Origin of the sequence: Streptomyces sp. So13.3 (assembly GCF_005860785.2) — a bacterium.
In the GTDB taxonomy this organism is placed as follows: Bacteria; Actinomycetota; Actinomycetes; order Streptomycetales; family Streptomycetaceae; genus Actinacidiphila; species Actinacidiphila fildesensis.
Genome location: NZ_CP048835.1, coordinates 7405721 through 7518892 on the forward strand (window position 1 = coordinate 7405721; position 113172 = coordinate 7518892).

Below are 113172 nucleotides of genomic sequence, written 5' to 3' on the forward strand. Positions count from 1 at the left end.
CGACGAGGCGTGGCACTTCGGCTACGCCCGCTCGCTGCGGCGCGTACCGGTGCCCGAAGGGGACGGTACGGACGTCACGTACCCGACCCGGTCCGAGCACCCCGCCGACTACTTCTACGAAGTAGCGGACGGCAACCGCCGCTGGGTCACCGCCCTGGACGACGCCGGCCAGGGCCTCGTCCAGACCTCGACCGACCGGCTGCGCGGCCGCAAGCTCTTCCTCTGGGGCAACGGGCGCGGCGGCCGCCGCTGGCAGCAGTGGCTCACCGAGCCGGGCACCGGCGGCTACCTGGAGATCCAGGCGGGCCTGGCCCGTACCCAGCTGGAGCACATACCGATGGAGGCGGGCGCCGAGTTCTCCTGGCTGGAGGCCTACGGTCCGCTCGCCGCCGACCCGGCCGCCGTCCACGGCGACGACTGGACCGCGGCCCGCGCCGCAGTCGAGGACCGGCTGGAGAGCGTCCTGCCGCGCGCGGACGTCGACGCCGCCTACGCCGCCTGGCTGCCGCACGCGGACACCGAGCCGAAGGACGTCATCGCCACCGGCTCGGGCTGGGGAGCGCTCGAGGTCGAGCGGGCCCGGTTCGCGCTGCCGGGTACACCGTTCGACCCCGCGACGCTGGGCGCGCAGCAGAAGCCCTGGCTGGAGCTGCTGGTCGCCGGCATGTTCCCGAGGCCGGCGGCGGACGCGCCGCCCGGCCCCGCGCTCGTGGCGCCGGAGTGGCGCGAGCTGCTGGAGGCCGCGGACACCTACGACGGGAACGAGTGGTACCGGGACTACTTCCTCGGCGTCGCCCAGTGGCACGCGGGCGACCGCGCCCAGGCCATCAGGAGCTGGGAACGCTCCGCCGCGCAGCACGAGACCTGGCCGGTGCTGCGCTGTCTCGCCGTCGCCGACCAGGAGGGCGGCCACCTCGAACGGGCCGCCGACCGCTTCCTGGCCGCCTCCGACATCGCGCACCACGAGGTGCTCGACGACGACGCCTGGTGGGCGGCCTCGGCCGGGCTCGCCCGGGAGGCGGTCACCGCGCTGCTCGCGGTCGGCCGCGCCGACGACGCGGCGTTCGTCCTGGACGAGCACGTACCGGGTCACGCCGGGCGTGGCCGGTTCCGGCTGCTGGAGGCACAGGTGCTGCTCGCGCAGGGCGATGTGCCGGCCGCGCGGGCGATCTTCGACGCGGGTTTCGTCGTCGACGACCTCCGCGAGGGCGAGGAGTCGCTCAGCGACACCTGGTACACCATCGCGGAGCGGCTGATCGCCGGCGACGGCCCGGTGACCGCAGACATCAAGCAGCGGGCGCGCGCCGAGCACCCGCTGCCGGAGGCGTACGACTACCGGATGCGTCCGGCGGCGGAGCTCTGACGGTGCGAGGACACCATCAGTCCCGTTGGGTCCGCTCGTAGGAGTCGATGAGGGCCGTCAGTTCGGGGATCGTGAGCTCCCCGGGCCGGCGGCCCTCGCGGGCGAACGCGTTGGCGATCCGCTGGAGCGCCGCGTTGACCGGAGTGTCGATGCCGGCCATCCGGCCGAGCAGCACGATCTCCCCGTTGAGGTAGTCCGCCTCGATGGAGCCCGAGCCCCGCGTGAGGCTCTGCCACGACGAACCGCCGCCGCGGGTCACTCCGTTGAGGGGCTGGAGCTGGATGCGGTCGCCCCGGGCCGCCGTCTGCTCGGCGTCGCTCGCCCGGTCGATACCGGCCGCGTCCAGCACCGCTTCGCCCTCCGCGACAGCACGCCGCAACACGTCGTGGGCGTCGTCGCCGTCGAGCGGGCCGCAGGTGGCTTCCAGCGCGTTGGCGAGGTTCTTGAGCAGCTTGCCGTACTTCCAGCGCATCACATCGGGCGGTGTGGGCGCGTCGAAGCCCGACTCCTTGAGATCCGTGGCGATGCGCTCCGCCAACGGGTCGGCCCCCGATGTGCCCGTCGCTCCCGCCGGGAAGCGGCCGATGTGCAGAATGCCGGTCAGCGGCGCGCACGACGCCTCGATCGACCCGGGCTCCAGATAGCTGGCCGGCAACCAGACACACATCCCGTACACCCGCCGGAACCGCCGCAGCGCGAGCCGCTCACCCGCGACCCCGTTCTGCGCACACACCACCGGCAGCCGATCGCTCGCCGTACCCCCGCCCACGACCGGCCGCCCGGCCCACGCGTCCAGCGCCGCGACGCTGTCCTGTGTCTTCACGGCGAGCACCAGGACGTCGTCCGCGCGTAGTTCGAGGGCCTTCGGCCCGTCGACGACCGGGATCGGCAGCTTGAGCGACCCGCTGGGCAACGTCAGCCGCAGCCCGCCGTCCCGCAGCGCCTCGTAATGCGCACCCCGCGCAACGAGGACGACCTCCCGGCCGCTGTCGAAGAGCCTGCCGCCAATGGTTCCGCCGATCGCGCCGGCACTGATGATGATGTATCGCACCGTCCGAGACTCGCACACACGTCAAGTCTTCTCGCAGGGTGGGCGCCGGCCGTCGCGCCGGTCCAAGAAATCGCTGGCCGAGGCGGCGTTCCGGCAGCCAGAGTGGTGCCAGGAGCCCGCGTTCGCCGGCTCCTTGACGAACGGCGGGGGAGGGTTGCCGCATGTCCACGCTGCGTGTGAGCGCCGAGCGGCTGACGATCCACGAGCACCCGAACGCGGACGCGCTGGAGCTGGCGCAGGTCGGGCTCTATCGGGCGGTCGTGGCGAAGGGGGCCTACCGGACGGGTGAGTTCGCGGTGTACATACCCGAGCAGGCCGTGCTGCCGGACGCGCTCATCGGGGAGCTGGGGCTGACCGGCAGGCTTGCGGGGTCGGCTGCGAACCGGGTGCGGGCGGTGCGGCTGCGCGGTGAGCTCTCGCAGGGCATCGTGTGCCGGCCGGAGGCTCTCGCGGGCACGGATCTGGAGCAGGCCGCCGCTGACGGGGAGGACTTCGCGGAGCGGCTGGGCATCGTCAAATGGGTGCCGCCGATCCCGGTGTCGATGAGCGGCGACGTCGAGGCCGCGCCGGATCTGCTGCCGTGGACCGACATCGAGAACCTCAAGCGCTATCCGGACATCTTCGCGCCCGGCGACCAGGTGGTGATCACGGAGAAGCTGCACGGCACCGCCTGCTGCTTCAGCTACTTCGCGGACACCGGCCGGATCCAGGTCACGTCCAAGGGCCTGGGCTCGCAGCGGCTGGCGCTCCAGGAGGCCGACGGCAACCTGTACTGGCGCGCCGTGCGCGGCCACGGCCTGCCCGCCGTCGCCGCCCGGCTCGCGGCGCGGCTCGACGCGTCCCGGGTCGGCATCTTCGGTGAGGTCTACGGGGCCGGCGTGCAGGACCTCGGGTACGGGGAGGACGGCCGGCGCGACGTCCCCGCCTTCGCGGCCTTCGACGTGTCGGCCGAGATCGACGGCCAGGTCCGCTGGCTCGATCCGCACGAACTGCTGGCGGGCGAGCTGCCGCTGGTGCCCGTCCTGTTCAGCGGCCCCTTCGATCTGGACACGGCGCTGAAGCTGGCCCAGGGCGCGGAGACGGTGTCGGGGCGCGGACTGCATGTGCGCGAGGGCGTCGTGGTGCGGACCGCCGACGACCGTTACAGCCCGGTGGTCGGCGGCCGGGCCATCGCCAAGGTCGTCAGTGACGCCTATCTGACCCGCAAGGGCGGCACCGAGTACGAGTGAGAGCGTGCGACGCGTGGGACCGCGCCCGTCAGCCGTCCAGGCGGGCGCGGAGCCGGCGCTTCGCGTCCGGCCATTCGTCCGCGAGGAGCGAGAAGAAGACGCTGTCACGCCAGGTGACACCGTCCGACCGCAGCCGGTGGCGGCGCCAGACCCCCTCGTGCTGCGCGCCCAGCCGCAGGATCGCCTCCTGGGAGCGGGTGTTGAGCAGATCGGTCTTCCACATGATGCGGCCCATGCCCAGGTCCTCGTAGGCGTAGGTCATCAGGAGCAGCTTCGTCTCGGTGTTGACCGGGCTGCGCCAGTAGGCGCGGCCGTACCAGGTCCAGCCGATCTCGAGCCGCTCGTCGACCGTGCTCACCTCGTGGAACGTCGTCCAGCCGACCGCCCGGCCGCTGCTGAGCTCGATCACGGCGTAGGCGACACCGCCCGCCTCCCGGCTCTGCGCGCAGACCGTGATCGCGAGATCACGCAGCTCGTCCTCCGTGCGAGGCGGTTCCGCGGGCAGCCAGCGCCACACCTCCTCGTCACCGCCTCCGGCGGCGAACAGATCCGGCACATGTTCCGGGCCGAGCGGTTCGAGCCGGACGAAGCGGCCGGTCAGGACGGTGGGTGAGGGCGACTTGGCAACCATGCACGCACCGTAACCACAGCCCGCTTGGTCCGGCCAGCCGGTTTTGGATCCTGGACGGCATGTTCCGTCCCTCGGTGGGGTACGCGGGAGGTTCAGTCGCCGAAAGGACTCGTAGCCATGACCGACATCCATTCCAATGGCGCCCTGCCCCCGGCGCAGCAAGCCCTCCACGAGATCGCCCAGGGCGGCGAGAACGTGATCGCCCTGAGCACCCTCGCCCTCAGTGACGTGCTGCTTCCCGTTCCCGGCGGGCCCGGCGACCCCGACCCCGACGCCCCGGAACAGCAGGACCCCGCGGCGCCGCAGGGGATCCAGCTGCCGGTGTACGAGCAGGAGGACGGGGTCAAGCTGGTGCCGGTGTTCACTTCCGAGGAGCGGATGGCGCAGGCACTGCCGGGTACGCACCGCTACCGGCTGGTGCCGCTGTCCGCCCTCAGCGGCAGCTGGCCGTCCGACGAACTCACGCTCTCCATCGACACCGGCTCCCCGGACGCCCTGAGCATCGCGGGCCCCGGGGTGCGGGCGCTGGCCGCCCTGTCGGGCTCGGGGCCGGGCTCGGGACCGGCTTCATGACCCGGATGACAGGCAGGGCCGGGGTCGCGACGGCCCCGGCCCTGCCTGTCATCCCGTCGCCCGCCGTCCCGTCGCCCGCCGTCCCGGCGGCTCACGGCCGGTAGACCACCAGGGCACTGGGCAGCTTGCCCAGCAGCAGTTCCGAGGGCGCGGGGACCACCTCGCCGTCGTAGGCGAGACGGCTGCCCGCGGCCAGGCCGCGGATCCGCAGCCGGCGCAGCTTGGCGGCGGAGTACACGGGGGAGCGGGTGAGGAAGCCGGTCACGGCGGCCCCGAGCAGCCGTGTGCGGGCGAACGGGCCGCCGTCCACGATGCGTACGTCCAGGATCCCGTCGTTCAGATCGCGGCGGCGCACCGGCGCGAGCCCCACGCTGGAGTACTCGCAGTTCCCGGCGAAGATCAGCCAGACCGACCGGCGGCGCCCGTTGATCTCGACGTCGACCGGCTCGGACGTGCGCAGCACGTGCACCGCCGCCAGCACGCTCGCCGGCCAGCTGCCCACCCGCCGCGACCAGCGCTCGCGGATGCGCACCAGCTCCGGGTACGAGCCGATGCTGAAGGTGTTCACGAAGGGGACGGCCTCGGCGCCGCCCGGGGTGTCGTACGAGGTGTACGTCGCCAGGTCGACGGCCGACGCGGTTCCCGCCACGACCGCCGCGGCGGCGTCCTCGACCGTTTCGATGCCGAGGTCGAGCGCGAAGTGGTTGCGCGTTCCGCCCGGGAAGACCACCAGCGGAAGGCCGTGCCGCAGGGCGATCGACGCGGCCAGCGTGACCGTTCCGTCGCCGCCGCACACCCCGAGCGAACCGTCGTGCTCGACTGCCTGCCGGGCGGCCTTCTCCAGCAGTTCCGCCAGGTCGTCGTCCTCCGAGCGCTCCGCTACCACGGCCTCCGGCAGCGCGGCGCGGATCCGGTCGGCGGGCGGGTTGAGGAACGCCGGCGGCCCCGATGCCTCGTTGACCACGACGAACAGCCCGCGCCCCGCCGGCAGCGAAGGGGCGTTGACGTCAGGGCCCACGTCGGCGGCCGGCCCGTTCGAGGTGGGGATCAGCGCCCGCACCGCGAGGGCGGCTCCCATGCCGAACGCCGCACCGGCGACCACGTCGCTCGGGTAGTGCACCCCCGTGTAGACCCGGGAGAACGCCACCGAGGCGGCGATCGGTGCCACCACCGTGCCCCAGCGGCCCGACTCCATGAGGACCCCGGTCGCGAAGGCGGCCGCCGAGGCCGCGTGCCCGGAGGGGAAGGAGGTCGTGAAGGGCTGGTGCCGCAGCCGGCGTATCACCGGGACGGATTCCAGTATCGGACGCGCCCGGCGGACGGCCCGTTTGCCCACGGTGTTCACCGTCGCGGAGGCCAGCGCCAGCGACCCCACACCGCGCAGGGCCGCGCGCCGGCCGGGCTTTCCGCCGACCGCGGCGATCCCGGCGGCCACCCCGAACCACAGCAGCCCGTGGTTGGCGCTGCGGCTCAGCCGGGGCAGCACGGGCTCGGCGCCCGGCCAGCGATGGCTGGCGACCTGATGGAACAGCTTGTGGTCCCACGTCTTCAAGGAGTGGGCCCTGGCGCGTTGCTTCATGCGCTAGCGGCTACCCGGGCAGCGGCCATCGATACCACCCCGCTCGCCTAGGATGCCCGGGTGGCTGATGATCGAATAGACCTGGTGATCTTCGACTGCGACGGCGTCCTGGTGGACAGCGAGCGCCTCGCCGTCCGCGTCGACGCGTTGATGCTGGCCGAACTCGGCTGGCCGCTGACCGAGGCCGAGATCGTCGAACGGTTCGTCGGCCGCTCGCACCGCGACATGACCGCCGCGATCGAGCAGCAGCTCGGCCGGCCGCTCCCCGAGGGCTGGTACGACCGCTACCGGCCCTGGTACCGGTCGGCGTTCGAGGCCGAACTGACCGCCGTGGACGGCATCACCGAAGCCCTCGGCCTGATCACCCTCCCCACTTGCGTCGCGTCCAGCAACACCCACCCGGGACTGCGGCACTCGCTCGGCCTCACCGGCCTCCACTCCCGCTTCGAGGGCCGGATCTTCAGCGCGTCCGAGGTCGAGCACGGCAAGCCCGCCCCCGACCTGTTCCTGCACGCGGCCCGCGCGCTGGGCGCGGACCCGGCCCGCTGCGTCGTGGTCGAGGACAGCCGCTACGGCGTCGAAGCGGCCCGCGCGGCGGGCATGCGCGCCTTCGGCTACTACGGCGGGCTCACGCCGCGGGCCTGGCTCGAAGGGCCGGGGACGGTCGTCTTCGACGAGATGCGCGACCTGCCGGAACTCCTGCTCGGCGGCTTCTGAGGGAGCCGCTCGCGAGCGGGAACCGTGCCGCACCCGAGTCGGACCCGAGGCGGCTCCGAGCCGCTCACGGTCGGATCGGGAGGAACCCGGCCCCGGCGCAAACGGGTGGGCGGCGTGGCGGGAGGGCATGGCACTCCTGTGGCGCGCGCGCCGACTGGGAAGGTGGCCGCAGCCACTGACCCACCGGAGGCACGGATGCAGGGGACGACCCCGTACGACCTCAGGCCCGATCCGGGGCTGCCCGTCCCCGCGTACTGGACCGCGCACCTCGTGGGCGGCGGCGGGCCGGAACCGGCCGGCGGCAGCCCGGCGGTGCGGCAGGCGGCGGCCGGGTACTGGGGGCGCCGCGGGCTGTGGACCGATCCGGGGCGCATCGTGGCCGCGGCCGGCGCCGAGCCGCTGCTCCTCGCGATCCTGGCCGCCACCGGCGGCGGCCTGGTGCTCGCCCGGCCCTCCGCCGCCTGGCAGGCGCCCGTCGCCCGGCTGCTCGGCCGCGAGGTGTTCGCCGTACCGACGCCGGCGGAGGGCGGCGGCGCGCCGGACCCGTTCGCCCTGCTGGAGACCGTCCGCCGGGCGCGGACGGAGGGCGCCGACCCGCGGGTGCTCCTGCTGTCGCCGGCGGACGACCCGACCGGCACCGTCACCTCGCCCGAACTGCTGCACGAGAGCTGTGAGGCGGCCGCCGAGGCGGGGCTGATCGTGGTGTCCGACGAGACCTACAGCGACACCCGCCACGACCCCGGTACGGTCCTGCTCAGCCCCGCCGAGATGCTTCCCGAGCGGACGATCGTCCTCACCGACCTCGGTGGATCCCTCGCGCCCACCTGCTGTCCGGTCGCGCTGGCCAGGTTCCCGGACTCCGACGAGGGCACCGGACTGCGGGAGCGGGTGGCGCGGGTCTGCGCCGAGTTGCGGTCCGTCCTGCTGGCGCCGGTCGCCTCGGCGGCGGCGTACGCCCTGACCGAACCGGACGACGTACGCGCCCACACCGCCGCCGCGAACCGGCTGCACGCGGCCGTCGGGGCCGGCGCGTACCGCGCGGTCACCGCCGCCGGCGCGCTGTGCCGGCCGCCCCAGGCCGGCTTCCAGCTCTACGCCGAGCTGACCTCGCACGACACCCACGACCTCCCCGACGCGCCCGCCCTCGAACGCCATCTCTCCCTGCGGCTGGGCCGGCGGGTCCTCGGCGGCCACCGGTTCGGCGACGACCCGGCCGCGCTCCGGGTCAGGATCGACACCGGCCCGCTGCACGGCGGCACCGACCAGGAGCGGCGTGCGGCTCTCGACGCGATCGATCCGCTGGAAGTCCCACACGTATCCCAAGCGTTGACAGAACTCGAGGCGGCCTTCACCGAACTGACGGCCGGCTGAACTACGGTCGGTGACCGGGGGCGCGTCCCACCGCGCCCGTCCGAGCCCGCGCCGCCAACGGATGGGAGACTCGATGACCGATCAGACCGAGCGCGCCCTCGCCGAGCCACGTCCGCTCGGTGAACGCCGCGTATGGCCCAGATCCTTCGCGGACCGCCTCACCGCCCCGCTCCCCGGGTTCCGCGAGATGGCCAGAACCCTGCGCGAGGGGGGCCTGCGCCCCACCGCCGAATCGCTCGCCACCGTCCCCGGACTGCCCGTGGAACCCGGCCCGCTGCCGGACGTCGACGCCGACACCGTGGCCGTCACCTGGGCCGGGCACGCCAGTTGGGTGCTGCGGATCGGCGGGCTCACCGTCCTCTCCGACCCCGTCTGGTCGGAGAAGATCCTCGGCACCCCGGCCCGCGTCACCCCCGTGGGTGTCGCCTGGGACGAGCTGCCACACATCGACGCGGTCGTCATCAGCCACAACCACTACGACCACCTCGACGCGCCTACCCTCAAACGGCTGCCGCGCGACACCCCGCTCTTCGTCCCCGCCGGACTCGCCCGCTGGTGCCGCCGCCGCGGCTTCACCCACGTCACGGAACTCGACTGGTGGGAGGCGGCGGAACTGCGCGGTGTGCGCTTCGACTTCGTGCCCGCGCACCACTGGAGCAAGCGGACCCTCACCGACACCTGCCGTTCGCTGTGGGGCGGCTGGGTGCTGTCCGACCGGAACGGGCAGCGCGTCTACTTCGCGGGCGACACCGGCTACGGCCACTGGTTCACCGAGATCGGCCGCGCCCACCCGGGCATCGACCTGGCACTGCTGCCGATCGGCGCGTACGACCCCCGGGCGATGCTCAGCCCGGTCCACACCGACCCGGAGGAGGCCGTCCAGGCCTGCCTCGACCTCGGCGCCGCCGCCATGGCGCCCATGCACTGGGCCACGTTCCTGCTCTCCGCCGAGCCGCCGCTCGAACCGCTGGCGCGGGTGCGGGCGGCCTGGGCCGCCACCGGACGTCCCCGCGAGGGGCTCTGGGACCTGCCGGTCGGGGCCTCGCGGGTCCTGAGCCGCGAGCCGTAGCTGACTGCCTGTATTCGCTACTCGCCGGGCGGGCCGGCCTTCCGTCCCGTCCGGCGCCACACCTGCGGCACCAGCGCGACGAGGAAGGCGATGCCCACCGCGAGCGCCACGCCCTGCCACGGCTCGGGGAAGAGCGAACCACCGACGATCCCGATCAGCTGGTACGCGGCGGCCCACGCCAGACAGGCCGCGATGTCACCGCGCACGAAACGGCGCAGCGGCAGCTCGCCGAGCAGACAGGCCACCATCACCGGGATCCGGCCGGCCGGGATCAGCCGGGACAGCACCAGGACCGCTACACCGTGCTCGTCGAGCTGCCGCTGCGCCTTGGCCAGATGGTCCGGATCCGCCCGGCTCTGCAGGCGGCGCAGCCAGCGCGAGCCGTTCCTGGAGCGGATTCCGCGCTGCCCGAGCCAGTACAGGCCGACGTCGCCGATGAACGCGGCGAGCGCCGCCACCCCGAAGACCAGCACGAGCGCGAACGGAGACTTCTGGTGGAAGGCGACCACGGCCGCGCCGCTGACCAGCGCTCCGGTCGGGATCACCGGCACCAGCGAGCCGAGCACCACCAGCAGGAAGAGCGTGGGATAGCCGACCGCCTGCCGGGTGGTCTGCGAGGTGGTGGACGACGCCGTCTCCGCGAGAAAGCGGATCACCGCGCGGCCGCCAGCCGTACGCTCTCGCCGTGCTCCAGCCGGTGCACGGCCACCTCCGGCGCGAGCACCGCGGCATGCCGGACGAACTCGGTGCCCGGGGAGTGGAATTCATGCGGCCGGACCGCGTCCATGCCCACCGGCCAGTACGTTCCGTAGTGGATCGGCACCGCCGCTCCGGGCGCGAGCCGCGCCAGGGCCTGCGCTGCCCGTCCGGCGTCCAGGTGCCCCGCGCCCAGGAACGGGCCCCAGCCGCCGACCGGCAGCAGCGCCGCGTCGCAGGGTCCGACCTCGTCGGCCATCTCGTCGAACAGCCCGGTGTCACCGGCGAAGTACGTGCGGGCCTCGCCGCGCACCACGTACCCGAGCGCCGCGACGCGGTGCGGCCCGTACGGCAGCCGCCGTCCGTCGTGTGCCGCGGGCACCGCGCGGATCGTCAGCGGGCCGACCCGTACCTCGTCGCCCGCCACCACCTCGACCAGGTCGAGGTCCCGCAGCCGCCGCAGCCCCGGCACGGCCTGCGGAGCGCCGCGCGGCACCAGTACCCGCGTGCCGGGCGCGAGGCGGGCCAGCGAGGCGGGATGCAGATGGTCGGCGTGCAGATGGGAGACGACGGCGACGTCCGCGACCGCCGCCTCCGGCGGTGGTACGGCTCCGCGCCGCCGCCGCAGATGCGCGAGCCGGCTCACGAACAGCGGATCCGTCAGCACCCGGACGCCCGAGTCGCGCACGGTCACCGTGGCATGCCCCCACCACGTGATCTCCACCGCCACCGGAACCGTCCTTCCGCCGTGCCCTCGTCCGCCCCTGCCCGCTGTCCCCGACCCTATGCCGATCACCGGGCGGGTGCGGGGGCGCCTACCGGGGTGCCCTCCGCGGTGCCTGCCGGGGTGCCCTCCGCGGTGCCCGCCGAGGTGCCTGCCGGGGTGCCCGCCGGGGGTGGCCTGAGCGGCGGCCGGTGGGCGTTGTGACAGGGTGGACGGCGTGGAGCAGTTTCCCGGAACCGGCGGTACCGGTGACCGGGCCGCGGAACGGACGTGAGGTGAGCTGGGCGTGCTGCGGCGGTGGCGGTGGCGGTCCATGGGGCGGGCCGTCGCGCGGGTGGTGATCGTCTGGGCGGTGTCGGCGGCGACGCTGGCCGTCCTGGCGGGGATCCTGCCCGATTTCAGCATCCAGTCGCCGAAGGGCGACGACCCCCCGCAGATGGCGGTCACGGCCGGGATCGGCGCGGGCGCCTTCGGTGTGCTCAGCGCCCTGGTCTGGCCGGTGCTGGTGCGCGCCCTGCTGATGGTCCCGGCGCTGGTGCTGGGCATGCTGGTCTTCTTCCTCAACGGGTCGCTGCTGCTGATCGCACTGCGGCTCACCCCGCACGGCGAGGTCACCCCCGCGACCGCCGTCGTCATCGCCGCCGTGATGTCGGCGACCTCGTCGGCGACCAGCACCGCGCTCGCGGTGCGCGACGACGAGGCGTACGGACGACGGCTCGCGCGGCTCGCGGGCCGCCGCAGGCCCGAGCGCGGCGCGGCGCGGCGGCCGGCGCCCCCCGGCACGCTCTTCCTCCAGCTCGACGGCGTCGGCCACGACGTACTGCGCGAGGCCGTCCGCCCCTCGCAGCGCGGCGGACGGACCAGACCCCCGGCGATGGAGACCGTCGCCGGGTGGCTGGACAGCAGCCACCGGCTGGTGCCGTGGCGCACCGACTGGAGCAGCCAGACCGGCGCCAGCCAACTCGGCATCCTGCACGGCTCCAACCACGACGTGCCCGCCTTCCGCTGGTTCGAGAAGGACACCGGGCAGCTGATGGTCTGCAACCGGCCCTCCAGCGCAGCGGAACTGGAACGCCGGGCGGTCGGGCGCACCGGCTCGCGCGGCCTGCTCGCCGAGGACGGCGCGAGCCGCGGCAACCTCTTCAGCGGCGGCGCGGACCAGATGGCGCTGGTGATGTCGGCGGCGGCCCGGCGCGGCACCTTCCGCCGCTCCCGGTCCGGCTATTTCGCGTACTTCTCCGACCCCGCCAACGCCGTGCGCACCGCCTGGTCCTTCGTCGCCGAAGTCGCCCGCGAGATCGTCGAGTCGACGGCCTCCCGGCTGCGCCGCGACCGGCCGCGCATCAAACGCGGCGGCCTGTACCCGCTGCTGCGCGCCTTCGCGACCGTCATCGAACGCGACGTCGCCGTCGCCGCGGTGATCGGCGACATGCTCGCCGGCCGCACCGCGGTCTACGCGGACCTCGTCGCCTACGACGAGGTGGCCCACCACTCCGGGCCCCGCAGCCGCGACGCCTTCAAGGTGCTCAACCGGCTGGACCGTTCGATCCGGCTCATCGCCGACGCCGCCCGCTACGCCCCGCGCCCGTACCGGATCGTGCTGCTCTCGGACCACGGCCAGAGCCACGGCGAGACCTTCGCCGACGCGTACGGCCTGACGCTGAAGGAACTCGTCCGCGCCGGCTGCGACCTCCCCGTACCGCGCCGCGCCGGGCGCAGCGTGAGCGGCGCGGAGGCCAGGACCGCGGCTCGCACCGCCCTCCACCGGGACGAACGCGGCCGGCACCCCGAGGAGGAGAAGGAGTGCGCGGGCCCGCCCTCCGACCCGGTGGTCCTGGCCTCGGGCAACCTCGGCCTCGTCACCTTCCCCGACCTCCCCGGCCGCGTCACCCGCGAGGAGATCGACGAGCGCTACCCCACCCTGCTGAAGACCCTGGTGGACCACCCGGGCATCGGCTTCGTCCTGGTCCGCAGCGCCGCCCGGGGCCCGCTCGCGCTGGGCGCGGGCGGCGCGGAACACGAACTCGACACCGGCCGCATCCACATCGCCGACCCCCTCGCCCCGTTCGGCAAGGGCGCCGCCGAAACGGTCCGCCGCACCGACGGCTTCCCGCACGTCGCCGACCTGATGGTCAACTCCTCGTACGACCCCGCCACCGGCGCCGTCCACGCCTTCGAGCAGCAAGCCGGCTCCCACGGCGGCCTCGGCGGCGACCAGAGCCGCCCCTTCCTCCTCTTCCCCGGCACCCTGACCGAACCCGAACACCCCCTGGCAGGCGCCGAAACCCTGCACGACGTCCTGCGCGACTGGCTCGCCGAGCGCCCGGACCAGCCCCTCCCCGAAAACCCGTTTGCACCGGACCTGCCGGAACCGGGAGAGTTGCCTCAACACCAGGGGGCGTAGCTCAGATGGCCAGAGCGCTGGTCTCCAAAACCAGATGTCGCAGGTTCAATTCCTGCCGCCCTTGCCAGTCACTCACTTCCGCGCGAAGATCCCGGAGCCGCGCCAGCGGCTTCCCCGCACCGTCGGCGCATGCGCCGTGTGCTCGCGGAATCGAATGCCACCGTCGGTGTCCGATGGATGGTCGGCGAGCGGCAGCACCCGAGCCCCGCACGCGCCACCCAGGCGCAGGCGAATCTGCTCGGCATCTCGGTCGGTGACATGGTGTTGGAGATCGAGCGCACCTATTACGACACCGAGGGCCGGCCCGTCGAGACGGCGGACATCGTCATCCCGGACGTCCGCTGGGAGATCGCCTATGAGATCGCGATCGAACAGCCGTGGACGAGGTCCGAACAGAGCTCTCGGAGTCGAACGAAGGCGCCCCCTTCCGCCGGAGCGGGAGGGGGCGCCTGTTCGCGTAGGTGTCCAGAGATCTGGTTTGGCGACGGTGACACAACGCGCTCTGCCGTTGAGCTACCGGCGGCTGGGCCGCCGACCGGGAGTCGAACCCGGAACCTCGTCCTCCTGAAGGAAGTAACCGTTGCTTGCGCACCTGGACGACGTCAGTTTAGGCGGAGGGCCGGGGGGCGTCGCAAGGAATTTGTGGCTGGACGGCGGAGGCGATCGCGTGGGCGACCCGGTCCGGCGGGAGGTTCGTGGTGTCGATGGTCTCGGCCGTCCTGCTGAGCCAGGGGCGGGCCGACTCGTAGGCGGTGAGGTGGTCGAGGCGCCATTGGCGGGCGCCGGTCTCCACGGTGTCGGATTCGATCCGGCGGGTGAGGGTGTCCTGGTCCGTGTGGAGGACGAAGTGGCGCACGGGAATTCCCGCGGCGGCGAACCCGGCGCTGAGCTCCGTCCAGTACTGCTCCACCAGGACCGACTGGGGGACGACGAGTACGCCGCCGACGTAGCCGAGGATCTGGGTCGCCGTCTCCACGACCAGGGCGCGCCATGGCCGCCAGTCCTGGAAGTCCTTGACGGGCACGGATTCCAGGACGTGGCGGAGCATGTAGCCGACCTGCTCGGAGTCGAAGATCCGGGCGTTCGGGACCATCGCGGCGAGCTCCTTGGACGTGGTGGTCTTGCCCGCGCCGAAGGTCCCGTTCAACCAGATAATCATGGCGTCGAGCCTAACCGCGTGGTCAGGCGGTGATGCCGCCGTCCAGGACCAGGTCAGCCCCGACGGTGAACCCGGCCTCAGCGGAGGCGAGATGGAGCACCGCGGCGGCGATCTCGTCGAGGGAGCCGGCCCGGCCGGCGGGGACGTCGCGCCGCATGCGGGCCGCCTTGTCGGCGGGGGTCTCGCCGGGGCGGGTGGACATGGGGGTGTCGACGGGGCCGGGGCTGACCGCGTTGATGCGGACGCCGTCGGCGATGTGGTCGAGGGCGGCGTTGCGGGTCAGGGCGCTGACGGCGGCCTTGGCGGCGACGTACGCGGCCAGGTTCGGCACGCGGCCGTGGGCGCCGAGGTTGGAGGAGACGTTGACGATCGCGCCGCCGCCGTGGGCGCGCATGTGGGCGATCTCGTACTTCATGGAGAGCCAAGTGCCGGTGAGGTTGGTGTCGAGGCTCGACCGCCAGTCGTCCTCGGAGATGTCGGCGACCGGGGCGGGAGTCGTCAGGATGCCGACGTTGTTGACGGCGATGTCGAGTCCGCCGAAGCGCGCCACCGTGTCCTCGACCAGGCGCCGTACGTCCTGCGAGCGGGTGATGTCGGCGGTGACGACGGCGGCTTCGCCGCCCTCGGCCTCGATGAGGGCGGCGGTCTCCTTGAGCGGTTCCGCCGTACGTCCGGCGACGGCGACCCTGGCCCCCTCCCGGGCGAAGGCGAGGGCGATGCCCCGGCCGATACCGGATCCGGCACCGGTGACGAGGACGGTCCTGCCGGTGAAGCGTGCGGTCATGACGACAACTCCTTGGTGGTGAGCGGTGCGAGGGGTGTGGCGGGTGGGTTCGGTACGGGGTGTGGGCGCAGGAGCAGCGCTGCGGCGACCGCGGTGAGCGCGTAGCCGATACCGGCGGCGCCGAAAGCGGCCGCGTATCCGGCGACGGGCGTGGAACGGGTGGCGGCCACCGACATCAGTGCGGCGAGGCCGATGGTCGGGCCCAGTTCCATGGCGGTGTTCATGACGCCGGCCGCCAGCCCCGTCCGCCGGTGCGGCACCCCGGCGGTGGCGAGCACGGTGGCGCCCGCGAACGCCGGTCCGGCTCCGGCCGGCAGCAGGAGAAGACCGGGGAGCAGGCCCGTGGCGTACGGCGACCGCGCGTCGAGGCCGGCGAGCAGCAGGAGCCCGGCCGCGCCGAGCGCCAGTCCGCCGGCGGTGACCGCGCGTGCTCCGTACCGCCTGATGAGCGGGCCGGCGGCGCGGCCGGAGCCGACGAGGGCGGCGGCGTACGGGATGAAGGCGGCGGAGGTCCGCAGCGGGGTCCAGCCGCGTACCTGCTGGAGGTAGAGGGAGAGCAGGAAGAAGGTGAGCGCCGTGCCCGCGGCGGTCATCATGATGGCGGCCAGGGCGGTGACGCGCCGGGTGTCGCGGAGGAAGCCGGGCGGCAGCAGCGGTTCGCGGGCCCGGCGTTCGACGAGCACGAAGGCGATGAGGAGGAGCAGGCCGGAGGCCAGCGGAACGAGTACGGCAGCCGACGACCAGGACCGCTCCCCGGTGGCGACCAGCCCGTAGCCGGCCGCTGTGACACCGGCGGTCGCCGTGACGGCGCCGCGTACGTCGAGCGGTGGTGGCGCGGCGGCGCGGGGCGGGTCGGCGGGCAGCAGCCGCGGGGCGAGGGCCAGCCCGGCCAGCGCGACGAGCACCGGGACGAGGAACGTCAGCCGCCAGGAGACCCAGGCCGTCACGGCACCGGAGAACAGGCTCCCGGCGGTCGCGCCGAGGACGGAGAGGCCGCCCCACGTCGCCATGGCCCGGTCGTAGCCGGCGGCGGCCGGGAACAGGGCGCGTACCAGGGCCATCGCGGCTGGAGCGGTCAGTGCCGCGCCGAGCCCCTGCGCGAACCGGACGGCCGTCAGCACGGTGAAACCGGGCGCCAGGGCGCCCGCCGCCGAGGCGGCGGCGAAGACCGACAGACCGACCACCAGCATCCGTCGCCCGCCGTGCCGGTCCACCAGCCGGCCGCCGAGGAGCAGCAGTCCGCTGAAGGAGAGTCCGTACGCGGCGCTGAGCAGCAGGAGTTGTGACGGGTCGAGGCCGAACTCCCGGGCTATCCGGGGGAGCGGCACCATGAGGATCATGATGGTGAAGATGAGTGCGGCCTGGATGGTTCCGAGCAGCGCGAAGCCGTGCTTCGACGACATGTCCCCCTGCGCCTTTCTGGCGTGATACTGGATCGATCATTCTCGAATGGGGGCAGGCAGGAGCCCACTCCGGGCCCGGTCCAGGCCCGGTCGGTCGGACGGTCGGTTGGTCGGTTGGTCGAAGTTTCAGTCGAGGAGGGAGAGAGCCTGTGCCGCCGCGTCCCTGACGCGGGCCGGGTCCTGGCCGGCCTTGCCGACCACCCGCATGCCCTGCATGAGCACCAGCAACAGCCGCGCCAGCGCCTGCGGATCGCGCCCTTCGGGCAGCTCCCCCTGGGCTCCGGCGCGGGTGAGGGCCGAGGCGAGCGCCGTCTCCAGCCAGTCCCAACTGGCCTCGACGCGCCGGGCCGCGACCCGGTCGTGCGGAGCCAGTTCGACCGCGGTGTTGGTGATGAAACAGCCGCGCCGCAGGTCGTCGCAGGCGGACTCCTCCGCGAAGCGCGTCACCACGGAACGGACCGCGGGGAGCGCGGGCCCCGGCTGGGACAGCTCTTCCATCAGGGCCGGGTCGCAGAGCTCGCCGTACCGCTCCAGCGCCCTGACGTACAGCCCGTGCTTGCTGCCGAACGTCCCGTAGATGCTGGCGCGGGCGATACCGAGATGCTCGACGAGGTCGGCCATCGACGTCGCCTCGTAGCCGCGCCGCCAGAACAGCTCCAGGGCCGACTGCAGCGCGGCGTCCGGATCGAATTCCTTGGTCCTGGCCACGGGAACGACGCTACCCGTATCGAGAACGATCGGTCAAGAACGTTCGGTCCCGAACCCTGGGGGTCAGACCTCGAGGCGCAGTCGCAGACGCCGCAGGCCGTCCCCGTTCGTCTCCACCGTTCCGTCCGGCCGCCACCCGAGCCGGGCGTAGAACGCCCGCGCCCGGTCGTTGTGCTCCCACACCCCGGCGAGCCCGGTGAGCACGCCCGTCTCCTGCAGGGACTGGACGTACGCCGCGTGCAGCCGGCCGCCGATGCCGCGCCGCCACTGGCCGGGCCGCACATGGATCTGCGACAGCTCCAGCGCCGTGCCGGGCGCGTCCGACTCCATGGAGAGCACGCCCACCACCTCGCCGTCGGCCTCGGCGATCAGCGTCGTCTTCCCGGGCAACTGGATGGCCCGCGCCCACCCGTTGAACCGCGCGAGCAGCCCGCCCACCGCGTCGGGCTCCGCTCCGGCCGCGGCGCACGCCGCCGTGTGGATGCTCACGACCGCGTCCAGGTCGTCCATCTCGGCAGGGCGTATGCGTACAGGAAGATCATTCATGCTGAATATGACGCAGAACGACGACCATTGGTTCCCCGAATCGAGACCTGGCCGTTACCGGACCGAAGCCTACGCCTCGGCCGGTGCCACCAACCCGCGTCAACCGGGCACCACGAAGCCGCATTCGTACGCGGCGATGACGGCCTGGGTGCGGTCGCGGGCGCCGAGTTTGGCGAGGACTCGGGCGACGTGGGTCTTGACGGTTTCAGGGCCGAGGCCGAGTCGTTCGGCGATCTCCGCGTTCGACAGGCCCGACGCCATCAGGCGCAGCACCTCGGCCTCGCGCTCGGTGAGGCGGTCGCGGAGGGCCTGCGAGGGGTCGACGGGGGCGTAGCGGGCGGCGAGTGCGCGTACGGCTGCCGGGAAGAGCAGGGAGTCGCCGCGGGTCACCAGTCGTACGGCCTGGACGAGTTGGTCCGCTCCGGCGCGCTTCAGCAGGAAGCCGGCGGCGCCCGCGCGCAGCGCCTCGTAGACGTAGGCGTCGTTCTCGAAGGTGGTCACGACGACGATGCGCGGCGGATCCGTCATGGTGCGCACCAGCTGTTCGGTGGCGCGGATGCCGTCGATCTCCGGCATGCGGACGTCCATCAGGACGACGTCCGGGCGCAGTTCGCGCACCAGGGGGATGGCCTCGGCGCCGGTAGCGGCTTCGCCGACGACCTCCATGTCCGGTTCGCTCTCCAGGATCGCGCGCAGCGCCGTGCGCACCATCCGCTCGTCGTCGGCGAGGATGATCCGCAGCTTCATCGGGTCCCCGCCCCCAGCGGGAGGGTGACGTGCAGCCGCCACCGCGATCCGTCGGTTCCCGCCTCGAAGCGGCCGCGCAGTACGGACGTGCGTTCCTCAACGCCCGTCAGGCCGCGGCCGCCGCCCGTTCTGCGGGAGGGAGCTGCCACCACCGGGTTCACCATCTCGATCTCCAACTCGTCGTCCGCCAGCGCGATCCGCAGCCCGACCGGTACCTGTCCCGCGTGCCGCAGCGCGTTGCTGAGGCCTTCCTGCACGATCCGGTACGCCTCGCGCGAGACCATCGGCGGCACCTCGTCGAGGTCGCCCTCGACGGACGCGTCCAGCGGGACGCCCGCGGCCCGCGTCTGCCCGAGCAGGGCGTCGAGGCCGTCGAGGGTGGGGCCCGGGGGAGCGGTCGAGCCGTCGACGTCCTCGCGCAACAGGCCGAGTACGTCGTCGAGTTCGGCGACCGCGCGCCGGGTGGTCTCCTCGATGGCGGCCAGGGCCTGCCGGGCGAACTCCGGATCGCGGTCCAGCACTTTGCGCGCGGCGCCGGCCTGCAGTGTCACCGCGCTCAGCGCGTGCCCCACCGAGTCGTGCAGTTCGCGGGCCAGCCGGTTGCGCAGGGCCAGCCGTAGGGTGCGCTGTTCGGCGGCGGCCAGCCGGTCGACGGGCGTCGGGCCGAGCAGCTCGGGGGAGCAGCGCGCCAGGAGCGCGGCCGCACCCTTGGCGGTGAGTGCGAGCGCGGTCAGCAGGAGCACGGCGGCGAACGGCGCCAGTACGTGGTGGCTGAGGGTGAGCGGGCGGGACCAGGGGAGTTCGTTCTCGCGCAGCCGCGCGGAGAACGGCAGCGCCAGCAGCACCACGGCGGCCGGCGGGACGGCCAGGGTCATTCCGCTGACGATGCCGCCGAGCCCCACGTGCAGCACGAACCAGCAGGACGTCCGGACCCGCGCCGCCCACGTCCGGTCCTCCGAGGGCGCGGGCCCGCCCTCGGGGCCGGCGCCGAGCGCCCGCGCCGCCGACCCCTCCAGATCGCGTACGAGGGGGAAGACCGCGGCGGCGGCCGCCGCGATCGGCAGGGCGAGGGCGAAGGCGCCGAACTGCTGCGCGACCCAGACGCCGCTGCCCTCTTCGGCGTGCGCGGCGACGTTCAGCGCGGTGTTCATCAGCAGGTAGAACGGCATCAACAGCGCGCCGCCGAGGATGAGATGGACCCACCGGAGCCGGGCCCGACGGCCGAACAGCGCGCCGGCCGCCCGGAAGAGCGCGCCGCGCGTCCGGGACGGCACCGGCGTCGGACCGGGCCACCGCTCCCCTGTGGGATCCGGCGCCGTCCGGTCCGTTGCGTCAGCCACGTCGCGGGGTGGCGGTCGCGCCGCGCGCCGCCGCGCGTTCCGCGAGCAGATAGGCGCCGGCGACGAGAACGAGCATCCCGAGGAGCATCTGCACAGCGTAGGTCAGGTCCATGAGCGGGGACGTCCCCGGTTCGCCGGAGTCGTCCGGCGCGACGATCCCGGCCAGCAGCATCCAGCCGCCCCACGCCGCCGAGGCCGCGCCGCCGGTCCAGCCGAGCGCCAGCGGGACCACCAGCCGGGTCCTGCCCGGACGGAAGGCGGCGAGCAGGATCCCGACGGCCCCGAGCACCGCGAACGCGGCGCTGTCGGCCTCGACGATCGCGGTGGTCGTGGTGTGTTCCGCGATCCGGGAGGCGGTGAGGCCGACGGTTCCGCCGCAGGCCCAGACGGTGTGCAGGACGGCGGGCGGCAGCGTGGCGGCCGCGGCGGCCGCCGCCGCGATCCGCAGGACGGGCCGGGTGGGGCTCGCCATGAGGTCCGCGGTCCGGCCGCGCAGCAGCGGGCCCCAGCGGTCCTTCGCGTAGAGCACGAACAGGGTGCCCAGGGCCATCCCCTGGATGCCGAACCCGGTGTAGACGACGCCGAACACCCACTCGTCCAGCCAGGGATCCCCCGGGGGAGTGCTCCGGCTGCCGGTGATGAGGGAGAGAGCGGTCTGCAGTGGGAAGGCGACGACGATCGGGGCGATCAGCCCCGTCGCGATCCAGCCGGGCAGAACGAGCAGCCAGGCCGGCAGGCAGCGGCCCCAGGGGCGGGTCAGCGCGAGGGCGAGCGCGACGACGGCGAGGTCCATCGCGACGGTCAGGACGTTGACGGCGTAGAAGGAGCTGTCCTCCAGGCTGCCGCGCAGCGAGCTGCCGGCCGGGATGCCGACGGTGCTGCCGGAGAGCCAGGCGATCTTGAGCGTGAGATACGGGAGGCAGGCGGCGATGGCCACGGCCCGCAGGACGCGGCGGGCCGGCGCGGTCCGCCGCTGCTCAGCGAGGGGCGGGGACGGGTGGTCGAGCGCGGTGGATTCCATACCGTCCACGCTCCCGGCCGGGCGTGGCCGCCACGTCCGGCCGGAAGACGATCCGCATCCCCAGAACGGGGGACCCGCCTGCCCGCGGCAATCGTCAACCAAGGGTTGACGCCTCGCAATCGTCAACCTAGAGTTGACGCATGACGGGACACCCAGTACGACTCGACGACCTCATCACCCACGTCAAGGAACGGCACCCGGACGGCGACCCGCTGCAGAACCTCTCCGACGCGGTGACCCTGGCGGAGCACGTCGGCGAAGTCGCCGACCATCTGATCGGCCACTTCGTGGACCAGGCCCGCAGGGCCGGCGCCTCCTGGACCGACATCGGCCAGAACATGGGCGTCAGCAAGCAGGCCGTACAGAAACGCTTCGTACCGAGAACCCCCGACGACCTCGACCTGCCGCTCGACTCCCTCTTCGGCCGCTTCACCAACCGCGCCCGCAACACGGTCAAGAGCGCCCAGGAGGAGGCGCGCACCGCGCTGCACGCGAGCCTGGGCACCGAACACCTCGTCCTCGGCCTGCTCCATGAGCCGGAAGGGCTGGCCTGCCGCGCCATGGTCGAACTGGGCGCGCCGCCCGAGGCGGTCCGCGCCGCCGTCAGCACCCCCGGCGGGGAGACCGAGCCGGTGAAGGGCCATATGCCGATCACCGCCGGCGGCAAGAAGGCGCTGCACCTCGTCCTGCGCGAGGCGCTGCGCCTCGGGCACAACTACATCGGCACGGAACACATCCTGCTGGGCGTCCTCAGCGACGAGCAGGACCCCGCCGCCCAGGCCCTGGTGGGCCTGGGGGTCACCAAGGGCCTGACGGAGGAGTGGGTCGTCGCGACGCTCCACGAACTCTCGAAGTAGCCCGCCGGCGGGCGGACTTCGGAGCCCGCCCGCCCAGGATTCGCCGCCACAGGACCCGCCGGACCGGCCCTGGCCGTGGCCGGTGAAGGAGGTCTCCGCGCCGGGGCGCAGCCCGTGGCCGGCCGCCCAGCCGACGACGGCCGCGGCCTCGTCGTAGGCGTCCGGGATGAGGTGCGGGGCGAGCAGCGCGTCGATGTCGCTGTCCACCCCGTGTGCCAGGTCCTTGTCGACGGTGGTGAGGAACACCCCGCCGGGCCGCAGCACCCGCGCGCACTCGGCGACGACCTCCGCCGCGTCCGGCAGCAGATGCAGCAGCCAGATGGCGCACACCGCGTCCACGGACCCGGTGGCGAACGGCAGCCGCCGGCTGTCGCCGAGCACCACGGCGGGGCCGACCCGGCCGGCGGCCACCGACGCCATACCGGCCGACGCGTCGACGCCCAGGACCCGCAGCCCCGGTCGGGCGAGCCGCTCGGTCACCAGGCCGGTCCCGCACCCCACATCGAGCAGGGTGCGGGCCCGGTCCGGCACCAGTTGGAGCACGGCACGGGCCGCGGCTTCCGCCCGGGGGACGCCTCCGCGGGTCGCGTCGTACCGTTCGGCTTCTACGTCGTAGTTCAGCACACGGGCAGCCTACGGGGAGTCATCAGCCGGCGAGGAAATCGCGTACTCCCTGCGATACCCCGTCGTCCCCGAGCAGGTCATTGTGCTTCAGGCACCCGGCGTCCGTGTTGACGGCGCCACTGAGCGCGACGCTGCTGTCCGGGTTGATGACCTCGTCGCACTCCGACCAGAACGTCGCGTACTTGACGGCACCCGGCGTCTCGTCGCCCGCCGCCAGCTGGTTCTGCACGTACGAGCCGGGCGACATGTCGCGGCACGCCTGGTCCCAGATCACACAGGCCCACGAGGTGTAGGTGCCGTGGTTCGGGCCGCCGAGGGAGACCCAGTGGTCGACGGTGGCCGTGCCGCCGCGGAACTTGACGTACCAGCGGGTGGTCAGGCTGCCGAAGGAGTGCGCGACCAGGTCGACCTTCGACGCGCCGGTGCTGCTCAGCACGCTGTTGACGTAGTCGGTGAAGCGGCCCGCCAGTACCTCGTTGACCGACTGGTGGGTGTCGTAGCCCCAGCTGAACAGCTCGTTGTCGGAGTACCCGGCGGCCTTGAAGTCGGCGATCATGCCGCCCCACACCCCGGGGTCGGCGTTGTAGCCGTGCACGAAGATCACCGGATGGTGCGCGGGCGGGCCGGCGGGCTGGGCGCCCATCGACGCGGGTGCCGCGCCGAACAGCAGGGCCAGGGCGCCGAGTACGGACAGGAGCACGGTCGATCTGCGACGCATGAGACGCATGAACTGCCTCCTACGAGGTGGGGGGATGAACAGGACCGTGGTGCCGGCCGCTCCTACGGGGTGGGGGAGTAGGAGTACACCGACGTGGAGACCATGCAGATGCCCGGCTGGACGACCTCCGCGCGCAGCGTGCCGGTGCGCGGGTCGAAGTCGATGCCCTCGGACTCGAAGGTGCCGGAGCAGATGCTGCGCTTCGGCAGCTGGAGCAGCGTCGTCACCTGGCCGGTGACCGCGGTGCCGTCCAGCGCGCGCGGGAGGTCGACCTGCACCAGGTCCTTGGCGTCGTCGTCGGAGACGCACACCAGGCGGGTGCCGGAGACGAAGTCGCAGCCCTGGATGTTGTCGACCGCGCGGCTCAGGGTGATCTGCCCGGCCTGCGGGAGCGCGCCGCCGGTGCGCGGGGTGGCCGGGTTGAGCAGCGGCGCGGGGAAGACCTGGAGGCGGTTCTGCGTGCCCCATTCGCCGGAGACCAGCCACTGCGCGTCGGGGGAGACGGCGGCGAACGAGTTGTTCAGCGCCTCTCCGGCGTCGAGTTGGTGCACGTACTCGTAGCGCTGCCCGCCGGGAGTGGTGACGGCGTACATCTTCGACGTCGCGCCGTCCCCGCCCTGGTAGGCGTCGAAGACATGGCCCTGGGCGATGTCCGGGTCGCCGACGTGGTTCCACCCCTTGATGCGCAGGGCGATCGGGATCGAGCCGAGACCCCGGTAGAGCAGCGAGCCGTCGGCGCGGCTGGCCACGCCCTCGCCGCCGGTCAGGGAACCGGTGTACGAGGTGCCGGTCTCGGTCCAGCCGCCGGGGGAGGCGGCCGACGCGGTGGATCCGACGACGGTGAGGGCGATGGCACCGGCCAGTACGGCGGCGGCATGGGGCGGCTTGGCGGTCACTGATCCTCCGTCAGATTGACATCTGGGGGCAGATCGTAGACCGGATGTCCGCACGTATCTACCCTTCGGTAACCATGTCCGCCTAGGCTTCCGCTGCTTCTCCACCCACGTTCACCGGGAGTGTTCCGTGAGACTTGCCCGAGCCGCCACCGCCTGTGCCTTCGTGCTCCTGCTCGGTTCCGCCGCCACCACGCCCGCCGTCGCGTCCCCCGCCGGCACGGCGGACGCGGCGCGCACGGCGCAGAGCCCGCAGGTCCCCCAGATCAAGCTCGTGACCAGCAATGTGATGATGCTGTCGCGCAACCTGTACCCGAACTGGGGGCAGTTGCAGCGCGCCGACCTGATCGCGAACGCGGGCTACACGCAGAACGCCGATGTCGTCATATTCCAGGAGGCGTTCGACAACGCCGCCTCCGACCGGCTGCTCGGCAACGTCAAGGGCCGCTACCCGTACCAGACGCCCGTGCTCGGCCGCTCCACCAGCGGCTGGGACCGCACCGAGGGCGCGTACAGCTCCTGGACGCCGGAGGACGGCGGCGTCGCCGTCGTCAGCAAGTGGCCGATCCTGGAGAAGGTGCAGCATGTCTACGCGGACGGCTGCGGCGCCGATTACTACTCCAACAAGGGCTTCGTGTACGTCGTCCTGAACGTGAACGGCACCCGCGTGCACATCGTCGGCACCCACACCCAGGCCGACGACTCCTCCTGCGGCTCCGGCGAGGCCGCGAGCATCCGGCACGGCCAGGACCAGGAGATCGACGCCTTCCTCGACGCCCGCAACATCCCCGCCGCCGAACCCGTCATCATCGCCGGCGACCTCAACATCGACGCGCACGGCAGCGACTACGCGGGCCTGCTCGCGGACCTCGACGCCGCCGCTCCCGACGCCAACCCGGGCCCCGCGAACAGCTTCGACCCCGTCACCAACTCCGTCGCCCGGGACCGCTACCCGAACGACCCGGCCCAGCGACTGGACCACGCGCTGCTGCGCAACGGCCACGCCCGGCCGGCCCACTGGAACAACCGCGTCGTCGACGAGCACTCGCCGAAGTGGTCGGTCTCCAGTTGGGGCACCACGTACTCGTACACCGACTACTCCGACCACTACCCGCTGGTCGCGGGCGACGTGTAGCCGGCGGCGCCCCTCCGAAGGAGGAGTGGGTGCGGCGGCGGGAAAACCAGTTGTGCGGACCCTCGTTCACCGTCACGCTGGGTAACCAATCACCCCGCCGCTCCACTCACCTCCCCGGAGAGCCCGCACCGTGCAGTCCGCCATCACCGTCACGCCCACCCGTATACCCGAGCTGCTGCTCGGGCTGGCCACCGTGCGTCCGGTGTTCCTCTGGGGTGCGCCCGGGATCGGCAAGTCCTCGCTGGTCAGGGCCTTCGCCGAATCGCTCGGCCTGGAGTGTGTCTCGCTGCTGGGCACCCAGCTGGCCCCGGAGGACCTGATCGGCGTGCCGCAGATCCACGACGGGCGGACGCGCTTCTGCCCGCCCGAGGCCATCGCGCGCGACGAGCCGTACTGCCTGTTCCTGGACGAGCTCAACGCCGCGACGCCCGACGTCCAGAAGGCGTTCTACTCGCTGATCCTGGACCGCCGGATCGGCTCCTACGAGCTGCCCGCGGGCTCCATCGTCATCGGCGCGGGCAACCGGTCCACCGACAACGCGCTCGCCCGCCCCATCGCGTCCGCGCTCATCAACCGCCTCACCCACGTCCACCTGCAGGCCTCCGCGAAGGACTGGCTGGTGTGGGCGGGCGAGAACGGCATCCACCCGTGGGTGACGGAGTACCTCACCGACCGGCCCGACCACCTCTGGTCGAAGGCGCCGAAGACCGAGGAGGCGTTCTCCACCCCGCGCTCGTGGCACATGCTCTCCGATGCGCTGCACTCGTTCGGCCCGACGCTCGACGAGGACACCCTCAAGGTCATCACGCACGGGACGCTCACCCCCGCGCACGCCGTCTCCTTCTGCGGCTACGCGAAGATCGTCCGCAACGCCTACGGCATCGACGCGATCATCAAGGGCGACGCCCCCTGGCCGCGCCGTCTCGAGGACCGCGATCTGCTCTACTACCTCGCCGACGCGTTCCGCGGCCGGCTCGCCAAGGAGCTGCCGGACCGCAAGGAGCACGCCTCCGAGGCCGTCCGGCAGACCGCCTACCGCTCCAAGGCGCTGCTCGTGCAGCTCGCGGAGATCTCCGTCGAGGTCGCCCAGACCGTCATCGCCGACGACATGGACGGCAATCCCGTGCTGCCCGCCTGGTTCCTCGTCGAGGCCGCCCGCGACATGCCGCGGCTGGTCGAGGCGCGCCGGTGAAGGCCCGTGCCAAGCGCCCCGACAAGCAGCGGGAACTGGCCGACGCGGCGTACCTGAAGGGGTGCGCGATCGTCTCCGCGCATCCCGCGCTGTCCGCCCTCGACGTGTCGTTCTGCCGGCTGCCCGCCTGCGAGCACCGTCCGGAGCGCGGCCTGGCCGTGGTCAGCTCCAACGGCACGGTCCACGCCCACCCGTACCGCCGTGCCGAGCCGGGCGCCTGGGCCTGGGCGCTCGCGCACTGCCTGCTGCACCTCGGCTTCGGCCATGTGCCCGCCGCGGCCGGGCCGCGCGAGCAGCCCGACGCCTTCGACCTCGCCGCGCGCTGTGTCGTCGTCAACCGCTTCCTGGCCGCGATGCCCGTCGGGGAAGCGCCGGAACACCTGCCGCGCAGCTGGCCGGACGGCGACGAGGACAAGCTTGCCGAGCGCTTCCGCCGGGACGGCATTCCGCCCGCCTACGCCGACTGCGGCACCGCGGGCCCCGGCGAGCCCGACCAGCTGCTCACCGAGTGGATCTCCTGGCGCGGCTCCCCGCCGGACTGGAGCAACGCCCTCGCCCACGCCCTGACCCGTACGGTGTCGGCCGCGATGGACATGGCGGGCGGCCGTCGCGACACCCTCACCGGGGCCCGGGTGGAGCAGCGGCCCTGGGAGCGCGCGCTCAACTGGTTCGTCTCCTCGTACCCGCTGCTGGGCGGGATCGCCGCGGGCATGACGCTGGTCGCGGACGCCGAACTCGCCCGTGCGCACGGCATCTCCATCGCCGCGGTCAGCCCGGAAGCGGCCGAGATCTACATCAACCCGCTGCTCCGCCACACGGACGAGGAATGGCGCTTCATCCTCGGCCACGAGATGCTGCACGCCGCCCTGCGGCACGGCGAGCGCTGCGGCGGCCGTGACCCGTACCTGTTCAACGTCGCCGCCGACTACGTCATCAACGCCTGGCTGATCGAGATGGACGTCGGCGAGATGCCCGCCGGGCTGCTGCACGATCCCGAACTCCAGGGCCTGTCCGCCGAGGAGGTCTACGACCGGATCGCCACCGACCTGCGCCGGATGCGGCGGCTGGCGACGCTGCGCGGCAAGGGCAAGGGCGACATCCTCGGTGAGCCGCTGCCCCGGCCCGCCCGGCCGGCGGAGTGGGTCGACCTCGACGAGTTCTACCGCCGCGGGCTGATGACCGGCTTCGACCTGCACTCGACGCGCGAACGCGGGCTGCTCCCGGCCGGGCTCGTGGAGGAGATCAACGCGCTCAGCCACCCGCCGCTGGCCTGGGACGCCCAACTCGCCCGCTGGTTCGACGAGTACGTCCCCCGTCCCGAACCGGTCCGCTCCTACGCCCGCCCCTCCCGCCGCCAGTCCTCCACCCCCGACATCCCGCGCGCCGGGCGGTACTTCCCGCCCGAGGAGGTGGCCCGCTGCACCTTCGGAGTCGTCCTCGACACCTCGGGATCGATGAGCAGCACGCTGATCGGCAAGGCGATGGGCGCCATCGCCTCGTACGCCGCGGCCCGCGACGTGCCCGCCGCCCGCGTCATCATGTGCGACGCGGCGGCGCACGACGCGGGGTACGTCCCGGTCGCGGACATCGCCGGCCGGGTCCGGATCCACGGGCGCGGCGGCACCGTGCTCCAGCCCGCCCTGGACCTCCTGCACCGCGCGGACGACTTCCCGCCGACCGCGCCCGTCCTGATCATCACCGACGCCGAGTGCGACGTGCTGCGCCCGCGCCGCGAACACGCGTACCTGGTACCGCGCGGTGCGGTGCTCCCGTTCACCCCGAAGGGCCCGGTCTTCCGGATGGTGTGAAGCCCACCGACGGGCCACGCCGGCCGTCCCGGCCGTGAAATGTGGTGCGGTACGGCGGCCGGGGCGGCAGACTCGGCCGGATGGAGACGTATCTGATCGGCGGCGGCTGGGACGAAGCGGCCGCGCCCCTGGTGTACGGGCCCTTCCTCGCCGCGGCGGGCCCCGACCCGGTGGTGGCCTGTCTGCTGATCGACGAGGGCGTCGGGGCGGCCGACTTCGGCCGGTACGAGGCGGTGCTGCGGGACGTGGCGCCCTGCCGGCCCTACCCCGTCCTCGTGCCGCCCGGCGGCGAGCTGGACCCCGCCGCGCTGGACGGGGCGGCCGCGGTGCTGGTCTGCGGCGGCCTGACCCCCGCCTACGGCGACGTCGTCGCCGCGCACGCCGGCCTGCTGGGCTCGGTCCCGTACGCGGGATTCTCGGCGGGCGCGGCCGTCGCCGCGGACCTGGCGCTGGTCGGCGGCTGGCTCTCGGACGGGATCCCGGTCTGCCCGGAGGAGACCGCCGAGGACCTCGACGAGATCACCCTGCGGCCCGGGCTCGGCCTCGTGCGGTGCACCGTCGAGGCCCACGCGGCCCAGTGGGGAACGCTGGCCCGCCTCGTCGAGACGGTGGCCCGCGGCGATGTCGCGGTGGGCGTCGCCATCGACGAGAACACGCTGCTCACGGTGGACGGCGCGCGCTGCGCGGTCTCCGGCCTCGGGCGCGTCCACCTGGTGCGCGCGGGTGAGGCGACGACCGTCCGGTCCTATCGGGCGGGAGAGACGTTCACGCTGTAGCCCCCGCTCCTGCACCTGAACCGGACATGACGATGGCGGCACCCGAACGGGTGCGGCCATCGGAGCATGCGGTCAGTTGACCGTCTCGGGGTCCGGGCCGATGCGGTTGCCCGCGTCGAGACCGGCGAGGGCCGCCATGTCGGCGTCGGTCAGCTCGAAGTCGAACACGTCGATGTTCTCCTTGATCCGGGACGGCGTCACGGACTTGGGGATCACGACATTGCCGATCTGCAGGTGCCAGCGCAGCACGACCTGGGCCGGGGTGCGGCCGAGCCGCTGCGCGATCGTGCCGATCACCGGTTCGTCCAGCAGACCCTTGCCCTGGCCGAGCGGCGACCACGCCTCGGTGGCGATGCCGTGCTCGGCATGGACGGCGCGCAGCGGGGCCTGGGCGAAGTCCGGGTGCAGCTCGACCTGGTTGACGGCCGGGACGATCGAACCCTCGTCCAGGACGCGGCGCAGCTGCGCGGGGCCGAAGTTGGAGACGCCAATGGTCCTGGCGCGACCGTCCGCCTGGATCTTCTCCAGGGCGCGCCACGTGTCGGCGTACAGATCGCGGGCCGGCGTCGGCCAGTGGATCAGGTAGAGGTCGACGTAGTCGAGGCCCAGCTTGGCCAGCGAGTCGTCGAAGGCCGCCAGGGCCTGGTCGAATCCGTGCGCGTTGTTCCACAGCTTCGTCGTGATGAAGAGTTCTTCGCGCGGCACACCGGAGGTGGCGATCGCCCTACCGGTGCCCTCCTCGTTGCCGTAGATCGCGGCGGTGTCGATGCTGCGGTACCCGGCCTCCAGCGCGGTGGTGACAGCGGCCGTGGCCTCGTCGTCCGGCACCTGCCAGACACCGAAACCGAGCTGCGGCATCCGGACGCCGTTGTTGAGGGTGATGAAGGGGACCTTGCTGCTCACGAGCGGCGATCCTAACGTTGACGTTCATGGGGGTTCCTGGTCCAACCATGTCCTCCGGACCTCCATTCCCGTTCTCCGTAAACGTTGCCGGGATCGCCGGAGCCACCTGCGGACCCGCCGGTCAGGCGGTCGTCCCCAGATAGGCGTCCCGTACCGCCGGATCGGCCCTCACCTGAGCGGGGCTGCCCTGCGCGAGCACCGTGCCGAGATCCAGGACGACGACCCGGGCGCACAGCTCCATCACGAAGGCCACATTGTGCTCGACGAGCAGCACCGCGCACCCCTCCTGCCCGGCGAGCCGCCGTACGACATCGGCCAGCTGCTCGCGCTCCGCGCCCGACATCCCCGAGGCGGGCTCGTCCAGCAGCAGGACCCGGGGCGGGTCCGCCAGCGCGCGGGCGACCTCGACCATCCGGGCCTGGCCCACCGGGAGCGTTCCCGCGTACACCGACCGCAGGTCGTACAGACCGCACTGGCGCAGCACCTGCTCGGCCCGGGACCGGCGGGTCCGTTCCCGCGACCGCCGGGACGGCGCCGACACCAGATCGGCCGCGAGACCCCCTCCGCCGCCGTCCCACTCCTGGGCGACGACGAGATTGTCGGTGACCGTGAGCTGCCCGAACAGCTGCTGGCGCTGGAACGTGCGGCGCAGCCCGTGCCGGGCGCGCCAGACCGGGGAGCGGCCGGTGATGTCCCGGCCGTCCAGCAGCACCCGGCCCTCGTCGGGGCGGCGGATGCCGGACACGGCGTCGAAGAACGTGGTCTTCCCCGCGCCGTTCGGGCCGATCAGCCCGCACACCTCGCCCGCGCGAACGCCGAGGCCGACCCCGTCCAGGGCGCGGACGCCGCCGAACCGCACGCCGATGCCGTCCGCCCGCAGCACCTCACCGGTCACGGCCGGCCACCTCCCCGTCGACGTCCACATCGGTCCTTCCGCCCGGCCCGGTGCCCGCCGGGGCCGCGATGCCGAGGTACGCCTCGGTCAGCCGGTCCGTCTCCACCTCCGCGCGCGGGCCGCACCACGACACCCGGCCGGACGACAGATACGCGACGGTGTCGGCGAGACCCAGCACCTCCGCCGCCTTCTCCTCGACGAGCAGCAGCGCGGTGCCCGCAGCGCGCAGTTCGGTGAGTACGGCGAAGACCTCGTCGACGACGCGCGGGGCGAGCCCCAGCGAGGGTTCGTCGGCGATCAGGACCTTCGGCGGCCGCTGCAGCAGCGGGGCCAGCGCCAGCATCTGCTGCTCGCCGCCCGACAGCGACCCGGCGAGGACCCCGCGCCGCGCCGCGAGCTGCGGGAAGCGTTCGTAGACCTGCCCGCGCGCGGTCCGGCCGGGCAGATACAGCGTCAGGTTCTCCTCGATGGTCAGCGCGGGGAAGATCCCGCGGCCCTCGGGCGCGAGCAGGACTCCGTCGCGGGAGCGCCGCACCGGACCCTCGCGGGTGCCGTCCCTGCCGTGCGTCAGTACGGTGCCGTGCGCGGGTTGGAGGATCCCGGCGGCGACCCGGCAGACGGTGCTCTTGCCCGCCCCGTTGGGACCCAGCAGCGCCAGGATCTCACCGGGCCGGACGGTCAGGTCCACCCCGTGCAGGACGGAGGCCCCGTCGTATCCCGCGTGCACGCCGCGCAGTTCGAGCGCGGGCGGCCGGGAGGTGGCGGGGGCCGCTGCGAGCGGACGGCGCGGTGTGGGCGAGGGAAGGTCTGCCGTGGTCCGCTCGATCCGTGCCGCTCCCTCCGCCCGCCGTCTGCGCAGCCGCACGGAGACCGCCGCGCAGTAGCCGTCGGGGTCGTTGGCGAGGGCGAGTCCGGCCAGGCCGAAGAGGATGACCGGCAGGTGCGCGGAGTCGGTGACGTAGGTCTGGAAGAGATGCGGGACGATCGCGAAGACCAGCCCGGCGACCACCGCGAACTGCGGTCTCCGCAACCCGGCGGCGACGACCACCGCCAGCCAGACCAGACCGGTCAGCGCGGTGAAGTCCGTCGCGGTGATGCGGGTGTTGTAGGAGGCGTACATGACGCCGCCGAAGCCGGCGAGCCCCGCGGACAGGGCGAAGAGCACCAGCTTCGTGCGGACCACCGAGATCCCGGACGCCATGGCGGCGGCGGGCGCCGACCGTACCGCGAGGATCGCGCGGCCGGTCGCCGAGCCGCGCAGCGCGCTGAGCGCCGCGACGACCGCCGACAGCAGCACGATCAGGGCGACGCCCATCGCCCGGTCGTCGGCGAGGTCGACCGGGCCCAGGACGGGGCGCGGGACCGACCAGCCCGCGTCGCCGTTGCGCAGCCGGCCCAGCTGGAACAGCACCTGGTCGGCGAGGAAGGCCAGCGCGAGGGTGGCGAGCGCGAGGCTCCGGCCGCCCAGCCGCAGCGCGGGCAGCGCCACCAGCGCGCCGAGCACCGCCGCGACACAGGTCCCGACGGCCGCCGCCGCGACGAACGGCCAGCCGTGGCTCATCAGCAGCCCGGCCACCAGCGCGGCGCCGGTCACGAACGTCGCCTGCGCGAGACTCACCATCGCGCCGAGCCCGGTGACCAGCGTGAACGAGACGAACACCAGGGAGATCGCCAGCCCTTGGGTCAGCAGACCGCTCCAGAACGGGGTGGTGACGGTGTAGAAGGCGAGGGCGAGCAGCGCGGCGGCCGCCGCCCAGGGCCCCCAGCGCCGCGCCCAGGACGCCCCCGCCAGATAGTCGGGGGTGGTGACGTCCGCCGCGGCCGTGCCCGCCGCGCGCTGCCGGCGGGCCATCAGCAGCAGTCCCGCGAAGAGCAGGAAGAACGGAACGGCGGTGCGGAATCCGGTGATCCGGTCCGCGAAGGAGGCGTATCCGGCGGCAAGGTTCTGCAGGACGCCGAGCGCGAGGCCGCCGGCGAAGGCGAGCGGGACCGACGCGAAGCGGCCGAGGACGGCGGCCGTCGCGGACACGAAGAGGAAGAGCGTGTAGTCGTGCGCGGACAGGCCGAGCAGCGGGGTGGCGAGCACCCCGGCGAGTCCGGCCAGCGCCGACGACAGCATCCAGGCGATCGACGACAGCCGGTCCGCGCTGATCCCGCGCAGCTCGGTCAGCGACCGGTTGTCGACGGCCGCGCGCAGCCGCAGGCCGAGCGTGGTGTGCCGGAGCAGCACCCACAGACCGAGCGCGACGACCGCTGTGGTGATCCAGGTGATCAGCTGGTCGGAGTCGACGCCTACCCCGTCCATGAGCTGCCAGGACCTCGCCGGACTGGGCCCGACGCCCGGCAGTCCGAACTGGTTCTCGGCGGGCTGTACCGAGACCCCCGCGTCCCGCAGGAGTTCCACGGCCCACAGCCCGGCCGCCGGCAGCGCGACGAGCAGCCCGATGGTCGCCACGATCTGCGCGGTCTCTCCGGCCTTCGCCAGCTTCCGGAACATCGCCCGGTCCAGCGCCCAGCCGGTGGCCGGCGCGACGACCACGACCAGCAGCAGCGCCGCGGGGACGGCCGGCCAGCCGAAACCGGAGTGCAGTTCGTAGTAGCCCAGCGCGCACAGGTACGCGGTCGCGCCGTGCGCGAAGTTGAACAGGCCCGAGGCGGAGTACGACAGGACGAGTCCCGTCGCCAGCAGCGCGTAGAGCGCCCCCGACACCAGGCCGCTCAGTACGAAACCCAGCAGGTCTCCCATGGCCACTGCCTTCCGCGGTCGTTCATCACTACGTGACTACCTGAGGAGGGGGTGCAGGGCAGGCCCAGCACCTGTCCCCTACGTGAACGGGATGGCGGGGTAGCACTTGAACGGCACGGCGACCTCGTACGTCCCGCCCTTGAGCCGCACCAGGCTGCCGCAGCCGAAGCCCTGGGTGTGTCCCTTGGGGAAGCTCCGCTCGCCCGCCGGGCTGCCGGTGTCCGAGAAGCTGTCGGCCGCCTTCTGGAAGGTGGCGGTGGTCAGGTCCCGGCCCGTCTTCTTCGCGATGGCCAGGAAGAGGTCGGCCGACAGATAGCCGGTCATCATATGGAGGTTGGGGCGGACATCCGCGCCGCCGACCTTCCGGACGTCCTTGAGGAACTGCGCGATGGCCGGGCTCGTCGACTCGAAGGGCTCGAACTGCACCAGGACGTAGACGCCGTCGAGCGCCTGCGCGGTGGTGGCCTTGGCGAGCAGCCCGGGGTCGTAGTCGGTCGGGTCGGAGAGCGCGCCGTGGAACCCGGCCCGCTTGAGGGCGGTGAACAGGCCGATGTTCTGCGGGGTCTGCATCACGGAGACGACCGCGTTCGGCGCCTTGCCGCCGTTGCTCTTCAGGATCTCCCCGGTGTACGCGGACCAGTCGCTCGGCGCGGCGGCGGCCGGGACCGAGGCCTTGGCGTACGTGACCTTGAAGCCGGCGGCCGTGAAGCCCTGGGTGTACGTCCTGATGCCGAACTTGCCCGCGTCGCTGTCGGCGGCGATCAGCGCCACGCTCCGGTCCTTGGCGCCGCCGAGCGCCTGGGCCAGGCTCTCGGGCCAGGACTGGGTGATGGTGCCGCCGGGGCTCGGGACCAGGCAGCCGTTGAAGCCGTAGGTGGTGGCGGGGCCGCAGAAGGCGGGCAGCGTGCCCCAGCCGAAGACCGGCACCTTCTGCTGCTGCAGGAAGTCGGCGCCGGAGAAGGTGACCGAGCTCATCGGCACGACCGAGAAGACCTTGTCCTGCTGGACGAGCTTGCGGGCGGCGGCCAGGTTGCGGCTGGGGTCCTGCCCGTCGTCCTCCGCGCCCAGGTAGTCGATCTTCCGCCCGTTGACGCCGCCCTCGTCGTTGGCGCGCTGGAAGCGGGCCTTGGCCCCGAGATCGGTGTCGGCCTTGCTGTACCCGCTCGACGAGGTCTTGGAGACGATGCCGCCGACGGTGATCGAGTCAGCGGTGACACCCCGGGCGGACGCGCCGGCCTTGTCCTGCGGGGAGGCGGAGTTGCAGGCGGTGGCGAGCAGCAGCGAGGCCGCGGCTGCGGCGAGGAAGCGGATCGGTCGCGACACGTCAGGATCCCTCCGGGGCCGGATGAGTTCCTGCATTCTGCGGTCGACCTGACGGTCCGTCAATGAATAATCCAACATCATGTGACGATCCATCAGATGTGGATCCGCTCTCCGACCGGCTCCCGGTCGGTTCCCGGTCCGGGTGGCGTCAGCCCCGGTAGAGCGCCTCGATCTCCTCCGGGAACGCCTTCTCGATCGCCTTGCGCTTCAGCTTCAGCGACGGCGTCAGCAGCCCGCGCTCCTCGGAGAACTGGGCGGCCAGGATCCGGAACGTACGGATCGACTCGGCCTGTGAGACCAGGGTGTTGGCGGCGACCACCGCCCGCCGGATCTCGGTCTCCAGATCCGGGTCGTGGACCAGTTCCTCGTCCGGCAGCCGCGGCTTGCCGCGCATCGTCAGCCAGTGTCCGACGGCGTCCGGGTCGAGTGTCACCAGCGCGGCGATGAACGGCCGGTTGTTGCCGACCGCCACGCACTGCGCGATCAGCGGATGGGACCGAACCCGGTCCTCCAGACCGCTCGGCGAGACGCTCTTGCCGCCGCTGGTGACCAGGATCTCCTTCTTGCGGCCGGTGATGGTCAGATAGCCCTCCTCGTCGAGTGCGCCGATGTCGCCGGTCGCCAGCCAGCCGTCGCCGAGCACCTCGGAGGTGGCCCGCGGGTTGTTCAGATACCCCTGGAAGATCTGGCCGCCGCTCAGCCAGATCTCGCCGTCCTCCGCGATGTGCACGGTAGTGCCCGGCACCGGCTGGCCCACCGTGCCGAAGCGGGTCTGCTCGGGCGGGTTGGCGGTGGCGGCGGCGGTGGTCTCGGTGAGGCCGTAGCCCTCGTAGATCGTCACTCCCGCGCCGCTGAAGAACAGCCCGAGCCGGCGCTCCATCGCCGAGCCGCCGGAGATCGCGTGCCGCACCCGGCCGCCGAGCGCGTCCCGCACCTTGCTGAAGACGAGCTTGTCGTAGATCTGGTGCTGCATCCGCAGGGCCGCGCTCGGGCCGTGGCCGGTGCCGAACGCCTTGGCCTCCACGGCCTCCGCGTACCGCACGGCGATCTCCACCGACTTGTCGAACGGGCCGAGCTTGCCGTCCGCCTCCGCCTTGCGGCGCGCCGCCTGGAAGACCTTCTCGAAGACGTAGGGGACGGCCAGGACGAACGTCGGCCGGAAGACGGCCAGGTCCGGCAGCAGGTCGGCGGCGGTCATGCTCGGCTGGTGCCCGAGCCGGATCCGGTGCCGGACGCACGCCACCTCCACCATCCGCCCGAAGACGTGCGCGAGCGGCAGGAAGAGCAGGGTGGACGGCTCCTCGCCCGGCTTGTTCGCGAAGACCGTCTCCCAGCGGGCCACCACGTTGTCCGCCTCGGCCATGAAGTTGCCGTGGCTCAGGACGCAGCCCTTGGGCCGGCCGGTGGTGCCCGAGGTGTAGATGATGGTGGCCGTCGCGTCCGGGGTGACCGCGAGCCGGTGCCGGTCGATCACCTCGTCGCCGATGTGGGTGCCCGCCGCGGCGAGCTCCTCGACACAGCCGGCGTCGAGCTGCCACAGCCGGCTCAGCTGCGGCAGCTCGTCGACGGCGGCACCGATCGTCATCGCGTGGTCCTCGTGCTCCACGACGCAGGCGACCGCGCCCGAGTCGTGCAGCATCCAGCGCACCTGGTCGAGGGAGGACGTCGGGTATACGGGGACCGGCTGGGCGCCGATGGTCCACAGCGCGAAGTCGAAGACGGTCCACTCGTAGCGGGTGCGGGACATGATCGCGACGCGGTCGCCGAAGCGCACCCCGTTGGCGAGCAGGCCCTTCGCGACGGCCACGACCTCGTCGCGGAACTCGAGCGCGGTCACGTCCTGCCAGTGCCCGTCCACCCTGCGGCCGAGCACCACCTGGTCCGGGTGGTCGGCAGCGTTGTTGAACACCGCGTCCGCCAGTCCTCCGACCTGGGGCGCCGTGGCCATCGGGGGAACGGTGAACTCGCGCAACTGGTGCTCCTCGAGCCGCTGGGCCTGTCCGGCGGGCGGCCCGTAAGCTACCTGATCCGCCGACCGGGCGGGAGGGCTTGGTCCGCACCAGTACTTTCGGACATCTGTGCTGGTAGGGCACTGGTTCCCGGTTGTCGCAAGGGAGTACGACCGAGGGCCGGACCCCCGAAGGTTGTCCGGCCCCGCCGATCTCCACCAAATCTGCGCCAACCGGTTACCGCCGCTCTACAGCGGAAGCCGGAGCGGGGAGGGACCCCGATTCCGTCCCGTAAGCCGCTCCCTCGCCCGCCGGAGCGGGCACCACGGGCCGGGCCGCGGGGGTCTTCACGAGGAGCAGCACGGCGCTGAGCGAGGCCCAGCCTGAGCCGGCGTCCAGCGGGCTCTGGCCGAACGCGCCCAGCCCGATCAGCACCAGCCCGATCCCGATCACCAGCCGGTACGGGGCGCCGTGCAGGAACCTGCCGCCCAGCGCGGCCGTGACGAGCGCACGCCGTGCTCTGGCTCACCGTGCGGCCCTCCGCCCTGTCCGCCGTCGGCCAGGCGCTCTCCGAGCACAGCGAGGTCGCCTTCGCCTGCGCGACCACCGGCTCGTCGAACCTCTTCGCCGCCGCCCTGTGCCGCGACACCGCGCACCTCTACCGCTCAGCAAGAAGATCGGAGCGCTCGACGGCGTCCAGCACGTCGAGACCGCGCCCACGCTGCGCCGCGTCAAGCACCTGGGCGTACGAGGAGCGGCGGCGCTGAGTCGGCCGTCCTCCCGGCCTGAAGAGCTCACACGGCCCGGTGCAGCCGGTCGCCCGCCGCCAGGATCGCGGCGGCGAGTGCGTCCGCGGCGTCGGCCGCGTCCGGGGCAGAACCGCGGCGCCGGCCGTGCAGCAGGACGAACTCGACGCCGCCGAGCTCCGGCAGGCCCGCCCGGGCCGGGACGGGGGCCAGGCCCGGCGGGATGAGCCCCTGGGCGTGCACCATCACGCCGAGCCCCGCGAGGGCCGCGGCGGTCAGCCCGCTCAGGGAGCGGCTGGTGCAGGTGATCCGCCAGGCGCGGCCCTGCCGGCCGAGGACGTCCAGGGCGCGGGCCCGCGTGATGCCGGGCGGCGGATAGACGATCAGCGGCACCGGCCGGTCGGGATCCAGCCGCAGCCGCCGGCCCTCGGCGGCGATCCACACCAGCTTGTCGCGCCAGACGAGCTGCCCCGGCCCGCCCTCGCCGAGCCGCTTGGCGAGCACCAGGTCCAGATGGCCGGCCCCCAGCCGCTCGCGCAGGGTGCCGGAGAGCTCCACGGTCAGTTCGAGGTCCACCTCGGGGTGGTCACCGCGGAACCGCTCCAGGATCTCCGGCAGCCGCGGCGTCGCCAGATCCTCCGAGACGCCGAAGCGCAGCCGCCCGCGCAGCCGGGTGCCCGCGAACCAGCCGGCGGCCCGTTCGTTCGCCTCCAGGATGGTGCGGGCGAAGCCGAGCATGGCCTCGCCGTCCTCGGTCAGGCCGACGCTGTGGGTGTCGCGGGAGAAGAGCCGGCGCCCGGTGGCCTCCTCCAGCCGCCGCACCTGCTGGCTCACGGTGGACTGCCGCAGGCCCAGCCGCCGGGCGGCCTGCGTGAAGCTCAGGGTCTGCGCGACGGTCAGGAATGTCTTCAACTGCGCGGGGTCGTACACTCCGCCAGGTTATCGCGGAACGTGATAACAGTCAGAGTGGCCAGAGGGATTCCCGATCGCCATGATCAGGAGGAGGCTGGAGAGGCAACCCGCCCGCCCCGAGGGCGCGGGCCGCCCCACGAAGCAGGAGCAATGCGCCGCCCCACGTACCCCGCCTGGCTCCCGGTCGATCCGTTCATCGCGGCACTCCTCGGCACCGTCCTGCTCGCAGCGCTGCTGCCCGCCACCGGCGGCGCCGCCACCGCCGCGGGCGGCGCGACCGATGCGGCGGTGGCGCTCCTCTTCTTCCTCTACGGCGCCCGGCTGTCGACCCGCGAGGCCCTCGACGGCCTCAAGCACTGGCGCCTGCACCTGACCGTGCTCGCCTGCACCTTCGCGGTCTTCCCGCTGCTCGGACTGGCCGCCCGCGGCCTCGTTCCGTTCGCCCTGTCGCCGCAGCTGTACACCGGGCTGCTCTTCCTGTGCCTGCTTCCCTCCACCATCCAGTCGTCGATCGCCTTCACCTCCATCGCCCGTGGCAACGTGGCCGCCGCCATCTGCGCGGGCTCGTTCTCCAGCCTCATCGGCGTCTTCCTGACCCCGCTGCTGGCCGCTCTGCTGCTCGGTGGCGGTGGCGGGGTCTCGGCGGACTCGGTGCTCGACCTCGTACTGCGGCTCCTCGCGCCGTTCCTCGCCGGGCAGTTGCTGCGCCGCTGGACCACCGGCTTCCTGACCCGGCACAAGAAGGCCCTCGGCCACGTCGACCGGGGTTCGATCCTGCTGGTCGTCTACACGGCGTTCAGCGCGGGGATGGCCCAGGGCATCTGGCACCAGGTCACTCCCGTGCGGCTGCTGGAACTGCTCGTCGTGGAGGCCGTGCTCCTCGCGGTGATGCGAGCCCTGACGTCGTACGGCGCCCGCCGGCTCGGCTTCGACCGCGCGGACCGCGTCACCATCGTCTTCGCCGGATCGAAGAAGAGCCTGGCGTCGGGACTGCCGATGGCCACCGTGCTGTTCGGCGCGCAGGCGGGCCTGACGATCCTGCCGCTGATGCTCTTCCACCAGATGCAGCTGATGGTCTGCGCGGTGATCGCCAAACGCTGGGCGCGGCGGACCGCCGATCAGGTTCAGGTTCCGGTCGCCGTGACCCGTCCCCTGGAGATGTCACATTCGAGTGGGCCCGATCCGTCGTAGGAGCCCGCGCGGTCAGCGCAGGAGGTTCACGACCAGCACCGCCAGGGCCATCGCCAGGAAGAGCAGATACGCGCCCAGCGCGCGCCCCCGGTCGCCCGCCCGGAGCTGACGCGACAGCACCCAGCCGAAGATGCCCACTTCGACGGCGGCGCCCGCCACCCCGAGCGCCGGAACCCACAGGCCGATGATCACCGCGACCGTGGCGAACAGATGCAGCACACCCAGCAGGGACACGACCCACAGGAACCGCCCCTGGAGCACACCCAGCCGGGTCAGTTCATCGAGCCGGGCGAGGCCGACTCTCGCACGGAACAGCGCGACGACCGCGGAGGGGACGACCTCGCACAGCAGCAGGGCCGTCAGCACCACGCTCAGCGTGAACACCGGATCCCCTAGCGCTGGGTGCGGACGCGGGCGAGTTGTCTGGACTGGGCGACCAACCGCCCCGAGGAGTCCCACACTTCGGCGTCCTCCTCCATGTAGCCGTCCGCGAAGTTGCGCGTCGAGTGGACGATGCGCAGCCAGCCCGGGGCGGGCTTCGCCCGTACGTGCACGGTCAGTTCCAGGGTCGGGGCCCAGCCGCCGATGCCCAGGTCGAAGGTGGTCGGGGGCAGCGCGTCCGCTGCCAGAAGCAGCAGCAGCGGGTCGGGCTCGCGCCCGTCCGGCATCCGCAGCCAGCCCCGGATGACGCCCCGGCCGGACGGTGCGCCCATCGCCCAGCCGACGGTGTCCGGGTCGAGTCGCAGATCGAGCCGGCTGAGCAGCTCCGCCTGCTCGACGAAGGACGGCGGCGCCAGTTCGGCGCCGACGCACTTCTCGGGCGGCGGAAGGTTCGGGGGAGTGGCGGTAGTGCGGATGTCGCCGGCCGCGTGGCGGTCCAGATCGCCGTACGTGGCGATGGCCCGCAGCCGCTCCTCGCCGCCCTGCAGCAGCGAGACGGTGCCCGTGGAGACGGTGCGGCCGCGCCGCAGGGTCTCGGTGCGCAGTTCCGCCGGACCCGCGGTCGACGTGGAAAGGTAGTAGGCAGTGATGGAGAACGGGTCGCTGTGCCCGTCCTCCCCGCCGCCGAGTTCGGTGGCCAGGGCGCGGGCCGCGAGCGCCAGCAGCAGGCCGCCGTTGATCCCCTTGCCGATCCGCCAGCCGCCGTCGAGCTCGGCATCGAAGACGGACGGCTCCCCGGACCGCGCCACCACAGCGGTCCCGCGGTCGAATTCGTACCCCTGATCAGTCTCACGGTCTGTCACACCGCGCAGCGTACGACAGCCCTACGGTGCGGCGGGGACCGGCCGGCGCAGGGGGCGCACCCCGCCGGCCGGTCCCCGCCCGTGTGCGCGGACGGCCTCAGCTTCCGTCGGCCGCGGTCCGCAGGATGATCCGGTGCTCACCCGAGTACACGTTCATGGAGGAGCCGCGCAGGAACCCGACGAGGGTCAGCCCCGACTCGGCCGCCAGGTCCACCGCCAGCGACGACGGCGCGGAGACCGCGGCCAGCACCGGGATACCGGCCATCACCGCCTTCTGGGCCAGCTCGAAGGACGCCCGGCCGGAGACCAGCAGGATCGACTCGGAGAGCGGCAGCAGATCCTGCTGCAGGGCCCGGCCGACGAGCTTGTCGACGGCGTTGTGCCGGCCGACGTCCTCCCGGACGTCCACCATCTCCCCGTCCGCCGTGAAGAGCGCCGCCGCGTGCAGCCCCCCGGTCCGCTCGAAGACCTGCTGGGCGGCCCTGAGCCGGTCGGGGAGGACAGCCAGCAGATCCGTGCCGATACGGACCGGGGGAGTGTCGTCGATCTTCCAGAGGGCGTTGGTGCGCACGGCGTCCAGGCTGGCCTTGCCGCACAGGCCGCACGAGGACGTGGTGTAGACGTTCCGCTCCAACGTGATGTCGGGGACGGTCACGCCCTCGGCGAGCCGGACGTCGACGATGTTGTAGGTGTTCGAGCCGTCCACCGTCGCACCCGCGCAGTACACGATGTTCGCGATCTCGTCGGCCCGACCGATGACGCCCTCACTCGCCAGGAACCCCACGGCGAGTGCGAAGTCGTCGCCCGGGGTGCGCATGGTGATGGCCAGCGCCTTGCCGTTCAGCCGGATCTCCAGTGGCTCCTCCGCCACCAGGGTGTCGGCGCGGTGTCCTGCGACGCCGTCCCTGATGCGGAGTACGCGGCGGCGCTCGGTGACCCGTCCCATAGCTGATCAGTCCCGGTTCTGTACATGCTGGAAGCCGAATCGGCCCTTGATACAGAGGTTGCCATGGGTGACCGGGTTGTCGTGCGGCGAGGTCACCTTGACCATCTCGTTCTCCTGGACGTGAAGGGTCGGATTGCACCCCACCCCGCAGTAGGCGCAGATCGTCGTCGCCTCGGTCCGGGACTCCTCGTCCCAGGTGCCGGCCGCGCGCATGTCGAATTCGGTCCTGAAGGAGAGCGCCCCGGTGGAGCAGACCTCGATGCAGTTGCCGCAGTACACACAGGCCGATTCGGTGAGCGGCGCCTCGTGCTCGACCGCGATGTGGGAGTCGAAGCCGCGGCCTGCGACCGCGATCGCGAAGGAGTTCTGCCACTGCTCGCCGCACGCGTCCCGTCGAGATCGCGACCGGCGCCCAGGTGCTGCCCGGTACGACCGCCGTCCTGCCGTACGAGCGGGCGCGGCGGACCGGCGAGTCGGTGAGCGGCTGCGGCCGAGCCGGGCCGGCACATCCGGCGCCGCGGCGAGGAGTGTGCCGAGGGCCGCGAAGTGCTCCCGGCCGGAACGCTCGTCATCCCGGCCGCGCTGGGCCTCGCCGCGAGCGTCGGCTGCGACACCCCACCGTGCACCGCAGGCCGCGCGTCCCCCTGCTGGTGACCGGGGACGAGGTGGTCCGGCACGGAATCCCGCCGGCCGGCCGGGTCCGCGACGCGCTCGGCCCGCTCCTGCCCGGGCACGTCGACTGGCTCGGCGGCATCGCGGAACAGCCCACGTACCTGCCCGACGGCCGCATCCCGCGGCCGCCCGAGCACGGGGTGCTCACCGCTCCCGTCCGCCGGCGCCCGCACGAGACCCGGCTGCTGCCGGTCACCGTCGTCTCAGGCCGCGCGACCCCCGTCGGCCACGACCGCCCCGGGCTCCTCTGGGGCGCGGCCGCCGCAGACGCCCTCGCGGTTCTGCCGCCGACGGACGATGCAGGGGCCGGACGCGTCGAACTGCTCCCGCTGCCACGGTAGGTGGGGGCGGAATCGCCGAGGTGGAGAGCGTCACCGCGGGTTCCCCGCATCCACAGGATGTACTCAGTAGACTGTAGACGAAAACCAATTCGCCGGGCCCGTACGTCAGGTGCGAGCCGCTCAGGAGGGTGGGGCGATGCTGTCCACAGGACTGCCGCAGGGGGCGGTACCCAAGCTGGAACGCCCCGGCCCGCTGCGCGAGCGCGTGTACGACGCCCTGCTCGAACTCATCACCGCCCGCACCCTGCGCCCCGGCCAGCACCTCGTCGAGACCGAACTCGCCAGCCACCTCGGCGTCTCCCGGCAGCCCGTACGCGAGGCGCTGCAGCGGCTCAACACCGAGGGCTGGGTGAACCTGCGCCCCGCCCAGGGCGCCTTCGTGCACGAGCCCACCGAGGACGAGGCAGACCAACTGCTGGTCGTCCGCGCCCTCCTGGAGACCGAGGCGGCGCGGCTCGCCGCGGCCAACGCCCCGGCCAAGGGGCTCACCCGACTCGTCGAGCTGTGCGAGGAGGGCGAGCAGGCGGTGGCGGACGACGAGGTCGACGCCGTCGCCGCCGCCAACGCCGCGTTCCACGCCTACGTTATGACCCTCGCGGGCAACGCCGTACTGGCCGAGCTAGCGGCTCAGGTCGACCGCCGGGTCCGCTGGTACTACACCCCCATCGCGCGCACCCGCGGCATCCAGTCCTGGCACGAGCACCGCGAGTTGATAGACGCGATCGCCGCCCGCGACGAGGTCCGCGCCCAGCACGTCATGCGCGTCCACACCGAGCACACCCGCACCTCGTACCACCAGCGCCCCGACACGGCCTGACCCAGGAACGCGAGAGAAGACATGAGCGAGCAGCCGACCGCCGCGGGCGCCTTCGTCGCCGACGAGGACGTCAGGACGCGACTGCTGTATCTGCGCGGGAGTATCGACAATCTCGACGCGGCCCTGGTGCACCTGCTCGCCGAGCGGTTCAAGTGCACCCAGCAGGTGGGCGAGCTGAAGGCCGCCCACGACCTGCCGCCGGCCGACCCGGCCCGCGAGGCCGCCCAGATCGCCCGGCTGCGCAAGCTGGCCGAGGACGCCCGGCTGGACCCGGCCTTCGCCGAGAAGATGCTGAACTTCATCATCGGCGAGGTCGTGCGCCACCACAAAGTGATCGCCGGCCGCTCCGCCGAGAGCGACGGGACCACCGAGGTCTGACCGGTCGCTCCTGGACATTCCCCGCTGCTCCCCGTCCCGGAAATCGTCCGAAAGTACGAGGCCGGAACGGGACAAACCGTCCAGGCTGGGCTTTCGACGCCGACCGGACGGAGATGACCACATGCTGGGGTACCAGGCAGTCGCGGCGGCCCCCCGCCGGGCCAGGGGGCGGCACCGGGCACGCACCGTCCCCTTGGGCGGGCGCCGGAACCGGCAGGCGGGCGGCGTCTACGGCACCATCCTGGCCAGCGCGCTGCTGATCGTCATGGACACCCGGCTCGACCCGCACCCGGTCGACGACGCCCTGTGGATCGTCATGACCGCGCTGGCGGCAGCGGCCATGCACGCCCATGTGCACAGCGTGGGAACACCGGGCCGTCCGCCCCGCCGGGTCCTCTACGACCTGGTCACCGGGCTGGCGGGGGAGTGGCCCCTGCTCGCGTCCGTCCTGCCCACGGCCGCGCTGCTGCTGCTCGCCGCCGGCACACCGCTGACCGCGTACACGGCGGTGTACGCAGCGCTCGTGGTGAACGCCGCGATGCTGCTGGGCTGGGGTGTGCTGACCGGCCGCCGCGGCGGCCGGAGCTGGCCTGCCGCCTTCCTGGCGGGCACCGGCGAGGTCGCGATCGGAGTGGGGATCATCGCGGTCACCGCGGCCGTGAAATGACCACCACCGAACACTCCGCTGACCAGCTGCCCGCTGTGGAACAGCCCGTTGTTGGAGGCGTTGTCGTTCTCCCCGAAGTAGTCCGGGGTCAGCGCCGCGAACACCGGGTAGAACGCCCCGCCGCCGAAGCCCGACAGGAAGGCGAAGACCAGGAAGAGCCACTCGCTGTGCGTGTTCCCGGACCAGATCACGCCGAACTGCGGGGGAGCGCGCCGCCGAGTACATCAAGGCGCACGTGACGAAGCCGGTCGGCGGCTACGTCGCCGGCTTCACGGCGCCCGAGGGCAGGACCATGGGCCACGCCGGCGCCATCGTCTCCGGTTCGTCGGGCACCGCCCAGGCGAAGAAAGAGGCCCTGGAGGCCGCAGGTGTCCAGGTCGGCAGGACCCCGTCGGAAACGGCGCGGCTCGTCCGCGGCCTGCTCGGATGAACCGCATCGACGGCCTGCTGTCGCGCAGAGCCGCCCTCGGTGTGGCGCTCACCCCACTTGACCCGAAGTCGAAGCTTCCCAGAACCCGGGTCGCTATCGTCGCGTGCATGGACGCCCGCCTGGGCGTCGGGACGATGTTCGGACTGCGGCCTGGCGACGCCCATGTCATCCGCAATGCGGGCGGATGCGTCAATGACGACACCCTCCACTCGCTGCGCTTGAGCCAGACTGTAGGCGGGACCAGTGAAATCCTGCTGGCGCACCACGAGGACTGTGCGGCTCTCGGTGATCCCGCCGATGATCTACGGGCGTGTCTGATCCGGCTCCGTGACAACCAAGAGCTGCCCCATACCGATGTGGTGCGCGGCTTCGTCTACACGCGCGGTGGTGCTCTGCGCGAGATCCGCCCCGAACGAGCGGAGAACTGATGACCCTCATCCTCAAGCCCGGCACGGCTTGGTCCGACGCCTGGCGGCGTTGCGTCGAGGTCGCCCCGGAGGCCTTCCACGACGATCGCGTACTCAACTACTGGAACGGCCGCTGGCAGGCGGACGGCCGGCTGCTGCCGACCACCTCGCCCGTCGACGGTTCTCCCCTCGCCGCCCTCCCCCGGTTGGACGCGGCCAGCGCCCATCTGGCGGTACGGGCGTCGCTCGATCAGCACCGGGCGTGGCGGGAGGTGCCGCTCGCCGACCGCAAGGCGCGGGTGAGCGCCACCCTGGACGCGCTCACCGAGCACCGTGAACTCCTCGCGCTGCTGCTCGTCTGGGAGATCGGCAAGCCCTGGCGGCTCGCCCAGGCGGACGTGGACCGGGCCATCGACGGCGTGCGCTGGTACGTCGGCGAGATCGACCGGATGGTCGAGGGCCGGACCCCGCTGCCCGGGCCGGTCAGCAACATCGCCAGCTGGAACTACCCGATGAGCGTCCTGGTCCACGCGATGCTGGTGCAGGCGCTGGCCGGCAACGCCGTCATCGCCAAGACCCCCACCGACGGTGGTCTCGCCTGTCTCACCCTCGCCACCGCGCTGGCCGCCCGCGAGGGCCTGCCCGTCACGCTGGTCAGCGGCAGTGGCGGCGAGCTGTCCGAGGCGCTGGTCAGGGCCCCGGAGATCGGCTGTGTCTCCTTCGTCGGCGGCCGCGACGCGGGCGGCCGGGTCGCCGCCTCCGTCGCCGACCTCGGCAAGCGGCACATCCTGGAGCAGGAGGGCCTCAACGCCTGGGGTGTGTGGAACTACACCGACTGGCCCACCCTGACCGGGCACATCCGCAAGACCTTCGACTACGCCAAGCAGCGCTGCACCGCCTACCCGCGGTTCGTCGTGCAGCGCGAGACGTTCGACCAGTTCCTGACCGCGTACCTGCCGGGCGTCCAGGCCGTCACCTTCGGCCACCCGCTGGCCGTCGAGCACCCCGACGACGACCTGCCCGAGCTGGACTTCGGGCCGCTGATCAACGCGGCCAAGGCCAAGGAACTCGGCGACCTCGTCTCCGAGGCCATCAGCCGCGGCGCGGTCCCGCTGCACCACGGCTCCCTCGCCGAGGGCCGCTTCCTGCCCGGTCAGGACACCTCCGCGTACCTGCCGCCGGTCACCCTGCTCAACCCGCCCTCGACCTCTCCGCTGCACCACGCGGAACCGTTCGGCCCGGTCGACACCCTCGTCCTGGTCGACACCGAGGCCGAGCTGCTGGCCGCGATGAACGCCAGCAACGGCGCGCTCGTGGCGACCCTGGCCACCGACGACCAGGGCGCCTTCGACCGGCTCGCCCCGCAGATCAGGGCGTTCAAGGTCGGTCACAGCAAGCCGCGTTCGCGCGGTGACCGCGAAGAGCTCTTCGGCGGCTTCGGCGCCTCCTGGCGCGGTGCCTTCGTCGGCGGCGAACTGCTGGTCCGCGCCGTCACCGAGGGGGCGGCCGACGAGCGGCTGCCCGGCAACTTCCCGGACTACCGGCTGCAGCCCAGCTGATCCCCGGCCGTTCCCGGTGGTGACGGCGAGTGCCGTCACCACCGGGGCAGGTCACCCGATGCCCTGGTGGTCGGCGAGCAGCGCGAACTCACGGTCCGCGGCGTCCGGCACCTCACGCTCCACGGACTGCTCCACCAGCGCGCGATGCCGCTCCAGCGGCCTGCGCCGGTCCGGCGGCGCGAGCAGCAGCAGATCGTCGAGACCGGCCAGCAGCCGCCGGGTGACCTGCGGGCTGGTGGTCGCGCACAGCCGGATCTCGGTGAACCCCAGATCCACCAGATCACCCCAGGACGGCAGGTCCTGCACCAGCCGGACCGTCCCCGAACGGTCGGTGTGGTGCACCGCGCCCAGCGGCCGGTCCGCCACCGCCGCCAGGAACTGCACGATCCGGTCCAGACACTGCACGGCCGTCGTCGGATCGTTGATGGCCGACGACAGCGCCCGCAGCCCGATGTCCGCCAGCTGCCGCAGCCCGAACCCCAGATCCTGGTGGAACGTTCGCTCCACCCCCACCGACACCGCGGACCGCAGCAGCCGCACCGGCAGCCTGCCCTCGCTCGGGCCGTGCACCGTCAGCAGCGGCGTCCCCGGCACCACGAAGTCCCCGATCCGCGGTACCAGCCGCAGCACCGTCCCGCCCCGCCGCGCGATCCGCGACAGCCGCGCGATGTTCACGTCCCGCAGCACTCCCGCCCGCCCCCGGTGCGTGATCACCGAGACCTCCGCCGGCAGCGGCAGCGCCCCCTCGGGGGACCGCAGCGGATACGCCCCCAGCACCCGGAACGACTCCCGGGTGATCCGGTCGATCACATAGCTGACCCGCATCAGCCGGATCGTGGCGTTCACATACGCCACGAACAGCCCCAGGCTGATCAGCACCAGCAGCACCGCCGTCAACAGCGTGAACACCGGCACACTGGTGACGAGCTTCGGATCCTTCTCCCCGTCGTACGCCGCTTGGCCCGCCAGCGAGAACAGGAACGTCGCGAGGAAGACCGCGAACGTTCCCTTGGTGATCCGGCTGCGCACATACAGCCGCACCACCCGCGGCGAGAACTGGCTGCTCGCCATCTGCAGCGCGACCAGCGAGATGCTGAAGACGACACCGATGAACGTCAGCATCGCCGAGCCCACCGTCGTCACGACCGACTTCGCGTCCTCCGCGATCTTGATCAACGACGTGACCGATTCGTAGTCGCCCTCGTCCTGCAGCGTCCCGATCAGCCAGGCGTCCAGCTCCCCGACCGCACCCGCCAGCACCAGCGCCCCGACCAACCCCACGGCGGGCGCGAACCAGAACGTGTCCCGCAGATGCTCCCGTAGCGGCGACAGCGCCCGTGGCCTGCGACTCTCACGGTGCGTAACCGTAGGTGACATATCGCTCACACCCGGACCCTACGTCCTCCCACCCCCCGAACCCGGGACCCCACCCACCCCCGCGCACGGCCCCCGGCACGGCGCCCAGGACGGCGTCTTATGCAGGTGAGAAGCACTCCGATTCCTTGGTATCGTTGTCCATGTCGCCGCGGGATACCTCGGCACACACCCTGTCCGGGTGGCGGAATGGCAGACGCGCTAGCTTGAGGTGCTAGTGCCCTTTATCGGGCGTGGGGGTTCAAGTCCCCCCTCGGACACTTTTTGGAGTCCTCACAGTGTCGACCGATCTTCGGTCGGCACTGTTTGCGTTGGTGGCGCTTGCTCGGGTCGGCCCGAGCCGCCGCCCGACGAGTCGCTCGCCGCCGGTAAATCCGCTGGTCAGGGCGGTGGCCGGCCCGGCACAATCGCCGTTATGGCCCGTACCCCGCACGATTCCGGTTCCCTCGCCGACGCCCTGCTCACGGCGCTGGACCCGCTGCCCTACCCGGCACGCATGCGCGTGCTCGCCCAGCGCGCACGGGACGCCGCCGCGCGCGGTGATCTGGCTGTGCTGCTGCGGGAGCTGTCGGGCCGCGGCACCTACGAACGGCGGCTGGCCGCCGCCGCGGCGGCCGTCGGACGTGACGTCGGTTATCTGCGGGACAGGATCGCGGATCCGGACGCGATGGTGCGCGGGTACGCGGTCAAGGCCGTCCAGCGCGGAGACATCCCTGATGACGCAGTCATCGACGCGCTCGACGACGCTCCCGCCGCCGTACGCCGGCAGGTGGTTCGCGCGATCGTCGGCGGGCGGCGCTCCGCGCTCGCCGACCGGCTGATCGATCCCTACCGGACGTGCTGGGGCGACGAGGAGGCGGCCCGGCTGCTGGGCGGCTGCGGTACGCCGACCGTCGTACGGCTGCTGCCGGAACTGTCCCACGCCGTCAGGGGATGGACGCTGCTGGGCCTGCGGCACCCCGTGGCGGTGCTGGACGAGGCGGGACGCCAGCTCGAAGCGCTGCCGGAGACGATGCGCGACGCCTGGTGGGAAGGGCGGGTGGCGGGTGTGGCGGCGGCCGTGACGGCGGAGCCGGAACGGGTACTCGAGCTGCTGGAGCGGCTGTGTCCCGGGCCGCCCCCGGCCCGGATCCTGGACCGGATCGACGATCTCGTGTCGGCGGCGCCCGGCCGTACCCTGCGGTACCTGCTGGCCCCCGAACGTGCCGACGCGCTGCGGCGGCGGGGCCTGAACCGTTCCACCCTGCACCGCCTCGTACGCCTGGACCCGCCCGAACTGGCCGATCTCGGCCGGGCCATGAGCCAGGACCACGCGGCTCTCGCCAAGCTGCTCAAGGCGCAGCCGCCGTCCCGCCGCAACGCCCTGTTCGATGCCTGGACCAGCGGGCAGGACATGAGCCGGGCGGTCCTGAACCCGGTGCTGCTGGATGTCCTTCCGCGGGCGCGCCGCGAGTCCGAGGCGCGCCGGATGGCCGCTCAGGCGCGCGAGCGCGGCGAGTTCTGGACGACGGTGCTGACCGCGGTCTCCTACCTGCCGGTCGGGGAGGCGGTCGCGGAACTGACCGCCGCGACCCGCCGGTCCGAGGCGGAGGGCCGGGCTCAGGCCTGGCCGCTGCTGGTGCGCAACGCGGCGCGTTCCGGCGAGCCCGCGCGTGTCACCGAACTGCTGGGCAGCCTGGAACGACTGCGCAACGAACAGGACCCGGTACGGTCCGCCGCCCTCGAAGCGCTCGCCCAGACGCATCCCCGCCTCTTCACGGACGACAACACGAGCGTCCTCGAGCGCATCGCCACCGACGCGATCGAGGCGCGCGACTCGTCCTGGCGCACCCATCACGCCCTGCGCACGCTCGCCGTCGGTCTGCTGCGCGAACATGCCGTCAGCGGGGAGCGGCGGCTGGTCGGCTGGTCCCTGGGCACTCTGGAACGGCTCCACGGGCACACCGGTGGCGTTGATCTGGGCCGACTGGACCAGGGGCTGCGCCGTGGCCAGGAACAGGAGGTGTTCGCGGCGCTGCGGCCGTGGCTGGAGGCGGGCGCCGAGAAGGCGGACCACGCGCTGACGTTCGCCCTTACCCGCTCGCTGGGCCGCCGCGCCCACGCCATGTCACAGCTGCGCGAACTGCTGTGGCAGGCGATCCAGTTCGGCGACAACGCGACCGTGCAGGAAGCCATCGGTTACTGGCTCGAGGGCTCGCCGGCCAGGGACGACGAGGTGGCCGTGATTCTCGCGCTCGAACCGTCGGCGGCTGTGCTGGGGCCCGTCCTCACCGTACTGACCGAGCACCGTACCGATCTGCTCGACGCCGTCCTGGGCGACACTCCGCCCTACGGGCGCTTCCTGGTCGAGGGTGCCCGATGGATGCCGTGGATCGACAGCTCGGTGAATCGTTGGCTGCCCCGCCACCAGGCCGCCGCGGCGCGGCTGCTGGCCCGGCGAGCGGGTGATGCCTCCCTGCCGATGCACGAGCGCACCGCGGCGATCGCCCAGGCCGCCGTCATCCCGGAGCTCGGCGCCGGCCTGGTCCGTCGCTTCACCGGGTCCTCCAGCGTTCCGCTCGCCGAAGCCGCGCTCGGCGCGCTGGTGTGGACGGACCGGCCGGGGGAGGCACTGCCGGAGCTGCTTGCCCACGTCGGGGGCGACCGTGCCCGGGTGGCCGCCTACGCGGCGACCCGCGCGACGCTGTACGTCGAGCCGTCCCGGCTGCACGCGCACCTGCGCGCCGTGCTGCTGCCCGAGGACGCCGCCTCCACGAAGGTGACGAGCCGCAAAGAGGCGGCCAGGCTGGCCGCCACCCGGCTTCCCCTGGCGGCCGCGGCCGACCTGCTCGCCGACACCTGCCGACGGGCCGGGCAGCACCATGACGTGCGGGCCGCGTGCGTGGCCTTCGCGACGGGGCTGCTCGGCTGCGAACCGGCCTGGGAACTGCTGGAGGCGGCGGCGACCGGAGGGCCGGAAGTGCGGCAGGCCGTGCTGCGCACCCAGCCGCTCGACATCGCGGACCGGCACCGCGGGCGCTACGCGCGACTTGTCACAGCCGTGTGCGAAAGCGCTGATCCGGAAACCGCCCTGCGGGCGTTCGGAGCACTTCCGCGGTGGGCCCCCTGGGCGCCCGACGCGGCAGAGGTCCTGGTGTCCGCTGTCACCGACCTCGACAACCGGGAGACCTGGAGTGCGGCGGCCGGGGCGCTGGTCGTCCTGGCGATCTCCGAATCGGCCGGCTCGGAGCAGGGCGGTCCGCTGGCCCGCGCTCTGACGTCGCTGGTGGCCGCCGCGGCTCTGCCGGACGAGCCGGACGCCGCCCCCGACCGTGACCGGCCGGCCCGGCGCCGGGTGAGGGCCCTCGTCGAACAGCTCGCCGTCCACGCCCGGATGGCGGCGGGCGCCACCCGGCCCGTCGCCAAGGCGGCAGGCGAGCTCCTCGCCGGGTTCGACGCGTTCGTACCCGACGCGGTCCACATCCTGGTGAGCGCCGTGGATCTGGACGCCGAACCGGCGGTGCTCACGGCGGCCCTCGTCCGGCTGGTGCCGCTGAACGAGGGCCGGCCCGCGCTCGCCGTACGGACCGCCCAGATCCTGCGCGGACGGCTGAAGACCGCGGGGCAGCCGGGCACCCCGGACGGCCTGCTGCACGCGGCCCGCCGGCTGTCCACGGAGGACGGTTGTCTCGCGGGGCTGCTCGCCGTCGCCCTCACCGAGGTGGGGGGCAGACGCACCCAGTGGCCGGAGTCCTGGCGCGAGCAGCTGCGGCTGCTGCGCCGCCACCCGCACCCGGACGTCCGTGACGAGGCGCTGCTGCTGGCGACGGCACCCGAATAGGGCCGGGCGCGACGAACGCGCCCGGCCGGGGCTTGATCAGGGCTGTGCGGGTGCCGTGGTGGCGACCACTGCGAAGGCGGCGCCCTGCGGGTCTTGCACGACTGCCATCCGGCCGACCTTGTCCATGTCGAAGGGGGGCGCCATCACCGAGCCGCCGGCGCGGACCAGGGCGTCGACCGTGCTGTCGACGTCGTCCACGGAGAAGTTCACCAGCCAGTGCGGCGGGACGCCTTCCGGCATGTTCTCCATGCCCTGCATGCCGCCGATGGTGCGGCCCTTGACCTGGAAGCCGGTGAACTCCGGCATGTCCGGCATGGGGCCGGCCACCAGTCCCAGCGCCGCCTCGTAGAAGGTGCCGGCGGCCTTCGGGTCGGGGGTGGCGAGCTGGTTCCAGACCAGGGCGCCGGGTTCGTTGACGATCTGCGCGCCGGGGAACTCCTTCGGCTGCCAGACGCCGAAGACCGCGCCCTGCGGGTCCACCGCGACCAGCATCCGGCCGGTGTCGCCGACGTCCATGGCGGGGGCCATCACCGTGCCGCCGTTCGCGCTGATCGCGGCCTGCGTGGCGTCGGCGTCGGCGGTGGAGAAGTAGCTGGTCCAGTTGGGTGGCGGTGCGGGCTCGTCGCCCATCGACATCGCCTTCATGATCCCGGCGACCGGCTTGCCCTTCAGCGTGCAGACCGAGTAGCCGCCGAACTCCTCGGCGCCGACCTCGCCCTGCCAGCCGAAGAGGTCCCGGTAGAAGTCCAGGGCTGCCTGCTGGTCCGGGACCATCAGGTCGATCCAGCACGGTGTTCCGGGTTCGTACGGAGCGGTGACTTCGGACATCTGACGTCTCCCAGCGGTGGTCCGCCGCGGGCGGCGCCCGGGCGGGTCTGTATCCCCGCTGACCACCTTCCTCGCGGTCCGCCGATACCGCCATCGGGCGCGCGGCGGCCGCTCGGTGATTTTCCCGCCGCCGGTGATGCTCCGGGCCCGGCAAGGTGCCGCGGGTCAGTACCGCGTGCCCGTGGCGGCCGGGAGGGCGTCCAATTCGGCGAGGTCGGCGGGGGAGAGGGTGAGGTCGGCGGCGCCCGCGTTGTCGGTGAGGTACTTCGGGGTCTTGGTGCCGGGGATGGGGACGACGTAGCGGCCCTGCGCGAGGACCCAGGCGAGGGCGACCTGGGCGGGGGTGGAGCCGGTGCGCCCGGCGATGGCGCGGACCGTGCCGACCATGGCGAGATTGGTGCGCAGCGCCTCCTGCTGGAAGCGGGGGAGGTTGCGGCGCATGTCGTCGGCCGGCAGGTCGTCGTACGAGCTGAAGCGGCCGGCGAGGAAACCGCGGCCCAGCGGGGAGAACGGCAGGAAGGCGATGCCCTCGCGTTCGCAGTGCGGCAGGACGTCCGCCAGCGCGTCACGGGTCCACAGCGACAGCTCGGACTGGACGGAGCCGACCGGGTGGACGGCGTGGGCCCGCCCGATCTCCTCGACCGAGGCCTCGGACAGGCCGATCCTGCGGGCCTTTCCCGCGGCCACCACCTCCGCGAGCGCGCCCCAGGTCTCCTCGACCGGGACCTCGGCGTCGATGCGGTGCAGCTGGTAGAGGTCGACGTGGTCGGTGCCCAGCCGGCGCAGGCTCGCGTCGATCGACGCCTTGATGTGCTCCGGGCGGCCGTTCTGGCCGTAGACGGGCCGTCCCTCGTCCGAGCCGGTCAGCACCAGGCCCACCTTGGTGGCCAGTACGGCCCGCTCCCGGTAGGGCCCCGCGAGCGCGCGGCCGACCAACTCCTCGTTGGTGTAGGGGCCATAGGCGTCTGCGGTGTCGATCAGCGTCACACCCAGGTCGAGGGCGCGCCGGATGACGTCGACGGACACGGTGTCGTCACGGCCGCTCGGGTCGTAGGCATGGGTCATGCCCATGCAGCCGAGTCCTATGACGCCGACTTCGGGACCCTTGGTGCCGAGGGTGGTGGTGCGCATGGGTGCTGCTCCTTCGGACGGCAGCGGAGTCGGCCGGTCGCGGGACGACGGACCGCGGAACCGACCCGCTGCGTGATCGGCGACGATCATCACCTTGCCGTATGACAGTGCGCCCGGTCTCATGGATATTCCGGCCGGCCGCCCACTGCGGCGACCGCCGCCGCGCCCGTACGGCAGCCCGCGGCTGCGGATTCAGCCAGGTCGGCGCCGGTGAGCCGGGCCGCCAGGAAGCCGCCGGCGAAGGCGTCGCCGGCGCCCGTGGTGTCGACGGCGTCGGCCGCGACCCCGGGCACGCGGGCGGTGACCTTTCCCCGTTCGGCGACCAGCGCACCCGCGCCGCCGAGTTTCACCACCGCCACTCCATGGACGGCGCTCAACTGCTGGGCGGCGCGCACCGGATCGGGGTCACCGGTCAGCAACCGGGCCTCCGCGAGATTCGGCAGCAGCAGGTCGGCGCCCGCGATGGCGTCCAGGAAAGGGCGGACCCCGAGCTGCTGGATGAAACCGGTGGAGGCGGGGTCCACGCTCACCGGGATGTTCCGGGCGCGGGCCGCGGCCATGGCCAGCGCGGTGAGTTCCCGGCCCGGCCCGTTGAAGAACAGATAGCCGGAAAGGTGCAGCCGGCCGGCGCCGTCGAGCAGCGCCGCGTCCCAGTCCTCCGGGCCGAGCCGCACGCTCGCGCCGCTGTCGGTGACCAGGGTGCGCTCCGCCGCCGCGTCGACCAGCGCGATCACGACGGCGGTCGGCAGCGACGGGTCGACGCGCAGATGGGGCTGTACCCCGCAGCGCCGCAGTACGTCCCGGTGCCAGTCGGCGGAATCCGCCCCGGCGCGAGCCAGCAGCCGCACGTCGGCCCCGGAACGGGCGGCCCAGGAAGCGGTGTTGGCGCCGGACCCGCCGGGTCGGACCGCGATCCTGGCGGAGGTGTCGGTGTCGGGCGCGAGGGGTTTGTCGTGCAGGGCCACGATGTCGGTGACGACGTCACCGATGACCACCAGAGATGTCCCGGCCTCGGCGGCCGTCATATGTGCCGCGACCAGTCCGCGGCGATCGCGGAGGCGAGCCGGACATTGCCCCGCACCGCCGCCAGATTCGCCTCCAGGGAGGCGCCGCCGGTGTGTTCGGCGAAGTACGCGAGCAGAAACGGCGTGATGGCCTGCCCGGTGACCCCCGCCGCGCGAGCCGCCTCATGGGCGTCGACCAGGACCCGGTCGTGCAGCGCGGGATCGAGCTGCTCCGCCTCGGGGACGCGATTGGCCACGATCAGCGCGGCGCCAGGACCGCCCAGCGCGTCCTGGGCGCGCATCACGGCGGCGACCTCGGACGGTTCCTGCAGCGTCCAGTCCAGTGGCTCACCGGAACTCGTCAGGTAGAAGCCGGGGAAGGTAGCGGTACGGAAGCCGAGGACGCCGACGCCCAGCGTCTCCAGCCGCTGCAGGGTGGCCGGCACGTCCAGTATCGACTTCACGCCCGCGCAGACGACCGTGATGCGGGTACGGGCGAGCAGCCTGAGGTCCGCGGACTCGTCCTGATGGCTGACCCAGTCGCGGTGCACCCCACCGAGACCGCCGGTGGCGAAGACCCGGATCCCGGCACGGGCGGCCAGGAACGCCGTGCCGGAGACCGTCGTCGCGCCGCCGGCACCGGTGGCGAGCGCCGGCGCGAGGTCCCGGAAGCCGAGTTTGCGCAGGCCCTGGTCGCTCGCGACCCGCTCCAGCTGATCCTTGCCGAGCCCGATGTGCGCCGTCCCGTCGAGCACGGCGACGGTCGCCGGGACGGCGCCCGCGGCACGGACGATGTCCTCCAGTTCCACGGCCACCCGGAGGTTGCGGGGCCGGGGGAGACCGTGGGCGATGATCGTCGATTCGAGGGCCACCACCGGCGTGCGCCGGTCGAGGGCGTCCCGCACTTCGTCGGAGAGCGCAAGGGACAGCGAGGAGGGAACGACTGTACGAGGGTCCATCTCTCATTCCTGTCGGACCGCCGGCGTTCCCAAACCTCCAGCTCACACCTCCCTCCACAGCTCCCTTTCCGGCTCGCCGCCGGCGGTGGGCGGATCGATGCCCGTCAGCTCGCCGTCGAGCCGCACCCAGCGTGTGATGCCGATGCCGTGCAGGAACGGAAGATCGTGTCCGGCCACGATCAGCGCTCCCCGGTACGAGGCCAGGGCCGCCGTGAGCCGGCGCACGCTGGCCAGGTCCAGATTGTTCGTCGGCTCGTCGAGCATCAGCAGCTGCGGAGCGGGATCGGCGAGCATCAGCGCGGCGAGTGACGCGCGGAACCGTTCACCGCCCGAGAGGGTGCCGACCGGCTGGTCCGCGCGCCCGCCCCGGAAGAGGAAACGGGCCAGCCGCGCCCTGATCTGGTTGTCGGTCGCGCCGGGCGCGAAGCGGGCGACATTGCCCGCGACCGTCAGCTCGTCGTCGAGGAGGTCGAGCCGCTGCGGCAGGTACCGCATCGGCACGTGCGCCACCGCCTCGCCCGCCACCGGCTCCAGCTGCCCGGCGATCGTCCGCAGCAGAGTGGACTTGCCCGCCCCGTTGCGGCCCAGGAGCGCGATCCGTTCCGGGCCGTGCACGTCCAGGTCGGCGCGGGCGCCGTAGCGGACCTGCAGCCCGCGCAGGGTCAGTACGGTCCGGCCGGCGGGGACGGTGGTGTGCGGCAGGTCGATGCGGATCTCGTCGTCGTCCCTGACCGCCTCGACGGCCTCGTCGAAGCGCTCCTTGGCCTCCTCCAGCTTCTCGGTGTGCAGGATGCGGTGCTTGCCGGCAGAGACCTGGGCATCGCGCTTGCGCTGGTTCATCACGATCTTCGGCTCGCGCTTCTGGTCGGACATCTTCTGGCCGTAGCGGACCCGGTGGGCCAGCTTGACCCGGGCCTCGGCCAGGTCGCGCTTCTGCCGGCGCAGATCGGTCCCGGCCGCCCGCACCATCCGTTCCGCGGCCTCCTGCTCGACGGCGAGCGCCTCCTCGTACGCCGAGAAGTTCCCGCCGTACCAGTGCGTCTCGCCGCCGCGCAGATCGGCGATCCGGTCGACCAGCTCCAGCAGCTCCCGGTCGTGGCTGACCACGAGCAGCAGCCCGGACCAGGACGCGACGGCCTCATGGAGGCGGCGCCGGGCGTCCAGGTCCAGATTGTTGGTCGGCTCGTCGAGCAGCAGGACGTCCGGCCGGCGCAGCAGCAGCGCGGCCAGCCGCAGCAGCACCGACTCCCCGCCCGACACCTCGCCGATGGTGCGGTCGAGGGTGATGTGGCCGAGGCCGAGCTGGTCGAGGGTGGCGCGGGCGCGCTCCTCCACGTCCCAGTCGTCGCCGACCGCGGCGAAGTGCTCCTCGCTCGCGTCGCCGCCCTCGATCGCGTGCAGGGCGGCGCGGGCCACGTCGATGCCGAGCGCGGTGTCGACCCTGACGGACGTGTCGAGCGAGACGTTCTGCGGCAGGTAGCCGATCTCGCCGGAGACCTTCACCGTTCCCCCGGCCGGGCGTAGTTCACCGGCGATGAGCCGGAGCAGCGTCGACTTCCCCGAGCCGTTGAGTCCGATCAGGCCGGTGCGGCCGGGGCCGGCGGCGAAGTCGAACTCGTCGAGCACGGGGGTGCCGTCCGGCCAGGAGAAGGAGAGGCGGGAGCAGGTGATGGAAAGGGGGGTGAATGCCATGAGGGCCTCCTGGTTGCTGGATGAGAGGGCAACTGTGGAGACACCGGAACGCGACGCGGCTCAACCCCTGAGGGGGAGATGGAGTGGGTGATGACGCCCTGGCGGAACGGAAGGCGGGTCACTGCCGAGGTCGCACTCGGGCACGCGGGAATCCCCACGGGCACGGTGTCTCATGACCTCAGACGCGCAACGGCCTTCTCCAATCGACGACAACAGGGCCGAGAAAGACGTTACGCCGGGGGTCGGTGGGCGTGCAACGCCTTTTCTGACTGCCGGCCGGGCGGCCGGTGGGTCCCGTGGCCGGGGGTCGTGTGGCCGGGGTGCCTTCTTCCGTGACGGCGCGCGATGTGCTGAGGTGATGCCCATGGTTGACGACTCCGCATATCCCACGGTGCCGCTCCACCCCCACACGGTCCCCGCCCACGAGGCGGAGGCGCGCAGCCGCACCTTCCACGAGGTCATGGCGAGCCGACGGACCGTGCGGGACTTCTCCTCCCGGCCGATCCCGCAGGGCGTCGTCGAATGGGCGATCCGCACCGCGGCCACCGCCCCGAGCGGGGCGAACGTGCAGCCCTGGCGGTTCGTCGTCCTCACCGACCCGGAGCGCAAACGTGCCCTGCGCGAGGCGGCGGAGGCCGAGGAGCGCGAGTTCTACGAGCGCCGGGCCTCCGAGGAGTGGCTGGCGGCGCTCGCCCCGATCGGCACCGACTGGCACAAGCCGTTCCTCGAGGACGCCCCGGCCGTCATCGTCGTCTTCGAGGTCCACAAGGGCCCGGAATCGCCCCGGCCCTACTACACCAAGGAGTCGGTGGGGATCGCCGTCGGCCTGCTGCTGGCCTCGCTCCACCAGGCGGGCCTGGCCACCCTCACCCACACACCGAGCCCGATGCGCTTCCTGAACGACGTCTGCGACCGCCCTCCCGAGGAGCGCGCCTCGTACGTCATCCCGGTCGGCTACCCGGCGGAGGGCGCCCGGGTCCCGGACATCCACCGCAAGGACCTCGACCAGGTCGTGGTCCGGCTCTGACCGGTCAGGCCGGCTGTACCGGCTCCCGGGGAGCGCCGCGCGGATAATGATTTGGTCCTGCGTCCCCCACCGCGTAGGGTTGGGTTCACCGACGCGGGGTGGAGCAGCTCGGTAGCTCGCTGGGCTCATAACCCAGAGGTCGCAGGTTCAAATCCTGTCCCCGCTACTTACACAGCAGGCCCGGTGCGCAAGCACCGGGCCTGCTGCTTTGTCATGTGCCGGTTCCGGCCCGGCCGCCGGCGCCCGTCTGCTGCGGCGCAAATGAGGTGATCGGGAAGATCCGTTGGGATATACCGGACCGATGTATGAGCAGAGATCCGGTGCCGACCGATCGCCCGTCGTCCTCCATGTCCCGCACAGTTCACGGACGCTGACTCCCGCCGCCCGGAGGAGCGTTCTGCTGGACGACGCCGTGCTGTCGCGGGAGCTGGACCACATGACGGACGCCCATACCGATCTCATCGCCGGCCGGGCGGCGGACGGTGCCGCCGTCACGCCCTGGACGCACGCCAATCTGCTCTCGCGCCTCGTCGTCGACCCGGAGCGATTCCCCGACGAGCGGGAGGAGATGCGGGCCGTGGGCATGGGCGCGGTCTACACCGGCACCTCGCACCGCGGGCGGCTGCGCGACGACGACCCCGACCACGAACGGGAGCTGCTCGCCGAGCACTTCGACCCCTACGCGGCAGCCTTCACCGAGCTGATCGACGCCCGCCTCGCCGCCACCGGCCGCGCCGTCATCATCGATGTGCACTCGTACCCGTCCCGGCCGCTGCCCTACGAACTGCACGCGGCCGGCGCCCGCCCCGCGATCTGTCTGGGCACCGACGAGCACCACACCCCGCGCTGGCTGCTCGACGCCGCCCGCCGGGCCTTCGCGGAGTGCGGTGAGCTCGGCCTCAACACCCCGTTCGCGGGCTGCTACGTCCCGCTCAAGCACTACGGCCACCGCACCGAGGTGTCCGCGCTCATGATCGAGATCCGCCGGGACCTCTATATGAGCGAGCCGGGCGGAGCGCCCACCGGTGGTCTGTCCGCCGTGGTGCGGGCACTGACCGCGCTCGTCGACGCCGTCACGGAGCCGGCGGCCCGTCCAGCTCCTTGACGAGCCGCTTGGGGGCGATCACGCGATAGCTCTCCTCCGTCCAGTCCGACAACAGCTCCGCGGACGGGACGCCCTCGTCGAGCGGGATCCGGACCCAGCCCGCCTTGCCCAGGCCGTAGCCGGCCGGTTCGGCGCCGGGAGCGGTCATCGCGTGGGCGTGCACGTCCTCGTCCTTGAGCTTCACGGTGATGGCCGGCGGATAGCTGCCGTCCTCGACACCGAGGAAGATGAAGACCTTCTTGTTGACCTTGATGACGGACTCGCCCCAGGGGAACTCCTCGACCGCCTCCGGCAGCCGCAGGGCGAACGCGCGGACCTTCCCGCGGACGGCGAGCGGATCGTGGGCGCGGCGGGGCATGGCGACTCCAGGAGCTCGGCGGCGGACCGTGGCTGTCTGTGATCGATGGTAGGGCCGGGGTCCGACAGCCCGCCTGCCGTGCACGCCCACGCCCGTGATCACCCGCCGGAGCCGGTACGCCGGAGCCGGTAGGCCAGGGCCGGTAGGCCAGGGCCGGTACGCCGGCGGCAGCGGTGTCACGACCCCGGCGGCTGCTCCGGGCGGGTGTGGATGACGGTGTCCAGGATGCGTGACCACTGCCGGACGATGCCCGCGCGGCGAGCCGAGTCGTCACTGAGCAGGTTGGCCAGCCCGAGGCCGCGGGCCATGTCCAGGGTGGCCTGGACGGATTCCCGGACGCCCTCGACGGATTCGTCGGCGTCCAGGAACTCCACCGCGAGACGGTGTGCCTCGCGGCCTATCCGGGCCTCCAGGGCGTTGACCCGGGGCCGCAGCTGTTCCTCGTCCGCGGCCGCGACCCACAGGTGGAGGGCGGCGCGGAAGAGCGGGCCGGTGTAGACGCCGACGAGCATGTCGACGACGGCGCGGGTACGGGACTCACCGTCACGGGGCAGTGCGCGGGCCCGTTCCCGGACGGCGTCCAGCCACTCCTCCGCGACATGCTCGATCGCGGCGGTGAAGAGGTCCTCCCGGGTCGGGAAGTGGTGCTGGGCCGCGCCCCGGGTGACCCCGGCGCGTTCGGCCACGGCGGCGACCGTGCTGCCGCTCCAGCCGCGTTCCGCCAGACAGGAGACGGCCGCCTCCAGCAGCTTCCGCCGGGTGGCGCGGCTGCGGTCCTGCTTGGGGGCCCGGGTGGTCACCACGCCCATGACGGACTCCGGCGTTCGGCGAAGGACCGTATCCCCTCCGCCGCCTCGGGCGAGGCGAAGAGCCGGGCGGACTGTTCGGCCAGTGCCGCCGTGTCCCGGTCGAAGGTACGCAGCACCTCTGCGGTGGTGAGCCGTTTGGACTCGGCGAGACCCTGCGGCGAGGCGGCCCGCAGACCGTCCAGGATGCCGTCCAGCGCGTCGGCGGTCGCGCTCACCAGGCCGATCCGGACGGCCTCCGCCGCGTCGAAGACCTCGCCCGTCAGGTAGTAGCGGGCGGCCGCGCGCGGGTCGGTGCGCGGCAGGACGGTGAGCGAGATGACGGCCGGGGCCAGGCCTAGCCGCGCCTCGGTGAAGGCGAAGCTCGCTCCCTCGCCGGCCACCGATATGTCGCACGCCGCGAGCAGCCCGAGACCGCCGGCCCGTGCGTGGCCGGTGACCTCGGCGACCACGGGCTTGGGCGACTCGACGATGCTCCGCAGCAGCTCCGCCAGGCCGAGCGGCCCTCCGGCGGCCGGATCCTTGAGGTCGGCGCCCGCGCAGAACGTGCTCCCGGTGTGGGTGAGCAGGATCGCGCGGACGCCGGGGTCCTTGACCGCCTCGTCGAGCCCTTCGCGCAGCTCGGTGACCAGGCGGGCCGACAGGGCGTTGCGGTTGTGCGGCGAGTCCAGGGTGAGCAGGGCGATACCGCGCTGGTGGTCGCGGCGTACGAAGGGCGCGTCGGACACGATCGGTCTCCTCCATGCGGATCGGCAGGCCGCGGCGGGCCCGGCGGGACTCGTCGGGCCCAGAAGGACTCGGGGCCCCGGACTCGGTGTGCATCACCGTGAATGGGTGGATATCAGTATGACTTGGGCAGGCCCAGGGTGTGGTGCGAGACGAAGTTGAGGATCATCTCACGGCTGACCGGAGCGATCCGGCCCACGCGGGACGCGGTGAGCAGGGCGGCCAGCCCGTACTCGGTGGTGAGCCCGTTGCCGCCGAGTGTGTGCACGGCTTGGTCGACGGCCTTGGCCCCGGCCTCGGCGGCCGCGTACTTCGCCATGTTGGCGGCCTCGCCCGCCCCCATGTCGTCGCCCGCGTCATAGAGGTAGGCGGCCTTCTGCATCATCAGCCGGGCGAGTTCCAGCTCGATGTGGGCGACCGCGAGCGGGTGGGCTATCGCCTGGTGGGCGCCGATGGGGGACTGCCACACCTGGCGGGTGCGGGCGTACTCGACGGCCTTGTCCAGAGCGAACCGGCCCATGCCCAGCGAGAACGCGGCGGTCATGATCCGCTCCGGGTTGAGGCCCGCGAACAGCTGCAGCAGCCCGGCGTCCTCGTCGCCGACCAGGGCGTCGGCCGGCAGCCGCACATCGTCGAGGAAGAGCTGGAACTGCTTCTCGGGAGCGCCCAGTTCCATCTCTATCTGCCGGTATTCGAACCCCGGTGTCTCCCGGTCGACGATGAACAGACACGGCTTGAGCTTGCCGGTGCGCGCGTCCTCGGTGCGGCCGACGATGAGCGTGGCGTCCGCGATGTCCACACCCGAGATGAAGACCTTGCGCCCGGTCAGCAGCCAGTCGTCGCCGTCGCGGCGGGCGGTGGTGGTGATGCGGTGCGAGTTGGAGCCGGCCTCGGGCTCGGTGATCCCGAAGGCCATCCGCAGCGACCCGTCAGACAGCCCCGGCAGCCAGCGGCGCTTCTGTTCCTCGGTGCCGAAGCGGGCGATGACGGTGCCGCAGATGGCGGGGGAGACGATGAGCAGCAGCAGTGGGCAGCCGGCCGCGCCCAACTCCTCCAGCACTATGGAGAGTTCGGCCATGCCGCCGCCTCCTCCGCCGTACTCCTCGGGGAGGTTCACCCCGAGATAGCCGAGCGCGCCTGCCTCCCGCCACAGCTCGTCGGTCTGCTTCCCCGCGCGGACGGCCGCGGTGAAGTAGTCGCGGCCGTAGCGCCGGCCGAGATCCCCGACGGCGGCACGCAGGGCGCGCCGCTCGTCGCTTTCCAGGAGTGCGCTGTCGAAGGTGCCTTGGCTGGTGGTCATGGGCGTGCTTCCTCCTTGACGACGGCGAGTACGGCGCCGACGTCGACCTGACGGCCGACCTCGGCGTTCAGTGCGGTGAGCGTTCCCGAGGCGGGAGCGGTGATCCGGTGCTCCATCTTCATCGCCTCGAGCCAGAGCAGCGGGCGGCCCGCTTCGACGTGGTCGCCGACGGCGAATTCACCGATCCGGATGACGGTGCCGGGCATGGGAGCGAGCAGCGAGCCCGGCTCGGTGCCGCTGACCGGTTCCGGGAAGCGCGGTAGGGCGGTGAAGGCGAACGCGCCGAGTGCGCAGTCGACATGGACCCGGTCGCCGTAGACCGCCACGTCGAACGCGCGGCGTACCCCGTCCGCCTCCAGGACGACCTGGCCGCGTTCCGCGTGCAGCAGCCGCACCCCCGGATGGTCCGGGGCGTCCAGGCCGGAACGGGTGAGGCGGTACCGGACCTCGTACGGCTCGGCGCCGGGCACCGTCGCGTAGTTCTTGGTCTGCGGCTGGGAAGGGACGTTTCGCCAGCCGCCGAACGCGGAGCGGCCCGACGCGTCGGACAGCGCGGCGGCGAGCGCCGCCAGCCGTACGGGACCGGTGTCCGCGCCGTCGCCGGCCAGTACCGAGCTGTGCTGTTCCAGGAACGCGGTGGAGTGCCGGCCCGCCGCGAACTCCGGGTGCCGCAGCACGCGCACCAGCAGCTCCCGGTTGGTGACCGGGCCGTGCAGCCGGGCACGTTCCAGGGCGCGGGCGAGCAGCCGTACGGCCTCGTCCCGGGTGTCGGCCCAGGCGATGACCTTGGCGAGCATCGGGTCGTAGTGCACGCCGATGGTGTCGCCGCTCACCACCCCTGAGTCGAGCCGCAGTTCGGGCAGTTCGGGCAGCTCCATCCGGTGCAGGACGCCGGACTGCGGCTGCCAGCCGCGTGCCGGGTCCTCGGCGTACAGCCGGGCCTCGATCGCGTGGCCCTGCGGCGCGGGCGGCTCCGCCGGCAGCGCGGCGCCCTCGGCTATCCGCAGCTGGAGCTGTACGAGGTCGAGTCCAGTCACACATTCGGTGACCGGGTGTTCGACCTGGAGGCGGGTGTTCACCTCCAGGAAGAACGGACGGCCGCCCGGCGTCACCAGGAACTCGACGGTGCCGGCACCGGTGTAGCCGATCGCGCGGGCGGCCGCGGAGGCGGCGTCGTGCAGCGTACGGCGCAACTCGTCGCCGATGCCCGGCGCCGGGGTCTCCTCGATCACCTTCTGGTGCCGGCGCTGCACCGAACAGTCCCGTTCGCCGAGCGTCCACACCGTTCCATGGGTGTCCGCGAGGACCTGCACCTCGATATGCCGGCCCGTCTCCACGAACGGCTCGACGAAGACCTCACCGTCGCCGAAGGCCGAGGCCGCCTCGGCACGCGCCGCGGCCAACTCCTCGTCCAGCAGCGCGAGATCCCGCACGATCCGCATGCCGCGCCCGCCGCCGCCGGCCGCCGCCTTCACCAACACCGGGAGGTCGTCCGGACCGATCGACTCCGGCCGGAGACCGGTCAGCACCGGAACGGAGGCCGCCGACATGATGCTCTTGGCGCGGGTCTTGGACCCCATGGACTCGATCACGCCGGGGGACGGGCCGATCCAGACCAGCCCCGCGTCGAGCACGGCCTGGGCGAAGCCGGCGTTCTCGGAGAGGAAGCCGTATCCGGGGTGGACGGCGTCCGCACCCGCCGCCTTGGCGGCCGCGACGATCAGATCGCCGCGCAGATACGTGTCGGCGGGAGCGTTCCCCGGCAGGCGTACGGCGGTGTCGGCCTCCCGTACGTGCGGGGCGCCGGCGTCCGCGTCGGAGTACACCGCGACCGTGGCGATCCCCAGGTCACGGCAGGTGCGGAAGACCCGCCGGGCGATTTCGCCGCGGTTGGCCACCAGAACGGACTCGATCATCACTGCCCTCACATCCGGCATCACTGCCCTCACATCCGGAAGACGCCGAAGCCGCCACGCGCGCCCTCGACGGGCGCGCCGTGCAGGGCTGACAGGCACAGGCCGAGTACGGTCCGCGTGTCGCGCGGGTCGATGACGCCGTCGTCGTAGAGCCGTCCGGACAGGAACATCGGGAGCGACTCGGACTCGATCTGCTGCTCGACCATGGCGCGCAGCGCGGCGTCCGCCTCGTCGTCGTACGGCAGTCCCTTCGCCGCCGCCGACTGGCGGGCGACGATCGAGAGCACCCCGGCGAGCTGGGCGGGCCCCATCACGGCGGACTTGGCGCTGGGCCAGGCGAAGAGGAAGCGCGGGTCGAAGGCCCGGCCGCACATGCCGTAGTGGCCGGCGCCGTAGCTCGCGCCCATCAGGACCGACAGATGCGGGACCTTGGAGTTGGCGACCGCGTTGATCATCATGGCGCCGTGCTTGATGATCCCGGCCTGCTCGTACTCCTTGCCGACCATGTAGCCGGTGGTGTTGTGCAGGAAGAGCAGCGGGATGTCCCGCTGGTTGGCGAGCTGGATGAACTGCGCGGCCTTCTGCGATTCGGCGCTGAACAGCACGCCCTGCGCGTTGGCGAGGATCCCGACGGGGTAGCCGTGCACCTCGGCCCAGCCGGTGGCCAGGCTCGGCCCGTACAGCGGCTTGAACTCGTCGAACCGCGAGCCGTCGACGACGCGGGTGATCACCTCGCGGGGGTCGAAGGGCGTCCGCAGATCGCCGGGGACGATACCGAGCAGCTCGTCCTCATCGTGCAGCGGCGGTTCGACGGACGCCCGCGGGGCCGGGCCCTGCTTGCGCCAGTTGAGGCGGGAGACGACGCGGCGGGCGGTCCGCAGGGCGTCGGGCTCGTCGAGGGCGTAGTAGTCGGCGAGACCGGAGACCCGAGCGTGCATGTCGGCGCCGCCCAGCGACTCGTCGTCGCTCTCCTCGCCGGTCGCCATCTTGACCAGCGGCGGTCCACCGAGGAAGACCTTCGACCGGTCCTTGACCATGATCACGTGGTCGGACATGCCGGGGATGTACGCCCCGCCCGCGGTCGAGTTGCCGAAGACGACGGCGATGGTGGGGATCCCGGCGGCCGACAGCCGCGTCAGGTCCCGGAACAGCGCGCCGCCGGGTATGAAGATCTCCTTCTGGCTGGGGAGATCGGCGCCGCCGGACTCGACGAGGCTGATCACCGGCAGCCGGTTGGCGAAGGCGATCTCGTTGGCGCGCAGCGCCTTCTTCAGCGTCCACGGGTTGCTGGCGCCGCCGCGCACGGTCGGGTCGCTGGCGGTGATCAGACACTCGACGCCCTCCACGACGCCGATGCCCGTGACCAGCGAAGCGCCCACCGGGTAGTCGCTGCCCCAGGCGGCGAGCGGTGAGAGTTCGAGGAACGGGGTGTCCGGGTCGAGCAGCAGCTCGATGCGCTCGCGGGCGAGCAGCTTGCCGCGCTTGCGGTGCCGCTCCACGTACTTCGCTCCGCCGCCGTCGATCGCGGCGGTGTGCGCGGCGTCGACCTCCGCGAGCCGGGCGAGCATGGTCGCGCGGTTGGCCGTGTACTCCTCGTCCGCGGTGTCCAGGAGAGTCATGCGCCGGCCCCGTCCTCTTGCGCGGATGCGGCGTCCGCCGACTCCGGCGCATTCACGGATCGAGGAGGGTCCACCGGCCTCGGCCGGGTCGGGGACTGCGGTTCGCGACCCGGTCCTGCCGGTCCCGCGAAGGCCTGTGCGATCTCCAGCCAGCGGTCCGCGTCCTCCCCCTCGGCGCGTACGGCCAGGTCGTCGCGGTGCCTGCGCTGGGTGGCCAGCAGACAGAAGTCGATCATGGGACCCGTCACCCGCTGCTCGGCGTCCTCGGGCCCGTACGTCCACAGCTCGCCGTCGGGCGCCGTCAGTTCGACCCGGAACTCCTCGGCGGGCGGCTTCAGTCCCCGTACGAAGTACGCGTAGTCGCGGGCCCGCACACCGATCCGGGCCACGTGCCGCAGCCGCCCGGTCGGCTCGCGCCGGGCGTCCAGGGCGTCGGCGACGTCCTGGCCGTGCGCCCAGGTCTCCATCAGCCGCCCGGTGGCCATCGAGGCGGCGCTCATCGGGGGCCCGTACCAGGGGAAACGCGTGCCGGGCGGCTGAGCGGCCAGGGCGTCGAGGAGGGCCTGGCGGCCCGTGCGCCAGCGGTTCAGCAGCTCGGCCGGCGGCAGCGACGCGCCCTTGCGGGCCTCGTCGTCGACGAACGTCTCGAACGTCGCGGCGGCCCGCTCGGTCTCCCGGGCGAACGCCTCGGGGTCGGTCACCGAGATCAGGGCGACGCCGTCGGTCCAGGCGAGGTGGGCGATCTGGTGGGCGATCGTCCAGCCCTCGGCGGGGGTGGGCGCCGCCCAGCGGTCCGCCGGGAGCGGCGCCACCAGCCGGTCGAGGTCTTCGCTCTCGGCCCGCAGGTCGACGAGCACGGACAGTGGATCGGCCATGACCACCCCTTGTTGACACCCGGTCAGCAACGTTGTGGGTCAGAGACTGGCAGTGCCGCCAAGAACAATCAAGCGTGCATGCATGATTTTCTGGCCGCACACGAAAACCGCCCATCGCCCCCGCGCTGGTGCGCAGGGGCGATGGGCGGTGCGAGCAGTGTCGCGTTCGCGCGCTGATCCGAGAGGGGTGGCCGCTCGGCCGGGCGTCAGGAGGCGCGGGCCGCCCGTCGCGCATCGAGCGCGAGCTTGCGCTCGTCGAACTTCACGGCCTGGTCGTTGAGGCCGCCCATGAACATGCCGAGCTCTTCCTGTGCCCGCAGTCCGTCCGGGCTCAGGCCGCTGACCTCGAGGACCTTGAGGTGGCGCAGCACCGGCTGCAGCACGTCGTCGTGGTGGATGCGCAGGTTGTAGATGCCGCCGATGGCCATCCGGGCCGCCGCCCGCTCGAAGCCGGGCATGCCGTGACCGGGCATCCGGAACTGCACGACGACATCGCGGATGGCCTGCATCGTCAGGTCGGGAGCGAGCTGCAGTGCCGCCGCGAGCAGGTTGCGGTAGAAGACCATGTGCAGGTTCTCGTCGGTCGCGATCCGGGCCAGCATCCGGTCGCAGACCGGGTCCCCCGACTGGTGTCCGGTGTTGCGGTGCGAGACGCGGGTGGCCAGCTCCTGGAAGGCCACGTAGGCCACCGAGTGCAGCATGCTGTGCCGGTTGTCGGACTCGAAGCCCTCCGACATGTGCATCATGCGGAAGCGCTCCAGCTCGACCGGGTCCACGGCACGGCTGGTCAGCAGGTAGTCACGCATGACGATGCCGTGCCGGCCCTCTTCCGCGGTCCAGCGGTGCACCCAGGTGCCCCAGGCGCCGTCGCGGCCGAAGAGCGAGGCGATCTCGTGGTGGTAGCTCGGGAGGTTGTCCTCGGTGAGCAGGTTCACGACGAGCGCGATCCGGCCGATGTCGGTGACCTTGGACTGCTCGGGGGCCCAGGCCTCGCCGCCCATGATCCCGTCGAAGTTACGGCCGTCGCTCCACGGCACGTACTCGTGCGGCATCCATTCCTTGGCTACGGCGAGGTGACGGTTGAGCTCGGTCTCGACGACCTCTTCCAGGGCGTACAGCAGCCGCGCGTCACTCCATGTGTCCGATCCGGGACGGTGGGATTCGGTGATGGTCACGGTGGCTCCTGATGGCTGGCAAGGCACCTACGGGGACGTAAGTTACGCTACCGTAGGTTATGAGTCGCCGAAAAGGCAACCGTCGCCCCGCTGGGTGTATGGAACGACTACCGACAGATACGGAATGACTAGCTCCGCGCGGACAGCTCGCGCAGCCGCACGGACAAGCACGTGACGCAGCCCTCCAGCTTCTCGAATTCGCTGATGTCGACCAGCACCGGCCGGTATCCCAGGCCGCTCAGCAGCTCCGCGCTCCGGGGAGCGCTCGCGGCCATGAGCAGCACATTTCCGCCGAGGAGCACCACGTGTGACCCACCCTCCTCCGGCATCGGTCGGAAGTGCGTAAAGATGGCCGGATCGTCGACCAGTGGCGGATATCCGATGATCGTTCCGTCCGGCAGGGCCGTCACCGCCGATTTCAGGTGCAGCACCTTCTTCACCGGGACGCCGACCACCCGCGCGCCCAGCGGCTCGAAGGCCGCACGCAGCTGCCGCAGGCCCTCCGCGTTGGTGCGCCCGCCCTGGCCGACGTAGATGGTGTCCCCGACCTTCAGGACGTCGCCGCCCTCCAGCGTCCCGGGCTCCTGGATCCGCCGCACCGAGCAGCCGAGCGCGACCGCGGCCTCCTCGGCGCCGGCCGTCTCCGGGCGCCGTGTGGGGGCGCCGGGGCGCGAGATCAGCGCCACGTCCCGGAACACGACCATGGTGTCCTCGACGAACACCCCGTCCGGGCAGTCGTCCGCCGGGGCGGCCTCAGTGGTCTCCCAGCCGTGCTCGGCCAGGACGGCGGTGTAGCGCTCCCACTGCCGCAGCGCGAGGGCGGGATCGACGGGCGAGCGCTCGATGTGCGTGACCAGGCCCTCGGCCAGGCGCGGACCGGGACGGCGGACGATCGCCTTCTTGCTGGGCATATAGGATCTGCTCCCTGATGAGTGCCACTCTTGTTGCCAAGGATCTTGCCGCAGGACACGGGGACCGAGTCCTGTTCTCCGGCCTCGAACTCGTCGTCGCCCCCGGCGATGTGATCGGCCTGGTCGGTGCCAACGGCGCCGGCAAGTCGACGCTGCTGCGGCTGCTCGCCGGGCTCGACACCCCCGAGCAGGGTGTGCTGCGGCTGAGCCCGCCCAGCGCCGCCGTCGGCCATCTGCCGCAGGAGCCCGAGCGGCGTCCCGGGGAGACCGTACGGGACTTCCTCGCCCGCCGTACCGGCGTCGCCGCCGCGCAGAGCGCGCTCGACGCCGCCACCCAGGCCCTCGTCGACGAGGCTCCCGGCGCCGACGACGCGTACTCCACCGGCCTGGAGCGCTGGCTCGACCTCGGCGGCGCGGACCTGGAGGAGCGCTCCGAGGAGGTCGCCGCCTCGCTGGGGCTGGCCATCGGCCTCGACCAGCAGATGACCTCGCTCTCCGGCGGCCAGGCCGCCCGCGCCGGCCTCGCCTCGCTGCTCCTCAGCCGCTACGACGTGTTCCTGCTCGACGAGCCCACCAACGACCTGGACCTCGACGGCCTCGACCGGCTGGAGAAGTTCGTCAAGGGGCTCCGCGCCGGCACCGTCGTCGTCAGCCATGACCGCGAGTTCCTCAGCCGCACCGTCACCAAGGTCGTCGAACTCGACCTCGCCCAGCAGCAGGTGAACATCTACGGCGGCGGCTACGAGGCGTACCTGGAGGAGCGCGAGGTCGCCCGCCGGCACGCCCGCGAGGAGTACGACGAGTTCGCCGACAAGAAGTCCTCCCTCGAAGCGCGCGGACAGATGCAGCGCTCGTGGATGGACCAGGGTGTCAAGAACGCCCGCCGCAAGGCGACGGACAACGACAAGATCGGCCGCAAGTTCCGCAGCGAGGCGTCCGAGAAGCAGGCCGCGAAGGCCCGCCAGACGCAGCGCATGATCGAACGCCTCGACGTCGTCGAAGAGCCCCGCAAGGAGTGGGAGCTCAAGATGGAGATCGCCGCGGCGCCCCGGTCCGGGGCCGTGGTGGCGACGCTGCGCGGAGCCGAGGTCCGCCGCGGGGACTTCACGTTCGGCCCGGTGGACCTGCAGATCGACTGGGCGGACCGGGTCGCGATCACCGGCGCCAACGGCTCCGGCAAGTCCACGCTGCTTGCCGCGCTGCTCGGCCGGCTCCCGCTGGACGCCGGCAACGCGGCACTCGGCCCGGGCGTCGTCGTGGGCGAGGTGGACCAGGCCCGCGGACTGTTCTTCGGCGACGAACCGCTGATGGACGCGTTCTCGCTGTCGGTCCCCGACCTGGAGCCCGCCGACGTGCGGACGCTGCTCGCCAAGTTCGGCCTCAAGGCCGCGCACGTGCTGCGCCCCGCGGCGACGCTGTCGCCGGGGGAGCGGACCCGTGCCGCGCTGGCCCTGCTGCAGGCCCGCGGCGTCAATCTGCTGGTCCTCGACGAGCCGACCAACCACCTGGACCTGCCCGCGATCGAGCAGCTGGAGTCGGCGCTCGCCTCGTACAACGGCACGCTGCTGCTGGTCACGCACGACCGGCGGATGCTGGACGCGGTGAGCACCACGCGGCGCATCGAGGTCGCGGACGGCCGGGTCTCCGAAGCCTGATCCGGGCGGGGTTCCGCGCGGGGTCCGCCGCGCGGAACCGGAATGCCGTGGGCCACGTCCAACCCGTGACCGTTCAGGAACCGGGAGACCGGGAGGCCGTCGGATGCGCGTATGGGTAGGGGCAGTTGCCGTGGTGGCGCTGCTGAGTGCGGCCGGCTGCGGTGCGGATCATCCGTTGACGAACGACAAGAACAACGGGCTCCGCTGCGACTCCATCGTCGTGGGCGAGTCGTCGGACGGCACGCACATCTGCCTCGACGTGGGCAGCTCGGTACGCGTCTCGCTGCCGGGTGCCGGCTGGGGCCCGGTGACCACGTCCGGTGCCGGCCTGACCGAGATGTCCGCCGACACCTTCCGCGGCTCCTCCCGCGGCATCGTGAAGCTGACCGCCGCTCGGAAGGTCTGCCCCGCGCCTTCGGCGCCCGGCATGGTCTCCTGCCACGCCCTGCAGGCATGGACCGTGACGGTCGGCGTGCGGCAGCCATAGACACGGACCCGGACAGGCTGTGGGGGCCTGCCCGGGTCCGTCTGACGTCCTTCGACTTCCTTGCGGGACTACCTCAACCAGCCGTGGTTCAGCTGATGTTGAGGGCGGTGTCGTCGAGTACGAAGCTCGTCTGGAGGCTGGAGTCCTCGGTGCCGGTGAACGTGACCTTCACCGACTGCCCGGCGAAGGAGGAGAGGTCGAAGGACTTCTGCGCGTAGCCGGTGTTCTTGTTGAGGTTGGAGTACGTGGCCAGCGTGGTGGTGCCGGCCTTCACCGTCAGGTTGTCGTAGGCGGTGGAGGTGGTCGTCTCGGCGGTGTCGATGTGCACCCAGAACGTCAGGGTGGCGTGGCAGCCGCTGGGGACCGTCACCGTCTGGGCGAGCGAGTCGGTGTGGGTGGAGCCGTAGCCGTTGAGCCACGCCTTCCAGGAGCCGGAGTGGGCGGCCTCACTGGCGCTGTTGTCGACCACGCCGGCGGTGGCGGTCCAGGGACTGGCGGTGCCGGTCTCGAAGCCCGGGTTGCCGAAGAGCTGCGAGGTGCTGCAGCCGCCGCCGACCGGGTTGACGACCCAGGTGAAGGACGCGCTGCCGGTGGCGTTGGTGCCGTCCTTGGCGGTCACCGTCACGTTGTAGGTCCCGGCGGTGGTGGGCGTACCGCTGATCAGGCCGGTGGAGGGGTTGATCGTGACGCCCGGCGGAAGGCCGGTGGCGCTGTAGGTGAGGGTCTGTCCGCTGCCGGAGTCGGTGGCCTGGATCTGCAGGGAGACCGCGGTGTTGACGGTGCTCGACTGGCTGCCCGGGTTCGTCACGGTGACGGTGTTGCCGCCGGTCGAGCCGTTGGTGAAGGCGGCCGTGCCGTTGGGGGTGCCGAGACCGGTCGGGCCGTCGTAGCCGGCCTTGGCGGTGCACAGGTAGCTGCTGCCGCAGGAGCCGTTGGTGCCGGTGGTCACGTCGTTGAGCGACGAGGCGTGGGCGTAGGGGTACGAGGCCGGGGTGGTGCCCGCGGCCGGGGTGCCGGCGAGGGCGTAGACGGAGGCGATGATCGGCGCGGACGCGCTGGTGCCGCCGTACACGTTCCAGCCGCTCGCCTGGTAACTGTTGTAGACCGCGAGGCCGGTGGCCGGGTCGGCGACCGCCGAGACATCGGCGACGGTGCGCTTGGCACAGCCGGTGTCGGTCTGCCAGGAGGGCTTGGGGTCGTAGGCGGAGCAGCCGGAGCCGGCGCCGTCGCCGCTGGTGCTGCCCCAGACCTTCTCGGTCCAGCCGCGGGGGGTGCTGGAGCGGCTCAGCGAGGTGCCGCCGACCGCGGTGACGTACTGCGAGGCCGCCGGGTACTCGACGCCGTAGCCGCTGTCACCGGAGCTGACGGTGATCGCGACGCCGGGGTGGTTGAAGTACGAGGCGTCCGAGCTGGGGTCGGTGGAGTCCTCGCCGCCGCCGTAGCTGTTGGAGACGTACTTGGCGCCCATCGTGACCGCGCGGTTCACCGCGGCGCCCAGGTCCTCCATGGACGCCGTGGCCGCCTCGACGAGCAGGATGTGGCACTGCGGGCAGACGGCGCTGACCATGTCGACGTCGAGCGAGATCTCGCCCGCCCAGCCGGCGTCGGCCGGCGGGTAGCTGGTGCCGCCGTTCTGGTCGACCTTCTTGAAGCACCCGTTGGCGGTGGTGCAGGCCGGCAGGCCGTACGTGCTGCGATACGAACCGAGGTCCGCCTCGGCCTTGGGGTCGTCGTTGGCGTCGATGATCGCGACGGTCGCACCGGCACCGGCCGAAGGCAGGGCGTATGCGCTCTGCAGGTCAGTGGGGCCGTAGCCGGACGGGAGCGCGTTCGGGGCGAGGGTCAGGTGCTGGACCAGGTCGGTGCGGGCGAGTGCGTGACAGGCCATGTAGCCGGCCTGGGTGGGCTCCGAGCAGAGCCGCTCGGTGTGGGCGGTGGAGCTGCTCGCCGCGGCCGGGGCGGCCGTTGTGGGGGCGGCCGACGCGGTGGCCGGGCCGGCGACGGCCAGCATGCCGACGGAGGCCAGGGCCGCCGCCGACAGGACGGCGGTGACGCCGCGACGGGTGAGGCGTCCGGCGCGGGTGGGGGTTCTCGATGGCAATGAACAGCCCTCCATGGGGGGATCGGTCCCGGCGGCGGGCAACCGTCCACGGCAGTGTCATGGTCATGACACTGCCTGATGAAGAGAACGCCGCAGGGCTTCGCGTGGCGCACGTTCATTGGAGAGGAATGCGGCGGCGAGGGTGACGCCAACGCTGGGGGAACAACTGCCACCCCGTTCAGTGGTGGCCAACGCTGAACGTAGTGACACCTGCCCCAAGGGACTACCGGGCAATGGCAAAGTCTTCCTTTCGGTGGGTGATCCCGGGCGTATAGCTTGAGCGCTCATGGAGTTCGAAGAGGGTCCGGTCAACGACCTTGTGGCGCTGGGGCTCGCGCGGTACGAGGCACGCGTCTACCTCGCGCTCGTCAGACGCGAGTCGTACACCGCGGCGGAGGTGGCCCGCGAGGCGGACGTTCCCCGGCAGCGGGTCTACGACGTCCTCGACGCGCTCGTGCGCCGACGGCTCGCCGTCGCACGGCCCGGCCGGGTGGCGACGTTCTCCGCGATCGCGCCGGAACTGGCGATCGCCCGGCTGATGGCCCTTCAGCGGGAGTCGCTGGAACGGCTGGACCGGGTCTCGGCCGGGCTCGCCTCCGCGCTGCTGCCGATCTGGACCGACGGGCGCACGCACACCGATCCGCTCGACTACATCGAGGTGCTGCGCGACCCGAAGGTGATCGCCGAGCGTTTCGCGGACATCCAGGAGCAGGCCGGCCACGAGCTGCTCAGCTTCTGCAAGCCGCCCTTCGTCGCCCCCGCCGCCAACACCGAGGGCATCAAGGTCGTCCGCAGACTGCGCAAGGCCGGGGGAACGGTCCGGGCGATCTACACGCACGACGCGCTCGGCGACGCGGAAGTCCTGGAGAACGTCCGCCGGTTCGGCGAGGCGGGGGAGGAGGCGCGGTTCGCCGCCGAACTGCCGATGAAGCTGATCATCGCGGACGCCTCGCTGGTGCTGTGCGACATGCCCGACCCGGTGGCCGGAACCGGCTCCACCACCGCGCTCTTCATCGAGCACCCGGCCCTCGCGGGCTGTCTGCGCCTCGCCTTCCTGACCGTATGGGGGAGCGCCGAGACCCGGCCCATGGATCCGCCGTCGTGAGCAGTGCGGGGTTCCGACCGGGCTGGGGCGGCTCGGCCGGCGTGGGCGGCGCCGCCCGGCCGGGGTGGCCGGGACGCGTTCGGTCGCGCGTCACGGGAGTTAAAGTGGCCGCGTGGCCGTGTTCCTGCTCGGAGTCGGTGCCGCCTGCTGCCTCGGACTGGGTTTCGTACTGCAGCAGCGCGCGGCGCAGCGTGCCCCGCTCGCGGACTTCCTCTCCTTCCGACTCCTCCTCGATCTGATCAGGATGCCCCAGTGGCTGCTGGGCATGGCACTCATGATCGGCGGCCAGGTGCTCGGGGCGCTGGCCCTGGCGCGCGGCGAGGTGTCCCTCGTCGAACCGCTCCTCGCGACGAATCTGCTGTTCGCCCTGGCGCTGTCCAGATGGCTGTCGGGGCAGCCGCTGGGCCGGAGCGGCTGGGCGGGAGTCGCCCTGCTGGCCCTCGGCGTGACGGCGTTCATCGTCGCCGGGCAGCCGGCCGGCGGCGGCCCGGAGGCGGGAGCGTTGCGCCACTGGCTGGTGCTGGGGATCGTCGTCGGGCTCGCGCTGCTGCTGGTGGCCTGTGCCAAACGGCTGCCCGCCTCGTCCGAGGCGACCCTGCTGGCGCTGGCGGCCGGCCTGCTCTACGGGCTGCAGGACGCGCTGACGCGGATCTGCGGTGAGTTGGCCCGGGAGGACGGCGTCCAGATACTGGCGGTGCACTGGCAGCCGTACGTGGTCGCGGCGATCGGGCTCACCGGACTCGTCCTCGTCCAGAGCGCCTTCGAGACCGCCCCGCTGCGGATGTCGCTGCCCGCGCTGACGGCCGCACAGCCACTGGCGGGCATCGCCTGCGGCATCGGCTTCCTCGGGGACCGGCTGCGGGTGACACCCGGGGCGCTGGCCTGGGAGGCGGCCGGGCTCGCGGCGATCACGGTGGGGGTGGTGCTGCTGGGACGGCACCCGGCGATGCCGTGCGCGCAGTCCGACGGCCAGCCGGAGAAGGAATCCACGACGAGCGCGAGCTGAGGGTCGAGCCGTTCTGGCGGCCGAGTACGCGCCCGAACTGGTCGACGTCGCAGTTTCGCAGGGGCTCTCAGGCCCGGTCCCAGCCGGCTTCGACCCCGAGGAACCGCCCCAGATCGGCGACCTCGGCCTCGATGCCGCGCACGACGACGGCGTCGAGCGGCGGCCGGAACGGGTCGACGCGGACGGTGAGCCGGTCGCCGCTACCCCGCTCGTGCCGCCAGACGCCGACCACCTCGCCGTCCAGCAGCACGCACGGGGTGAGGAACCCGCCGCCGGTCGCGACGAGACGGGCGAAGGACGGGTCCAGCAGCAGATCCCGGTCGTGGTAGCCGAGCAGATACGGGTCGAAGTGCCCGATCAGCCGGACGGACGGGTTCGGCGGCCGTGGCGCGTCCGTGCCGGCCCCCACCCACAGCGGGCCGTCCGGTCCCGCGATCTCCGCCAGGTACTCCCCGGCCGCCTGGAACCCGCGCCGTGCCTGGCCGGCCGGCAGCCCCGACCACTTGGCGAAGTCCTTGTCGGTCGCGGGTCCGTAGGCGGACACGTACCGCTCGGCGAGCGCGGCCAGGGCCTCGGTCCCCGACAGGTCCGGCCCGGCGACGCCGTCGAGCCACTCCTCGCGCAGGACATAAGTCGACTTGTCACCGTCGGCCTCGGGTCCCCGGCACACCAGGCCCGTCGCCGCCGCGTACAGCATCAGATGGGCCGGCGCCTGGCTGCGCGGATCCAGGGTGAGGCCGAGCTCGCCGAGGCCGCGCACGATGTCGTCGCGGAGCATCGGCGGGCGCCCGGCCAGCACCTTCTCCAGCGCGGGAAGCGCGCGGGCGCAGGTCTCCTCGTCCAGACCGAGCCGCAGTCGTCTGCCGCGCTGCGCGGCGGTGGCACGCGGGCCCAGTAGCGACGTCATCCAGCGCACGTCCGCCGCCGGGACGGCGTGCAGGGTGCCGCGCATCAGCCACGTACGGACCAGCGACCGGTCACCGGCGCCGCACGCCGCGTCGACGTCCCCGGCGGTGAGCCCCGAGGTCCTGGCGCGTACCTGCAACCGGCACGCCTTGGCGTCCTGCGCCTGCAGCGCGCCGGCCCGGCGCGCCGCCTCGACGACCCCGGCCCCGTCGCGCGGGCCGGCCAGCCCCTGCGCATGCACGCGCCAGGACCGCACCTGGGCGGGCGTCAGTTCCGGCATGGACCCCATCCTGCCGCACCTGCCGCCCAGGACTTGTGCATCCGGTCACGAACGGCCCGTTGACCCACCGTCGGCGAGCGACCGTGTCACCCCTTGCCGAAGTGCTCCAGCGGGAAGGCGCCGGAGGCCAGGGCGGTCTGGGTGAAGGATCCGGCCAGTTCGGTGAGGCGCGCGACGCCGGTGGCGCCGAGGTGCTCGTACGGGGCCCGGTCGACGCGGTCCGTCGCGGCTTCGATGTCCCGCCGCAGCTCGACGCCCGCGTCGGTGAGCTCGCCCGCCGTGTCGAGCAGCCCGCGCTCGCGCAGCCGGTCCTGGGCGGCGGCCCACTGCTCGGCCGTCCAGCCCCTGCTGGCCTGGACGAAGCGGGGGGTGAAGCCCTTGCCGGTCGCGGTGTGGCTGACGATGGCCTCCAGGCCGTCGAGTTCGGCCGCTACCAACGCGGCGAGGTGCCCGTCGCCCCGGTGCTCGCGCAGCAGCGTGGCGGCGTGCCAGAGCGCGAGGTGCGGCGCCGTCGGCACCGGCAGGTCGGCGTTGGCGGCGTAGAGCGGGCGGGCGGCCCGGTCGCAGGCCTCGGAGGCGCGCAGCGCCAGAGCGGCGGCCTCCGCCATCTCGGGCGAGGCGACGGTGTCCGCGCCGAGCAGCCGGGTGAGCGCGGTGTCGACGGCGCGCAGCCGGGCGTCGATGACGGCCTCGGGGGTGGCGATCGTCCAGGCGCGCGGGATGTGCCGGGCCACCAGGTCGTGGTTGAAGTTGTAGAAGGTCGCGGTGACGGTACCGGCTCCGACGGCCCCCAGCGGCGCCGCACGGCCCGCGAAGTACGTCATGCTGCCGGGTTCGAGGCCGAGCCGGGAGAGTTCGGCGGTGAACTCGGGCGAGAAGTACGTACTGGAGTGCAGCGGGTTGAGAGTGTTCTGACAGCGGCGCGACGCGCGGGGGTCCGAAGCGGTAGTAGTCATGGCCCCCAGGTTACCGACTGGTCAGCATGCTGCCGATAGGCATGCATACGTTCCGGCCACCGCGACGAAAAACGTTGCACGAGAGGTTCCAGAATCATGAATCGGTGGAAGGAACGGAAGCAAAGTGTCGAGATCGATAGTATTGACGTGTCAGCTGTACGTCCTACGGAGGCCCTGATGTCCACCGACATACCCGCACGCATGCTCCCGGTCACGGACCGGACCCGTCATCGGCGGCTGCGGGAGCAGGGCAGCGTGTCCCGCGACGACCTGGACGCGGTACTGGGCGCCGGCTTCATCTGCCATCTCGCCGTGGTGGTGGACGGCTCGCCGCTGGCGGTCCCCACGGTCTACGGGTTCGACGCCGCCGCCGACACGCTCTATCTGCACGGCTCGGCCGCCAGCCGCAGCCTGGTGCAGTCGCCCGGGGCGTCCGTCTGCGTCACCGTCACCCACATCGACGGTCTGGTGCTGGCCCGGTCCGTCTTCGAGCACAGCGTCAACTACCGCAGCGCGATGGTGCTCGGCGTGCTGCGTGCCGTCACCGATCCCGACGAGAAGCTGCACGGGCTGCGCGTCCTGGCCGAGCAGTCCGCGCCCGGCCGGTGGGACCACGCGCGCGGCCCGTCCCGCAAGGAGCTCGCCGCCACCACGCTGCTCGCGCTGGGGATCGACGAGGCCTCGGTGAAGACCAGCACCGGTCACACCGACGACGCCGACGGCCCCGACGGCGAACTGCCCGTATGGGCCGGGGTGCTGCCGCTGCTCCACACCTGGGGCGAGCCCGAGCCGGACCCGGCCCTGCGGGCCGGCATCCCGCTCCCGCCGCACGTGGCGGAACGGGCGGGCACGCAGGCGGGCTGACCATCCGGGGTGGTCTCCGCGGGACTGATCCCAGAAACGGATATCCGGGCCGGTTCAGCCCGCCGTCGGCGACCAGTCGAAGCGGGCGGGCCGCCCCTCAAGGAACGCGGCCACGCCCTCGGCCGTGTCCCCGCTCGCGCGCGCCTGCCGCTCCCAGTGCTCGATCCGCGCCGGGTCCAGGCCGGGCGCCGCGAACTCCTTCGCCGCGGCCTGGGTGAGCTGCGAGCGCGAGGCCAGGACCGCGGTGAACTCCGCGACCCGCTTGTCGAGTTGCCCGTCAGGGAGCACCTCGTCGACGAGCCCGGTCCGCAGCGCCCGCTCATGGTCGATCAACTCGGCCGAGAACAGCAGGTACTTGGCGGTCGCGGGCCCGACCAGGCCGACCAGTCGCCGGGTGGACGAGGCGGCGTAGACGATGCCGAGCCGGGCCGGGGTGACGCCGAAGCGCGCTCCCTCGGCAGCGAACCGCAGATCGCAGGCGGCGGCGAGCTGGCAGCCGCCGCCCACGCAGAAGCCGCGCACGGCCGCGACCGTCGGCTTGGGGAAGGCGGCCAGCGCCTCCTCGGCCCGGACCGCCGCGTCCTGTGTCCTGGCGGAGCCGCTGCCCGCCTCCCGCAGCCCTGAGATGTCCGCGCCCGCACAGAAGGTGCCGTCAGCGCCGGTGAGCACCAGGACCCGCACGGCGGGATCGGAGGCGAGCCCGTCCAGCAGACCGGGGAGCGCCTCCCACATCTCCGTGGTCATGGCGTTCCGCTTCGCCGGATTGCTGATCGTCACCGTTGCGGTGCCGTCCGCGATGTCCAGCAGCAGTCCGGGCTGTGGGCCGGGCTCGGGCATCCGGGCTCCCCTTCCGTATGTTCCGTGCGGCGTGATGTTCCGTTCGGCGTGGGTGTGGTGCGCAGGTGGCCGATCATCGGATCCTATCCGCGAACAAATAGGAGTAAAAAGGCTATACGGGACATTCATTCGACCGAGGCGAGGAGGCGGACGTGGCCGCACTCAGGAAGCGGGACCCGCGACCGGAGGCCCGGATCAGCCGCAGTTTCGGATGGCTTGCCGCACTCGGCGCCGTCCTGGTGCTGTGCGGGCTGTTCGGTCTCGCCTACACGGCCTTCGCCACCCTCACCTCGGTGCTGCTCTTCGGCTGGCTGCTGCTGATCGGGGGCTTCGTCGGCCTGCTGCACGCCGTCCAGTCACGCGACACGAACTTCTTCTGGCTCGCGCTGGTCGTCGCGGCGCTGAACCTGGCGGCGGGGGTCGTCGTCATCCGCAGGCCGGACGGCACCGCCGCGGCACTGACGATGTTCGCCGCGCTGCTCTTCCTGACCGGCGGGGTGTTCCGGCTGTTCGGCGGCCTGGTGGTGCGCGGACCGCAGACGCTCTCGACCGTGGTGCAGGGCGCGGTCGGCATCCTGCTGGGCGTCCTGGTGCTGGCCAACTGGCCGGAGAGCAGCCGCTACGTCCTCGGCTTCTTCTTCTCCCTCATGCTGCTCTTGGACGGCCTCGGACTGATGGCCGGCGGTATCGGCGGCCGGCGGGTCGTCGGCATGGTCACGGACGCCCGCACCGAGGCGGACGCCCAGGCGGAAGCCCGGCGGGAGGCCGTTGCGGGGGCGGGCCCGGAATCCGCGGCGTCGGCGGGACCGCCGAATGACCCGATGGTGGAACATTCCACGAAGCAGGAACAAGGCGATCGGAATCGGTCGCCCGAGTGACAAAGTCTTTCGCTGATGGACATGAAGCGCCGAAAGGTGCGGACTTACGGGCACCCGCCCAGTGAACTGCCCCCCACTCCGGAGACTCGATCCGTGAGGCGGATCTCGCCGTCGGCCCGACAGCGGGCAGCGGCAAGAACTGCGGGGACACGTCACACGAAGGCGATGGTGGATGCCGTCATGGAGGTCCGCGGGAGCGTCCCGCCCGATCCGGCGACGGCCGAGGTGCCGGTCGATCCGGATGATCCGGGTGGTCCTGGCGCTTCGGGCGGGCCAGGCGGTCCGTTCGCTCCGCCGCCGCCGTACGCCGGGGCGTGGCGTTTCACCGCACCGGCGGTGGACTCCTCGGTACCCCAGGTCCGGCACGGTGTCCGGGATCTCATCACCGACCGGAAGGTGCCCGTCGGCGACGATCTGATGGCCGGCATCCTGCTGATCGTGTCGGAGCTGGTGACGAACGCGGTCCGGCACGCGGCGCTGCTGTCGCCGCAGATCACCATCGAGGTCGCGGTGGGCCCGGACTGGATCCGGGTCGGCGTCGAGGACAACCACCCCTACCGTCCCAAGGCGCTGGAGGCGGAGTACGGCGACACCGGCGGCCGCGGCCTGCTGCTGGTCAAGGCCATCACGGCGGAAGCCGGCGGCATGTGCGACGTGACGCACACCGACTCCGGCGGCAAGGTGATCTGGGCGCTGCTGCCACTGCCGTTCCCGAACTCCTGAGACGTGCCCGAACCCCTGAGGCTGAACCCCTGAGGCCGCGGAGCCGGTCCGCCGGGCCCGCTCCGCGGAGCCGCCCCGGCGGATCAGCGCGTTCCTACCAGCCGGCGTCGCCGGTCAGCTCGCGGATCGCGGGCAGCGACGCGTCCCACACCGTTCCGAACCAGGCGGAGAACGGCCCGCGCTCGCGGATCTCCTCCAACTCCGGCGGCGTCACGAACGCGGTCTCGCCGATCTCCTCGGGGTCGGGCCGCAGCTGCGCCCGTACGAGGCCGACGAACAGGTGGTTGAACTCCTGCTCGACCAGCCCGGACGCCGGGTCCGGGTGGTTGTAGCGGACGGTGCCGGCCTCCCGCAGCAGCGCGGGAGCCGTTCCCAGCTCCTCGGCGGTGCGGCGGGCGGCGGCCACGAACGGCGGCTCGGCCGGGTACGGGTGCCCGCAGCAGGTGTTCGACCAGACGCCGGGGGAGTGGTACTTGCCCATCGCCCGGCGCTGGAGCAGCAGCCGGCCCTCGTCGTCGAAGAGGAAGACGGAGAAGGCGCGGTGCAGCCGGCCGGGGGCCAGATGAGCGGACAGCTTCTCGGCGGTGCCGATCGTCACACCGGCCTCGTCGACCAGCTCCAGCATGATCGGTTCCGCGACCCCGTTGCTGGAGGGATCCGTCGCGGGGGTGCCGGGCCGGCCGGTGGCGGGACTGGTTGGCATGTCCATCCTTCGCATTCGACGACAAGTCCTCAGTCTGCCTCACGCGCCGCTCACCGAAGTGGTTGCACCGCATGCTCCCTGTCACCCGGACGGGGTCGCTGGCACACGTGTGCCTCACGTTCCGGATGCCGGTGCGACGGCATGACGCACAGTGGCGGGGCCGCTACCGGTGACCCCCGTCGTCCGCGATGAGCTGCGGCGATGAAGGGCGCGAGAGCCGCGTCGGTGTCACCCGGACGGCCGGGTACGGCCACCGCACGGCCGCTGTTTGTTGCTGGCGCCCGGATCGACCATGATGATCACGTCATTCGCACGGCGGGGAGGGCCCCGGCGAAGCGCACGAGGAAGCAAACGGGTGGTGAACGGCCGCTTCCGCGGATCCGATAGCCTCTGCCGACCGCCGTCCACACCGGCCCGCCCACCGCCGTCCTCGCCGGCATCCCCACATGTCCAGGGAGTGAGTTCCTCTGCCGACCGCCATCCTCACCGGCCCGCCGGCTCCGGCGTCGCCGCTCGAGGGCGACCTGAGGTCGCTCGGATTCGACGTGATCGAAGCGCCGGAGTCCGGAAGCGAGTCCGAAGCGGCGGCCGGCGGTCTCGCGGCACGTATCGCCGCGGTGCCCGCCACCGACCGGGTGGCGATCGTCGACCGGCGCTTCGTCGGCCACACGCACGCGCTGCGGCTGGCACTCACGGACCCCCGCTTCGACGCCTCCGCCGTTCCCGGCGCGCTGGCCGTCCAGGCCGCGGCGCGTCCCGCGCTGGTCAGGGCGCTCGCCGCCGGGCCGGCCGAGGGTCTGCTGCCGGATACCCTCGCCACCGCCATCGAGGCCGAGGGGGTGGCTCCGCACCGCCCTGAGCTCGGTGTCCTGGTCGCCGCCGTACCCGCCTCGGACGCCGACCGGGCCGAAGCCGCAGCGGCCGTCGCCGCGGTCGACGGGGAGAAGGTCCGGCTGCGCAACGCCGTCAAGGCGCGCGACGGCTTCTTCACCACTTACTGCATCAGCCCGTACTCCCGCTACCTCGCGCGCTGGTGTGCCCGCCGCGGGCTGACCCCCAACCAGGTCACCACAGCGTCCCTGCTCGTCGCGCTCATCGCGGCCGGCTGCGCGGCCACCGGCACCCGGCCGGGCTTCGTCGCCGCCGGTGTCCTGCTGATCGCCTCGTTCGTCCTGGACTGCACCGACGGGCAGCTGGCCCGCTACTCGCTGCAGTACTCGACGCTCGGCGCCTGGCTCGACGCCACCTTCGACCGGGCCAAGGAGTACGCGTACTACGCCGGCCTCGCGCTCGGCGCGGCCCGAGGCGGTGACGACGTGTGGGCGCTGGCGCTCGGCGCGATGGTGCTGCAGACCTGCCGGCACGTCGTCGACTTCTCGTTCACCGAGGCCAACCACGACGCGACGGCCAACACGAGTCCGACCGCCGCCCTGTCCGACAAGCTCGACAGCGTCGGCTGGACGGTCTGGGTGCGCCGGATGATCGTGCTGCCGATCGGTGAGCGCTGGGCGATGATCGCGGTGCTCACCGCCGTCACCACGCCCCGCATCACCCTGACCGTGCTGATCATCGGCTGCGCGCTCGCCGCCTGCTACACCACCGCCGGCCGGGTGCTGCGCTCGCTCACCCGCAAGGCGGTCCGCACCGACCGGGCCGCCCAGGCGCTCGCCGAGCTGGCCGACAGCGGTCCGCTCGCCGAAGCCGTCGCCCGCGCCACCGGGCCGCTCGCCCGCCGGCTGCCGTCCTTCACCGCCCCCGCCATCGCCCTGCTCGGCGCCGCCGCGCTGGTGGCGACCGCGGCGCTGGCCCCATGGGGCAGCTGGTGGCCGGTGCTGGCCGCCGTCGTATACGTCCTGACCTCGGGTCTGGCCGTCGCGCGGCCGCTGAAGGGTGCCCTCGACTGGCTGGTCCCGCCGTTCTTCCGGGCGGGCGAATACACCACGATCCTCGCGCTGGCGGCCGTCTCGGACGTGAACGGGGCATTGCCCGCCGCTTTCGGCCTGGTGGCCGCCGTCGCCTACCATCACTACGACACGGTGTACCGCATCCGCGGCGGCACCGGGGCGCCACCGAGGGCCCTGGTACGCGCGACCGGCGGACACGAGGGCAGGGCGCTGGCGGTCACCGCGGCGGCCGCCCTCGCGCACCACACAGGTTTTACCGTCACGCTGACGGTCATCGCCGGGGCGCTGACACTCGTGGTGCTCACCGAGAGCATCCGTTTCTGGGTGTCGTCAGCCGCACCCGCTGTACACGACGAATCAGGAGAACCCGCATGATCGGCCTCGTGCTGGCAGCCGGCGCCGGACGGCGTCTGCGTCCCTACACCGACACCCTGCCCAAGGCTCTGGTGCCGGTCGATCCCGAGGGGGCGGGCACCACCACCGTCCTGGACCTGACCCTGGGCAACTTCGCCGAGGTCGGCCTCACCGACGCGGCGATCGTGATCGGCTACCGCGGCGAAGCCGTCGTCGAGCGCAAGGCCGCCCTGGAGAAGAAGTACGGCGTCAAGCTGCACCTCGTCGACAACGACAAGGCGGAGACCTGGAACAACGCCTACTCGCTGTGGTGCGCCCGGGACATTCTCACGGAGGGTGTGATCCTCGCCAACGGCGACACCGTGCACCCGGTCTCCGTGGAGAAGACCCTGCTGGCCGCCCGCGGCCAGGACCGGCGGATCATCCTCGCCCTCGACACGGTGAAGAAGCTCGCCGACGAGGAGATGAAGGTCATCACCGACCCGGCCAAGGGTGTGCAGCGCATCACCAAGCTGATGGACCCGGCCACCGCGACCGGCGAGTACATCGGCGTGACGCTGATCGAGTCGTCGGCCGCCGCCGACCTGGCCGACGCGCTGAAGACGACCTTCGAGAAGGACCCCGACCTCTACTACGAGGACGGCTACCAGGAGCTCGTCAACCGCGGCTTCACCATCGACACCGCGCCGATCGGCGACGTGGCCTGGGTCGAGATCGACAACCACGACGACCTGAAGAAGGCACGGGGGATCGCGTGCCAGTACTGACCCGGCTGATCCCCTCGCCGGTCGTCGTCGACATCAACGGCGGCGCTCTCGCCGATCTGGCCGGCCTCCTGGCCGACCAGCGGATCTCCAGCTCGGGCAAGCTCGCCGTCGCGGTCAGCGGCGGCTCCGGCCTCAAGCTGCGCGACCGGCTGGCTCCCGAGCTGCCCGGCGCCGACTGGTACCCGGTCGACGGCGGCACTATCGACGCCGCCGTCAAGCTCGCCGACGCCATGCGCGGCAAGCGGTACGACGCGGTCGTCGGCCTGGGCGGCGGCAAGATCATCGACGTCGCGAAGTACGCGGCCGCCCGGGTCGGGCTGCCGATGGTGGCCGTCGCGACGAACCTCTCGCACGACGGCATCTGTTCGCCGGTCTCCACGCTGGACAACGACAACGGGCGCGGCTCCTACGGGGTGCCCACCCCGATAGCGCTGGTCATCGACCTGGACGTGATCCGCGAGGCCCCGGTGCGCTATGTGCGCTCCGGGATCGGCGACGCGATCTCCAACCTCTCCGCCATCGCGGACTGGGAACTGTCGCACCGTGAGACCGGTGAGCCGATAGACGGTCTCGCCGCCGCCATGGCCCGCTCCGCGGGCGAGTCCGTACTGCGGCACCCGGGCGGGGTGGGTGACGACGCGTTCCTCACCACGCTCGCCGAGGGCCTGGTGCTCTCCGGCATCGCCATGTCGATCAGCGGGGACACCCGCCCGTCGTCCGGCGCCTGCCACGAGATCAGCCACGCCTTCGACCTGCTGTACCCGAAGCGCGCCGCCGCGCACGGCGAGCAGGTCGGCCTGGGCGCCGCCTTCGCCATGTACCTGCGCGGGGCGCACGAGGAGTCCGGCCTGATCGCCGAGGTGCTGCGACGCCACGGCCTGCCGGTCACGCCCGGCGAGATCGGCTTCTCCGACGAGGAGTTCGTCAAGGCGGTCGAGTACGCACCGCAGACCCGCCCCGGGCGCTACACGATCCTGGAACACCTCGACCTGTCCGCAGACCAGATCAAGGACGCATACGCCGACTATGCCAAAACCATCAGTAGCTGAACTCCGCCCGGTCGTTCACCCCCCAGGGGTGAAGGACCGGCGGAGCGGCGAGCACTGGGCCGGCCGGCTCTACATGCGTGAGCTCTCGCTGCGCATCGACCGGCACCTGGTGAATACGCGGGTCACCCCCAACCAGGTGACGTACGTGATGACCGTCGCCGCCGTCCTCGCCGCCCCGGCTCTGCTGGTGCCGGGGATCGCCGGTGCCGTGCTCGGTGTGGTGATGGTCCAGCTGTATCTGCTGTTCGACTGCGTCGACGGCGAGCTCGCCCGCTGGAAGAAGCAGTACTCGCTGGGCGGGGTGTACCTGGACCGCGTCGCCGCCTATCTGTGCGACGCCGCCGTGCTGGTCGGCTTCGGTCTGCGTGCCGCCGATCTGTGGGGCTCCGGGCGGATCGACTGGCTGTGGGCGTTCCTCGGCACGCTGGCCGCCCTCGGTGCCGTGCTGATCAAGGCGGAGACCGACCTGGTCGGCGTCGCCCGTCACCAGCACGGGCTGCCGCCGGTCAAGGAGGCGGCCTCCGAGCCGCGTTCGTCCGGTATGGCGCTGGCCCGCAAGGCCGCCGCGGCGCTGAAGTTCCACCGGCTCGTCCTCGGCATCGAGGCGTCGCTGCTGATCCTGGTGCTGGCGATCCTGGACCAGGTCAGGGGCGACCTGTTCTTCTCGCGCCTCGGTGTCGCCGTGCTGGCCGGCATCGCGCTGCTGCAGTCCCTCCTGCACCTGGTCAGCATCCTCGCGTCGAGCAGGCTGAAGTGAGTACGCCGCTGAAGCTCGGCGCGGTGATCATCACCATGGGCAACCGTCCCGTGGAGTTGCGCGACCTGCTGGACTCCGTAGCCAAGCAGGACGGCCCGCCGATCGAGGTCGCGCTGGTCGGCAACGGCTCCCCGCTCCCCGAGCTGGAAGGGTCCGCGCCGCGGCTGCGCACCGTCGAGCTGCCCGAGAACCTGGGCATTCCCGGCGGCCGCAACGTCGGCGTCGAGCTCTTCGGCCCGAACGGCTCCGATGTCGACGTGGTGCTGTTCCTGGACGACGACGGGCTGCTGCCCGGCACCGACACCGGGGAGCTGCTCCGCGAGGCCTTCGCGGCCGACCCGGAGCTGGGCATCGTCAGCTTCCGGATCTCGGACCCGGAGACCGGCACCACCCAGCGCCGCCACGTGCCGCGCCTGCGGGCGTCCGACCCGATGCACTCCTCGCGGGTGACCACCTTCCTGGGCGGCGCCAGCGCGGTCCGTACGAAGGTGCTGGCGCAGGTCGGCGGGCTGCCGGACGAGTTCTTCTACGCGCACGAGGAGACGGACCTGGCCTGGCGGGCGCTGGACGCCGGCTGGATGATCGACTACCGGTCGGACATGGTCCTGCACCACCCGCTCACCGAGCCCAGCCGGCACGCGGTCTACCACCGGATGGTGGCCCGCAACCGGGTGTGGCTGGCGCGCCGGAACCTGCCCTGGCCCCTGGTGCCCGCCTATCTCGGCACCTGGATCCTGCTGACACTGGCCAGACGTCCTTCCGGTCCCGCCCTGCGGGCGTGGATCGGTGGCTTCCGGGAGGGCTGGGCGACGCCCTGCGGCCCCCGGCGCCCCATGAAGTGGCGCACGGTATGGCGGCTGACCCGACTGGGCCGACCCCCGATCATCTGACAAGCTCGAACCTGAGAGCATCGGTCGCAGTCCGGGACCCCCCTACCCCGGACGCGCACCTTGAGGACGAAAGTGTCTACTGTGAGCGGAACAGCGCACGACGGCGCCGTCGCCGTGAGTGTCCCATCGGACTCCCCGGCCGACGACGGGCTGTCGGCTTCCGAGCTGGCGGCGAAGTACGGGCTGTCGGTCAGCGGTGCCCGGCCGGGCCTCGGCGAGTACACCCGGCAGTTGTGGGGCCGGCGGCACTTCATCAACGAGTTCGCGAAGGCGCGGACGCAGGCGCAGTACACCGATGCCCGGCTGGGTCAGCTGTGGCAGGTGATGACGCCGTTGCTGAACGCGGCGGTGTACTACCTGATCTTCGGGCTGTTGCTGGGTACCGACCGCGGTGTGGACAACTTCATCGCGTTCCTGGTGACGGGCATCTTCATCTTCACGTTCACCCAGTCGTCGATCATGAGTGGCGTGAAGGCGGTCTCGGGGAACCTGGGCCTCATCCGGGCCCTGCACTTCCCCCGGGCATCGATGCCGATCGCGTTCACGCTGATGCAGTTGCAGCAGCTGCTGATGTCGATGCTGGTGCTGTTCTCGATCGTGCTGATGACCGGCGAGGTGCCGACCTGGTCGTGGTTGCTGGCGATTCCGGCGCTGTTCATCCAGTCGATCTTCAATGCCGGCCTGGCGCTGGCGGTGGCCCGGCTGGGCAGCAAGATGACGGACCTCGCGCAGCTGATGCCGTTCATTCTGCGGACGTGGATGTACACCTCCGGCGTGATGTACAGCATCGCCAACTTCACCAAGGACGCACCGTACTTCGTGAAGATCCTGCTGGACATCAATCCGGTGGCCGTCTACATCGACCTGATGCGCTTCGCGCTGATCGACAGCGTGACCGCCGAGCAGATGCCGCCGCACGTGTGGGCGGTCGCGGTGGGCTGGGCTCTCCTGGCGGGTATCGGCGGGTACGTGTATTTCTGGAAGGCTGAGGAGAAGTACGGCCGTGGCTGAGCAGACCGAAACCCGCGTCCCCACCGTGATCGTCGACGATGTGAACATCGTCTACCGGGTGCACGGCGCGGGGAACAGCAAGGGCAGCGCGACCGCTGCCCTGGGACGCATAATCTCGCGCAAGTCGTCGCCCAACGTCCGGCTGGTCCATGCCGTACGCGGGGTGAGTTTCACTACGTACCGGGGCGAGGCGGTCGGTCTGATCGGGTCGAACGGGTCGGGCAAGTCGACGATGCTGCGGGCGATCGCGGGTCTGCTGCCGCCGGAGAGCGGCCGGGTCTACACCGACGGCCAGCCGTCGCTGCTGGGGGTCAACGCCGCGCTGATGAACGATCTGACCGGCGAGCGGAACGTGATTCTCGGCGGTCTGGCGATGGGGATGTCGCAGGAGGAGATCCGCGAGCGGTACCAGGGAATCGTGGAGTTCTCGGGAATCAACGAGAAGGGCGACTTCATCTCGTTGCCGATGCGGACGTACTCCTCGGGCATGGCGGCCCGGCTGCGGTTCTCGATCGCGGCGGCCAAGAACCATGACGTGCTGATGATCGACGAGGCGCTGGCCACCGGCGACCGCTCCTTCCAGCGCCGCTCCGAGGCCCGCATCCGCGAACTGCGCAAGGAAGCGGGCACGGTCTTCCTGGTCAGCCACAACAACAAGTCGATCCGTGACACCTGTGACCGGGTGCTGTGGCTGGAGAAGGGCGAGCTCCTCATGGACGGCCCGACGGACGACGTGCTGAAGGCCTACGAAGAGGCCAGCAACAAGTAGCCGGCGGACCGGAACAGCGGTCCACGCCGCCGCACCGACGATCGGGCCCCCGCCGGGCAGAACCGGCGGGGGCCCGTCCGGTTCCCGCGTGATCCGCCGCCAGGGCCCGGGCACATCCCGTGCGCCCCTCTCCGGGGACGCCAACCGGCGCTGCCGGGAGCCCGATTGCCGGCGGACGGGGGGAATCCGAACGGAATCCCGCCTGTCGCTCGCGCCCCCGGCGTACGCCGGTGACCTGCCCGACGTAAGCTGTAGCGGTGCTCCGGGGTGGGCGCGGCGTGTCCGAAATGGGAAGATTCTTCCCAGCGGTGTAGAACGGGGAGTGTGGCGGCCATGAAGATCGGGACCATCCAGCTCCACAGCGCGCCGGTCGCGCATGGGACGGGAAGCCCGCGGTGACCGCCGACGCGCAGTCGCGCGCCGTCCTCGACAAGGCCGCCCGCGAGAACTTCCCCGTCGCACCGTTCTTCGTGCCGAAGGCGTGGCGTGGCGATCTGATGGCCGTCTACGGCTTCGCCCGGCTCGTCGACGACATCGGCGACGGCGATCTGGCCAACGGCGGCCGGGACGACGCCGCCCGGCTCGGCCTTCCGCAGGACGCGGCCGAGGACCGGATCGTCATGCTCGACGCGTTCGAGGCCGATCTGCGGAAGGTGTTCGACGGAACCCCCCGCCATCCGCTGCTCCTGGCACTGCAGCCCACCGTCCGCCGGCACGGGCTGACCCCCGGCCCCTTCGAGGGTCTGATCGAGGCCAACCGCCAGGACCAGCGGGTCCGGCGCTACGACACGTACGAGGATCTGCTCGCCTACTGCGAGCTGTCCGCCAACCCGGTGGGCCGGCTCGTTCTGGGGATCACAGGCACCTCGACACCCGAGCGGAACCGGCTCTCCGACGCCGTCTGCACCGCGCTGCAGATCGTCGAGCACTTGCAGGACGTGGCCGAGGACCTCGGTCGCGACCGTATCTACCTGCCGGCACAGGACATGAAACGCTTCGGAGTCACCGAAGCGGACCTCGCCGCCCCCACCGCTGGCGCACAGGTGCGCGCACTGGTGGCATTCGAAGCGGAACGCGCCCGGGACCTTTTGAATGAAGGCACCCCATTGGTGGGTAGCGTCCGTGGCAGGCTCAGGCTTCTGCTCGCCGGCTTCGTCGGCGGCGGGCGTGCCGCGCTGAAGGCGGTCGAGAGCGCGGGCTACGACGTGCTCCCGGGACCGCCGAAAGCCACCAGACCAAGCCTGCTGCGCGAAGTGGGGTCGACATTGCGAAGAAAGGGGTGAGGCGGACCGTGAACGGTTCTGCCCACACGTCCGGGCCGGTTCTCGCCGCCTACCGTTACTGCGAGAGCGTGACCGGGCACGAGGCCCGCAACTTCGCCTACGGCATCCGCCTGCTGCCCCTCCCCAAGCGGCAGGCCATGTCGGCCCTCTATGCCTTCTCCCGCCGCGTCGACGACATCGGCGACGGCGACCTCGACCCCGCGGTCAAGCAGATCCGGCTCGACGAGACCCGGGCCCTGCTGGCCCGGATCCGCGCGGGTGAGATCCGCGAGGACGACACCGATCCGGTCGCGGTGGCGCTCACCGACGCGTCACGCCGGTTTCCGCTGCCGCTCGGCGGACTCGACGAGCTGATCGACGGCGTGCTGATGGACGTGCACGGCGAGACGTACGAGACCTGGGACGACCTCGCGGCGTACTGCCGCTGCGTCGCGGGCGCCATCGGACGGCTCTCGCTGGGCGTCTTCGGCACGGTCGGCCCCGGCGGACGGGGCACCGGCGACATGGAGCGCGCCGCCGGATACGCCGACACCCTCGGCCTCGCCCTGCAACTCACCAACATCCTGCGGGACGTCCGGGAGGACGCCAGCAACGGCCGGACCTATCTGCCCGCCCAGGACCTCGCCAAGTTCGGCTGCTCGGAGGGGTTCCACACCGACACCCCGCCGCCCGGCTCGGACTTCGCCGGCCTGATCGAGTACGAAGTACGCCGGGCCCGCGCCCTGTTCGCGACCGGCTACCAATTGCTACCTATGCTCGACCGCCGCAGCGGCGCCTGTGTGGCCGCGATGGCGGGTATCTACCGCAGACTGCTGGACCGGATCGCCGCGGATCCCGAGGCGGTGCTGCGCGGCCGGGTATCGCTTCCGGGTCACCAGAAGGCGTACGTCGCCGTACGCGGTCTGGCCGGTCTCGACGCCCGCCGCTCGGCACGGGGGCGCGGGTGACGTTCCTAGCAACCAGTCAGGTCCCCAGCGCGTCAGTGCCGGTGACGGAGCGTCGCGTCGCGTCGGGCGCCAGCGGAAGGGGGGAGTGCCGATGACCGGGTCCGAGGTTTCCGGACGTCCTCCGGAGGCGGCCGCGGTGGTCGTGGGCGGCGGGCTGGCCGGCACCACGGCGGCACTGGCGCTCGCCGACGCCGGGCTCCGGGTGACCCTGATCGAATCACGTCCCCGGCTGGGCGGACTGGCGTTCTCGTTCCAGCGCGGTGAGCTGACCGTCGACAACGGACAGCATGTCTTCCTGCGCTGCTGCACCGCCTACCAGTGGTTCGTCGACCGGATCGCGGCCCGCGACCTGGTCACTCTCCAGGACCGGCTCGACGTGCCCGTCCTGGACGCGGCGAACATGCGGCTGGGCCGGCTGCGCCGTGCCGCGCTGCCCGTACCGCTGCACCTGGCGGCGAGCCTCGCGACGTATCCGCACCTGTCGCTCAGGGAGCGGGCCACGGTCGGCCGCGCCGCGCTGGCGCTGCGCGCCCTGGACCTGGCGGACCCGGCGCTCGACGACACCGACTTCGCCAGCTGGCTGCGGGACCGGGGCCAGTCCCCGCGCACCATCGAGGCGCTGTGGGACCTGGTGGGCGTCGCCACGCTCAACGCCACCGCGGCGAACGCCTCGCTGGGGCTGGCCGCCATGGTCTTCAAGACCGGGCTGCTGTCCGAGGCCGGCGCCGCCGACATCGGCTGGGCGGCCGCGCCGCTCGGCGAGCTGCACGACGACCGGGCCCGCAAGGCCCTGGACGCGGCGGGCGTACGGATCATGCTGCGGTCCCGGGTGACCGGCATCAAGCCGGCCGCCGGGGGCGGCTGGCTGGTCGACGCCGAGACCGGGCCGGGTCGCGGCGAGCAGCTCGACGCCGGCACCGTCGTCATGGCCCTGCCGCAGCGCGAGACCCACGGGCTGCTGCCCGAGGGCGCGCTGGACGACCCGGACGCACTGCTGGGGATCGGCACGGCGCCGATCCTGAACGTGCACGTCGTCTACGACCGCCAGGTGCTGCGACAGCCGTTCTTCGCCGCGCTCGGCAGTCCCGTCCAGTGGGTCTTCGACCGGACCGCGAGCTCGGGAATGACCGGTCCCGGCCAGTACCTGGCCGTCTCGCAGTCCGCCGTCGAGGACGAGATCGATCTGCCGGTCGCGGAACTGCGGGAGCGCTATCTGCCGGAGCTGGAACGCCTGCTGCCCGCGGCCAGGGGCGCCGGTGTGACGGACTTCTTCGTCACCCGGGAGCGCACGGCGACCTTCGCCCCGGCTCCCGGCGTCGGCCGGCTGCGGCCGGGAGCGGCCACCCGCGCCCCCGGTCTGTACCTGGCCGGCGCGTGGACCGACACCGGCTGGCCCGCGACCATGGAGAGCGCCGTGCGCAGCGGACTGCACGCCTCCCGAGAAGCTTTGACCGCACTAGGCCTTCCGTTCGAGAACGATGTTGTGAGGGCCGTATGAGCACAGCCAGTGCAACCAGAGGAGTAAACGTGACCGCTGCCGGCGTCCTTGAGCTGCTGGAGCGCGGCCGCACCCTGTCCACACCGGTGCTCCGCTCGGCCGTGGAACGGCTCGCGCCACCGATGGACACCGTCGCCGCCTACCACTTCGGGTGGATCGACGCGGCCGGCCGGCCGGCCGACGGCGACGGCGGCAAGGCCGTGCGCCCCGCGCTGGCCCTGCTGTCCGCCGAGGCGGCGGGAGTGCCGCCCGAGGTCGGCATCCCCGGCGCGGTCGCCGTCGAGCTGGTGCACAACTTCTCACTGCTGCACGACGACCTGATGGACGGCGACGAGCAGCGCCGGCACCGCGACACCGTATGGAAGGTGCACGGTCCCGCCCAGGCGATCCTGGTCGGTGACGCGCTGTTCGCGCTTGCCAACGAGGTGCTGCTGGAACAGTGCACCGTGGACGCGGGCCGCGCCACCCGGCGGCTCACCGTCGCGACCCGCAAGCTGATCGACGGCCAGGCCCAGGACATCTCCTTCGAGCACCGCGAGCGGGTCACCGTCGAGGAGTGCCTGGAGATGGAGGGCAACAAGACCGGCGCCCTGCTGGCCTGCGCCTCCTCCATCGGCGCGGTGCTCGGCGGCGCGTCGGACTCCGACGCCGACGCGCTGGAGGAGTACGGCTATCACCTCGGGCTGGCCTTCCAGGCGATCGACGATCTGCTCGGGATCTGGGGCGACCCGGCCGCGACCGGCAAGCAGACCTGGAGCGATCTGCGGCAGCGCAAGAAGTCACTGCCCGTGGTCGCCGCGCTGGCGGCGGGCGGCAGCGCCTCGGAACAACTCGGGGAACTGCTCGCGGCAGATGCCAAGAATCCTGAAACAGGTGCGTTCAGTGAGGAAGAGTTCGCCCTGCGGGCGGCGTTGATCGAAGAGGCGGGAGGCCGGGAGTGGACATCCCAGGAAGCCCGCCGGCAATACGCCACTGCAATCGCCGCGCTGGATAAAATGGACATGCCGGACGAAATTCAACGTAAGCTCGTAGGCCTGGCGGATTTTGTGGTGGTTCGCGAGAAATAACGATCTAACGTGGAGCGCAGCACGTCGCCGACCAAGCACGTGTAACGGTCGACGGCAGCCCCAACACCGCAGAAGTCTCAACTGCAAAGGGGAAGCCATGACAGCGACGACCGACGGCAGTCCGGGGGCCCCAGCCCCCCAGGCACCTTCGGCCAGCACCACCTCGGCACCGCACCCCGTACACGTCGGTGGTGCCGAGGCGGCGGCGGAGCGCGCCGCGCGGCGCGCCGCCGCCAACCTCCTGGCAGCCCAGCATCCCGACGGGTGGTGGAAGGGCGACCTCGAGACCAACGTGACGATGGACTCCGAGGATCTGCTGCTCCGTCAGTTCCTGGGTATCCAGGACGAGCGGACCACGCAGGCCGCCGCCCGCTGGATCCGCTCGCTGCAGCGTGACGACGGTTCCTGGCCCACCTTCCACAGCGGGCCGGGGGACCTGTCCGCGACGGTCGAGGCGTATGTCGCGCTGCGGCTGGCGGGCGACACGCCGGAGGCGCCGCACATGGCGAACGCCTCGGCGTGGGTGCGCGAGGCCGGTGGTGTCGTCGGGGCCCGGGTCTTCACCAGGATCTGGCTGGCCCTGTTCGGCTGGTGGCGGTGGGAGGACCTCCCCGAGCTGCCGCCGGAGATCATCTACCTTCCCAAGTGGTTCCCGCTCAACATCTACGCCTTCGGCTGCTGGGCCCGGCAGACCATCGTCCCGCTCACCGTCGTCGCCGCCCACCGGCCGGTCCGGCCGGCGCCCTTCGGGATCAGCGAACTGCACAAGGACCCCGCGCAGCCCAATCCGCCGCGCCCGCCCGCACCGCTCGCCAGCTGGGACGGCCTGTTCCAGCGGCTGGACCGGGCCCTGCACCTGTACCGCAAGGTCGGCGTCCGGCCGCTGCGCCGTACCGCGCTCAAGGCCTGCGCGCGCTGGATCATCGAGCGCCAGGAGGACGACGGCTGCTGGGGCGGGATCCAGCCGCCCGCCGTGTACTCGGTGATCGCCCTGCATCTGCTCGGCTATGAACTCGACCATCCGGTCGTGCGGGCCGGGCTCGACTCGCTGGATCGTTTCGCCGTGTGGCCGGACGAGGACACCCGCATGATCGAGGCCTGTCAGTCCCCGGTCTGGGACACCTGTCTCGCCACCATCGCGCTGGCCGACGCGGGGGTGGCGACCGACCACCCGGCGCTGGTCAAGGCGGTCGACTGGATGCTCGACGAGCAGATCACCAAGCCGGGCGACTGGGCGGTCCAGCGGCCGGGGCTGCAGCCGGGCGGCTGGGCGTTCGAGTTCCACAACGACAACTACCCGGACATCGACGACACCGCCGAGGTCGTGCTGGCCCTGCTGCGGGTCCAGCACCCCGATCCGGGACGGGTCGACGCCGCCGTGGAGAAGGCCGTCCGCTGGAACATCGGCATGCAGTCGAAGAACGGCGCGTGGGGTGCGTTCGACGCCGACAACACCAGCGCGTTCCCCAACCGGCTGCCGTTCTGCGACTTCGGTGAGGTCATCGACCCGCCGTCCGCCGATGTCACCGCGCACGTGGTGGAGATGCTCGCCTCACTCGGCCTGGAGGACGACACCCACACCCGGCGCGGCATCGACTGGCTGCTGGCCGAACAGGAGGACAGCGGGGCCTGGTTCGGCCGCTGGGGCGTCAACTACATCTACGGCACCGGCTCGGCGGTGCCCGCGCTGGTGGCCGCCGGTCTCCCGGTGAGCCACCCCGCCGTCCGGCGGGCCGTCGGCTGGCTGGAGAGCGTCCAGAACCAGGACGGCGGCTGGGGCGAGGACCTGCGCTCCTACTCCGACCAGGAGTGGATCGGCCGCGGTGTCTCGACCGCCTCGCAGACCGCCTGGGCGCTGCTCGCCCTGCTGTCGGCGGGCGAGCGCGACAGCGACGCGGTGGAGCGCGGGGTGCGCTGGCTCGTCGACACCCAGAAGGCCGACGGATCCTGGGACGAGCCGTACTTCACCGGGACCGGGTTCCCCCGGGACTTCTCGATCAACTACCACCTGTACCGGATGGTCTTCCCGCTCACGGCGCTCGGGCGCTATGCGCGGAGTGAACCGCTCGGAGTCATCGGCAACGTGACGAAGGGGAAGGCGGCCGGATGACGGCTCTGCTGGTCGTCTGCGCTCTCGGCGTCGAACGGTTCGCCCTGCGGGGCGGGGACCGGACCGGCGCCGCGGGGCCCGTCGCCCTGCTGCGTACCGGCATGGGACCGCAGGCCGCCGACCGGGCCGTCACCGAAGCACTGCGCGCCCCGGAGCTGCGGGACGCGGCGGTGCTCGCCACCGGATTCTGCGCCGGGCTCAGCCCCGGCATGCGCCCCGGCGACCTGGTGGTCTCGGACGAGACCCACGGGGCCGGACAACTGGCCGCCGCGCTCGAAGCGGCGGGGCACACCGTTCACACCGGACGCCTGGCCGGGTCCGACCATGTCGTACGGGGCGCGGAACGCTCCGTTCTGCGGTCGACAGGAGCGATCGCGGTCGATATGGAATCCACCGCAATACTCCACGCCGCCCTGGCGCGCGGACCGCGGCCTGTCGCCGCCGTCCGCGTTGTTGTCGACACTCCCGAGCATGAATTGCTCCGTGTCGGCACGCTGCGCACCGGAATTACCGCATTCCGCGTGCTAAGGGCTATTCTTCCTGCCTTTTTCGAATGGCACCGTACTACCGCTGTGCTCTCCTGGAGGTGAGCTAGATGGCTATGCCGCTCCGCCAGTCCATCCGGGTCGGAACGTACCTCATGGAACAGAAGCTCCGACGCCGTGACAAGTTCCCCTTGATCGTGGAACTGGAGCCGCTGTTCGCCTGCAACCTGGCCTGCGAGGGCTGTGGAAAGATCCAGCACCCGGCGGGAGTTCTCAAGCAGCGCATGCCGGTCGCCCAGGCGGTCGGCGCGGTGCTCGAATCCGGTGCCCCGATGGTGTCCATCGCCGGTGGTGAGCCCTTGATGCACCCTCAGATCCACGAGATCGTGCGTCAGTTGGTGGCCAAGCGGAAGTACGTCTTCCTCTGCACCAACGCGCTGCTGATGCGCAAGAAGATGGACAAGTTCACGCCGTCCCCGTACTTCGCCTTCACGGTCCACATCGACGGGCTGAAGGAGCGGCACGACGAGTCGGTCGCCAAGGAGGGTGTCTTCGAGGAAGCGGTCGAGGCGATCAAGGAGGCCAAGAAGCGCGGCTTCCGGGTCACCACCAACTCGACCTTCTTCAACACCGACACCCCGCAGAGCATCATCGAGGTCCTCGACTACCTCAATGACGATCTGAAGGTCGACGAGATGATGATCTCGCCCGCCTACGCCTACGAGAAGGCGCCCGACCAGGAGCACTTCCTCGGCGTCGAGCAGACCAGGGAGCTGTTCAAGAAGTCCTTCGCGAACGGCAACCGCAGGAAGTGGCGGCTCAACCACAGCCCGCTTTTCCTGGACTTCCTGGAAGGCAAGGTGGACTTCCCGTGCACCGCCTGGGGCATCCCCAACTACTCGCTCTTCGGCTGGCAGCGCCCCTGCTACCTGATGAGCGACGGGTATGTGCCGACGTACCGGGAGCTCGTCGAGGAGACCGACTGGGACAAGTACGGCCGCGGCAAGGACCCGCGCTGCTCCAACTGCATGGCGCACTGCGGCTACGAGCCGACCGCCGTACTCGCCACGATGGGCTCCCTCAAGGAGTCGCTCCGCGCCGCCCGTGAGACGGTGGCCGGAAACCGCGGGAAGTGACGAGCGCGATGTCGGGAATCGAGCCGGTAGCGCTCGGCCTGCCCGCCGTACCGTCCCGCCCGCTCTCGGTGCGCCGCCCCTCGCGGCGCATCGAGGTCGGGTCGGTCCCGGTGGGCGGGGACGCCCCGGTGTCGGTCCAGTCGATGACGACGACGGTGACCGCGGACGTGAACGCGACGCTGCAGCAGATCGCGGAGCTGACGGCCGCCGGCTGCCAGATCGTCCGGGTGGCCTGCCCTTCGCAGGACGACGCGGACGCGCTGGCGGCGATCGCGAGGAAGTCGCAGATCCCGGTGATCGCGGACATTCACTTCCAGCCGAAGTACGTCTTCGCGGCGCTCGACGCCGGCTGTGCGGCGGTGCGGGTGAATCCCGGGAACATCCGGCAGTTCGACGACAAGGTCAAGGAGATCGCGAAGGCGGCGGCTTCGGTCGGCACCCCGATCCGGATCGGTGTCAACGCGGGTTCGCTGGACCGCCGGCTGATGGAGAAGTACGGCAAGGCGACTCCTGAGGCGCTGGTGGAGTCGGCGCTGTGGGAGTGCTCGCTGTTCGAGGAGCACGGTTTCCGTGACATCAAGATCTCGGTGAAGCACAACGACCCGGTCGTGATGGTCAACGCCTACCGGCTGCTCGCCGGCAGGTGCGACTACCCGCTGCACCTGGGTGTGACCGAGGCCGGTCCCGCGTTCCAGGGCACCATCAAGTCCGCCGTCGCGTTCGGCGCGCTGCTGTCCGAGGGCATCGGCGACACCATCCGCGTCTCGCTCTCCGCCCCGCCGGTCGAGGAGGTGAAGGTCGGCATCCAGATCCTGGAGTCGCTGAATCTGCGGCAGCGGCGGCTGGAGATCGTGTCCTGTCCGTCGTGCGGGCGGGCGCAGGTCGACGTCTACACGCTCGCGAACCAGGTCTCGGCCGGTCTGGAGGGGATGGAGGTGCCGTTGCGCGTCGCCGTCATGGGGTGCGTCGTCAACGGTCCGGGGGAGGCCCGGGAAGCGGATCTCGGTGTCGCGTCCGGCAACGGCAAGGGCCAGATCTTCGTCAAGGGCGAGGTCATCAAGACCGTGCCGGAGTCGAAGATCGTGGAGACCCTGATCGAAGAGGCGATGAAGATCGCCGAGCAGATGGAATCCGACGGCGCGTTCTCCGGGGTACCGGAAGTCACTGTCGGCTGACCGCAGCAATCCCGGTAGGGGGGAACGAGGTCCATCGTGTCGATACTGGAGAACATCCGGGGCCCGCGCGACCTGAAGGCACTGCCCGAATCCCGACTCGACGAACTCGCCGCCGATATCCGCCACTTCCTCGTGCAGGCGGTGGCGAGAACCGGCGGCCATCTCGGACCCAACCTGGGCGTGGTCGAGCTGACCATCGCCCTGCACCGGGTCTTCGACTCGCCCGCCGACCGTGTCCTGTGGGACACCGGTCACCAGTCCTACGTCCACAAGCTGCTCACCGGGCGGCAGGACTTCTCGAAGCTGCGCGGCAAGGGCGGCCTGTCCGGCTATCCGTCGCGCGCCGAGTCCGAGCACGACGTCATCGAGAACAGCCATGCCTCGACGGTGCTGGGGTGGGCCGACGGCCTCGCCAAGGCCAACCAGGTGCTCGGCAAACAGGACCACGTGGTCGCGGTCATCGGTGACGGCGCGCTGACCGGCGGTATGGCCTGGGAGGCGCTGAACAACATCGCCGCGGCCAAGGACCGGCCGCTGATCATCGTCGTCAACGACAACGAGCGCTCCTACGGGCCGACGATCGGCGGCCTCGCCAACCACCTGGCGACGCTGCGCACCACCGACGGCTACGAGCGCTTCCTCGCCTGGGGCAAGGACCTCCTGCAGCGGACCCCGGTCGTGGGCCAGCCGCTGTACGAGTCCCTGCACGGCGCGAAGAAGGGCTTCAAGGACGCCTTCGCCCCGCAGGGCATGTTCGAGGACCTGGGGCTGAAGTACGTCGGACCGATCGACGGCCACAACATCGCGGCCGTCGAGTCCGCGCTGCGCCGCGCCGCGCGCTTCCACGGACCGGTGCTCGTGCACTGCCTGACCCAGAAGGGCCGCGGTTACGCGGCGGCGGAGCAGGACGAGGCCGACCGCTTCCACACCGTCGGCGCCATGGACCCGCTCACCTGCGAGCCGCTCGCGCCGTCCAACGGCCCCTCGTGGACGTCGGTCTTCGGCGCCGAGATGCTGCGGATCGGCGCGGAGCGCCCGGACGTCGTCGCCATCACCGCCGCCATGCTGCAACCCGTCGGGCTAGGCGCCTTCGCCGCCGCGTTCCCGGACCGGATCTACGACGTCGGTATCGCCGAGCAGCATGCCGCCGTCTCGGCGGCGGGCCTGGCCACCGGCGGGCTGCACCCGGTGGTCGCGGTGTACGCGACGTTCCTGAACCGCGCGTTCGACCAGGTGCTGATGGATGTGGCGCTGCACAAGTGCGGTGTGACGTTCGTGCTGGACCGGGCGGGCGTCACCGGTGTGGACGGCGCTTCGCACAACGGCATGTGGGACATGTCGATCCTCCAGGTCGTGCCCGGGCTGCGGATCGCCGCCCCGCGCGACGCCGACCAGCTGTGCGCCCAGCTGCGCGAGGCCGTCGAGGTCGACGACGCGCCCACCGTCGTCCGGTTCCCCAAGGAGACGGTCGGTGCGGCGGTGCCGTCCCTGGAGCGGATCGGCGGGCTCGACGTCCTGCGCCGCGACCTTCGCCAGGACGTGCTGCTGGTATCGGTCGGCGCCCTCGCCGGCACCTGCCTGGCGGTCGCGGACCTGCTGGACGAACGCGGCCTCGGCGTCACGGTCGTCGACCCCCGCTGGGTCAAACCGGTCGACGCCGCGCTGCCACCGCTCGCCGCCGGGTTCCGCATGGTGGCGGTCGTCGAGGACAACAGCCGTACCGGCGGCGTCGGTTCGGCCGTCGCGCAGGCACTGCGGGACGCGGACGTCGACGTACCGCTGCGCGACTTCGGCATCCCGCAGGACTTCCTGGCCCATGCCAAACGCGGCGAAGTGCTCGCCGACATCGGACTCACCCCGGCCGAGATCGCCGGCCGGATCAGTGCCACACTCGCCCGCCGCAACGGGGCCGGCGACGTGGGCGACGCAATCAAGGAGCTGGCACCCGATGACACCGTCTGAGTCGCAGCCCGTCGGACCACCATCCGTGGCCAAGGGCTTCGACCTCGCGACCCTCCTCGCCGAACGCGGCGGCGAGCGCTACGACCTGCACACCCGGCACCTCAACCACCAACTGCCGCGCATGCTGCACACCATCGGCTTCGACAAGGTCTACGAGCGGGCCGAGGGCGCGCACTTCTGGGACGCCGAGGGCCAGGACTATCTCGACATGCTCGCCGGCTTCGGGGTGATGGGCCTGGGCCGGCACCACCCCGTCGTCCGCAAGGCGCTGCACGACGTCCTGGACGCGGGTCTCGCCGACCTGACCCGCTTCGACTGCCAGCCGCTGCCCGGACTGCTCGCCGAGAAGCTGCTCACCTACAGCCCGCACCTGGACCGGGTGTTCTTCGGCAACAGCGGCACCGAGGCCGTCGAGACCGCGCTGAAGTTCGCCCGCTACGCCACCGGCAGGCCGCGGATCCTGTACTGCTCGCACGCCTTCCACGGGCTGACGACGGGGTCGCTGTCCGTCAACGGCGAGGACGGCTTCCGCGACGGCTTCGCCCCGCTGCTGCCCGACACCGCGATCCCGCTCGGCGATCTGGAGGCGCTGGAACGGGAGTTGAAGCGCGGTGACGTGGCCGCACTGATCGTGGAGCCCATCCAGGGCAAGGGCGTCCATGAGACCCCGCCCGGCTACCTCCGCGCCGCGCAGGAACTGCTGCACAAGCACAAGGCGCTGCTGATCGCCGACGAGGTGCAGACCGGCCTCGGACGGACCGGCGACTTCTACGCCTACCAGCACGAGGCCGGGGTCGAGCCCGATCTGTTGTGCGTTTCCAAGGCGCTGTCGGGCGGCTATGTGCCGGTCAGCGCCACGCTCGGCAAGGACTGGATCTTCAAGAAGGTCTACTCCTCGATGGACCGGGTCCTGGTGCACTCCGCCAGCTTCGGTTCCAACGCCCAGGCGATGGCGGCGGGGTTGGCCACCCTGTCCGTCATGGACGACGAGGGCGTCGTCGCCAACGCCCGGCACACCGGCGACCTGTTGCGCACCCGGCTGGCCGCCCTCGTCGACCGCTACGAGCTGCTGCGCGAGGTGCGCGGGCGCGGGCTGATGATCGGTATCGAGTTCGGCAAGCCGACCTCCCTGGGCCTGCGCAGCCGCTGGGCGATGCTCCAGGCCGCCCGCAAGGGCCTGTTCGCGCAGATGGTGGTGGTGCCGCTGCTGCAGCGGCACCGGATCCTCACTCAGGTCTCGGGCGATCACCTCGAAGTCATTAAGCTGATCCCTCCGCTGATCATCGACGAGTCGGACGTGGACCGCTTCGTCGAGGCGTTCACCGCCGTGATGGACGACGCGCACGGTGGCGGCGGGCTGATGTGGGACTTCGGGCGGACGCTGGTCAAGCAGGCGGTCGCCAATCGGTGAGAACGGGGTGGCGAGTGATGGACACGGCGACGGTGCGGGCGGTCAACGCGTTGACGGCGCGGTGGGCGGGGGTGGCGGTCACGCCGGGAAAGGGCACCGCGTTCAGCGCGGTCGGCGTCTGGCCGTTGCTGGCCTTCCTCGGCGGTGCGGCGGACGGCCCGGCCCGCGCTGAGCTCGAGCAGGCGCTCGGTGTGCCCGCGCACCGCGCCATCGAGCACGGCCGCGCGCTGCTGGAGGCGCTGGGCGCGGCCGACGGCATCGACACGGCACTGGGCGTCTGGACGAAGCGGGAGGTGCCGCTGCGCGAGGACTGGGTGGAGCGCCTTCCGCCCACCGTCGCCGGCCGGCTGACCGGCGACGCGGCCATGGACCGCAAGGAACTCGACGCCTGGGCCGCACGCAACACCGGCGGTTTGATCGAGGAGATGCCCGTCGAACTGGAAGCCTCCACGCTGATGGTGCTCGCGAGCGCGCTGTGCGTGCAGACCAGGTGGCAGCAGCCGTTCACGCCGACCACTCTGCAGCCAAAGCGCGGCCCCTGGGCGGAGCGCAAGGTCGCGGGGCTGTCCAGGTCCGGCTCCGACCTGGCTTTGCTGGGCCTCGCGGCGACCCCGGCCGGAGCGCTCACCGTCCTGGACGTCCAGGGTGCGAACGGCATCGACGTCCGGCTGCTGCTCGGCGAGGAGACTGCCGGGGCCGGTGACGTGCTCCGGGCGGGTACTGAGGTGCTGGCCGGGGCGCACGAGGTGGTACCCGGCGGGCGGCTGGCCGAGGGCATCCCGGGTCCCGGGATCGCGATCCAGAAGATCACCAGCTTCAGCTCCGACCCGCAGCTGTACACGACGACCGCGGCCTTCACCGTCAGCGACGACCACGACCTGCTGCAGCGAGCGGAGTTGTTCGGCCTCGACGCGGCCCGCGACACGAGCCGCGGTCACTTCCCGGGGGTCAGCGAGGTGCCGCTGGCGGTGGCCGGCGCCCGGCAGTCGATCACGGCCTCGTTCAGCGCGGAGGGATTCCAGGCCGCGGCCGTGACCGCCTTCGCCATGACCGCGGGCGCGGCACCGCAGAAGAAGGCGAAGTTCGTGGCCGTGACCTTCGACCGCCCCTTCGGCTTCCTCGCCGTGCACCGCGCCACCGGGCTGGTGCTGGCCGCGGGCTGGGTCACCGACCCGCACGACGCGGTCGTCGACGAGCGGTGGAGCTGGTGACCCGGCGGGCGTGTCTCAGGCGTCCGTGAGGAGCAGCTCGCGCAGTCGCGCGCGCCGCTCCTCCGTACAGCCCAGGCCCTCGGAGAGATAGCGGTCGACGGAGCCCCAGTGCTCGTCGATGGTGTCGAAGGCGGCGGTCAGGTATTCCAGCCGGGCCTCGAAGAGCGGGCTGAGGAGCTTCATGATCTCCGGGTCGATGGCGGAGCCGGTGGCGCCGTCACCGCGCTGGACCTTGTAGCGGCGGTGGGCCGCGTTGCTCTCCAGGTAGTCGGCCTCGATATCGGCGCGGTCCACGCCGAGGGCGAGCAGGATGATCGCCATCGACGTACCGGCCCGGTCCTTGCCCGCGGCGCAGTGCAGCAGGGCCGGGACGGCGGGCTCCTCGGCGAGCAGTTCCAGCATGCGGCTGTGCTGGGCGGTGCGGTCCAGGATGAGCTGCCGGTAGGCGGTGGTCATCCGCTCGGCGCCCTTGCCGTCGCCGAGGGCGTCGCGCAGCGCGTCCAGGTCGCCGTCGCGCACGGTGTGCCAGAAGTCGGCTCCGTGAGCCGGGTCGCTGAGCGGCATGTTGATGTTCTGGACGCCTGGCAGATCGACGTCGGGGCCTTCCATCCTGATGTCGTCGGCGTTGCGGAAGTCGAAGATCGTGTGCAGACCGAGGGTGGCCAGGAAGGCCGCGTCCTCGTCGGTGGTGTGCGCGAGGTGACCGCTGCGGAACAGCTTCCCCGGCCGGACCCGGCGACCGTCGGCGGCGCGGAGACCGCCCACGTCACGGAAGTTTCGGACACCGGTCAGTACCGGCTCGGCACAGGTCGCGGTGCCGGTCCCTGCTTCGGTGTCGGTGGCGGGGGTCTGCGGCAGCTGCTGGGTCACCGGCGCTCCTTCGGGTCACGGCTCAGAGCTCGGGGCTGAACCTCAGCCGACGATACGACACCGGCTCCACCGACGTACCGGCCGGTATGTGTCCGCCGCGCCATTGCCTTCGGGTTCCGCCCGCGTAACGATGTTCGGACGTGATCGGAAAAGGGGAGTTCTGATGATCGAGACGGGCGGAACCGGGCGGCTGTGGCTGCTCTCGGGTCCCGGCAGCAGCTACGCCGTGCATCTGACCGAGCGCGACGAGCTGCTTCATCTGCACTGGGGCGCCCGCATCCAGCTCGCCGACGCCGAGGCGCTGGCCGCGGAACCGCTCCCTGACGGGAGCTCCTTCGAGTCGGCGCTCGACGGCCACGAGGAGTACCCCGTCGAAGGCGGCCCGCGCTTCGTCCGGCCCGCGCTCTCGGTCCGTGACGCCACGGCGCGCGGTACCGAATGGTGCTTCGAGGAGGCCGAGACCGAGGACGACGAGCTGCGGCTGCACTTCCACGACTCCGTCCACCATCTCGACCTGACGCTGCACTACCGGGTCCGCGCGGGATCCGACGTCGTCGAGCGCTGGACCACCGCCACCCATGTGGCCAACGGACACACCGGCGCCGTCGAGTTGCTGCGCGCCGATTCCGCCGCCTGGACCCTGCCGGAACGCGACGGCTGGCGGCTGTCGCACCTGCACGGCCGCTGGGCGGCCGAGACCCGGCTGGCGAGGACCGCACTCACCGCCGGTGAGAAGGTGATCGGCAGCCGGCGCGGCCACACCGGCCACCACCACCTGCCGTGGATCGGCCTCGACGCGGGCGACGCGGGCGAGGAGCAGGGCGAGGTGTGGACCGCCGCGCTGGCCTGGTCCGGCTCCTGGCGCATCGCCGTGCAGCAGCTGCCCGACGGCCGGGTGCAGGCCACCGGTGGCGCCGGGCACGACGACGCGGGACTGGTGCTGCTCGAGCCGGGGGAGTCCTTCACCACCCCGGTCTTCGCCGGGCTCCACACGGACGGCGGCTTCGGCGCCGCCAGCCGCGCCTGGCACGCCTACCAGCTGGCCCATGTGATCCCGGACGCCGGGCAGCCGCGGCCGGTGCTCTACAACTCGTGGGAGGCGACCCGCTTCGACGTCGGCGAGGAGCAGCAGCGCGAACTCGCCCGCCGGGCCGCGGCGATGGGCGTCGAGCTCTTCGTCGTCGACGACGGCTGGTTCGGTGCCAGGACCAGCGACCGCGCCGGACTGGGCGACTGGACCGCCAACCCCGACCGGTTCCCGAACGGGCTCAAGCCGCTCGCCGACGATGTGCACGCCCTCGGCATGCGGTTCGGCATCTGGGTGGAACCGGAGATGGTCAACCCCGACAGCGACCTGTACCGAGCGCATCCGGACTGGGTGCAGCACCACACCGGACGACGGCGCACCGAGTTCCGCAACCAGCTGATCCTCAACCTCGCCCGCGAGGACGTGCGCGAGTACCTGTGGGAGCAGTTGGACGCGCTGCTGCACAGCGCCCCCGTCGACTACGTGAAGTGGGACTTCAACCGGTGCTTCACCGACGCCGGCTGGCCCGGTGAGCCGTACCCGCAGCGGCTGTGGGTCGACCATGTGCAGGGGCTGTACGGGCTGCTCGACCGGCTGCGGGCCGCACACCCCGGCGTCGCCTTCGAATCCTGCTCGGGCGGCGGCGGCCGGGTGGACCTCGGGATCCTGTCCCGTACCGACCAGGTGTGGACCTCGGACAACACCGACCCGCTGGACCGGCTGCCGATCCAGCACGGATTCAGTCAGCTGCACCCCGCCCGGGTGATGGCCGCCTGGGTCACCGACAGCCCCAACAGCATGCTCAACCACCGTGCCAGCAGCCTGCGCTTCCGCTTCGTGAGCGCCATGGCCGGGGTGCTCGGCGTCGGCGGCGACCTGACGGCGTGGAGCGAGGAGGAACTGGCCGAGGCCAAGGACTGGGTCGAGCTCTACAAGGCGATCCGGCCCGTCGTGCAGTACGGCGACCTGTACCGGCTGCGCGCGCCCGGAGACGGCGGGCTCAGCGCCGTGCAGTACGTGCGCGGCGACGAGATCGTCGTCCTCGCCTGGCTGCACTCCCAGTCCTTCGGCGAACCCCAGCCGCCGCTGCGGCTGCGCGGCCTCGACCCGGCGTCCGCCTACCGGGATCCCGCCACCGGAACCGTGCACCGCGGCGCCGTGCTGGCCACCCGCGGACTGCGGACGGGGCTGGTCGGCGACCTGGACGCGGCCGTATTCCGGCTGCGCGGAATATGACCTCGTGTTCTAAATCACGCCACGTCAACCCCCGGTTACGATGGCGTAGGTCACTTCCGGAAGGGGAGTATGGGCTGCCGTGGCTGACGATTCGAAAACAAACAACAGTGGCGCGATCGGGTCGTACACCGCGGTGGGGGACAGCTTCACCGAGGGCGTCGGCGACCCGGGTCCTGACGGCGCTTTCGTCGGCTGGGCCGACCGCCTGGCCGTTCAACTCGCCGATCGGCGCCCCGAACACGACTTCCGCTATGCCAACCTCGCCGTGCGCGGCCGGCTGCTCGACCAGATCGTGGCCGAGCAGGTACCGCGCGCCAGGGAGCTCGCACCGGACCTGGTGACGTTCTGCGCGGGCGGCAACGACATCCTCCGGCCGGGCAGCGACCCGGACGACGTGGCCGAGCGGCTGGAGGCGGCGGTCGCCGACCTCACCTCCTCGGTCGGCACGGTGCTGATCTGCACCGGCTTCGACACCCGTGACGTCCCGGTGCTGCGCCATCTCCGCGGCAAGATCGCGACGTACACGGCGCACGTCCGGTCGATCGCGGACCGCCAGGACTGCCCGGTGCTCGACCTGTGGTCGCTGCGCTCGGTGCAGGACCGGCGGGCGTGGAGCGGCGACCGGCTGCATCTGTCCCCGGAAGGCCACACCCTGGTCGCGCTGCGCGCGGCGCAGGTGCTCGGCCTTCCCGTGTGCGCCGACCCCGAGCAGGCCTGGGAGCCGGAGCCGGTACGGGCTCCGGGCGAGGTACGGCGCGACAACATCCACTGGGCCCGCGAGCACCTGGTGCCGTGGATCGGCCGCCGGTTGCGCGGCGAATCCTCCGGCGACCACGTCGAGCCCAAGCGGCCCGACCTGCTGCCGCTGTAGGCAGCGGGCGGGAGTTGCGGGCCCTCGGCCTCGGCCTGCGGGCCGTCGTCCGTAAGTAGTAGTAGGCGGCGGCGGTGCGGGGACGGTCAGGGGTGGCGGAGGGCGGGCAAGCAGGGCAGCTCGGCCCAGACCACGCGCCCCTCGCCGTCCTCGGCCGGGCCCACTCCCCAGGACTGCGCCAGGACGCTGACGAGCAGCAGTCCGCGACCGCACTCCTCGTCGACATCGGCGGTGCGGGTGCGCGGCTCGGTCCGCCCGTGCCCCTGGTCGGTGACCTCGACGCGTAGCACCCGGCCCAGCGCCAGCAGTGAACAGGTGATCTTCTCGCTGTCCGTGTGGCGGACGGCGTTGGTGAACAGCTCCGTCACCACCAGTCCCGCGTCGTCGGTGACTTCGAGATCCACACCCCAGTCCCGCAGACGCGCGCGGACGCGGCCGCGCGCATCCGCCACGGAGGCGTTCTGCGCGGGAAGCCGGAAGACGTCATAGCGGCCGGGATGGGTCGGGCCGTCATGACGCGCTACCCGGAGAGCGTCTTGGGAAGCAGCCACTCCGCAACTATGAGGGTCGCGCCGAACACATGGCAAGGTCCGATCTGTAAATTACACAATCGTCTGTACGGTCTGTTCGGTCCACTGACGGCATGGCACACTGCCTACCACCGAGGGAAGTTGGAGGAGGAGGCTCGTGGCGGAAGCACGGCCGGGAGGCGCCCCGACCGTACTGCGGGTGGTGCTCGGCAAACGACTCCAGGACCTGCGGGAGAAGGCGGGCCTCTCCTACGAGCAGGCCGGCCTGGCTCTCGATGTCACTCATGCCACGATCCGCAGGATGGAGAAGGCCGAGGTCGGCCTCAAACTGCCCTACGTCGAGAAGCTGCTGCAGACCTACGGAGTCACGTCTCCCACCGAGGTCAGCGGCTTTCTCGCGCTCACCCGCGAGGCGAACCGGCCCGGCTGGTGGCACCGCTTCCGTGACGTCCTGCCGGAGTGGTTCAGCGCCTTCGTCAGCCTGGAGGGCGAGGCCAGCATCATCCGCGCCTACGAGCCGCACTACGTGCCCGGGCTGCTGCAGACCGAGGAGTACACGCGTGCGGTGCTGTGGGCCGGCCTGCCGCACGCCTCCGTCGACGAGATCGACCGCCTGGTGGCACTGCGCCTGGAGCGCCAGGCGCTGCTCACGCGGGAGAAGGCACCCCTGCTGTGGGTCGTGATGGACGAGACGGTGCTGCGCCGTCCCATCGGCGGCGTGGACGTCATGCGCGCCCAGATCGCGCACCTGGCCGACCTCACCGAGCTCCCCAACGTCCGGCTGCAGGTCATGCCGTTCACGGCCGGCCCGCACTCCGCGATGTACGGGCCCTTCCACATCTTCCGGTTCGAGATCCAGGAACTCCCGGACATCGCCTACACCGAGAGCCTGATCGGCGGCGCGTACTTCGACGAACGCGACGACGTGTCGGCCTTCCTGGAGGCGCTGGACCGGATGTGCGCGCAGGCCGCGCCGGCACAGAGCACCAAGGCCATCCTCGGTGGCATTCGCAAGGAGATCTGACCCATGGGTCGCATATACAACGGCATGCCCGCGAAGGACCTCGGTCACGAGGGCTGGCGGAAGCCGTGGAGCGGCGGCAACGGCGGCAGCTGCGTCGAGGCCAAGAAACTGAACGACGGCCGGGTGGCGCTGCGCCAGTCCACCGACCCCGACGGCCCGGCGCTGATCTACACCGATCTTGAGATCTCCACATTCATCCGGGGCGCGAAGGCCGGCGAAGCGGACTTCCTGCTGTGACTGCCCCGACCGTGCCGAGTAACGCCGCCGTTGTCGCGGCCGAGCGAACAGAACCGAACCGGAGGACGGCGTGACCGATCAGGGATTCCCCGCCGAGAAGATAGACACGGGCCGGCCCCACCCCGCCCGCATGTACGACTTCTACCTCGGGGGCTGGGACAACTACGAGGTCGACCGGGAGGCCGCGCAGCGCGTCATCGACGCCGTCCCCGACATCATCCCCAGCGCCCGCGCGAACCGGGACTTCCTCCGGCGGGCCGTCGGCTTCCTGGTGGACAACGGCATCCGCCAGATCATCGACATCGGCACCGGCATCCCCACCTCGCCGAACACCCATGAGGTCGCGCAGGGTCTCTCCTCCGACGTGCGGGTCGCCTACGTCGACAACGACCCCATCGTCGCGACCCACGCCGGAGCCCGGCTGACCGGTTCGGGGAACACCGGCTTCTTCCTGGGCGACGTGCGCCGGCCGCGCAGCATCCTGGACCACCCGACCATCAGTGAGCTGATCGACTTCGACCAGCCGGTCGCCGTGCTCCTCGTCGCCGTACTGCACTTCATCACCGACGCGGAGGACCCGGCCGCCATCGTCGCCACCCTGCGCGACGCGCTGCCGGACGGCAGCTACCTGGTGCTGTCGCACGCCACGGCCGACTTCCACGGCGGCAGCTTCCCCGAGGTCAGCAAGATCTACAACAAGGCCACCGCGACCATGAACGTGCGGCCGCACAAGGAGATCGAGCCGTTCTTCGACGGCTTCACGCTCCTGGAACCGGGCCTGGTGCAGGTGCCCTTGTGGCGCCCGGACACCCCGCTCCCGGAACCGGCGGAGCTGAGCCGGATCGGCTTCTACGGCGGGGTCGGCCGCAAGGGCTGAGCAGGTACGAGGGTCAGGGCGGGCCGGACACGTGGGGCCGGGTCGGCCGGGATCCGCTCCAGAACGCCGCCCGCGAACGTGTCGTACAGCGGCAGCGACTCCAGATGGACGTAGCCGATGTGGCACTCGCAGACGGCGAGCGGGCACGCCCGCGGCCGCAGCGCCCTGCGGTACGAGCCGTCGTAGAGACTGCCGAGCTCGGCGGGGACGAAGTGACAGCGGCGGACGGTGCCTTCGCCGTCCACCGAGATCACCGACTCGCCGGTGCGGCAGGGCAGCCCCGCGCTGCGGTGCGGATGGCGGCTGTAGGGGAAGAGCGGGTCGATGGCCGTCCACTCGTCCGCCTCGGCGTCGGTGTACGTGTGACCCTCGGCCGCGTTGATCCACAGGTAGACATGCGCGGGGAGATCGGCGCGCAGCCGCCGGGCCTCGACGAGGTGCTCGGGGAGGCCGACGACGCCCACGCTGTGCCGGACCGAGCGGTCCGCCAGATCCCGGCACTTGCCGAGGAACCGGTCGTACGGCGTCTGGCCGGGGTGGTACGTGCACCACAGGGCGAGGGTGCCGGGGTCGGCGTCCTCCAGCCAGTCGGTGCGGCAGCTGAGGTTGGTCTGGATCGCCACCCGCCGGATGTGCGGCAGGTGGCTCAGCTCCGCGAGGGTGCGCCGGTACCAGGAGCGCACCAGGCCCTCGCCCCAGGGCGTGAAGAGCAGCGACAGCCGGTCACCCGTCTGTGCCGTGGCCCAGCCGGCGAAGCGCTCCAGGGCGGCGCGGTCGGCGCGCAACTGCTCGCGGCTGTCGCGGCGCTTGGCGAACGGGCAGTAGGGGCAGTCGTAGTCGCAGCTCGCGAGCGGGCCGCGGTAGAGGATCGACAGATCCATCGGGGTCTGCGAGACATCTGGGTTGTCCGGTTGGGGCTTCATTTCGCGTCGTACTCGGCCATGAGGGCGCGGACGGGGTCCGAGAACAGCGCGGGGCCGACCGCGTCGGAGTGCGCCAGCCCTTCCGCGGACAGCCGCAGCCGCTCGGGGGCGGCCGCACCGTCGAGCCAGCCCGCGGCGGCGAACCGGCCGAGTTCGACGGGGAAGTCCTGCTCGGGGCCGGTGCCGAAACGTGCCCGGTAGTCGTCCACCGGCATGCCCTCGGCCTGGAGCAGCGACTGCAGCAGATGGCGGCGGCGGGGCTCGTCCCCGTTCATCCGCCGGCCGAACTCGGCGACGGCGAACTGCTGGGCGGAACGGGTGGTGTAGTCGTCGATGATCGACCGGATCTCACTCATGCCGACCGCGTAGTCGAACGAGTAGTGCAGTGCGGAGGTGTACGAGCGGGCGCCGCAGCCGAGGCCGATCATGCCGTCGGTCTGGCACGCGTAGTCCTCTCCGCCGGTGGCGGGCGCGCCCCGGCGGCGGAACATCCGCATCGACACCTGCTCGTAGCCCCGGTCGAGGAGGTGGTCACGGCCGAACCGGTACAGGCGCAGCCGCTGCTCGTCCCAGGCCGTCTCCGCGTCGGCCGTTCCCGCGCCGGTGCCGGTGTCCGTGCTGCCGCCGAGGCGGCCGAGGCCGGTCAGCGGGCGTACGTAGAGCGGATAGAGGTACAGCTCCTCGGGCTGCCAGGCGAGCGCGGCGTCCAGGGACCGTTGCCAACTGCGCTCGGTCTGACCGTCGATGCCGTAGATCAGGTCGATGTTGAGGACGGGGATGCGGGCGTCGCGGATCCGGGACAGCGCCGCCTCGACGTCGGCGCGCCGCTGCGGGCGGACCGCCGCGCGCGCCTCGGTGTCATCGAAGCTCTGCACTCCGAGGCTCAGGCGGGTCGTGCCGCGGTCGGCGAGGACCGCCAGCCGGTCGGCGGTCGCCGTGGCCGGCGACGCCTCGACCGACAACGGGATCGCCCGCAGGTCGGCGCCCATGCGCAGTTCGGCGATGTCGCAGAGCCGCTGCAGCTCGCCGGCGTCCAGGAACGTCGGTGTCCCGCCGCCGAAGGCCGCCGCCGCGAAGCGCGGTTCGCCGCCGGCCGCGTCGAGCGCCTCACGGACCGCGCCCGCCTGGCGCTCCAGGGCGTCGAGATAGCGGGTGGTCAACCCCTCGGGGGCGCCGATCCGGGTGAAGAGGTTGCAGAAACCGCACCGCACCTCGCAGAACGGTATGTGGGCGTACAGGGAGAGCGTGCCCACCGGTTCGCCCGCCCACAGGTCACGCAGTGGTGGGCGGTCCTCCAGCTTCCGGTACGCGGTCTTGTGCGGGTAGGCATAGACGTAGCTCTCGTACGGCCGGGTGCCTGTGCCTGTGCCTGTGTCGATGGAGGTCGCGGGGTCGATCGTCGTGGTGCTCATCGCTGTGC

General features: G+C 72.0%; 103 protein-coding genes, 3 tRNA genes and 6 pseudogenes (2 of these 112 only partly in view). 59 read left to right on the forward strand and 53 right to left on the reverse strand.

Features of this window, described 5'->3' with window-relative positions; genetic code table 11:
• Positions 1 to 1363 carry the 3' portion of a DUF5107 domain-containing protein gene (locus C8250_RS33150; protein WP_138355692.1) on the forward strand. Its footprint begins 680 nt before the window's first position, so 1363 of the gene's 2043 nt are visible here — the last part of the coding sequence; its start codon lies beyond the left edge, outside the window; its stop codon occupies positions 1361 to 1363.
• Positions 1364 to 1379: 16 nt separating this feature from the next.
• Here the strand turns inward: C8250_RS33150 and C8250_RS33155 are convergent, their stop codons facing one another.
• Positions 1380 to 2414 carry a 2-dehydropantoate 2-reductase N-terminal domain-containing protein gene (locus C8250_RS33155; RefSeq protein ID WP_138355693.1) on the reverse strand — a complete coding sequence of 345 codons (1035 nt, stop codon included), beginning with the start codon at positions 2412 to 2414 and terminating at the stop codon, positions 1380 to 1382.
• A 161-nt stretch (positions 2415 to 2575) separates the two neighbouring features.
• Here C8250_RS33155 and C8250_RS33160 point away from each other — a divergent pair, with 161 nt between their 5' ends.
• Positions 2576 to 3643, forward strand: coding sequence for an RNA ligase (ATP) (locus C8250_RS33160; protein WP_138355694.1), 1068 nt, complete (start codon positions 2576 to 2578; stop codon positions 3641 to 3643).
• Between the two features lie 28 nt (positions 3644 to 3671).
• Here the strand turns inward: C8250_RS33160 and C8250_RS33165 are convergent, their stop codons facing one another.
• Positions 3672 to 4274 carry a GNAT family protein gene (locus tag C8250_RS33165; protein WP_138355695.1) on the reverse strand — a complete coding sequence of 201 codons (603 nt, stop codon included), beginning with the start codon at positions 4272 to 4274 and terminating at the stop codon, positions 3672 to 3674.
• Between the two features lie 117 nt (positions 4275 to 4391).
• Between C8250_RS33165 and C8250_RS33170 the strand changes: the two genes are divergently transcribed.
• Complete coding sequence (locus C8250_RS33170; RefSeq protein WP_138355696.1) at positions 4392 to 4847, forward strand: SseB family protein; 456 nt, start codon at positions 4392 to 4394, stop codon at positions 4845 to 4847.
• A 91-nt stretch (positions 4848 to 4938) separates the two neighbouring features.
• Here C8250_RS33170 and C8250_RS33175 read toward each other — a convergent pair whose 3' ends face one another.
• The gene (locus tag C8250_RS33175; protein WP_138355697.1) at positions 4939 to 6426 is read right to left on the reverse strand and encodes a bifunctional phosphatase PAP2/diacylglycerol kinase family protein; all 1488 of its coding nucleotides are present in this window, start codon (positions 6424 to 6426) and stop codon (positions 4939 to 4941) included.
• A gap of 60 nt (positions 6427 to 6486) precedes the next feature.
• Between C8250_RS33175 and C8250_RS33180 the strand changes: the two genes are divergently transcribed.
• The 3 genes from C8250_RS33180 (at position 6487) to C8250_RS33190 (ending at position 9583) form a co-directional block, all read left to right on the forward strand.
• Entirely contained in the window at positions 6487 to 7143 is a 657-nt protein-coding gene (locus C8250_RS33180; protein WP_244809504.1) for an HAD family hydrolase, read from the forward strand.
• 195 nt (positions 7144 to 7338) lie between these two features.
• Entirely contained in the window at positions 7339 to 8514 is a 1176-nt protein-coding gene (locus C8250_RS33185; protein ID WP_138355698.1) for an aminotransferase class I/II-fold pyridoxal phosphate-dependent enzyme, read from the forward strand.
• Positions 8515 to 8575: 61 nt separating this feature from the next.
• Positions 8576 to 9583, forward strand: coding sequence for an MBL fold metallo-hydrolase (locus C8250_RS33190; RefSeq protein ID WP_138355699.1), 1008 nt, complete (start codon positions 8576 to 8578; stop codon positions 9581 to 9583).
• Between the two features lie 17 nt (positions 9584 to 9600).
• Here C8250_RS33190 and C8250_RS33195 read toward each other — a convergent pair whose 3' ends face one another.
• Positions 9601 to 10239: a VTT domain-containing protein gene (locus tag C8250_RS33195; protein WP_138355700.1), complete on the reverse strand. Its 639-nt coding sequence runs from the start codon at positions 10237 to 10239 to the stop codon at positions 9601 to 9603.
• On the reverse strand, positions 10236 to 11009 hold the full coding sequence (locus tag C8250_RS33200; RefSeq protein ID WP_187145067.1) for an MBL fold metallo-hydrolase: 774 nt from the start codon (positions 11007 to 11009) through the stop codon (positions 10236 to 10238). Before C8250_RS33200 ends, C8250_RS33195 begins: the two co-directional genes overlap by 4 nt.
• Before the next feature lie 307 nt (positions 11010 to 11316).
• Between C8250_RS33200 and C8250_RS33205 the strand changes: the two genes are divergently transcribed.
• The 3 genes and pseudogenes from C8250_RS33205 to C8250_RS43025 all read left to right on the forward strand — a co-directional run.
• Positions 11317 to 13407, forward strand: coding sequence for a phage holin family protein (locus C8250_RS33205; protein ID WP_138355701.1), 2091 nt, complete (start codon positions 11317 to 11319; stop codon positions 13405 to 13407).
• A tRNA-Trp gene (locus C8250_RS33210) sits at positions 13398 to 13474 on the forward strand. Before C8250_RS33205 ends, C8250_RS33210 begins: the two co-directional genes overlap by 10 nt.
• 131 nt (positions 13475 to 13605) lie before the next feature.
• Positions 13606 to 13779: pseudogene (locus C8250_RS43025) on the forward strand (UTRA domain-containing protein); the annotation flags it as partial.
• Positions 13780 to 14014: 235 nt separating this feature from the next.
• Here the strand turns inward: C8250_RS43025 and C8250_RS33220 are convergent.
• The 8 genes and pseudogenes from C8250_RS33220 to C8250_RS33255 form a co-directional block, all read right to left on the reverse strand.
• The gene (locus C8250_RS33220) at positions 14015 to 14566 is read right to left on the reverse strand and encodes an AAA family ATPase (RefSeq protein WP_138355703.1); all 552 of its coding nucleotides are present in this window, start codon (positions 14564 to 14566) and stop codon (positions 14015 to 14017) included.
• Between the two features lie 22 nt (positions 14567 to 14588).
• A complete protein-coding gene (locus tag C8250_RS33225) occupies positions 14589 to 15350 on the reverse strand; it encodes a glucose 1-dehydrogenase (RefSeq protein ID WP_138355704.1) in 762 nt (253 codons plus the stop codon).
• On the reverse strand, positions 15347 to 16753 hold the full coding sequence (locus C8250_RS33230; RefSeq protein ID WP_138355705.1) for an MFS transporter: 1407 nt from the start codon (positions 16751 to 16753) through the stop codon (positions 15347 to 15349). Before C8250_RS33230 ends, C8250_RS33225 begins: the two co-directional genes overlap by 4 nt.
• A gap of 126 nt (positions 16754 to 16879) precedes the next feature.
• Entirely contained in the window at positions 16880 to 17461 is a 582-nt protein-coding gene (locus tag C8250_RS33235) for a TetR/AcrR family transcriptional regulator (RefSeq protein WP_138355707.1), read from the reverse strand.
• A 63-nt stretch (positions 17462 to 17524) separates the two neighbouring features.
• Entirely contained in the window at positions 17525 to 18007 is a 483-nt protein-coding gene (locus C8250_RS33240) for a GNAT family N-acetyltransferase (protein ID WP_138355708.1), read from the reverse strand.
• Positions 18008 to 18109: 102 nt separating this feature from the next.
• A pseudogene (locus tag C8250_RS33245) lies at positions 18110 to 18754 on the reverse strand (response regulator transcription factor); the annotation flags it as partial.
• Positions 18751 to 20028 carry a histidine kinase gene (locus tag C8250_RS33250; RefSeq protein ID WP_244809505.1) on the reverse strand — a complete coding sequence of 426 codons (1278 nt, stop codon included), beginning with the start codon at positions 20026 to 20028 and terminating at the stop codon, positions 18751 to 18753. The gene C8250_RS33250 and the pseudogene C8250_RS33245, both read right to left, overlap by 4 nt.
• A 58-nt stretch (positions 20029 to 20086) precedes the next feature.
• Entirely contained in the window at positions 20087 to 21115 is a 1029-nt protein-coding gene (locus C8250_RS33255) for a hypothetical protein (protein WP_232485551.1), read from the reverse strand.
• Positions 21116 to 21255: 140 nt separating this feature from the next.
• Here C8250_RS33255 and C8250_RS43855 point away from each other — a divergent pair, with 140 nt between their 5' ends.
• Positions 21256 to 21972 carry an ATP-dependent Clp protease ATP-binding subunit gene (locus C8250_RS43855; RefSeq protein ID WP_164295610.1) on the forward strand — a complete coding sequence of 239 codons (717 nt, stop codon included), beginning with the start codon at positions 21256 to 21258 and terminating at the stop codon, positions 21970 to 21972.
• A gap of 60 nt (positions 21973 to 22032) precedes the next feature.
• Here the strand turns inward: C8250_RS43855 and C8250_RS43860 are convergent.
• The 3 genes and pseudogenes from C8250_RS43860 to C8250_RS33270 form a co-directional block, all read right to left on the reverse strand.
• A pseudogene (locus C8250_RS43860) lies at positions 22033 to 22596 on the reverse strand (class I SAM-dependent methyltransferase); the annotation flags it as partial.
• A 22-nt stretch (positions 22597 to 22618) separates the two neighbouring features.
• On the reverse strand, positions 22619 to 23323 hold the full coding sequence (locus tag C8250_RS33265; RefSeq protein WP_187145068.1) for a triacylglycerol lipase: 705 nt from the start codon (positions 23321 to 23323) through the stop codon (positions 22619 to 22621).
• 53 nt (positions 23324 to 23376) lie between these two features.
• Entirely contained in the window at positions 23377 to 24210 is an 834-nt protein-coding gene (locus tag C8250_RS33270) for a hypothetical protein (protein ID WP_244809507.1), read from the reverse strand.
• 127 nt (positions 24211 to 24337) lie between these two features.
• Here C8250_RS33270 and sph point away from each other — a divergent pair, with 127 nt between their 5' ends.
• The 4 genes from sph to C8250_RS33290 all read left to right on the forward strand — a co-directional run bounded on the left by sph (position 24338) and on the right by C8250_RS33290 (position 29118).
• Complete coding sequence (gene sph, locus C8250_RS33275; RefSeq protein WP_138355712.1) at positions 24338 to 25342, forward strand: sphingomyelin phosphodiesterase; 1005 nt, start codon at positions 24338 to 24340, stop codon at positions 25340 to 25342.
• 130 nt (positions 25343 to 25472) lie between these two features.
• Positions 25473 to 26534 carry a MoxR family ATPase gene (locus C8250_RS33280; RefSeq protein WP_138355713.1) on the forward strand — a complete coding sequence of 354 codons (1062 nt, stop codon included), beginning with the start codon at positions 25473 to 25475 and terminating at the stop codon, positions 26532 to 26534.
• Positions 26531 to 28342 carry a hypothetical protein gene (locus C8250_RS33285; RefSeq protein WP_138355714.1) on the forward strand — a complete coding sequence of 604 codons (1812 nt, stop codon included), beginning with the start codon at positions 26531 to 26533 and terminating at the stop codon, positions 28340 to 28342. Before C8250_RS33280 ends, C8250_RS33285 begins: the two co-directional genes overlap by 4 nt.
• 80 nt (positions 28343 to 28422) lie before the next feature.
• Positions 28423 to 29118, forward strand: a complete 696-nt coding sequence (locus C8250_RS33290; protein ID WP_138355715.1) for a hypothetical protein — start codon at positions 28423 to 28425, stop codon at positions 29116 to 29118.
• Positions 29119 to 29190: 72 nt separating this feature from the next.
• Here the strand turns inward: C8250_RS33290 and C8250_RS33295 are convergent, their stop codons facing one another.
• The 6 genes from C8250_RS33295 to C8250_RS33320 all read right to left on the reverse strand — a co-directional run bounded on the left by C8250_RS33295 (position 29191) and on the right by C8250_RS33320 (position 37387).
• Positions 29191 to 29976, reverse strand: coding sequence for an aldo/keto reductase (locus tag C8250_RS33295; RefSeq protein WP_138355769.1), 786 nt, complete (start codon positions 29974 to 29976; stop codon positions 29191 to 29193).
• A gap of 166 nt (positions 29977 to 30142) precedes the next feature.
• Positions 30143 to 30916 (reverse strand): ABC transporter ATP-binding protein, encoded by a 774-nt coding sequence (locus C8250_RS33300; protein ID WP_244809509.1) that lies wholly within the window; start codon positions 30914 to 30916, stop codon positions 30143 to 30145.
• A complete protein-coding gene (locus tag C8250_RS33305; RefSeq protein ID WP_138355717.1) occupies positions 30906 to 33662 on the reverse strand; it encodes an ATP-binding cassette domain-containing protein in 2757 nt (918 codons plus the stop codon). The genes C8250_RS33300 and C8250_RS33305 overlap by 11 nt, the downstream gene beginning before the upstream one ends.
• A gap of 78 nt (positions 33663 to 33740) precedes the next feature.
• Positions 33741 to 34985 (reverse strand): ABC transporter substrate-binding protein, encoded by a 1245-nt coding sequence (locus C8250_RS33310; RefSeq protein ID WP_138355718.1) that lies wholly within the window; start codon positions 34983 to 34985, stop codon positions 33741 to 33743.
• 148 nt (positions 34986 to 35133) lie between these two features.
• Positions 35134 to 36957 (reverse strand): AMP-dependent synthetase/ligase, encoded by a 1824-nt coding sequence (locus C8250_RS33315; RefSeq protein ID WP_138355719.1) that lies wholly within the window; start codon positions 36955 to 36957, stop codon positions 35134 to 35136.
• Positions 36958 to 37171: 214 nt separating this feature from the next.
• Positions 37172 to 37387, reverse strand: coding sequence for a hypothetical protein (locus tag C8250_RS33320; protein WP_138355720.1), 216 nt, complete (start codon positions 37385 to 37387; stop codon positions 37172 to 37174).
• Between the two features lie 62 nt (positions 37388 to 37449).
• Here C8250_RS33320 and C8250_RS33325 point away from each other — a divergent pair, with 62 nt between their 5' ends.
• Entirely contained in the window at positions 37450 to 37701 is a 252-nt protein-coding gene (locus C8250_RS33325) for an Lrp/AsnC ligand binding domain-containing protein (protein WP_138355721.1), read from the forward strand.
• Positions 37702 to 37728: 27 nt separating this feature from the next.
• Here the strand turns inward: C8250_RS33325 and C8250_RS33330 are convergent, their stop codons facing one another.
• The gene (locus C8250_RS33330; protein WP_138355722.1) at positions 37729 to 38610 is read right to left on the reverse strand and encodes a LysR substrate-binding domain-containing protein; all 882 of its coding nucleotides are present in this window, start codon (positions 38608 to 38610) and stop codon (positions 37729 to 37731) included.
• Between the two features lie 132 nt (positions 38611 to 38742).
• On the opposite strand from C8250_RS33330, the gene C8250_RS33335 reads away from it, so the two are divergent.
• Positions 38743 to 39783, forward strand: a complete 1041-nt coding sequence (locus tag C8250_RS33335) for a bile acid:sodium symporter family protein (protein WP_138355723.1) — start codon at positions 38743 to 38745, stop codon at positions 39781 to 39783.
• Positions 39784 to 39795: 12 nt separating this feature from the next.
• Here C8250_RS33335 and C8250_RS33340 read toward each other — a convergent pair whose 3' ends face one another.
• The 4 genes and pseudogenes from C8250_RS33340 to C8250_RS33355 form a co-directional block, all read right to left on the reverse strand.
• Positions 39796 to 40167, reverse strand: coding sequence for a DoxX family protein (locus C8250_RS33340; protein ID WP_138355724.1), 372 nt, complete (start codon positions 40165 to 40167; stop codon positions 39796 to 39798).
• Positions 40168 to 40175: 8 nt separating this feature from the next.
• Positions 40176 to 41027, reverse strand: coding sequence for a thioesterase family protein (locus C8250_RS33345; protein ID WP_138355725.1), 852 nt, complete (start codon positions 41025 to 41027; stop codon positions 40176 to 40178).
• A 97-nt stretch (positions 41028 to 41124) separates the two neighbouring features.
• Complete coding sequence (gene fdhD, locus C8250_RS33350; protein WP_138355726.1) at positions 41125 to 41973, reverse strand: formate dehydrogenase accessory sulfurtransferase FdhD; 849 nt, start codon at positions 41971 to 41973, stop codon at positions 41125 to 41127.
• A gap of 6 nt (positions 41974 to 41979) precedes the next feature.
• A pseudogene (locus C8250_RS33355) lies at positions 41980 to 42363 on the reverse strand (4Fe-4S binding protein); the annotation flags it as partial.
• 117 nt (positions 42364 to 42480) lie between these two features.
• Between C8250_RS33355 and C8250_RS43865 the strand changes: the two are divergent.
• From C8250_RS43865 to C8250_RS33375, 5 genes are all read left to right on the forward strand, one after another.
• Positions 42481 to 42627, forward strand: a complete 147-nt coding sequence (locus tag C8250_RS43865) for a hypothetical protein (protein WP_244809891.1) — start codon at positions 42481 to 42483, stop codon at positions 42625 to 42627.
• Complete coding sequence (locus tag C8250_RS43870) at positions 42594 to 42986, forward strand: hypothetical protein (protein WP_244809510.1); 393 nt, start codon at positions 42594 to 42596, stop codon at positions 42984 to 42986. The genes C8250_RS43865 and C8250_RS43870 overlap by 34 nt, the downstream gene beginning before the upstream one ends.
• A 136-nt stretch (positions 42987 to 43122) precedes the next feature.
• Positions 43123 to 43803 (forward strand): GntR family transcriptional regulator, encoded by a 681-nt coding sequence (locus C8250_RS33365; protein WP_138355727.1) that lies wholly within the window; start codon positions 43123 to 43125, stop codon positions 43801 to 43803.
• Between the two features lie 21 nt (positions 43804 to 43824).
• Positions 43825 to 44181, forward strand: a complete 357-nt coding sequence (locus C8250_RS33370) for a chorismate mutase (RefSeq protein ID WP_138355728.1) — start codon at positions 43825 to 43827, stop codon at positions 44179 to 44181.
• A 121-nt stretch (positions 44182 to 44302) separates the two neighbouring features.
• Positions 44303 to 44848, forward strand: coding sequence for a hypothetical protein (locus tag C8250_RS33375; protein ID WP_138355729.1), 546 nt, complete (start codon positions 44303 to 44305; stop codon positions 44846 to 44848).
• On the opposite strand, the pseudogene C8250_RS43875 reads toward C8250_RS33375, so the two are convergent.
• Positions 44848 to 45048 (reverse strand): annotated as a pseudogene (locus tag C8250_RS43875) (MFS transporter); the annotation flags it as partial. The gene C8250_RS33375 and the pseudogene C8250_RS43875 overlap by 1 nt on opposite strands.
• A gap of 5 nt (positions 45049 to 45053) precedes the next feature.
• Between C8250_RS43875 and C8250_RS33380 the strand changes: the two are divergent.
• The 3 genes and pseudogenes from C8250_RS33380 to C8250_RS33390 all read left to right on the forward strand — a co-directional run.
• A pseudogene (locus C8250_RS33380) lies at positions 45054 to 45278 on the forward strand (succinate--CoA ligase subunit alpha); the annotation flags it as partial.
• Complete coding sequence (locus C8250_RS33385; RefSeq protein ID WP_138355730.1) at positions 45275 to 45706, forward strand: carbonic anhydrase; 432 nt, start codon at positions 45275 to 45277, stop codon at positions 45704 to 45706. The pseudogene C8250_RS33380 and the gene C8250_RS33385, both read left to right, overlap by 4 nt.
• Positions 45706 to 47244 (forward strand): aldehyde dehydrogenase family protein, encoded by a 1539-nt coding sequence (locus tag C8250_RS33390; RefSeq protein WP_138355731.1) that lies wholly within the window; start codon positions 45706 to 45708, stop codon positions 47242 to 47244. Before C8250_RS33385 ends, C8250_RS33390 begins: the two co-directional genes overlap by 1 nt.
• Positions 47245 to 47295: 51 nt before the next feature.
• Here C8250_RS33390 and C8250_RS33395 read toward each other — a convergent pair whose 3' ends face one another.
• Positions 47296 to 48621 carry a DUF2254 domain-containing protein gene (locus C8250_RS33395; protein WP_138355732.1) on the reverse strand — a complete coding sequence of 442 codons (1326 nt, stop codon included), beginning with the start codon at positions 48619 to 48621 and terminating at the stop codon, positions 47296 to 47298.
• A 172-nt stretch (positions 48622 to 48793) separates the two neighbouring features.
• Here C8250_RS33395 and C8250_RS33400 point away from each other — a divergent pair.
• A tRNA-Leu gene (locus tag C8250_RS33400) sits at positions 48794 to 48878 on the forward strand.
• A gap of 155 nt (positions 48879 to 49033) precedes the next feature.
• Positions 49034 to 52438 (forward strand): hypothetical protein, encoded by a 3405-nt coding sequence (locus C8250_RS33405; RefSeq protein WP_138355733.1) that lies wholly within the window; start codon positions 49034 to 49036, stop codon positions 52436 to 52438.
• A gap of 36 nt (positions 52439 to 52474) precedes the next feature.
• On the opposite strand, the gene C8250_RS33410 is transcribed toward C8250_RS33405, so the two are convergent.
• The 5 genes from C8250_RS33410 to C8250_RS33430 all read right to left on the reverse strand — a co-directional run bounded on the left by C8250_RS33410 (position 52475) and on the right by C8250_RS33430 (position 58052).
• Entirely contained in the window at positions 52475 to 53266 is a 792-nt protein-coding gene (locus C8250_RS33410) for a VOC family protein (RefSeq protein ID WP_138355734.1), read from the reverse strand.
• A gap of 165 nt (positions 53267 to 53431) precedes the next feature.
• Entirely contained in the window at positions 53432 to 54397 is a 966-nt protein-coding gene (locus C8250_RS33415) for an aldo/keto reductase (protein WP_138355735.1), read from the reverse strand.
• A gap of 119 nt (positions 54398 to 54516) precedes the next feature.
• Entirely contained in the window at positions 54517 to 55422 is a 906-nt protein-coding gene (locus C8250_RS33420) for a PfkB family carbohydrate kinase (protein WP_138355736.1), read from the reverse strand.
• On the reverse strand, positions 55419 to 56360 hold the full coding sequence (locus C8250_RS33425) for a pseudouridine-5'-phosphate glycosidase (RefSeq protein ID WP_187145069.1): 942 nt from the start codon (positions 56358 to 56360) through the stop codon (positions 55419 to 55421). The genes C8250_RS33420 and C8250_RS33425 overlap by 4 nt, the downstream gene beginning before the upstream one ends.
• A gap of 42 nt (positions 56361 to 56402) precedes the next feature.
• Positions 56403 to 58052, reverse strand: a complete 1650-nt coding sequence (locus C8250_RS33430; RefSeq protein ID WP_138355737.1) for an ABC-F family ATP-binding cassette domain-containing protein — start codon at positions 58050 to 58052, stop codon at positions 56403 to 56405.
• Positions 58053 to 58410: 358 nt separating this feature from the next.
• On the opposite strand from C8250_RS33430, the gene C8250_RS33435 reads away from it, so the two are divergent.
• The 3 genes from C8250_RS33435 (at position 58411) to C8250_RS33445 (ending at position 60184) form a co-directional block, all read left to right on the forward strand.
• On the forward strand, positions 58411 to 59079 hold the full coding sequence (locus C8250_RS33435) for a nitroreductase family protein (protein ID WP_138355738.1): 669 nt from the start codon (positions 58411 to 58413) through the stop codon (positions 59077 to 59079).
• 92 nt (positions 59080 to 59171) lie between these two features.
• Positions 59172 to 59245 (forward strand) — tRNA-Met (locus C8250_RS33440).
• A 135-nt stretch (positions 59246 to 59380) separates the two neighbouring features.
• On the forward strand, positions 59381 to 60184 hold the full coding sequence (locus tag C8250_RS33445; protein ID WP_138355739.1) for an N-formylglutamate amidohydrolase: 804 nt from the start codon (positions 59381 to 59383) through the stop codon (positions 60182 to 60184).
• Here C8250_RS33445 and C8250_RS33450 read toward each other — a convergent pair.
• From C8250_RS33450 to ddaH, 9 genes are all read right to left on the reverse strand, one after another.
• Positions 60153 to 60542, reverse strand: coding sequence for an MmcQ/YjbR family DNA-binding protein (locus C8250_RS33450; RefSeq protein WP_138355740.1), 390 nt, complete (start codon positions 60540 to 60542; stop codon positions 60153 to 60155). The genes C8250_RS33445 and C8250_RS33450 overlap by 32 nt on opposite strands.
• A gap of 176 nt (positions 60543 to 60718) precedes the next feature.
• On the reverse strand, positions 60719 to 61351 hold the full coding sequence (locus C8250_RS33455; RefSeq protein WP_138355741.1) for a TetR/AcrR family transcriptional regulator: 633 nt from the start codon (positions 61349 to 61351) through the stop codon (positions 60719 to 60721).
• Positions 61339 to 62076 carry an enoyl-CoA hydratase family protein gene (locus C8250_RS33460; protein ID WP_138355742.1) on the reverse strand — a complete coding sequence of 246 codons (738 nt, stop codon included), beginning with the start codon at positions 62074 to 62076 and terminating at the stop codon, positions 61339 to 61341. Before C8250_RS33460 ends, C8250_RS33455 begins: the two co-directional genes overlap by 13 nt.
• A 113-nt stretch (positions 62077 to 62189) precedes the next feature.
• Positions 62190 to 63374, reverse strand: coding sequence for an acyl-CoA dehydrogenase family protein (locus tag C8250_RS33465; RefSeq protein WP_138355743.1), 1185 nt, complete (start codon positions 63372 to 63374; stop codon positions 62190 to 62192).
• Positions 63371 to 65290, reverse strand: a complete 1920-nt coding sequence (locus C8250_RS33470; RefSeq protein WP_138355744.1) for a biotin carboxylase N-terminal domain-containing protein — start codon at positions 65288 to 65290, stop codon at positions 63371 to 63373. Before C8250_RS33470 ends, C8250_RS33465 begins: the two co-directional genes overlap by 4 nt.
• 29 nt (positions 65291 to 65319) lie before the next feature.
• On the reverse strand, positions 65320 to 66909 hold the full coding sequence (locus C8250_RS33475) for a carboxyl transferase domain-containing protein (RefSeq protein WP_138355745.1): 1590 nt from the start codon (positions 66907 to 66909) through the stop codon (positions 65320 to 65322).
• The gene (locus C8250_RS33480; protein ID WP_138355746.1) at positions 66906 to 67784 is read right to left on the reverse strand and encodes a TIGR03084 family metal-binding protein; all 879 of its coding nucleotides are present in this window, start codon (positions 67782 to 67784) and stop codon (positions 66906 to 66908) included. Before C8250_RS33480 ends, C8250_RS33475 begins: the two co-directional genes overlap by 4 nt.
• 206 nt (positions 67785 to 67990) lie before the next feature.
• Positions 67991 to 68959 (reverse strand): acyl-ACP desaturase, encoded by a 969-nt coding sequence (locus C8250_RS33485; RefSeq protein WP_138355747.1) that lies wholly within the window; start codon positions 68957 to 68959, stop codon positions 67991 to 67993.
• A 128-nt stretch (positions 68960 to 69087) separates the two neighbouring features.
• Complete coding sequence (ddaH, locus tag C8250_RS33490; protein ID WP_138355748.1) at positions 69088 to 69870, reverse strand: dimethylargininase; 783 nt, start codon at positions 69868 to 69870, stop codon at positions 69088 to 69090.
• 17 nt (positions 69871 to 69887) lie between these two features.
• Here ddaH and C8250_RS33495 point away from each other — a divergent pair, with 17 nt between their 5' ends.
• Both C8250_RS33495 and C8250_RS33500 read left to right on the forward strand, forming a co-directional pair.
• Positions 69888 to 71525, forward strand: coding sequence for an ABC-F family ATP-binding cassette domain-containing protein (locus C8250_RS33495; protein WP_138355749.1), 1638 nt, complete (start codon positions 69888 to 69890; stop codon positions 71523 to 71525).
• A 103-nt stretch (positions 71526 to 71628) separates the two neighbouring features.
• Positions 71629 to 72012, forward strand: coding sequence for a hypothetical protein (locus C8250_RS33500; RefSeq protein ID WP_138355750.1), 384 nt, complete (start codon positions 71629 to 71631; stop codon positions 72010 to 72012).
• Positions 72013 to 72100: 88 nt separating this feature from the next.
• On the opposite strand, the gene C8250_RS33505 is transcribed toward C8250_RS33500, so the two are convergent.
• On the reverse strand, positions 72101 to 74023 hold the full coding sequence (locus C8250_RS33505; protein WP_232485555.1) for a putative Ig domain-containing protein: 1923 nt from the start codon (positions 74021 to 74023) through the stop codon (positions 72101 to 72103).
• A 376-nt stretch (positions 74024 to 74399) separates the two neighbouring features.
• Here C8250_RS33505 and C8250_RS33510 point away from each other — a divergent pair, with 376 nt between their 5' ends.
• Both C8250_RS33510 and C8250_RS33515 read left to right on the forward strand, forming a co-directional pair.
• The gene (locus C8250_RS33510; RefSeq protein WP_138355752.1) at positions 74400 to 75218 is read left to right on the forward strand and encodes a helix-turn-helix domain-containing protein; all 819 of its coding nucleotides are present in this window, start codon (positions 74400 to 74402) and stop codon (positions 75216 to 75218) included.
• A gap of 112 nt (positions 75219 to 75330) precedes the next feature.
• Positions 75331 to 76224, forward strand: coding sequence for a DMT family transporter (locus C8250_RS33515; protein WP_138355753.1), 894 nt, complete (start codon positions 75331 to 75333; stop codon positions 76222 to 76224).
• Between the two features lie 67 nt (positions 76225 to 76291).
• Here the strand turns inward: C8250_RS33515 and C8250_RS33520 are convergent, their stop codons facing one another.
• The gene (locus tag C8250_RS33520) at positions 76292 to 77410 is read right to left on the reverse strand and encodes a winged helix DNA-binding domain-containing protein (protein WP_187145070.1); all 1119 of its coding nucleotides are present in this window, start codon (positions 77408 to 77410) and stop codon (positions 76292 to 76294) included.
• Positions 77411 to 77496: 86 nt separating this feature from the next.
• Positions 77497 to 78366 (reverse strand): hypothetical protein, encoded by an 870-nt coding sequence (locus C8250_RS33525; RefSeq protein WP_138355755.1) that lies wholly within the window; start codon positions 78364 to 78366, stop codon positions 77497 to 77499.
• Positions 78367 to 78543: 177 nt separating this feature from the next.
• Between C8250_RS33525 and C8250_RS33530 the strand changes: the two genes are divergently transcribed.
• The gene (locus C8250_RS33530; protein WP_138355756.1) at positions 78544 to 79230 is read left to right on the forward strand and encodes a pyridoxamine 5'-phosphate oxidase family protein; all 687 of its coding nucleotides are present in this window, start codon (positions 78544 to 78546) and stop codon (positions 79228 to 79230) included.
• Positions 79231 to 79284: 54 nt separating this feature from the next.
• Here C8250_RS33530 and C8250_RS33535 read toward each other — a convergent pair whose 3' ends face one another.
• Positions 79285 to 80067, reverse strand: coding sequence for an enoyl-CoA hydratase-related protein (locus tag C8250_RS33535; RefSeq protein WP_138355757.1), 783 nt, complete (start codon positions 80065 to 80067; stop codon positions 79285 to 79287).
• 152 nt (positions 80068 to 80219) lie between these two features.
• Between C8250_RS33535 and C8250_RS33540 the strand changes: the two genes are divergently transcribed.
• Positions 80220 to 80945 (forward strand): HdeD family acid-resistance protein, encoded by a 726-nt coding sequence (locus tag C8250_RS33540; protein WP_244809511.1) that lies wholly within the window; start codon positions 80220 to 80222, stop codon positions 80943 to 80945.
• A 165-nt stretch (positions 80946 to 81110) separates the two neighbouring features.
• Positions 81111 to 81668, forward strand: a complete 558-nt coding sequence (locus C8250_RS33545; protein ID WP_232485548.1) for an ATP-binding protein — start codon at positions 81111 to 81113, stop codon at positions 81666 to 81668.
• A 94-nt stretch (positions 81669 to 81762) separates the two neighbouring features.
• On the opposite strand, the gene idi is transcribed toward C8250_RS33545, so the two are convergent.
• On the reverse strand, positions 81763 to 82371 hold the full coding sequence (gene idi, locus C8250_RS33550) for an isopentenyl-diphosphate Delta-isomerase (protein ID WP_138355758.1): 609 nt from the start codon (positions 82369 to 82371) through the stop codon (positions 81763 to 81765).
• 467 nt (positions 82372 to 82838) lie between these two features.
• Here idi and C8250_RS33555 point away from each other — a divergent pair, with 467 nt between their 5' ends.
• The 18 genes from C8250_RS33555 (at position 82839) to C8250_RS33640 (ending at position 104157) form a co-directional block, all read left to right on the forward strand.
• Positions 82839 to 84650 (forward strand): DUF5941 domain-containing protein, encoded by a 1812-nt coding sequence (locus C8250_RS33555; RefSeq protein ID WP_138355759.1) that lies wholly within the window; start codon positions 82839 to 82841, stop codon positions 84648 to 84650.
• Entirely contained in the window at positions 84647 to 85396 is a 750-nt protein-coding gene (locus C8250_RS33560) for a phosphocholine cytidylyltransferase family protein (protein ID WP_138355760.1), read from the forward strand. Before C8250_RS33555 ends, C8250_RS33560 begins: the two co-directional genes overlap by 4 nt.
• Positions 85384 to 86445 carry an iron-containing alcohol dehydrogenase family protein gene (locus C8250_RS33565; protein ID WP_138355761.1) on the forward strand — a complete coding sequence of 354 codons (1062 nt, stop codon included), beginning with the start codon at positions 85384 to 85386 and terminating at the stop codon, positions 86443 to 86445. Before C8250_RS33560 ends, C8250_RS33565 begins: the two co-directional genes overlap by 13 nt.
• Positions 86423 to 87202 (forward strand): CDP-alcohol phosphatidyltransferase family protein, encoded by a 780-nt coding sequence (locus C8250_RS33570; protein ID WP_138355762.1) that lies wholly within the window; start codon positions 86423 to 86425, stop codon positions 87200 to 87202. The genes C8250_RS33565 and C8250_RS33570 overlap by 23 nt, the downstream gene beginning before the upstream one ends.
• A gap of 8 nt (positions 87203 to 87210) precedes the next feature.
• Positions 87211 to 88092: a glycosyltransferase family 2 protein gene (locus C8250_RS33575; protein WP_138355773.1), complete on the forward strand. Its 882-nt coding sequence runs from the start codon at positions 87211 to 87213 to the stop codon at positions 88090 to 88092.
• Positions 88093 to 88173: 81 nt separating this feature from the next.
• Positions 88174 to 89103 carry an ABC transporter permease gene (locus C8250_RS33580; RefSeq protein ID WP_187145071.1) on the forward strand — a complete coding sequence of 310 codons (930 nt, stop codon included), beginning with the start codon at positions 88174 to 88176 and terminating at the stop codon, positions 89101 to 89103.
• A complete protein-coding gene (locus C8250_RS33585; protein WP_244809512.1) occupies positions 89096 to 89872 on the forward strand; it encodes an ABC transporter ATP-binding protein in 777 nt (258 codons plus the stop codon). The genes C8250_RS33580 and C8250_RS33585 overlap by 8 nt, the downstream gene beginning before the upstream one ends.
• A 395-nt stretch (positions 89873 to 90267) precedes the next feature.
• Positions 90268 to 91155 carry a squalene synthase HpnC gene (gene hpnC, locus C8250_RS33590; RefSeq protein WP_138358808.1) on the forward strand — a complete coding sequence of 296 codons (888 nt, stop codon included), beginning with the start codon at positions 90268 to 90270 and terminating at the stop codon, positions 91153 to 91155.
• An 8-nt stretch (positions 91156 to 91163) separates the two neighbouring features.
• Positions 91164 to 92102, forward strand: a complete 939-nt coding sequence (gene hpnD / locus C8250_RS33595) for a presqualene diphosphate synthase HpnD (protein WP_138358810.1) — start codon at positions 91164 to 91166, stop codon at positions 92100 to 92102.
• Positions 92103 to 92193: 91 nt separating this feature from the next.
• Positions 92194 to 93600: a hydroxysqualene dehydroxylase HpnE gene (gene hpnE, locus C8250_RS33600; RefSeq protein WP_138358812.1), complete on the forward strand. Its 1407-nt coding sequence runs from the start codon at positions 92194 to 92196 to the stop codon at positions 93598 to 93600.
• On the forward strand, positions 93597 to 94667 hold the full coding sequence (locus C8250_RS33605; protein ID WP_138358814.1) for a polyprenyl synthetase family protein: 1071 nt from the start codon (positions 93597 to 93599) through the stop codon (positions 94665 to 94667). Before hpnE ends, C8250_RS33605 begins: the two co-directional genes overlap by 4 nt.
• Before the next feature lie 97 nt (positions 94668 to 94764).
• Complete coding sequence (shc, locus tag C8250_RS33610; protein WP_138358816.1) at positions 94765 to 96777, forward strand: squalene--hopene cyclase; 2013 nt, start codon at positions 94765 to 94767, stop codon at positions 96775 to 96777.
• The gene (locus tag C8250_RS33615) at positions 96774 to 97367 is read left to right on the forward strand and encodes a 1-hydroxy-2-methyl-2-butenyl 4-diphosphate reductase (protein ID WP_138358818.1); all 594 of its coding nucleotides are present in this window, start codon (positions 96774 to 96776) and stop codon (positions 97365 to 97367) included. Before shc ends, C8250_RS33615 begins: the two co-directional genes overlap by 4 nt.
• Before the next feature lie 5 nt (positions 97368 to 97372).
• A complete protein-coding gene (gene hpnH / locus C8250_RS33620) occupies positions 97373 to 98398 on the forward strand; it encodes an adenosyl-hopene transferase HpnH (protein WP_138358820.1) in 1026 nt (341 codons plus the stop codon).
• Positions 98399 to 98415: 17 nt separating this feature from the next.
• Positions 98416 to 99573 carry a flavodoxin-dependent (E)-4-hydroxy-3-methylbut-2-enyl-diphosphate synthase gene (ispG, locus tag C8250_RS33625; protein ID WP_138358832.1) on the forward strand — a complete coding sequence of 386 codons (1158 nt, stop codon included), beginning with the start codon at positions 98416 to 98418 and terminating at the stop codon, positions 99571 to 99573.
• A 36-nt stretch (positions 99574 to 99609) separates the two neighbouring features.
• Positions 99610 to 101535 carry a 1-deoxy-D-xylulose-5-phosphate synthase gene (gene dxs, locus C8250_RS33630; RefSeq protein ID WP_138358822.1) on the forward strand — a complete coding sequence of 642 codons (1926 nt, stop codon included), beginning with the start codon at positions 99610 to 99612 and terminating at the stop codon, positions 101533 to 101535.
• Positions 101522 to 102946: an aspartate aminotransferase family protein gene (locus tag C8250_RS33635; protein ID WP_138358824.1), complete on the forward strand. Its 1425-nt coding sequence runs from the start codon at positions 101522 to 101524 to the stop codon at positions 102944 to 102946. The genes dxs and C8250_RS33635 overlap by 14 nt, the downstream gene beginning before the upstream one ends.
• A gap of 17 nt (positions 102947 to 102963) precedes the next feature.
• Complete coding sequence (locus C8250_RS33640) at positions 102964 to 104157, forward strand: serpin family protein (RefSeq protein WP_138358826.1); 1194 nt, start codon at positions 102964 to 102966, stop codon at positions 104155 to 104157.
• Between the two features lie 15 nt (positions 104158 to 104172).
• Here C8250_RS33640 and C8250_RS33645 read toward each other — a convergent pair whose 3' ends face one another.
• The gene (locus tag C8250_RS33645; RefSeq protein ID WP_138358834.1) at positions 104173 to 105015 is read right to left on the reverse strand and encodes a tyrosine-protein phosphatase; all 843 of its coding nucleotides are present in this window, start codon (positions 105013 to 105015) and stop codon (positions 104173 to 104175) included.
• A 175-nt stretch (positions 105016 to 105190) separates the two neighbouring features.
• Between C8250_RS33645 and C8250_RS33650 the strand changes: the two genes are divergently transcribed.
• Both C8250_RS33650 and C8250_RS33655 read left to right on the forward strand, forming a co-directional pair.
• On the forward strand, positions 105191 to 107290 hold the full coding sequence (locus C8250_RS33650; protein ID WP_138358828.1) for an alpha-galactosidase: 2100 nt from the start codon (positions 105191 to 105193) through the stop codon (positions 107288 to 107290).
• A 79-nt stretch (positions 107291 to 107369) separates the two neighbouring features.
• Positions 107370 to 108161, forward strand: a complete 792-nt coding sequence (locus tag C8250_RS33655; protein ID WP_138358830.1) for an SGNH/GDSL hydrolase family protein — start codon at positions 107370 to 107372, stop codon at positions 108159 to 108161.
• An 86-nt stretch (positions 108162 to 108247) separates the two neighbouring features.
• On the opposite strand, the gene C8250_RS33660 is transcribed toward C8250_RS33655, so the two are convergent.
• The gene (locus tag C8250_RS33660) at positions 108248 to 108712 is read right to left on the reverse strand and encodes an ATP-binding protein (protein ID WP_138358234.1); all 465 of its coding nucleotides are present in this window, start codon (positions 108710 to 108712) and stop codon (positions 108248 to 108250) included.
• Positions 108713 to 108848: 136 nt separating this feature from the next.
• On the opposite strand from C8250_RS33660, the gene C8250_RS33665 reads away from it, so the two are divergent.
• The 3 genes from C8250_RS33665 to C8250_RS33675 all read left to right on the forward strand — a co-directional run bounded on the left by C8250_RS33665 (position 108849) and on the right by C8250_RS33675 (position 110829).
• Positions 108849 to 109715: a helix-turn-helix transcriptional regulator gene (locus tag C8250_RS33665; RefSeq protein WP_138358236.1), complete on the forward strand. Its 867-nt coding sequence runs from the start codon at positions 108849 to 108851 to the stop codon at positions 109713 to 109715.
• A 3-nt stretch (positions 109716 to 109718) separates the two neighbouring features.
• Positions 109719 to 109952 carry a DUF397 domain-containing protein gene (locus C8250_RS33670; protein ID WP_138358238.1) on the forward strand — a complete coding sequence of 78 codons (234 nt, stop codon included), beginning with the start codon at positions 109719 to 109721 and terminating at the stop codon, positions 109950 to 109952.
• Positions 109953 to 110022: 70 nt separating this feature from the next.
• The gene (locus C8250_RS33675; protein WP_138358240.1) at positions 110023 to 110829 is read left to right on the forward strand and encodes an SAM-dependent methyltransferase; all 807 of its coding nucleotides are present in this window, start codon (positions 110023 to 110025) and stop codon (positions 110827 to 110829) included.
• On the opposite strand, the gene C8250_RS33680 is transcribed toward C8250_RS33675, so the two are convergent.
• The 3 genes in view from C8250_RS33680 to C8250_RS33690 are tightly spaced (at most 38 nt apart) and all read right to left on the reverse strand, a layout consistent with a single transcriptional unit that may run on beyond the window.
• Positions 110802 to 111710 (reverse strand): STM4011 family radical SAM protein, encoded by a 909-nt coding sequence (locus C8250_RS33680; protein WP_138358242.1) that lies wholly within the window; start codon positions 111708 to 111710, stop codon positions 110802 to 110804. The genes C8250_RS33675 and C8250_RS33680 overlap by 28 nt on opposite strands.
• 38 nt (positions 111711 to 111748) lie before the next feature.
• Complete coding sequence (locus tag C8250_RS33685; protein WP_138358244.1) at positions 111749 to 113164, reverse strand: STM4012 family radical SAM protein; 1416 nt, start codon at positions 113162 to 113164, stop codon at positions 111749 to 111751.
• Positions 113161 to 113172 carry the 3' portion of an STM4013/SEN3800 family hydrolase gene (locus C8250_RS33690; protein ID WP_138358290.1) on the reverse strand. 801 nt of this gene lie beyond the right edge of the window, so only the last 12 of its 813 coding nucleotides appear in the window; the start codon falls outside the window, past its right edge — the gene reads right to left on this strand; the stop codon is at positions 113161 to 113163. Before C8250_RS33690 ends, C8250_RS33685 begins: the two co-directional genes overlap by 4 nt.

Coding starts and splice junctions, on each gene's coding strand:
- C8250_RS33170 (WP_138355696.1), top strand. CDS start 4,392: ATGACCGACATCCATTCCAATGGCGCCCTGCCCCCGGCGCAGCAAGCC.
- C8250_RS33445 (WP_138355739.1), top strand. CDS start 59,381: ATGTATGAGCAGAGATCCGGTGCCGACCGATCGCCCGTCGTCCTCCAT.
- C8250_RS33525 (WP_138355755.1), bottom strand. CDS start 78,366: ATGACTACTACCGCTTCGGACCCCCGCGCGTCGCGCCGCTGTCAGAAC.
- C8250_RS33435 (WP_138355738.1), top strand. CDS start 58,411: ATGCCCATGGTTGACGACTCCGCATATCCCACGGTGCCGCTCCACCCC.
- C8250_RS33265 (WP_187145068.1), bottom strand. CDS start 23,323: ATGCGTCTCATGCGTCGCAGATCGACCGTGCTCCTGTCCGTACTCGGC.
- ddaH (WP_138355748.1), bottom strand. CDS start 69,870: ATGCCCAGCAAGAAGGCGATCGTCCGCCGTCCCGGTCCGCGCCTGGCC.
- C8250_RS33470 (WP_138355744.1), bottom strand. CDS start 65,290: ATGATCGAGTCCGTTCTGGTGGCCAACCGCGGCGAAATCGCCCGGCGG.
- C8250_RS33365 (WP_138355727.1), top strand. CDS start 43,123: ATGCTGTCCACAGGACTGCCGCAGGGGGCGGTACCCAAGCTGGAACGC.
- C8250_RS33450 (WP_138355740.1), bottom strand. CDS start 60,542: ATGCCCCGCCGCGCCCACGATCCGCTCGCCGTCCGCGGGAAGGTCCGC.
- C8250_RS33410 (WP_138355734.1), bottom strand. CDS start 53,266: ATGTCCGAAGTCACCGCTCCGTACGAACCCGGAACACCGTGCTGGATC.
- C8250_RS33535 (WP_138355757.1), bottom strand. CDS start 80,067: ATGCCCGAGCCCGGCCCACAGCCCGGACTGCTGCTGGACATCGCGGAC.
- C8250_RS33495 (WP_138355749.1), top strand. CDS start 69,888: ATGAGTGCCACTCTTGTTGCCAAGGATCTTGCCGCAGGACACGGGGAC.
- C8250_RS33255 (WP_232485551.1), bottom strand. CDS start 21,115: ATGGAATCCACCGCGCTCGACCACCCGTCCCCGCCCCTCGCTGAGCAG.
- C8250_RS33175 (WP_138355697.1), bottom strand. CDS start 6,426: ATGAAGCAACGCGCCAGGGCCCACTCCTTGAAGACGTGGGACCACAAG.
- C8250_RS33520 (WP_187145070.1), bottom strand. CDS start 77,410: ATGCCGGAACTGACGCCCGCCCAGGTGCGGTCCTGGCGCGTGCATGCG.
- C8250_RS33165 (WP_138355695.1), bottom strand. CDS start 4,274: ATGGTTGCCAAGTCGCCCTCACCCACCGTCCTGACCGGCCGCTTCGTC.
- fdhD (WP_138355726.1), bottom strand. CDS start 41,973: ATGGGACGGGTCACCGAGCGCCGCCGCGTACTCCGCATCAGGGACGGC.
- hpnE (WP_138358812.1), top strand. CDS start 92,194: ATGACCGGGTCCGAGGTTTCCGGACGTCCTCCGGAGGCGGCCGCGGTG.
- C8250_RS33420 (WP_138355736.1), bottom strand. CDS start 55,422: ATGACGGCCGCCGAGGCCGGGACATCTCTGGTGGTCATCGGTGACGTC.
- C8250_RS33160 (WP_138355694.1), top strand. CDS start 2,576: ATGTCCACGCTGCGTGTGAGCGCCGAGCGGCTGACGATCCACGAGCAC.
- C8250_RS33455 (WP_138355741.1), bottom strand. CDS start 61,351: ATGGGCGTGGTGACCACCCGGGCCCCCAAGCAGGACCGCAGCCGCGCC.
- C8250_RS33510 (WP_138355752.1), top strand. CDS start 74,400: ATGGAGTTCGAAGAGGGTCCGGTCAACGACCTTGTGGCGCTGGGGCTC.
- C8250_RS33240 (WP_138355708.1), bottom strand. CDS start 18,007: ATGAATGATCTTCCTGTACGCATACGCCCTGCCGAGATGGACGACCTG.
- C8250_RS33605 (WP_138358814.1), top strand. CDS start 93,597: ATGAGCACAGCCAGTGCAACCAGAGGAGTAAACGTGACCGCTGCCGGC.
- C8250_RS33370 (WP_138355728.1), top strand. CDS start 43,825: ATGAGCGAGCAGCCGACCGCCGCGGGCGCCTTCGTCGCCGACGAGGAC.
- C8250_RS43855 (WP_164295610.1), top strand. CDS start 21,256: ATGACGGGACACCCAGTACGACTCGACGACCTCATCACCCACGTCAAG.
- C8250_RS33640 (WP_138358826.1), top strand. CDS start 102,964: ATGGACACGGCGACGGTGCGGGCGGTCAACGCGTTGACGGCGCGGTGG.
- hpnH (WP_138358820.1), top strand. CDS start 97,373: ATGGCTATGCCGCTCCGCCAGTCCATCCGGGTCGGAACGTACCTCATG.
- idi (WP_138355758.1), bottom strand. CDS start 82,371: ATGCCAACCAGTCCCGCCACCGGCCGGCCCGGCACCCCCGCGACGGAT.
- C8250_RS33405 (WP_138355733.1), top strand. CDS start 49,034: ATGGCCCGTACCCCGCACGATTCCGGTTCCCTCGCCGACGCCCTGCTC.
- C8250_RS33190 (WP_138355699.1), top strand. CDS start 8,576: ATGGGAGACTCGATGACCGATCAGACCGAGCGCGCCCTCGCCGAGCCA.
- C8250_RS33670 (WP_138358238.1), top strand. CDS start 109,719: ATGGGTCGCATATACAACGGCATGCCCGCGAAGGACCTCGGTCACGAG.
- C8250_RS33480 (WP_138355746.1), bottom strand. CDS start 67,784: ATGGCCGATCCACTGTCCGTGCTCGTCGACCTGCGGGCCGAGAGCGAA.
- C8250_RS33475 (WP_138355745.1), bottom strand. CDS start 66,909: ATGACTCTCCTGGACACCGCGGACGAGGAGTACACGGCCAACCGCGCG.
- C8250_RS33615 (WP_138358818.1), top strand. CDS start 96,774: ATGACGGCTCTGCTGGTCGTCTGCGCTCTCGGCGTCGAACGGTTCGCC.
- C8250_RS33415 (WP_138355735.1), bottom strand. CDS start 54,397: ATGCGCACCACCACCCTCGGCACCAAGGGTCCCGAAGTCGGCGTCATA.
- C8250_RS33635 (WP_138358824.1), top strand. CDS start 101,522: ATGACACCGTCTGAGTCGCAGCCCGTCGGACCACCATCCGTGGCCAAG.
- C8250_RS33680 (WP_138358242.1), bottom strand. CDS start 111,710: ATGGATCTGTCGATCCTCTACCGCGGCCCGCTCGCGAGCTGCGACTAC.
- C8250_RS33465 (WP_138355743.1), bottom strand. CDS start 63,374: ATGACCACCAGCCAAGGCACCTTCGACAGCGCACTCCTGGAAAGCGAC.
- C8250_RS33390 (WP_138355731.1), top strand. CDS start 45,706: ATGACCCTCATCCTCAAGCCCGGCACGGCTTGGTCCGACGCCTGGCGG.
- C8250_RS33430 (WP_138355737.1), bottom strand. CDS start 58,052: ATGGCATTCACCCCCCTTTCCATCACCTGCTCCCGCCTCTCCTTCTCC.
- C8250_RS33225 (WP_138355704.1), bottom strand. CDS start 15,350: ATGACCGCACGCTTCACCGGCAGGACCGTCCTCGTCACCGGTGCCGGA.
- shc (WP_138358816.1), top strand. CDS start 94,765: ATGACAGCGACGACCGACGGCAGTCCGGGGGCCCCAGCCCCCCAGGCA.
- C8250_RS33570 (WP_138355762.1), top strand. CDS start 86,423: ATGCCAAAACCATCAGTAGCTGAACTCCGCCCGGTCGTTCACCCCCCA.
- C8250_RS33375 (WP_138355729.1), top strand. CDS start 44,303: ATGCTGGGGTACCAGGCAGTCGCGGCGGCCCCCCGCCGGGCCAGGGGG.
- C8250_RS33560 (WP_138355760.1), top strand. CDS start 84,647: ATGATCGGCCTCGTGCTGGCAGCCGGCGCCGGACGGCGTCTGCGTCCC.
- C8250_RS33295 (WP_138355769.1), bottom strand. CDS start 29,976: ATGCCGCAGCTCGGTTTCGGTGTCTGGCAGGTGCCGGACGACGAGGCC.
- C8250_RS33230 (WP_138355705.1), bottom strand. CDS start 16,753: ATGTCGTCGAAGCACGGCTTCGCGCTGCTCGGAACCATCCAGGCCGCA.
- C8250_RS33185 (WP_138355698.1), top strand. CDS start 7,339: ATGCAGGGGACGACCCCGTACGACCTCAGGCCCGATCCGGGGCTGCCC.
- C8250_RS33205 (WP_138355701.1), top strand. CDS start 11,317: ATGGGGCGGGCCGTCGCGCGGGTGGTGATCGTCTGGGCGGTGTCGGCG.
- C8250_RS33545 (WP_232485548.1), top strand. CDS start 81,111: ATGGTGGATGCCGTCATGGAGGTCCGCGGGAGCGTCCCGCCCGATCCG.
- C8250_RS33505 (WP_232485555.1), bottom strand. CDS start 74,023: ATGCTGGCCGTCGCCGGCCCGGCCACCGCGTCGGCCGCCCCCACAACG.
- C8250_RS33425 (WP_187145069.1), bottom strand. CDS start 56,360: ATGGACCCTCGTACAGTCGTTCCCTCCTCGCTGTCCCTTGCGCTCTCC.
- C8250_RS33530 (WP_138355756.1), top strand. CDS start 78,544: ATGTCCACCGACATACCCGCACGCATGCTCCCGGTCACGGACCGGACC.
- C8250_RS33685 (WP_138358244.1), bottom strand. CDS start 113,164: ATGAGCACCACGACGATCGACCCCGCGACCTCCATCGACACAGGCACA.
- C8250_RS33220 (WP_138355703.1), bottom strand. CDS start 14,566: ATGATTATCTGGTTGAACGGGACCTTCGGCGCGGGCAAGACCACCACG.
- C8250_RS33290 (WP_138355715.1), top strand. CDS start 28,423: ATGGAGACGTATCTGATCGGCGGCGGCTGGGACGAAGCGGCCGCGCCC.
- C8250_RS33650 (WP_138358828.1), top strand. CDS start 105,191: ATGATCGAGACGGGCGGAACCGGGCGGCTGTGGCTGCTCTCGGGTCCC.
- C8250_RS33395 (WP_138355732.1), bottom strand. CDS start 48,621: ATGTCACCTACGGTTACGCACCGTGAGAGTCGCAGGCCACGGGCGCTG.
- C8250_RS33305 (WP_138355717.1), bottom strand. CDS start 33,662: ATGGGAGACCTGCTGGGTTTCGTACTGAGCGGCCTGGTGTCGGGGGCG.
- C8250_RS33335 (WP_138355723.1), top strand. CDS start 38,743: ATGCGCCGCCCCACGTACCCCGCCTGGCTCCCGGTCGATCCGTTCATC.
- C8250_RS33500 (WP_138355750.1), top strand. CDS start 71,629: ATGCGCGTATGGGTAGGGGCAGTTGCCGTGGTGGCGCTGCTGAGTGCG.
- C8250_RS33385 (WP_138355730.1), top strand. CDS start 45,275: ATGAACCGCATCGACGGCCTGCTGTCGCGCAGAGCCGCCCTCGGTGTG.